The organism is Streptomyces sp. ADMS, from assembly GCF_033441795.1.
Lineage (GTDB): Bacteria > Actinomycetota > Actinomycetes > Streptomycetales > Streptomycetaceae > Streptomyces.
The window spans coordinates 10,757-125,492 of the sequence record NZ_JAVFVX010000005.1 but is presented as its reverse complement, the minus strand read 5'-3'; the positions used below and the strand labels follow the sequence as shown (position 1 = coordinate 125,492).

Below are 114,736 nucleotides of genomic sequence, written 5' to 3'. Positions count from 1 at the left end.
CCCGGCTCCGGCTCCTCGCCGACGATCTCGTACGGCTGCGGGGGGCGCTGCAGACGGAGGTCGCGGACGAGGCCGCGCTCAAGGAACGCAAGGACGCGGCGGAGGCAGAGCTGAAGAAGGCCCTCCAGCGCGAGGCACTGCTGGAGGACGAGGTACGGCAGCTCGCACCGCGCCTCCAGCGCGCGCAGCAGACCTGGTACGAGCTCTCCCAGCTCGCCGAACGCGTGCGCGGCACCGTCTCGCTGGCCGACGCGCGCGTGAAGAGCGCCACCTCCGCCCCCGACGAGGAGCGGCGCGGACGTGAGCCCGAGGACATGGAGCGCGAGGCCGCGCGCATCCGTGAGCAGGAGGCCGAGCTGGAAGCGGCCCTGGAGGCGGCCGAACACGCGCTGGAGGACACGGTCGCGCACCGCGCCGAACTGGAGCGCGACCTCGCCGTCGAGGAACGGCGTCTGAAGGACGTGGCTCGCGCGATCGCCGACCGCCGTGAGGGCCTGGCCCGGCTGAACGGCCAGGTCAACGCCGCCCGGTCGCGTGCGGCCGGCGCCCAGGCCGAGATCGACCGCCTCGCCGCCTCTCGCGACGAGGCGCACGAACGGGCGGTCGCGGCCCAGGAGGAGTACGAGACCCTGAAGGCCGAGGTCGACGGCCTCGACGCCGGCGACGCGGACCTGGCGGAACGCCACGACGCGGCGAAGGTGGCCCTGGCCGACGCGGAATCGGCCCTCACGGCGGCCCGCGAAGCGGCCACGTCAGCGGAACGCCGGCGCGCCGCCACCCAGGCCCGCCACGAGGCACTGGCCCTCGGCCTGCGGCGAAAGGACGGCACGGGCGTGCTGCTGGCCGCGCAGGACCGACTCACCGGCCTGCTCGGCCCGGCGTCCGAACTGCTGACGGTCACCCCTGGCCACGAGGTCGCCCTGGCCGCGGCCTTCGGCGCGGCGGCGGACGCGATCGCGGTGACGAACCCGGCGTCGGCGGCGGCCGCGATCCGGTTGCTGCGCAAGGAGGACGGCGGGCGCGCCTCGCTGCTGCTGGCGGGCGCGCCGGGAGAGCCGGGGGACGGGCTGCGGCGGCCGGGCGGTCCGGCGGGGGAGCCGGGTACGGATGCGAGTGGTGTGGCGGTGCCGGGCGCTGCGGATGTGGCTCTGAAATCCGGTGACGGGTCGGGTGCCGGCTCGGGATCCGTGGGTGGTTCGCCGGGGGCGGGGCGGCTGGGGGTGGGGGAGTCTGGGGCGGGTGCGTCTGGCTTGGGGGGTGTTGCGGGTATCGGTCCGTGTTCCGGCGATGGGCTGGGTGCCGGCTCGGGTTCTGCGGGCGGTCCGGCCGAGGGTGGCGGCCTCGTCGGCGTACGGGACACCGATGTCTCCGGAGCGCAGGCCGGGCCTCCCCGTGCCGCCGATCTCGTCCGTGGTCCCGCCGAACTCCTGCCCGCCGTGCGGAGGTTGCTGCGCGGGATCGTGGTCGTCGGGACGCTCGAAGACGCTGAGGAACTGGTGTACACGCGGCCGGAGTTGACCGCTGTGACCGCCGAAGGGGATCTGCTGGGCGCCCACTTCGCGCACGGCGGGTCCGCCGGGGCGCCGAGCCTGCTGGAAGTGCAGGCCTCCGTCGACGAAGCCGCCGCCCAGCTCGATGAACTGGCCGTGCGGTGCGAGGATTTGGCCGAGACGCAGCGGCTTGCCGGGGAACGGCGCAAGGAGTGTGCCGCGTTCGTCGAGGAGTTGGGGGAGCGGCGGCGGGCCGTCGACCGGGAGAAGTCGGCCGTCGCCCAGCAGCTCGGGCGGCTCGCCGGCCAGGCCAGGGGCGCCGCAGGAGAGGCCGAGAGGTCGACCGCGGCCGCGGCGCGGGCGCAGGAAGCGCTCGACAGGGCCGTACAGGATGCCGATGAGCTCGCGGAGCGGCTGGCGGTCGTTGAGGAGATGCCCGCCGAGGAGGAGCCCGACACGGGGGTGCGGGATCGGCTCGCCGCCGACGGCGCCAACGCGCGGCAGACCGAGATGGAGGCCCGGCTCCAGGTCCGTACACACGAGGAACGGGTCAGGGGACTGGCCGGACGGGCCGACTCGCTCGACCGGGCCGCACGTGCCGAACGTGAGGCACGCGCGCGTGCCGAGCAGCGGCGGGCGCGGCTCAGACACGAGGCGGCCGTCGCGGAAGCCGTCGCCTCCGGTGCGCGGCAGCTGCTCGCGCACGTCGAGGTGTCGCTCGGCCGGGCCGAGGCGGAACGGGTCGCCGCCGATGCGGCCAAGGCGCGGCGGGAACAGGAACTGGCGGCTGCTCGCGGTCACGGGCGCGATCTCAAGGCAGAACTCGACAAGTTGACGGATTCAGTTCACCGCGGTGAGGTACTCGGCGCCGAGAAGCGGCTGCGGATCGAGCAGCTGGAGACCAAGGCGCTGGAGGAACTCGGTGTGGAACCGGAGGGGCTGGTGTCCGAGTACGGCCCGCACCAGTTGGTGCCGCCCTCGCCCCCCGCCGAGGGCGAGGAGCTGCCCGAGGACCCGGAGCACCCGCGCAACCAGCCGAAGCATTTCCACCGGGCGGAGCAGGAGAAGCGGCTCAAGGCGGCCGAGCGGGCCTACCAGCAGCTCGGCAAGGTCAACCCGCTCGCCCTGGAGGAGTTCTCGGCGCTGGAGGAGCGTCACAAGTTCCTCAGTGAGCAGCTCGAGGACCTGAAGAAGACGCGTGCGGATCTGCTGCAGGTGGTGAAGGAGGTCGACGAGCGCGTCGAGCAGGTCTTCGCCGAGGCCTACCGGGACACGGCGGTGCAGTTCGAGGGCGTCTTCAGCCGGCTGTTCCCGGGTGGCGAGGGGCGGCTGATCCTGACCGATCCCGACAACATGCTCACCACGGGTGTGGACGTGGAGGCCCGGCCCCCGGGCAAGAAGGTCAAGCGGCTGTCCCTGTTGTCCGGCGGCGAGCGGTCGCTGACCGCGGTCGCGCTGCTCGTGTCGATCTTCAAGGCTCGTCCCAGCCCGTTCTATGTGATGGACGAGGTCGAGGCGGCCCTCGACGACACCAACCTCCAGCGGCTGATCCGGATCATGCAGGAGCTCCAGGAGGCCTCCCAGCTGATCGTGATCACGCACCAGAAACGCACTATGGAGGTCGCCGACGCGTTGTACGGCGTCTCCATGCAGGGCGACGGGGTGTCGAAGGTGATTTCACAGCGACTCCGCTAGCCCCACTTCTTTCCTTCAAGACTCGAACGCAATCCACCTTGCGCATGCCTATCTCTCACATCGTCCGCGCTTCTGACTTCGAAACTTGAAGGCGTGGTCCTCGCCGTCGCTCCGGCCACTGCCCAGGCCGGGGCGGCGGTCTTCGTACGTGCTCACGGGGACTGTGGACCACCGACGGCCGGGGACGGCCCACCGGATACAGGGGACCGTCAGCCGGCCAGCTCCGGCACCACCCGCTCCCCGAACAGCCGCAGGCTCCGCCACCCCTCCTCCACCGGCATCCCGCCCGACAGCGGATGCAGTACGTAGTTGTCCAGGCCCTGTGCCACGCACTCCTCGGGCGTCAGCATCCGGTAGACGCCCTCGGCGCGAAGTTCCTCGACCGTCGAGGCCGCCGACTTCACGGCGGACCGGATGTCGCCGGACTGCCAGGAGGCGTATGTCCGGGCCTCGTGCAGGAAGTGCCGGCCGTGCTCGGCCCACGCCCGGTCCGGGTCCTCGGTGATGTGCAGCAGCGGGGTTTCGGCGGCCGGCATCATCGTCCAGCCCTCGGTGCCGTACTCGACCAGCCGCTCCTTGTAGTAGGCCTCCAGTTCGGGCAGGTGGGCGCTCGGGAAGAGCGGGAGCCCCAGACGGGCGGCCCGCCTGGCCGCCGCCTTCGACGAGCCGCCCACCAGGAGCAGGGGGTGCGGGTCGGTGCACGGGCGCGGAGTGACCCGGACCGTACGGCCGTGGTACTCGAACTCCTCCCCGGTCCAGGCCTTCAGAAGGGTCTCCAGCAGCTCGTCCTGGAGCTTGCCGCGCCGCTTCCAGTCGGCGCCGAAGTGGGCGTACTCCTCGGGCCGGTATCCGATCCCGGCGACTGTGACCAGCCGTCCACCGCTCAGCAGATCGAGTACGGCGATGTCCTCGGCGAGCCTCAGGGGGTCGTGCAACGGGCCGATCACCGCCGACACGGTCACCGCGATCCGCCGCGTCGCCCCGAAAACGGCCCCCGCGAACGCGAACGGCGAGGGCAGCCAGTTGTTGGCGACGCCGTGGTGCTCCTCCGTCTGGACGGTGGTGATGCCGTGGGCGTCGGCGTACGCGGCCATCCCGATCGCGGCCTGGTAGCGGACGCGGAGGTCGGCGGGGGTGGCGTCGGGGGCGACCAGGTTGAAACGTACGACGGTGACGGGCATGGGACCGATCCCCTTCGTCGGCGGTGTGGAGGGGACGGTAACTGACGGATCGTCAGGTGGCCAGGGGGTGGCCGTGCGAGGTGCCAGCCACAGACAACGGGGAGGGTGTGTCACGGTCCACCGGATGGGCCGTGACACACCCTGGGGACGCTGCTCCGCGTACCCGACGCGTCCAGCCATACTGGACGGGCTGTGACTCCGCCCCTGAGGGCTTCCCGGCCGACGTGAAGTCGGACGGCGGGCCAGCCCGGCCCGGTGGGGCCTGCGGCCCCGCATGGACAACGAACGTCCGAGTGGGAGGTCACGCATACTGGTGCGGCTATGGAAACCATCATCCTTGCTGTAGTCATCGCCGTGGTCGTGCTCGGTGTGCTCGGTGGGCTCGTCGTCGGCAGCCGCAGGAAGAAGCCGCTGCCCCCGGCGCCCCCCACGACACCCGACCTCACCGCCCCTCCGGCCGAGCCGCACGTCGGCGAGGAGGCCGAGACGCCGCGCGACGAACCGCGCCGCACGATAGAGGAAGTGGATCTCCCGGAAGGTGCGGACGCCTCGTCCGTCGCCGTCGAGGAACCTCCCGCCGCTCCCGCGATCGAGGTGCCGGAGCCCACCGCCGGCCGACTGATCCGGCTGCGCGCCCGGCTTTCCCGGTCGCAGAACGCGCTCGGCAAGGGGCTGCTCACGCTCCTCGCGCGCGAGCATCTTGACGACGAGACCTGGGAGGAGATCGAGGACACCCTCCTCACCGCCGACGTCGGTGTCCAGCCCACTCAGGAGCTGGTCGAACGACTGCGCGAGCGCGTGAGGGTGCTCGGCACCCGTACGCCCGCCGAGCTGCGCGGACTGCTGCGCGAGGAACTGCTCCAGCTCCTCGTACCCGAGTTCGACCGGTCCGTGAACACCGACTCGAACCTCGACACCCCGGGTATCGTGATGGTCGTCGGCGTCAACGGCACCGGCAAGACCACTACCACCGGCAAGCTCGCGCGCGTGCTCGTCGCCGACGGGAAGAACGTCGTACTCGGTGCCGCCGACACCTTCCGGGCCGCCGCCGCCGACCAGCTCCAGACCTGGGGCGACCGCGTCGGGGCCCGTACCGTGCGCGGTCCCGAGGGTGGTGACCCCGCTTCGGTCGCCTTCGATGCCGTCAAGGAAGGTATCGAGGCCGGTGCCGATGTCGTGCTGATCGACACCGCCGGGCGGCTCCACACCAAGACCGGGCTCATGGACGAGCTCGGCAAGGTCAAGCGCGTCGTCGAGAAGCACGCCCCGCTCGACGAGGTGCTGCTCGTGCTCGACGCCACGACCGGGCAGAACGGACTGGTCCAGGCCCGCGTCTTCGCCGAGGTCGTCGAGATCACCGGCATCGTGCTCACCAAGCTCGACGGCACCGCCAAGGGCGGCATCGTCATCGCCGTACAGCGCGAGCTGGGTGTGCCCGTGAAGCTGGTCGGGCTCGGTGAGGGGGCTGACGATCTGGCTCCGTTCGAGCCGGAGGCGTTTGTCGACGCCCTTGTCGGGGAGTGACCGCCACCACCTCCGGATGTCCGTAGGCCGTACGAGAGGCGCCCGTCCCCAAGGTGCAGTTGGGAACGGGCGCCTTGCTGCGTCGCCCTGTGCGGAGAGCCTGTGTGCTACGCCCGCGACCGGTGCGCCACATAGGCCAGCGTCCCCAGCAGCAGCCTTGCCGCCGGCGGGTTCGTCGCCGTGTCCAGGGCGGGCGGGCGCAGCCAGGTGACCGGGCCGAGGCCGCCCCGGTCGGACGGGGGTGCCGTGAGATACGTACCCGCGCCCAGGCCGTGCAGGTCGAGGGTCGCGTCGTCCCAGCCCATGCGGTAGAGGAGCGCCGGCAGCTCCGTCGCGGCGCCGGGGGCGACGAAGAACTGGGCGCGGCCCTCAGGGGTGGCCGTGACCGGGCCGAGGGGCAGGCCCATGCGCTCCAGGCGGACCAGGGCGTGGCGGCCGGCCGGTTCGGCGACCTCGATGACGTCGAAGGCGCGGCCCACGGGGAGCATGACCGAGGCTCCGGGGAACTGGCCCCAGGTGTCCGTGACGTCGTCGAGTGTGGCGCCGGCCGTGACCCGGGGTGCGAAGCTCAGGGGGTGGGCGCCCGGCGTCGGGCAGTCGGTCAGACCGCAGGAGCAGGCGCCGCCGGCCGCGCGGGCGCCGGCCACCACGTCCCAGCCCCAGAGGCCGGTGTACTCGGCCACGGCGGTGCACTCCGAGGAGCGGCCGCGGCGGCGCGTACCGGTCCGGATCTCGCGGATACCCCGGCTGCTGCCGATCGTGAAGCCCATGCCCCCTCCAACGGGTCCGACGCACCGGTGGTTACGAGATGCAAGTGGAACGTAACCCTGTGTTTCCGACTGCCCGGCACCCCTGCCTGCCGTCACCTGTTCCAGTCGGCGCCCAGAAGTGCTTCGGGTGGTGCGCTCGGCGGCGTGCGCCCTCGCGTGCACCGCTCCGCCCACCCCCGGTCGTCCACTGTCAAGTGAATCCTGTGTAGGCGCCCGCGAGTTCATTCGAAGGGGTGGCGAATGGTGGCGTTTCCGGGATCGCCATGGCCGGAGCCGTGATCGTGGGATTACTTTGAGTGCACGAGGCCTGGGGGTGCATGCGTCTGTGGGTATGCCGGAGGCAAGTCGGTTTCCCGTTCGAAGGGTGTAAACCGCCGGACGCGAAGCCTATTTACCGGCATTCTGATAAGGCTTGGCGCACTCGGCGGCAAGTGGTCTCAGGGATGGGGGCGTTCCAGTGGGCGGCAACGGCGGAAGCGCGACGAGCGCTGACAAGCGCCCGAATGAGCTGCTCGGCTCGTGGTTCGTGCGCAGCGGCTGGTCCAAGGGCGAACTGGCGCGTCAAGTGAACCGCCGGGCACGCCAGTTGGGGGCCAGTCACATCTCGACGGACACCTCGCGCGTCCGGCGCTGGCTCGACGGGGAGAACCCGCGCGAGCCGATCCCGCGCATCCTGTCCGAGCTGTTCTCCGAGCGCTTCGGCTGTGTCGTCTCGGTGGAGGACCTGGGGCTGCGCACCGCCCGTCAGTCACCGTCCGCGTCCGGCGTCGACCTGCCCTGGACGGGGCCGCAGACGGTGGCCCTGCTCAGCGAGTTCTCGCGCAGCGACCTGATGCTGGCGCGCCGCGGCTTCCTCGGGACCGCACTGGCCCTCTCCGCCGGCCCCACCCTCATCGAGCCCATGCAGCGCTGGCTCGTCCCCGTGCCTCCCGCACCGCCCGAGGAGCCCGAGCACCCGTCCGCCGCGCGCCGGGCCGGCCGGCTCTCGAAGCCCGAGCTGGAACTGCTGGAGTCCACCACCGCGATGTTCCGGCAGTGGGACGCGCAGTGCGGCGGCGGGCTGCGCCGCAAAGCGGTGGTCGGCCAGCTGCACGAGGTGACGGACCTCCTCCAGGAACCCCAGCCCGACGCCACCTCCCGCAAGCTGTTCAAGGTCGCCGCCGAGCTGGCCGAACTCGCCGGCTGGATGTCGTACGACGTGGGACTCCAGCCGACCGCCCAGAAGTACTTCGTCCTCGCCCTGCACGCGGCCAAGGAGGCCGGGGACAAGCCCCTCGGGTCGTATGTCCTGTCGTCCATGAGCCGCCAGATGATCCACCTCGGGCGGCCGGACGACGCCCTCGAACTGATCCATCTCGCGCAGTACGGCAGCCGTGACTGCGCGAGCCCTCGCACCCAGGCCATGCTGTATGCGATGGAGGCGCGCGCATACGCCAATATGGGGCAGCCCGGAAAGTGCAAGCGGGCGGTGCGGATGGCCGAGGACACGTTCGCGGACGTACACGATTGGGACGAGCCCGACCCCGACTGGATCGGTTTCTTCTCCGAGGCGGAACTGTGCGGCGAGAACTCCCACTCGTTCCGCGACCTGGCCTATGTCGCAGGCCGCAGCCCCACCTACGCCTCTCTGGCCGAGCCCCTGATGCGCAATGCCGTCGATCTGTTCGCGAAGGACACAGATCACCAGCGGTCGTACGCACTGAACCTGATCGGCATGGCGACGGTCCACCTGCTTCAGCGGGAGCCCGAGCGCGCCACGGTGCTGGCCGCCGAGGCCATGGGAATCGCCAGGAAGGTGCGCTCCGAGCGGGTCAACACTCGTATCCGAAAGACCGTCGACACGGCCGTACGTGACTTCGGGGACCTCGCCGAGGTCGTGGACCTGACCGACCAGCTCGCGATCGATCTGCCCGAGACCGCGGAGGCGGTCTGAACCCCGAAACCCCGGCCGCGGCAGGCCCTCCCGAACAGCCCGACTCGGCTCCCCCGTGCCAGGTCATCGGAAGGCCCGCCGCGGCCGGCCCATTGTCTGCGGTGAAGGTTGCGCCACGATAACGATCGGCGTGTCCGACATCTGCCAGTTCATCGATCCGTAACACAAGAGGCACCTTCGTCACTGCGGCGAAACATCGAGGGGCGTCGACCGAAACGGCGCTGCGTCAATGTCTGGCGCATAACCGGCCCACCCCTCAATCCGCTCAGGCTTCGCCCGCACGGGGCCGTACCAATGACGAGGAGACGCCGATGGCATCAGCCGCCATCACGCTAGCCGCAGACGCTCCCACGCTGTCTGCCGCAAACACCGGGTTCATGCTTATCTGTTCGGCCCTGGTGTTGCTCATGACCCCCGGACTCGCCTTCTTCTACGGAGGCATGGTCCGCGTCAAGAGCACCCTGAACATGTTGATGATGAGCTTTATCAGCATCGGCATCGTCACCATCCTGTGGGTGCTGTACGGCTTCTCGGTCGCCTTCGGCACCGACAAGGGCGGCATCATCGGCTGGACCTCGGGCTGGGTCGGTCTCAGTGACATCGGCACCGCCGATCTGTGGGACGGCTACACCATCCCGATCCTGGCCTTCCTGGTCTTCCAGATGATGTTCGCGATCATCACGCCCGCCCTGATCAGCGGTGCCCTCGCGGACCGCGTGAAGTTCACCGCGTGGGCGCTGTTCGTCGCCCTGTGGGCCACCATCGTGTACTTCCCGGTCGCCCACTGGGTGTGGGGCGCGGGCGGCTGGGCCTTCGAGCTCGGCGTCATCGACTTCGCCGGTGGTACCGCGGTCCACATCAACGCGGGTGCCGCGGCACTCGGCGTGATCCTGGTCATCGGCAAGCGCGTCGGCTTCAAGAAGGACCCGATGCGTCCGCACAGCCTCCCGCTGGTCATGCTCGGCGCGGGCCTCCTGTGGTTCGGCTGGTTCGGCTTCAACGCCGGCTCGTGGCTGGGCAACGACGACGGCGTCGGCTCGCTGATGTTCGTCAACACGCAGGTCGCCACCGCCGCCGCCATGCTCGCCTGGCTCGTCTACGAGAAGATCCGCCACGGCGCGTTCACCACGCTGGGCGCCGCTTCCGGCGCGGTCGCGGGTCTGGTCGCCATCACCCCCTCGGGCGGGTCGGTCACCCCGGTCGGCGCGATCGTCGTCGGCGCCGTCGCCGGTCTGCTGTGCGCCATGGCCGTCGGCCTCAAGTACAAGCTCGGTTACGACGACTCGCTCGACGTCGTCGGTGTCCACCTCGTCGGTGGTGTCGTCGGCTCCCTGCTCGTCGGCTTCCTCGCCAGCGGCAAGGGCCAGTCCGAGGTCGAGGGCCTCTTCTACGGCGGCGGCCTCGACCAGTTCTGGAAGCAGTGCGCCGGTGTCTTCGCGGTACTCGGCTACTCCCTGGTCGTCTCCGCGATCCTCGCCTTCCTCCTCGACAAGACGATCGGTATGCGCGTCTCCGAGGACGACGAGGTCGCCGGCATCGACCAGGCCGAGCACGCTGAGACCGCATACGACTTCAGCGGCGCCGGCGGAGGCTCGGCCCGTACGTCCGTTCCCCCGGCGGCCGTCGGTGGCGAGAGCAAGAAGGTGGACGCATGAAGCTCATCACCGCCGTCGTGAAGCCCCACCGGCTCGACGAGATCAAGGAGGCCCTGCAGGCCTTCGGGGTCCACGGCCTGACGGTCACCGAAGCGAGCGGCTACGGTCGTCAGCGGGGCCACACCGAGGTCTACCGAGGCGCCGAGTACACGGTCGACCTGGTTCCCAAGATCCGTATCGAGGTCCTCGCCGAGGACGACGACGCCGAGGGCCTGATCGACGTCATCGTCAAGGCGGCCAGGACCGGCAAGATCGGTGACGGCAAGGTCTGGTCCCTCCCGGTCGAGACGGCCGTCCGGGTCCGGACCGGCGAGCGCGGCCCGGACGCGCTCTGAGGCAGCAAAGAAGAACAGGAGTCGCTGGGTGACGAGTACGGACGTGCGTAAGGATGCAGAGGACTCGGGACCCAGCGGCTATGCGGCGGCCCGGCTGCGCCTCCTCACTGAGGAGGCGCGGTCCGGGCCGCCGCGCCGTGCGGCCCTGGCCGAACTGACGGACGAGTGGCTGAGCGGCCTGTTCACGGCGGGGGCCGAGGGGCTGCGCGGAGTCTCCCTGGTCGCCGTCGGCGGCTACGGCAGAGGGGAACTCTCCCCGCGCAGCGACCTGGACCTGCTTCTCCTGCACGACGGCAGCGACTCCGCCGGGGTCGCGGCCCTCGCGGACCGTCTCTGGTACCCCGTCTGGGACCTGGGCCTCGCCCTCGACCACTCCGTCCGGACACAGTCCGAGGCCCGGAAGGTGTCGGGCGAGGACCTCAAGGTGCAGCTGGGTCTGCTGGACGCCCGCCACCTGGCCGGCGACCTCGGCCTCACGGCCGGCCTGCGCACCGCCGTCCTCGCCGACTGGCGCAACCAGGCCCCCAAACGCCTCCCCGAACTCCAGGAACTCTGCGGCGAACGGGCCGAACGCCAGGGCGAGCTGCAGTACCTCCTCGAACCCGACCTCAAGGAGGCCCGCGGTGGCCTGCGCGACGCGACCGCCCTGCGCGCGGTCGCGGCCTCCTGGCTGGCCGACGCCCCGCGCGAGGGCCTCGCCGACGCGCGCCGGCGCCTGCTGGACGTCCGCGACGCCCTCCACCTCACGACCGGCCGCGCCACCGACCGCCTCGCCCTCCAGGAGCAGGACCAGGTAGCCGCGGAACTCGGACTCCTCGACGCCGACACCCTCCTGCGGCAGGTGTACGAGGCGGCACGCGTCGTGTCGTACGCGAGTGACGTGACCTGGCGCGAGGTGGGGCGCGTGCTGCGATCGCGCGCTGTACGCCCGCGCCTGCGCGCCATGCTGGGCGGCGGCAAGCCGGCGCCGGAACGTTCCCCCTTGGCGGAGGGGGTCGTGGAGCAGGACGGCGAGGTGGTGCTCGCCCGCGCCGCGCGCCCCGACCGCGACCCCGTACTGCCGCTGCGCGCCGCCGCTGCGGCCGCCCAGGCGGGCCTTCCGCTGTCCCTGCACGCGGTCCGCCGTATGGCAGCGGCGGCACGACCGCTGCCGACCCCGTGGCCGGCCGAGGCCCGCGAGCAACTGGTGACCCTGCTGGGCTCCGGCAGCCCGACCATCGACGTCTGGGAGGCGCTGGAGGCCGAAGGCCTGATCACCCACTTCCTCCCCGACTGGGAGCGGGTCCGCTGCCGCCCGCAGCGCAACGCCGTCCACATCTGGACGGTCGACCGCCACCTGATCGAGACGGCCGTCCGGGCCTCCGAGTTCACCCGCCGGGTCAGCCGTCCCGACCTCCTCCTCGTCTCCGCGCTGCTGCACGACATCGGCAAGGGCTGGCCCGGCGACCACTCCGTCGCGGGCGAGATCATCGCGAAGGACGTGGCCGCCCGCATCGGCTTCGACCGCGCGGACGTGGCGGTGCTGGCGACTCTCGTACGTCATCATCTGCTGCTCGTCGACACCGCCACCCGGCGTGACCTGGAGGACCCGGCCACCGTGCGCTCGGTCGCCGAGGCGGTCGGCACCCAGAGCACGCTGGAACTGCTCCACGCGCTCACCGAGTCCGACGCGCTGGCGACGGGTCCGGCCGCCTGGTCGTCCTGGCGCGGTTCGCTCGTCGCCGACCTGGTGAAGCGGGTCGCCGCCGTGCTCGCCGGGGACGCCTCCGAGGAGCCCGTGGCCGCGGCGCCCACCGCCGAACAGGAACGGCTCGCCATCGAGGCGTTCCGCACGGGCGGTCCGGTGCTGTCGCTGCGCGCCCAGACGGAGCCCCCGGCGGAGGCGTCGGTGGAGGAGCCCGCGGCGGCATCCCCGGGCGAACCCGAACCCCTCGGCGTGGAACTCCTGATCGCCGTACCGGACCAGCCGGGCGTCCTGCCCGCGGTGGCCGGCGTCCTCGCGATGCACCGTCTGACCGTCCGCACGGCGGAACTGCGCGCACTGGACCTCCCCGACGGCGTGGAGGGCGCGGTCCTGCTCCTCGACTGGCGCGTCGCCGCCGAATACGGCTCCCTGCCCCAGGCGGCCCGCCTGCGCGCCGACCTCGTACGGGCACTGGACGGCTCCCTGGACATCGCGGGGCGGTTGGCCGAGCGGGACGCGGCGTATCCGCGGCGCCGGGGCGTGGTGGCGCCGCCGGCCCGGGTGACCGTACATCCGACCGCCTCCCGGCTGGCCACGGTGATCGAGGTGCGCGCACAGGACGCCCCGGGGCTGCTGCACCGGATAGGGCGGGCACTGGAGGACGCGGCCGTGCGGGTGCGGAGCATGCACGTCAGCACGTTGGGTTCCAATGCCGTGGACGCGTTCTACGTGACCAACAGCAAGGGCGTGCCCCTGCCGGTGGGCGAGGCGTCGACGGTGGCGCGGAAGCTGGAGGAGATGTTGCGGGGGTGACTGCGGCCCGCCCCTGCTCGTTGAGGCCGAGTGCTCCCGCCCACGCGGGATGGTCCCGACCTCCGCGGTGAGGGACGCCTCTGCGAAGCCTGCTCCCCGCGCGCGCTGGGAGTCCGTCCCCGCCCGCCGAATCGGCGGGCGGGGACGATTTGTTTGCGGGGCCGGATACCCTTGGGAGCAGCCCATCTTGTCCCCCGACTCCGAGGACCGACGCCACCGTGTTCGATACCCTCTCCGACCGCCTCAGCGCGACTTTCAAATCTCTCCGCGGGAAGGGCCGGCTCAGCGAGGCCGATATCGACGCCACGGCCCGCGAGATCCGCATCGCGCTCCTCGAAGCCGACGTGGCCCTGCCGGTCGTGCGGACGTTCATCAAGAACGTCAAGGAGCGTGCCCTCGGGTCCGACGTCTCCAAGGCGCTGAACCCGGCCCAGCAGGTCCTCAAGATCGTCAACGAAGAGCTGGTCACGATCCTGGGCGGCGAAACCCGCCGCCTCCGCTTCGCCAAGCAGCCCCCGACCGTCATCATGCTCGCCGGTCTCCAGGGTGCCGGTAAGACCACCCTCGCGGGCAAGCTCGGCAAGTGGCTCAAGGACCAGGGGCACTCGCCCCTTCTCGTCGCAGCCGACCTCCAGCGCCCCAACGCCGTCAACCAGCTCAGCGTCGTCGCCGAGCGGGCCGGGGTCGCGGTGTACGCGCCCGAGCCGGGCAACGGGGTCGGTGACCCGGTCAAGGTCGCCAGGGACTCCATGGAGTTCGCGAAGAGCAAGGTCCACGACATCGTGATCGTGGACACCGCCGGCCGCCTCGGTATCGACGCCGAGCTGATGCAGCAGGCCGCGGACATCCGGGACGCCGTCTCGCCCGACGAGATCCTCTTCGTCGTCGACGCCATGATCGGCCAGGACGCCGTCAACACGGCCGAGGCCTTCCGGGACGGCGTCGGCTTCGACGGTGTCGTTCTCTCGAAGCTCGACGGTGACGCCCGTGGCGGTGCCGCGCTCTCCATCGCCTCGGTGACCGGCAAGCCGATCATGTTCGCGTCGAACGGCGAGAAGCTCGACGACTTCGACGCGTTCCACCCTGACCGGATGGCCTCCCGCATCCTCGACATGGGTGACCTGCTCACCCTGATCGAACAGGCGGAGAAGACGTTCAGCCAGGAAGAGGCCGAGGCGATGGCCTCCAAGCTGGCCTCCAAGAAGGGCCAGGACTTCACCCTGGACGACTTCCTGGCCCAGATGGAGCAGGTCAGGAAGATGGGCAGCATCAGCAAGCTGCTCGGGATGCTGCCCGGCATGGGCCAGATCAAGGACCAGATCAACAACCTCGACGAGCGTGATGTGGACCGTACGGCGGCCATCATCAAGTCGATGACCCCGGCCGAGCGCCAGGAGCCGACGATCATCAACGGCTCGCGCCGCGCGCGTATCGCCAAGGGTTCCGGTGTCGAGGTCAGCGCGGTCAAAGGCCTGGTCGAGCGGTTCTTCGAGGCCCGCAAGATGATGTCCCGCATGGCCCAGGGCGGCGGTATGCCGGGAATGCCCGGTATGCCGGGCATGGGTGGCGGCCCGGGCCGGTCGAAGAAGCAGCCCAAGCAGGCCAAGGGCAAGCAGCGCTCCGGCAACCCGATGAAGCGCAAGCAGCAGGAGCAGGAGGAGGCCGCACGCAAGGCTGCCGGTGCCCAGGGTGGCGCCTTCGGTCTGCCGGGCCAGCAGGGCGGCCAGGACTTCGAACTGCCGGACGAGTTCAAGAAGTTCATGGGCTGAGAAGTCGATCAGCTGATTCGAGACGTCTGCCACGTCGTTCAGGGCGCCCCTCGCCACAGGGGCGCCCTCGTGCGTTCCGCGCGTGCCCGGGCCCCGGGTGGACGAGCCGCCTCCCGCCAGGACCGCCCCTGGGCACAGAGCCCCCAGGGGATTCTCACGCCGTCAGAGCGATGAGGTACCGGAAGACGTTCGGCATCCAGATCGTCCCGTCCCGCCGCTGGTGCGGATGCAGCGCCTCCGTCAGCTCCTTGTCGACCTGCTCCTGGCCGGTGGCCGTGATCGCCGCGTCGAACAGCCCCGTCGACAGCAGCCCTCGCACCGCGCTGCCCAGGTCCGCGTACCCGAACGGGCAGGCCACCCGCCCCGAGCCGTCCGGGCGCAGGCCCGCCCGTCTGGCGACCTCCTCCAGGTCGTCGCGGAGCGAGGGGCGCCAACCGCCCGTGACCCGCAGTGGATCCGCGAGCCGGGTCGCGACCCGCAGCACGGCCGAGGTGGCACAGCGCTCCGGTGGACCCCAGCCCACAAGTACCACCGGCGTGCCCCGCTCGGCCGGCGGCGCTGTCGCCGAGAGCGTCTCGCCGAGCTCCTCGGAGTCACCCGCGAGACAGCCGATCGGCTCGAAGGCGGTCACCAGGGTGTAGGCGGGACGGTCCGCGTCCCCAGGGAGACTCGCCATGAGCCGCGTGCCGGCACGCGCGCGCGTGCCCCCCGCTTCGGGCAGCAGACGCTCCCGCGCGAGGCTCAGCCGTTCCGGTGACGATGCCTCGACCCCGGTGACGGCGGCGCCTCTCGAAGCCGCCATCAACAGGGCCAGGCCCGAGCCGCAGCCGAGGCCGAGCAGTCGGGTGCCGCTACCCACTTCCAGCCGCTCGTAGACGGTCTCGTAGAGCGGTACGAACATCCGCTCCTGGATCTCCGACCAGTCACGCGCGCGTGCGCACACGTCCACGCGGGTCGCCGGACCCGCGTGAGGCAGGTGCTGCCGCACGAGCGTAGGTGTCATCGAAAGCGCCCCAATCAGCCGAGAGTTGCCGCTGTTTCCGATGTGGTGGCCCCCGTGCAGTGCGCTCGCACTTCCCCCGTATGCCAGGAAACTCCGCCCCCGACCCGCCGTCCAGAGGTTGTCGGGCCGAGGTTGTGCGCCAGCTGTGCTCACGAAAAGAATTCACATGCCGGCAACGTGCGCCCCTAGCATCGCGTCATGGCAAAAGCACCCGTACTCACGCCTCAGGCAATGGACTTCCCTCGCTGGTACCAGGATCTGGTCGCCAAGGCGGAGTTGGCCGACAACGGTCCGGTGCGGGGCACCATGGTCATCCGGCCGTACGGGTACGGGCTGTGGGAGCGGATGCAGGCCGAGATGGACGCGCGGATCAAGGAGACGGGCGCGCAGAACGCCTACTTCCCCCTGCTGATCCCGCGGTCGTACTTCGCCAAGGAGGCCGAGCACGTCGAGGGCTTCGCGCCGGAGCTGGCCGTGGTCACGCACGGCGGCGGCAAGGAACTCGAAGAGCCCGCGGTGGTGCGCCCCACCTCCGAGATGATCATCAACGACTACTTCTCGAAGTGGGTGCAGAGCTACCGCGACCTGCCCCTGCTGATCAACCAGTGGGCGAACGTGGTGCGCTGGGAGCTGCGCCCCCGGCTCTTCCTCCGTACGGCGGAGTTCCTGTGGCAGGAGGGCCACACCGCGCACGCCACCCACGAGGACGCCCGCGACTTCGCGGCGCACATCCACCGTGACGTCTACGAGGACTTCATGGTGAACGTCCTGGCGATGGACACCGTTCCCGGCCGCAAGACGGTCAAGGAGCGCTTCGCGGGCGCCATCAACACCCTCACGCTCGAAGGCATGATGGGCGACGGCAAGGCCCTCCAGATGGCCACCAGCCATGAGCTGGGCCAGAACTTCGCCAAGGCGTTCAACACCCGCTACCTGTCGCAGGAAGGCAGGCAGGAACTCGTCTGGCAGACGTCCTGGGGCTCGACGACCCGCATGATCGGCGCCCTGGTGATGGCACACGGCGACGACGACGGTCTGCGGGTCCCGCCGCGCCTCGCCGCGATCCAGGCCGTGCTCCTCGCCATCAGGGACGACGAAGCGGTTCTGGCCAAGGTCCGCGAACTCGGCGACCGTTTGAAGGCGGCGGGCGTACGCGTCCACGTGGACGACCGCACGGACGTGCCCTTCGGCCGCCGCGCCGTCGACTGGGAGCTCAAGGGCGTACCCGTACGCATCGAGGTCGGCCCCCGCGACCTGGAGAACGGCACGGCGGTACTCGCCCGCCGCATCCCGGGCGGCAAGGAGCCGGTGGCCCTCGACACGCTCGTACGACTGCTGCCCGCTGTCCTCGAAGAGGACCAGGCGCTGTTGCTGGCGCAGTCGCGCGAGCGCCGGGAATCCCGTACCTCGGACGTGTCGACGGTCGAGGAGGCCGTCGAGGCGGCGACCGCCGGCGGCTGGGCGCGCATTCCCTGGGCGGTGCTCGGCGAAAAGGGCGAGGCCAGGCTCGGCGAGCACGCGGTGACCGTACGGTGTCTGGTCGCCGCGGACGGGTCGGTTCCCGACGCCGACGACGCACCCGGTAACGTCGCCGTCGTCGCCCGCGCCTACTGAGGCGGTGACGAGAGCGACCGAAACGCCTCTTGCGCAACGGTCGACCGCAGGTGCCCCGGCGTGCGGACACCGCCTACGCGCCGGGTCGTACGTGGTGCTACGCACCTGCTTGTTACGAGCTGCGAGGCTTCTCCGCAGATCAGCGCACCCGCCCTCGTCAGGACGCATCAGCGGCAACTGACGGGTACGTGCAAATTATTTGGGATGGCCCGGAATCGGAACACAGCGGCACCCAGGCTCGTTGTCATTACGTGAGCACGACACAGACACCACCTGTTCTCGCCGCAGAACTGGCGCAGGCGTGGGCCGACGTTCAGCGGTACCACCCCGAGCTGCCCGATCTTGCCGCGCCCGAGTCCCTGATCGGAGAGTCGTCGTCCGCCTGCGGACACGCGCTCTCCTTCGAGCGACTGCTTCATGAGGCAGTCCATGGCATCGCCGCCGCCCGCGGAGTCCGCGACACCTCCCGGGCCGGCCGGTACCACAACCGCAGATTCCTCGCGATCGCCGAGGAGCTGGGCCTGGACCACCCCGAGGAACCGCACCCCAGCAGCGGCTTCTCGCTGGTCACGCTCAACCCCGAGGCCAAGCGGCGCTACCGCCCCACCATGGAGCGGCTGCAGCGCGCTCTCAAGGCGCACACAGTCGCCACGTCCTCCGACACGACCCGCGCCTTCCGTGGCCCGGCCGCCCGCCACGGCTCCTCCGGCGGCGGGGTGCGGGTGAAGGCCGTCTGCGACTGCGGTCGCAACGTGCGCGTCGTCCCGTCCGTGCTGGCGCAGGCGCCGATCGTGTGCGGCGGCTGCGGCAAGCCGTTCAGAATCCCCGAGATCCTGGGCGCGGGCGCCGCCTGAGGCTCCGCTCCGCTGCGTGATCCAGCCCGGCATCTCGTGGGTGCCGGACGACACGTGGGGATGCTCGTCGGGGTGCCGCGACGGTCCCGCCCGTCGGCAGCCACGCACGCGTAGCTGCGCCCACCCGTGCCGCTGGGGCGGCACGGGTGGGCGCAGCGGCACCGCTTGGGCGCCGGGCCGCGCGACTGCCTCCACTGCACCCTGACGGCGGGTGCCGGTCTGGCGTGGGCGCGCACCACACCCTCCGGTCAGCACAAGGCCCAGGGTGTGGCAGAATGGCCAGCTGTACTCGACAGCCGCACAGGAACCCTCTCGCCTCCGGCTGACGCGTCCATCGGGCACTCGGGTACCGCAACCCCACGCGGCAGTCTCGCCGTGCCCAACCACGTCAAATCCAGGAGAACCCACTCCCGTGGCAGTCAAGATCAAGCTGAAGCGTCTGGGCAAGATCCGTTCGCCTCACTACCGCATCGTCGTCGCCGACTCCCGTACCCGCCGTGACGGCCGGGCCATCGAGGAGATCGGCCTGTACCACCCGGTGCAGAACCCCTCGCGCATCGAGGTCGACACCGAGCGTGCGCAGTACTGGCTGGGTGTCGGCGCGCAGCCGACCGAGCCGGTTCTCGCCATCCTCAAGCTGACCGGCGACTGGCAGAAGTTCAAGGGCCTGCCGGCCCCGGCTCCGCTGCTCGTAGCCGCTCCGAAGGCCGCGCGTCCGTTGTTCGAGGCCCTTGGCGGCGACGACTCGGGCAAGGGTGAGGCCATCACCCAGAAGAAGAAGGCTGAGAAGAAGGACGAGGCTGCGGCCGAGTCCACGTCGACCGAGGCCTGAGCATGCTCGAGGAGGCTCTCGAGCACCTCGTGAAGGGCATCGTCGACAACCCCGACGAAGTGCAGGTCGCCTCGCGCACCCTGCGTCGCGGGCGCGTTCTGGAGGTCAGGGTTCACCCCGACGACCTCGGTAAGGTGATCGGCCGCAACGGCCGTACCGCCCGTGCCCTGCGAACCGTCGTGGGTGCCATCGGCGGCCGCGGTGTCCGTGTCGACCTGGTCGACGTGGACCAGGTTCGCTGATCACCACGCAGCACCGGCTCGGGCCGGGGAGGGCCACTTGGGCCGTCCCCGGCCCGTAGTCGTACGACAGGAGATTCCAGAAAGTGCAGCTCGTAGTCGCGCGCGTGGGCCGCGCCCATGGCATCAAGGGCGAGGTCACCGTCGAGGTACGTACCGACGAGCCGGAGCTGCGGCTCGCGCCCGGCGCAGTCCTGGCCACCGACCCGGCCACGGCGGGCCCGCTGACCATCGAGACCGGCCGCGTCCACAGCGGCCGTCTCCTGCTGCGCTTCGAAGGCGTACGCGACCGGACCGGCGCCGAGGCACTGCGCAACATCCTGCTGATCGCCGACGTCGACCCCGAGGAACTGCCCGAGGGCGAGGACGAGTACTACGACCACCAGCTGATGGACCTGGACGTGGTCCTGGTCGACGGCACCGAGGTCGGGCGCATCACCGAGATCTCACACCTGCCCTCCCAGGACCTGTTCGTCGTGGAGCGCCCCGACGGCAGTGAGGTGTACGTCCCGTTCGTCCAGGAGATCGTCGTGGAGATCGACCTGGAGGAGCAGCGGGCGGTCATCGACCCGCCGCCCGGCCTGATCGACGATCAGGCTGAAATCGCCTCGTCGCGGGAAGAGTCGTAAATGCGTCTCGACGTCGTCACGATCTTCCCCGAGTACCTCGAACCACTGAACGTCTCGCTCGTCGGCAAGGCGCGTGCGCGTGGACAGCTGAATGTGCACGTGCATCATCTTCGGGACTGGACGTACGACCGCCACAACACCGTGGACGACACGCCCTACGGCGGTGGCCCCGGCATGGTCATGAAGACCGACCCCTGGGGCGACGCGCTGGACGACGTACTGGCCGACGGATACGAGACCGGCTCCCGGATGCCCGCACTGGTCGTGCCCACGCCCAGTGGCCGTCCCTTCACCCAGGCGCTCGCCGTCGAGCTGTCGGAGCGGCCGTGGCTGGTCTTCACGCCCGCCCGCTACGAGGGCATCGACCGGCGGGTCATCGACGAGTACGCCACCCGGATGCCCGTGTACGAGGTGTCCATCGGCGACTACGTGCTGGCCGGCGGCGAGGCGGCCGTACTGGTGGTCACGGAGGCCGTCGCGCGGCTGCTGCCCGGGGTCCTCGGCAACGCCGAGTCGCACCGGGACGACTCCTTCGCGCCGGGCGCGATGGCCAACCTCCTGGAGGGGCCCGTCTACACCAAGCCGCCCCAGTGGCGCGGCCGGGAGATCCCGGACGTACTGCTCAGCGGCCACCACGGAAAGATCGCGCGCTGGCGCCGGGACGAGGCGCTGCGCCGTACGGCGGCCAACCGGCCCGACCTGATCGAGCGGTGCGAGGCGTCGGTCTTCGACAAGAAGGACCGCGAGATGCTCTCCATCATGGGATGGCGGCCTTCCTCCGACGGCCGATTTTGGCGCAGGCCAGAGGGCGTGGAAGAATAGGTCGCTGTTGTGCGTCGTCCGGCGTGCGCCCCTGCCACGGGGGGACACGACGCCCGCCCCGGCACGGACAGCCCCTTCCGAAATTCAAGCTCCCGTTGATGACCTGTGGCATCAGCGAAGAAAGCAGACGAAATGTCTCACCTTCTCGACTCCGTCGACTCCGCGTCGCTGCGCAGCGACATCCCGGCCTTCCGCCCGGGTGACACCGTCAACGTCCACGTCCGCGTCATCGAGGGCAACCGCTCCCGTGTGCAGCAGTTCAAGGGCGTAGTCATCCGTCGCCAGGGCGCCGGTGTCCGTGAGACCTTCACGGTCCGCAAGGTCTCGTTCTCCGTCGGCGTCGAGCGCACCTTCCCGGTGCACACCCCGATCGTCGAGAAGATCGAGCTGGTCACGCGCGGTGACGTGCGTCGCGCCAAGCTCTACTACCTCCGTGAGCTGCGCGGCAAGGCCGCGAAGATCAAGGAGAAGCGCGACAACTGAGCCAACGGCGAGCCCGGCACAAAGAGGGCTCACATCGTGGCCGGATAGCATCCTGCCCCGATGGACACCGAAGCACAGCCGACGGAGCGCGACCGCTCCTCCCGCCTTGTTCGATCCGAGGAGATCTCGGACACCGAGGGGCCGGAGGGCCGGTCGCGTTTCGCGTTGGTGTCCCGGGCGGCCGAGTGGCTTCCGGGCGGACGGATCACCCTGACCGCGTTGGTATTCCTGCTCTTTCTGCTCCTCTTCAGCAGGTTCGTCCTCCAGCCGTTCGAAATTCCCAGCCGCTCGATGGAGCGCGGATTGAGGATCGGGGACCGCGTTCTCGTAAATAAGTTGGCGTACCGTTTTGGTGCCGAGCCGCAGCGCGGTGACGTCGTGGTGTTCGACGGAACCGGCTACTTCGGGCACGCCGACTACATCAAGCGCGTTGTGGGTGTGGGGAGAGACCACGTGGTCTGCTGCGACAAGGAGGGGAGAATCGAGGTGAACGGCCGGTCGGTCGACGAGTCGACGTTCCTTTACCCCGGTGACAGCCCGTCCACGGTGTCCTTCGACCTCGTGGTGCCCGAGGGCAGACTCTTCGTCCTGGGGGACCACCGCGGCGGCTCCAGCGACTCCCGGGACCACCTGGGTTCGCCCGGCGGCGGCATGGTCCCCGTCGGCAGGGTGATCGGCCGGGCCGACTGGATCGCCTGGCCCAGTGAGCACTGGACCCGGCTGGACCGCCCCGGCGTGTACGCGCGAGTGCCCGCCGCGGACGGTGTCCATGGGTAACCGCGGTAAACCGCGCGGTGTGCCCAGCACCGTCGCCGACCAGCTGCTGCCCACCGGCTCCCGCCGGGCGGCCGGCGCCGCCGCCAGGCCGGGCCGGGCCGAGCGGCGCAAGCTCCAGCGGAAGGTCAAGCGGCGCAGACGGCGCTCGGCCGTCAAGGAGATACCCCTTCTGGTGGGCGTCGCGGTCCTCATAGCCCTGGTGCTGAAGACGTTCCTCGTGCAGGCGTTCGTCATCCCGTCGGGCTCGATGGAGAACACGATCCAGATCGGCGACCGTGTCCTCGTGGACAAGTTCACCCCCTGGTTCGGCTCGAAGCCCCAGCGTGGTGACGTCGTCGTCTTCAAGGACCCCGGTGGCTGGCTCGAGGACGAGCCGGCGGCCACGAAGAGCGAGGACCCCATCGTCGTCAAGCAGGTCAAGCAGGGGCTCACCTTCATCGGCCTGCTGCCCTCGGACAACGAGAAGGACCTCATCAAGCGGGTCGTCGCGGTCGGCGGCGACACCGTCAAGTGCTGCGACTCCCAGGGGCGCGTGACCGTCAACGGCATGCCGCTCGACGAGACGACCTACATCCGCCCCGGCAACAAACCGTCGTCGTTCACCTTCGAGGTCGAGGTCCCCGTGGGGCGCCTGTTCGTGATGGGCGACCACCGGGCCAACTCCGCCGATTCCCGCTACCACCGCACCGAGGCGTACAGCGGCACCGTCTCCGAGAACTCCGTCGTGGGCCGGGCCATGGTCATCGCCTGGCCTTTCGGCCACTGGACCCGTCTGGAGGAGCCGGACACGTTCTCGTCGGTGCCGGGTGGGTCGGCCACCGCCCTCGGCTCGTCGCATAGGGTGGCTTCCGCGGATCGGTATGGATCGATCCCGCTCCCGACCCCTGCGGAACTCCCGCTCGTTATGGGAGTGGTGGGCCTGCGTCGCATCAGACGCAGGCGGCGGTTCGGAGTGAGGAGTGGATGTGGGGGATTTGGCGGTCGGCGCACGGTCCGGACAGGACGGTCCCGAGGAACAGCGCCCCGCGGAGCCGGTTCCACCGGCCGCGGAGGACGCCGTCCCCGCCGAGAGTGACTCCGGGGCCCCAGGGCCCTTCGGGGGTGGCTCAGGGTCCTCCGGGACGGGCAGCGGGGACTCCGGGAACTCTGGGGACGACACGACACAGGACCTCGACGAACCCAGCCACAAGCCCAGGAAGCAGCGCTCCTTCTGGAAGGAGCTGCCGCTGCTGATCGGTATCGCGCTGGTGCTCGCGCTGCTGATCAAGACCTTCCTGGTCCAGGCGTTCTCCATCCCGTCGGACTCCATGCAGCACACCCTGGAGCAGGGCGACCGGGTTTTGGTCGACAAGCTGACCCCGTGGTTCGGCTCCGAGCCCGAGCGTGGTGAGGTCGTCGTCTTCCACGACCCCGCCGACTGGCTGGTCGGCGAGCCGACCGTCGAACCGAACCCCGTGCAGCGGGTCCTCGGCTGGATCGGCCTGATGCCGTCCACCAACGAGAAGGACCTCATCAAGCGCGTCATCGGCGTCGGCGGCGACACCGTCGAGTGCAACGGCACGGGCCTGCTGAAGGTCAACGGCAAGGCGCTCGACGAGCCGTACGTGTACGCGGGGAACACCCCGTGCAGCGTCGACGACCAGGGCGGCCAGTTCAAGGTGACGGTACCCACGGGCAAAATCTGGGTCATGGGTGACCACCGGCAGAACTCGCTGGACTCCCGGTACCACCAGGAGGACAAGAACCAGGGCTTCGTCCCCGTGGAAAACGTCGTCGGCCGCGCGATCGTGGTCGCCTGGCCGCCCACCCGCTGGAACACGCTGCCGGTTCCCGACACGTTCGACCAGAACCTGAGCGCCGCCGCTCCGGGCGCCCTGGGCCTCGCGGGCGCGGTTCCGCTGGTCTTCTGGCGCAGGCGCCTCGCGACCGGTCGTACGACTTCTCCCGTTACCGTCAGAAACTCCGGTGTTCCCGGGTCGGGTACCGCCGGGTAGGGTGCCGTTCCAGGCAGCCGATCTGGGGGACCACTGGTATGAGCAGCACGACGACTCGTACGGACGAGGGCCGCGGGCGGCTCGGCAGCAAGCTGTCGGGACTGGCCGTGGCCCTCGGCTGTGTGCTCTTCCTCGGTGGTTTCGTCTGGGGCGCGATCCTCTACCAGCCGTACACGGTGCCGACCGACTCCATGTCGCCCACCATCGTGGCCGGTGACCGGGTGCTGGCCCAGCGGATCGACGGCGCCGAGATCAAGCGCGGTGACGTCGTGGTCTTCAGGCAGGAGAGCTGGGGCGACATGCCCATGGTCAAGCGGGTCGTGGCCGTGGGCGGGGACACGGTCTCCTGTTGCACGGACAGCAGGCTGACCGTCAACGGCAAGCAGATCCAGGAGTCCTACCTGCGTGAGGGCCAGGCCGCCGAACTGGTCGGCATTCCGTCGCTCACCGTCCCCCAAGGGCGCCTGTTCCTGCTCGGCGACGAGCGCACCGGTTCCCTGGACTCCACGGCTCACCTCACCGAAGCCTTCAACGGCACGGTGGCGCGCACCGCGGTGGCCGCTCGCGTCGACGCCGTGGTGTGGCCCATGAACGGCATGCTCGCCCCTCCCACGGGCTTCGAGACCCTGGGGGACCTGTCCTCGCCGGGGCCGCTGCGGCTGCTCACGGTCGCGATCGTGGTGGGCGGGGTGCTCGTCCTGGGCGGAGGCGCGTACGGGCCCATCGCCCAGCTGATGGCGAAGCGGCGAAATGTCGCCGAGGCGGAGCCCGTCGGTGCCCCCTGAGGCGGTGGGCGGTACCGGCGAGTCGTACGCCGGCGGGATGCGCAGGGTGTCCCGGGTCGTGCTCCTCGATCCGCGGGACCGGATTCTGTTGCTTCACGGGCACGAGCCGGACGATCCGGCCGACGCCTGGTGGTTCACACCCGGCGGCGGCCTGGAAGGCGAGGAGACGCGCGAGGAGGCCGCGCTGCGGGAACTCGCGGAGGAGACCGCCATCACCGACGTCGACCTCGGTCCGGTGCTGTGGCGGCGCAGATGTTCCTTCCCGTTCGCGGGGCGCCGCTGGGACCAGGACGAGTGGTACTACCTGGCCCGTACGGACCGGACCGAGACCCGGGCCACGGGCCAGACCGAGCTGGAACGGCGCAGTGTCGCCGGAGCGCGCTGGTGGACGTGCCAGGAACTGACCCGGGCACATGAGACGGTGTATCCGACCAAACTCGCCGAGCTCCTGCGCAGGGTGCTCGACGAAGGTCCCCCGGCCACGCCCGAGGTCCTCGACACGGAAATCGTCTAGGGGTTCGCGGTACTGGCGCACAATGGGGGGACGCACGGCTGAAGGGGAACATGCCATGAGCGCCGAGGACCTCGAGAAGTACGAGACCGAGATGGAGCTGAAGCTCTACCGGGAGTACCGCGATGTCGTCGGTCTGTTCAAATACGTGATCGAGACCGAACGGCGCTTCTACCTCACCAACGACTACGAGATGCAGGTGCACTCGGTCCAGGGTGAGGTGTTCTTCGAGGTGTCCATGGCAGACGCCTGGGTGTGGGACATGTACCGGCCGGCCCGGTTCGTGAAGCAGGTACGGGTGCTCACGTTCAAGGACGTGAACATCGAGGAGCTGAACAAGAGCGACCTGGAGCTCCCGGGCGGCTGACCGTCACTCGTGTGGGTGGTGGAGTTGTCCACAACGCCGAGGTTGTCCACCAAGATCCAATAGCTCGCTGAACTGCCCGCATTGTTGGCGCCGGAGGTGGTGCCGACATGAACACACACAACGCGGCAGACAGCGCGCAAGGTGCTGCGCGAGGCAACGCCCAGCGCGGCGCACTGGGCAGGTACGGCGAGCAACTGGCCGCCCGGCGGCTGACCGAGGCCGGGATGACGGTCCTGGACCGCAACTGGCGCGCCGGCCGGACCGGTGAGATCGACATCGTGGCCCGGGACGGCGACGCGCTCGTCGTCTGCGAGGTCAAGACCCGCCGTGCGGCGGTACCGGCGGGAGCCTTCCAGCATCCGATGGCGGCCGTCACACCGGCCAAGGCGGAGCGGCTACGGGGTCTCGCCGAGCGCTGGGTCCAGGAACACGGGGGAGCTCCACCCGGCGGCGTCCGCATCGATCTGATCGGCGTTCTGCTGCCCGCGCGCGGTGCGCCCGTGGTGGAACACGCGCGGGGGGTGGCGTGATGGGATTCGCCCGTACGTGTTCGGTGGCGCTGGTGGGTGTCGAAGGTGTCGTCGTCGAGGTCCAGGCGGATCTCGAACCCGGCGTCGCCGCGTTCACCCTGGTGGGACTGCCCGACAAGAGCCTGACGGAGAGCCGGGACCGGGTCCGGGCGGCCGTCGTCAACTCCGGGGCCGCCTGGCCGCAGAAGAAGCTCACGGTGGGGCTCAGCCCGGCATCCGTGCCCAAGAGCGGCAGCGGATTCGATCTGTCAAGGGTGGCGCATGGACGCTTTTACGCCTTACCCTCAGCCCATGACCAACACCCCCCGCAACGGCCGCCGCATGGTCGTCTACTGCCGGATCAGCGACGACCGCGAAGGCCGACAGAACGGCACCGACCGGCAGGAACGCCAGTGCCGCGCCCTCGCCGACGCGAACGGCGACGAGGTCATCGCCGTCTTCACCGACGACGACCGGAGCGCCTACAGCGGCAAGCCGCGGCCGGGCTACCTCAAGATGCTCGCGTTCCTCCGCGCCGGCCACGCAGGCGGCGTGTACGCCCTCGCCCCGACCCGGCTCTATCGACGCCTCGACGACGGCCTTGAGTTCTTCAAGCTGATCGCCGAGAAGGGCCTTGAGGTCCAGACGGTGAAACAAGGCCGCTACGACCTTTCCACCGCCGACGGCCGCCGCGACGCCCTGCGCGCCGCCGTGGATGCCCAGCACGAGGCCGAGCAGATCAGCGAGCGGGTTCGAGACGCGAAGGCGGACAACCTCGCCAAGGGGGAGTACCGCGGCGGTCCCCGCCCGTTCGGGTACGAAGCCGACGGCGTCACGCTCCGCGAGGACGAAGCCCGGCATGTACGGGCCGCGACGGACGCCATCATCGCCGGAGACTCCTTGCGGTCCGTGTGCCGCGACCTGGCGGACAAGGACGTCCGCACGGTGCCGCGCCGGTACAAGCAGCCGGACGGCACCCGCGGCGACCCGCAGGGCAAGGAGTGGACACCGTCCGAGCTGCGCAAGATGCTGCTCCGGCCGAGGAATGCAGGACTCATCGACCACAAAGGGGAGATCGTCGGCGCCGCCTCGTGGCCGGCCATCGTTTCCGAGGACAAGTGGCGCGCCTGCAAGGTGGTGCTGGAACGCCCGGAACGTCGTACGACACCCGGGAACGCACGGGTGTGGCTCGGCTCCGGCCTGTACCGGTGCGGCTCCCCGGGATGCACGGAGACGATGCGCCTTTCCACGGCAGGGAAGGGCAGCGGCAACGCGCACGTGCCTGCCTACCGGTGCCGCACGGGCACGCACGTGACTCGCGTGGCGGAGCCGCTCGACGAGCACGTCACGAACCTGGTCCTCGTCCGTCTGTCCCGCCCGGATGCGCGGGCTGTCCTTCTCCCGCCGCCACGGCCGACCGAGAACCGCGAGGACCTGGCGGCCACTGCGAACACGCTGCGCGGCAAGCTGGATGCCCTGGCGGCCGACTATGCCGAGGACCTCATCACCCGTCAGCAGCTGCTCGACGGAACTGCCCTCACCCGCAAGCGGCTGGAGAAGGTGGAGGCGCAGATGGAGGCGCAGGCCGAGCACAACGTCTTGGCGGGTCTTCCGCTCGGCACGGGCCAGGTGGTGAAGGACTGGCCCGGGTGGCACCTCGACAAGAGGCGGGCGATCATCGACGCGCTGATGACGGTCACGATCTTGCCTGCGCGCCGGGGTCGACCGGCCGGGTTCCAGCCGGGAGTGAGCAAGACGTACTTCAATCCCGATGCGGTGGCCATCGACTGGAAGCATCCGGGATGACCTAGGAATCGGTGATCGGTGGCGACTGGCCCGGCGGGGTGGTGTGCCCGTCGGGCCGCTTCCGTCTGCGCTCACAGGCCGATGCCGCGCATGGGGTTGTCCCGCCATCCGTCCGCCGTCCGTACGTACTCGTGCACGACTGGCGACGCCTTCGACCAGCGGCCGTGCTCGGCGATGTGGGCGACCGGCACCCCGCGCCGCGCCGCTTCCGTCGGGCCGCCGGCCCGGAGTCCGTGGGCGGTGAACTTCTCGGCACCCTCGACCCCGCCCCGCTCGGCGAGCACCTTGACCCGCTCGTTGATCGCGGCGCCGGACATGCCGTCCTCGTGCAGTTGCCCATGCCGGTTGATCCGGCGGAACACTGGGCCGTCGTCGAACCCGTTCTCTGCGAGGACGCCGAGCCAGGCCCGGAGCGTGCGCACGGGGCAGGTGTCCGCGACGCTGCCGTACGGGATCTTCACCTCGGCACCTACGGCGTCCTGGTCGGTCTTGCTGGTGCGGATCAGAACGGTGATGCCGTCCTCGGTGAAGACGAGGTCCGGGATGCGGAGCGCCGCCAGCTCGCTGCGGCGGCCCATCATCGCGAAGCCGAGGACGATCAGGGCGCGGTCGCGCACCCCGGAGACGGTGTCGATGTCGAGTGCGTCGACCATGGCGCGCAGCACGGGCAGGACGACGGCCGGCGCCTTGCGCTTGCGCTGCCCGCGCTCGGCCCGGTCCCGCTTGTGGACGCGGAGGACGGCGCGGGCCTGGTCGGTCTCCGGGAGTCCTCGGTGTCCGGCGTACCGGTGGGCGGTGCGGACGGCCGCGATGTTCTGCTCGATGGTCGACGGAGCCTTGTCCTCGTCGACGAGGTGGCTCACGTACTCGGCGAGCGTCTCCGACGTTGCGGGTAGCGCGGTGCGGCCGTGAGCGGTGCACCAATCGGCGAACTGCGCCCACCCTCGTTCGTACGCGCGGCGGGTCTCGGTGGGGATGGAGCGCTGCATGCGGTCGACCGTGCGGGCGGACAGTTCGTGATCCGTCCGGTCGACGGCGGCCGGGGCGGCGGGTACGGGTTCGAGGGTCACAGTCCGACCCTACCCGTTCTGACCCTCGATAACATGCCTTACCAAGGGTTAGAAGGGTGGCCCTAGGGCCATGGTCTTTTCGGTGCGAAGCTTGCATGCGCGCGTATCGTCGACTGTATGCAGACGACAGTCAGGGAGCGCCGCACTCCTCCGGCCGGACTCGGCGAGGCACTGCGCCAGGCGCGTGAGACGGCCGGTCTTTCGCAGGGCGCGGTCGCGGCCACGGTCGGCGTACGACCGGACTACATCAGCAAGCTGGAGCGCGGCGAACGCTGCCCGTCGGCGAGCGTGGCGGCGGCGCTCGCCTCGGTGCTGGATCTCAGTGCGGCGGGGGCGGCGCTGCTCTCTGCCGCGGCGGTCGACGACGCCGGCCGCTCCCACCCATGGCGGCGCGCAGCCTGAGCCGCTAATCCTCTGGGCTCACCTGGACGTGCGAGATCGCATCGGGGTAGCGGTGCTCGAACTCGGCAAGGGGGACGGCCTCCGACCCGCCGAAACCCTCCTGCTTTGCCTGGTGCAGCCATGTGCGCACGGTCCCGGGTTGCACCCCACGCTTTTCCGCAACGGTAGTTGCCGGAGCCTTCTCCCCTCGGCCGACGGCGTGGTTGTACTCCAGTCGCACCTCTGCGAGCCGGATGAGCCGATTCCAGCGCCGGAGCGCAGCCGGCCCGTCCTTCGGGTTCACGTCCGGGTGGCGCTCCCGGACCATCTGCTCTGCATAGGAGGGGATCTCCTCGGTCATGACTGCCAGGTCTACCGGGCGCATTCCGCCTGAGAGTGGGGCGCCCTCAGGTGTACGGAGGGCCAGGCCGACAGCAAGCCGTGCGGCCCGTTCCAACTTGGTCAGCGGGAGGTCACGTACGAGCGCGGCCCCTACCGGCTTCCATCCTTCCGCCGTCACGTCAGGGGCCTGCTGCACGCGGACGCCGTACGGCCCTTCGATGCGGCGGCCGTCGCGGATGACGTACTCCAACCGCACCAGAACGTGCGGGTAGCTGGCGGGCACGAGGGATGCGATCACCTGGGCAAAGCCCTCCGGCGCACCCTCGATGGGCTCGGGATCGGTGACCCAGATTCGATGCTGGTCGGGCGTGGTCATGCCGCCATGGTGCCCGCCGAAGGGCTCGGGCTGCAACGCCGACGGGACATATCTGCGGAACTTTTTCCCGTCGGCGCTTCATAACGTAACCCCATCCGCGTAGACTAAATGGCATGAGCCCCGATGAACTCCGGGTGGTTACTGCGGTGCGCGCGCTTGCTGCCAGCGGCGAGCTGCGCGAGCAGCGTAGGAACCGCCGACTCAGACTCCGAGAAGTCGCTGACTCGGCCGAAGTCAGTACGTCAACAGCCCACAGGTGGGAGCAGGGGGCAGCTGCGCCGAGCGCCGCTGCCGCGCTCCGGCTCGCTGAGATCTTCGAGATCACGGCGGGGGCTGCCTGATGGATGCCGCACAGCTGGCCGCGGAAGCCGCGGCCCGAGGCGACAAGGCCGGAGAGGCCTACTGGCTCCACGTGCAGAAGGTCGTGGACCAGGCGCCGCCCTTGGCCCCCGCGCAGGTCTCCCGCTTGCGGGTCCTGATCCACGGCGACGTCGAGCCGCACGCCGAGGCGGCATAGAAGCGGCCCCTTGGTGAGGCGCCGGAGGTAACGACTCCGGCGACGCCAGCCAAGGGGCCTCAGCGGCAGACCCGAAAAGCGCGAAACCCCAGGCCGCCTACCAGAGCACCCGGGGAATCGCTGAGAGAAGTGGATCCATCACCGTGACCGATTCTACGGCCAGCCGTGCCGAACTCTGTGCTGTACGGCTCACGTCGAGGTCCGCGTGACCAGCCGCCAAGCCATCGGAACTCTGGTCGCCTCGGCGGCCGGGCAGTCCGATGCGCACGACCACGAGCAACTGATCGCCCAGTACCACCGCGAGCGCGCGCGGCGGGCCCTCGTGCTCGACAGCATCCGCGCCCACCTCGACGAGCAGCCCTCCCCGCGGGCCGTACGCACCTGCGCCCGGAGATGGGTCGCTGACCTGCTCGCCATCGCCGAGCAGGCCGCAAAGAACAAGACGGAGAACCCCGAGTGAACGACGAGCAGCAGCCGCTCACCGCAGACCCCCAGGTCGTGCGGGACTGGCTGACGCATCTGTACGGCGGATGCCCCGGGTTCATCAGCATCTGCTCGGACAAAGACGGTTGGGCTGGCCGGCGCTTCGCCACGGATGAGACTGGCATTGAGGCGGCGGTCCAGTACGCCTCAGAGCTGGACCGCCGTCGAGCAACGGGCGTCTACACACAGAGCACCACGCTGCGCGAGAAGCCGGACGAGGGGCGCGGCGGCGAAGACCTGGCTTACGGACTGACGCACCTGTGGGCAGACGGCGACTTCGGCACCGTGGGTCACAAGCCTGGCCTCGATGACCTGCCCGCTCCGCCGAACGCGGACGCCGTGGCGAAGGTCGTTGCCGAGTCGAGGCTTCCGGCTCCCTCGGGTTGGGCGCACACCGGAGGCGGCTACAACCCGATCTGGCAGCTCGCCGAGAACTACCTGATGCACGACGAGGACGACCGGGCGCGCGTAAAGGAAGTCACCACGGGCGTGCAGGCGATCCTCACAGCCGAGGCGTACCGGCACGGCTGGTCGTGGGACGTTGAGGTCGGCAACCTCGACCGCCTGATGAAGATCCCCGGCACCGTCAACCGGAAGGAAGGGCTGGAGCGGCCCGCGACGATCGGCTCCGGCACGGGCGAGGTGTTCGAGCTGGCCGACCTCGCCGACCTCGTGGCCCAACTCGCGCCCGGTGCAAGGGAGCTGCTAGAGCAGGCGGCCCGCGAGAAGCAGGAGCGTAAAGCGGTAAGGCTCGGGCGGAAGGTCCCGCCGCCGCGCGCGCCGAGGCAGCCTCGCGTGCACTCCGGGGATGGCCCCCTCGACGTCGTCGCCGACATGCTGGGGTTCCGGGACGTCCTGGAGCCCGCCGGGTTCACGTATGAGGGACTCCACTCCGACGGCCGCGAGAGGTGGAAGCGCCCGGCCGGGGCGGACGGGTCGGCGAGCAGTGCGTACAGCCTGCTCTGCAACGACCATGTGGCCATCAACTGGTCGGAGCGCTCAGACCTTCCGGTCGGTGCCCTGGCGGCCGGGCAGAAGCTCACCATCGGCACGCTGTACGCCCACCTCAACTACGCGGGCGACACCAGCGAAGCCGCCCGGGACATCATGCGCGCGGCGGGCGGGCGTACCGTGCACGGTCCGGCAGGGCGACTGCCTGCGCCAGTCCTCGCCGAGGTAAAGCGCCGGTGCCTGACGGACGACGAGGGCGTACGGGCGCCGCTCGCAGACGACCCTTGGGACGGCCCGCAGGACGAACCACCGGAGGACTCAGGCGAGGCGACCGCCGAGCCTGCGGACAGGCTTCCCGAAACCTTCTGGAACGCCACGACCGTGCTCAAGCAGATCCGGCAAATGGCCCGTGCCCGCCGCGCCTCACCTGATGGCGTCCTTCACGCCGTCCTCGCCCGCACTGCGGCGATGGCAGACCCCACGGTCCGCGTCGACAGCGGCATCCACCAACCGGCGACCCTCGGTTGGTACTGCGGACTGTTCGGTCCGTCCGGCAGCGGCAAGGGCAACGCCGAGAACACCGCCGAAGAACTCACCCCTTTCCCGAGAGTCGACCTCGCGTACATCGACATCTCCACCGGCCAGGGCCTGATCGCCGCATACCTCGACCTCGACATCGACCCCGATGACGACGACGGGAAGAAGAAGATCCTCGTACAGAAGAGGACCCGCGGCTACGCCCTCGCCACCGAAGGCAGCGTCCTCGACGCGATGGCGCAGATGTCCGCCGCCGCCACCCTCAACGGCGTTCTTTGTAAGGCATGGATGAGCGAGCGGCAGGGCACATCCAACGCCGAGGTCGAGCGGCGCCGCGCCCTCCCCAAGGGTTGCTACACGCTGTCCATGTCGCTCGGTGTACAGGAAGAGCCTGCGGCGAAGCTGCTGGAGATGGGCTCCATCGGTCTTCCGCAGCGTCTCGCATGGGCTCACGCCACCCTGGGTCCCGACACCCCGGAGAAGAGGCCGGCCGTCACCGGGCCGGTCAACGTTACGGTCCGGAACGGTGACGACGTCCCCGTCACGACATGGGTGTCCGGGCTTCGCGGCATCAGCATCTCGGTACCTGGGCACGTCACGGACGAGCTGGACCAATTGGCCTTGGCGATCTCCTTCGGCCGTGGCGCCACAGCCCCGCTGGATACGCACGAGCCGCTGTGGCGGCTGAAGTGTGCTGCGCTGCTCGCTCTCCTTCACGGCCGCACTGAGGTACGGACCGAGGACTGGGACAGGGCCGCCGTGATGTGGGAGACGTCCAGGAAAGTCCGCGACCGCGTCCAGGACGCGGCGAAGAGGCGCACGCAGGCCGAGTTGGACGCGCGGCGCGCGGAGGCTGTCCTGACGGCCGCCGAGTCTCAGGCGGCGGTGTACGAGGTCGTGAACGGCGTGCACCCGTCAGTCGTGAACGTCGCGAAGCGCGCTCACCGCCACCTCGCGCGCAAGGGCGAGGAGATCCCCGCGCGCGACGTCAATCGGGCGTGTGTGGCGAAGACGGACCGCGACAAGTACCGGGCGTCCGGGGCGTCGGACCCGCTGTGGTCGGCGGCGCTCCAGTACGGGTCCGAGCAGGGCTGGCTGGTGCTGCTGGATGACGGCGCCTTGTTGGCCGCTGGCTCGATCACCCCGGAGCAGTCGTGACTACGGGGAGTGCTGTCGGAATGTCGGAACCGTCGGAACGGAACTTCCGACAGCCACTCGCCATCAAAGCAGACATTAACGGACAAAACACTCAAGGGGAGAGTCACGTAACGCGCAAAGCCCCAGCTCGGGTAGCGGACCACCGTCGGAAGTTCCGTTTCCGACACCCAAAGTTCCGACACCACGCAGAGTCACAAATGGCGGAGTCCGAGATGACCACCAACGACATCACCGAGACCGAGGTGTTCGGCCCCGTCGGCTACCTCGCCACCTGCCTCGCCCACATTCGCGCCGGCCACCCCATCGAGGAACTCGACACCGGGCTCGTCCTCTACGTCACCCCGACACAGACCGAGGTCGACCAGGCGCGCCACATGGCCGAGATCCTCGCCGAGTTCCACCCCGCCGGAACGGAGACACCGTGACCGAGTCGTACGTCGAGCAGCAGGTACAGCAGCGCATCGCCGCGGCCCGCGTGAAGGTCCAGGCCGCGCAGCAGCGCCGCGACGACCTCGCCGCAGCCCGTAAGCGCGGCCTCGCACACCGGCACGCACGGAAGTTGCGGAACCTCGCCGAGGCCGAGCAGCGCGCCGCCGAGCAGCAGGACGACGAGCCCGGACCGGAGGCCGCCTGATGATCCGCACCCACGAGCGGGCCAAGGGCGGCGCCCCGCAGCTCGGCGCCCGACGGTCGTACGAACGCGGCCCGTTCGGCGTACGACCGCGCGAGGACGACGACCAGGGCGACGAACTTCCGGCCGCAACCGTGGCCGGCCAACCCACCGAAGGAGAGCCGACCCCATGACCGAGCGCACCCTCACCCATGGCGACCTCGCCGCAATCACCGACGACATCCGAGACCACGGATACGCCCTCTTCCAGACCCGCATCGAGCGCGTCCCGGCCCACTACCGCAGCACCCAGTGCGCCGAGCTGGACGGATGCCCCCGGCCCGCCACCCTCGTCACCTTCGCTGTCGACGAAGTAGTTGAGGGCGACGACCCCGGCTTCCACTTCGTGAGGAACCAGGCCGGGGCGATCGCCCACATCCCGGTCTGCGACGAGCACCGGTCCGAGGCCAGCCACGACCTGCACTTTGCGCTGACGGGCAGGCAGCGGCCGGACGGTATCCGCGCGTTCGACGTGCCCGGCCAGCACCTGAGCTGGAACTGACGACCACAGACTTCCGGCCGCCACCCGGCGGCCGGCCAACCCGAAGAGGGAGAACCATCGTGAAGATCGCCACCGACAGCATCATCAACATCGCCCCCACCACCCCCGACTGGGTCGTCGCCTTCGACCTGGGAGAGGAGACCGGGGAAGTCGTCTGCCCCGTCATCGGCTGGGCCACCGTCGTCCAGGCCCACATGCAGGACGGCACCGTCACGACCGAGGTGAAGCCCGCCTTCCTGTGGGGCGACATGGTGTGGATCGAGAACGAACTCCGTGACCACACGCCGGGCCTCGGACACGTCGAGATCCGCGCCCGCGAGATCACCCGCGCCTGACCCGCACAACAACGGCCGGCCCCGCGGTTATCGGGGCCGGCCACCCGACAGCATCCCACCGCATCGGGTTCGACCCCATGCATCGGCTCGGAATCGGAGGACCCCATGCAAGACCCCCGCACCCCACTGTCCATGGGCCAGCCGGAATCGGTGCGTTCCATGGGTCGGCCCGGCGCGAAGGTCATGGAGACCCCCTCGCGGCACGGAGGTCATGGAGACCCCGTCGGGCAGACCGTCATGGCCTTCACGCCAGAAGGGCACCGTCATGGCCTGCCCGGATCGATCACTGACGCGCGTGAGGCACCGCCGGCACCTACGACGGACACCGTCATGGCCAACCCTGTTTCACCTTCTTCGTCCGGATGGAGGCCGCGGCGGGGCGGCCCGTATCCGCATCTCCGGCTGGATCTTGGCATCAAGGTGGATGAGGGCTTGCGGGTTGTCGAGGCGGTGCTCGGTGAGGGCCGTACGTTCCGTCAGGCCGCGGCCATGCTCGGGATGAGTCCGACGACTGCCTGGCGCCGTTACCACTGGCTCTTGGACTGGACGCTGGCCGAGAGATGGGGCGTGCGGTCTCGTCGGCTTCCGCCCATGCGCGGTACTCGTGCTTGTCCTCGCGGGCGTCCTTGGATCGCGGAGCTTGATGACGTCGGCGGCCCGCTTTACCGAGAAGGGAATTGATTGATGACTTCAACAAATCGCAGGGCTCAGGCGGATGCGCTGCTGCCGCTGGCGGCCGGCCGGTCACAGGCTGCTGTGGCCCGTGAGGTGGGCGTGTCTCGGAGCACGGTCGCGGCGTGGCTGCGCAACCCGGTGTTCGCGCGGGAGGTGGCGCGTCTCAGGCCGCTGTGGGAGGCGAAGCCGTTGGACACGGCGGCTCTCCTGGCGGCGTCGATCGAGGCGGCGGACCGTGTCAATCCGCCGGCTGGTCCGGTGGTGGTGTCGATTCCGGCGGGTGCGTCGCCTCGTCGGCGGCGGCAGTTGTTGGCGAAGGGTATCGCGAAGGCGTTGGAGGGGGGCTCTTGATGGCCGGGGTGGATGACGCGGCGCGGGGGCCGCCGGGGGTCGGGACTGACGCGTACTCGAAGGGATGTGAAGCGGCCCGGGCGGCAGTGTGCCCACTGGGTTACCGGTAGACCGGCTCAGCAGGTAACGAAGGCAGGAAGGAACGGCGATGACTGGAATTGAGGCCAGGCACAGGGCGGTGTACGCGATGTCGTCGATGGGGCGGGCGCAGTCCGCTACGCGACTGATGTTGCAGGCCTGGACGGAGGTGGCGAATGCGTTGGATGACCCGCACGCGGACGACCTCCAGGCACTGGGAAAGCTGCGGGAGTCGGAGCGGCTGGCCGAGCTTCTCGCCGACGGTGCGTTCGACGGGCCGGGTGCGCGGCTGACCGCACAGCGCAGTCAGACGGCCGGCCGTCGCAAGCCGTTCGACATCCGCTGAAGACAAGATCCGAGAGAAGGGAACCAGAACATGATCACAACACTGGACATCGAGCAGGCCGAGCAGGCCGAGGCCAAGGTGCGGGAGCGTGCCGAGCGTCTGCGGCGTACGCACGGCATGGACGACAACGGGTCTGTCGAGCAGGCCCGCCGTCAGGCCGAGGAGCTGCGGGACCGCAAGGCTGCGCAGGACGCTGCCTTGGAGGTGCGGGCGGCTGCTGTGAAGGCGTCCGGCGGCGAGCTGAAGCGGCTCGCGGTCGGGTTGGACAAGAGCGCCTCCAGCGTCGCTGAGGCGGCCCGTGAGGCGTCGGAGGCCCTGCGGCGCCTGCTGGCCACGGTGGAGGCGCACACGGGCGTTGTGGGGGCCGCGCACGCCCGCCTGACGGAACTCGCCCTGCCGCTCGCCGACAGGGCGTGCAGCGGGTACGAGGAGGGCGCCGGGTCCAACGGTGTGGTGCGTGTCGGTGGCCGGATGTACGGGCCTGTTCCGGGCGATGCGGTGTTCTCGGAGACGGTGGGCCGGATGGCCAAGGAGCTGTTCGGCGATTACCACCAGGCCGCGCTGGTGGTTCGGACGATGCCGCACCACATCGTCTCGCAGTCCGCGGCGGGTCGGGAGCTGCTCGGCCGGCTGCCGTAGCCAGGGTCCCGCCGGGTTACCGGCAGAGCCGCCCAGGCGGTAACGAGAAGGCGAGGCCCGACCCCCGGGAGACTGGGGGCCGGGCCTCACCTTTGTGCCGTGACCGTGCGCCCCTTTGCTGCTGTCCGGGTCTGGTCGAACGTGTCGGATGCCGTCGGCTCCAGTCGCCTCCCTCTGGGAGGTGGTTGGTCTGCGTGGCCCGCAGCCCCATGCAGGTGTGGGGCTACGGCCCACAACTGGTTCCGTCCGCCTGACGGACGCAACCCGCCGGCCGCTGCAAAGGGGTACGGACCGGGCCGTACCCTTTCGGGATCCCGAAGGAACCCCAGGTCGGAAGGCTTCCCCGATCGGGGAACCGGGCTGGCCTGCATCTTCCTGCGATCGCAGGAAACCACTGGTCAGAAGGCTGGACTGCCACCATGGCAGTGCAGATCCCGGGGGTACCCGTCAGCGTGTACCCCGCGCGTGGGGCGCACTCAGTCTCAGATTGCCGACGCCGGGAAGATCACATGCCGTCCGCGCGCACGTGGGGCGGACAACCGCTGGTCAGTCTGACCACCGGTGGACTCCAGGTCAGAGGGATGGACCAGTAAGACGCTGGCCCGTCTCCCGGGGGTACTCATCAGGTGAGTACCCCTTTGCCCTGGCGGATCACGCCGCGCTCGGCGGCGTCGCGGATGCGGTCGACCTTGTCGAGAGTGCTGCCGGAGTAGCCGGTACCGACGGCTGCCACCTTGCGCGTGGCGCGGTCGGCTGGCGTACCTTCGTCCAACTTGGACGAAGGTTGGAGGTCGGTGCGCTCACCCTGTCGCTCCTTCGCGACGGGGGTAAGGGCACGGGCGCGGCGCTCCCGCGCCCGCGATGCCTCGTACGGAGTCAGCGGCTTCCGGCACGTGTTCTCGTCCGCCTCGCCGCGCAGCACGTCGGCCTGGATGCCTGATAGGCCGTCAACAGCACGACGGCCCCCACTGCTTGTGGGGGCCGATCGGCGTACCGTTCTGAGTGTCGAGGTCAGAACGGAGAGCACCAGTATGCCCGAACACACTGACACTGCCCCCGCTCACCCTGGTGAGCGGCTGAAAGAACTCCGCCTTACCCGGGGCCTGACTCAAGAGGGGCTCGCCGAACGGGCGGCCCTGAGCCTCGGGGTGGTGAAGAAGCTGGAACGCGGGGGAACTGCCCGGTTGGACACCTACCACGCACTCGCCCGCGCCCTCCGTGTGCGGACCTCGGTCCTGTTCGAGGCAACGGGGCCGCACGCGACGACCCGCGGCGATGACGACAACATCGATCTCATGCCGCTGCGCCAGGCGATCGCCCCGGCGGTCACCTTCTCCGGACGTATCGAGCCGCCCGATTTCGTGTCCACCGAGCCGGACCTCCCGCAGCTTCAGCGGACCGCGCGAGAAGTGGGCGCGGCCTATCACGGGGACCGCTACGGGGAGGTGGCCGAGCTGCTGCCCGCCCTGGTCCACGCAGCTCACGCCGCGGTCGACCACTACGACAACGGGGCCGAGCACACCGACGCCGTCCGGGTCCGCTCCGACGTCCTCCAGATGGCCGGCCGCTACCTCACCCAGGTCCGCGCCTACGACCTGGCGCACACCGCCCTGAGAGACGCGATCCAGGACGCCGTACGAGTGGACGACATGGGGTCAGTCGCGGCGGCCGTGTACCAACAGGGCTGGCTGCTGATGCGGCAAGGGCGCCTGGACGAGGCGGAGCAGGTGAGCATCGCGACAGCGGACGTGGTGGAACCGCGGATGTCGAAGGCGACGCGTACGGCGCTCGGGGCGTGGGGGAAGCTGCTCGTTCACGGCAGTGCGGCGGCGGCCCGCAACAACCGGCCGGCGGAGGCCCGGGAGATCCTGCGGCTGGGACGTACGGCGGGCGCGGCGCTCGGCGGCGGCCAGGCGGTCGCGGTGTCGAGCTGGGGCCGCTTCGACTGGCGGACGGTGGCGTTCCAGGGCATCGAGAACCAGCTGGTCGCGGAGAAGCCGGATCGGGTTCTGCGGCTGTCGGAGCGGATGCCTCAGCCGGTCGACAAGCAGGGGCGCCAGTTCATGCGCCGGCACTTGCTGGACGTCGCGCAGGCCCATGTGATGCTGCGGAATCCGGACGAGGCGACGGACATTCTCGGGTCGTTGCAGGACGAGACTCCGGAGTGGCTGCGTCATCAGCGGATGGCGGTGGAGACGTTTCAACAGGTACTCAGGGGCAGCAAGCGGCGTCGACTGACGGCCAAGCAGCGGCAGTTGGCGGCGTTCTTCGGCACGCACTAGGGGGCACGTTCCGTGCCTGTTCTCGCGGCGGCGTGCGGTGGACGGCCACGGAACGTGTCTGTTAGCCGGTCTGGCGCTCTCCGTAGCGTGGCAGTGACTCAAGCGATCACTGTTCCGGGGAGCGTCGCATGGCCAGCCGTAAGACGACGATGGATCCGCCCGTGCAACTTGGGCTTCCGCGCGCCGATCCCGAGCCGCCGCCGGACTGCGATGTGTGCGCGGCCCTGGGACGGCAGCGCTCCGAGGCCGCGAAGGCCGGGGACATGTCGCGGGTCTCGGACTGCAACGTCGAGATCCGCAGTCACCCGACGCACAGCACGTCATGACCGGCACCGAACGGCAGGACGCCGGCAGCGACTCCGGGCGCACGCCGCAGGCCAGCAGCTTCGGCTACTGCTCGTGGCACCAGGCCCACAGCCGGGGCGTCCGGCTGATCCGTGTGCACGAGGGGGGCTCCGGTCCGGGTGGTGGCGCGTTCGCCTGCCATTCCTGCCGCGTCGCCTACGATTTGGTCCCGTTCGCCGACCGCCCGCTGCCGTGAGCACCGACGCGAAGTCTCCGGAGTGTGGCCTCGACGAGCACCGCTTCTGTACCGGACCGAAGGTTGTACGGCGGGAGGGTGCGCCCGCGTCCGAGGTGCCGGTGATGGTCCTGAAGTGCGGATGCGCCTGTCACCGTAAGGTCTCCCGGTCCGGTCGCTGAGCACCCCCTCGGAGCGGCCGGACCGGGCCTGCCCGGGCGCGTACGCGTCTCCGTCCCGGGCAGCGCAACGGCCCCCGTCCTCGGCTGAGGCGGGGGCCGTTGTCGTACGCGCTGCGGTTTCGGTACGGCCGGTCTGCCGGAACCCCTCCGAGGACCCGTTCCGGGGCTGCGGCGCGAGGGCCCGAAACCCGAAACTTCCCAGCTCAGCCCCGATATCGGGGGCGAAACCGGTTTCGGGCAGAGGTGAAACCACCACCCCCACCCGAAACCACCCGACCGACCTCTACTCGCCGTCCTCGACGGCCGGAATGTCCGCCCAACGCAGCCCCTTGGCGCCGCCGCAGCACTCCCGGATGGTGAGCTGCTTCGTGGCCACCTTGAACGGCTTCAGCGCCACGCTCAGCGCCGTTGACGCGCCCGCCGCGTCCATGTCCAGCCACGGCCGGTACAGGTCCGCACGGTAGGCGGCGAGGGCCTCGACGAGCCGGTGTGAGTGGACGGCCTCCACTCCATCGGGCCAGACGGCGCGCAGGTGGTCAAGGATCGTCTCGACGTCCTGCTCCTCGACCTTGGCCCCGACGGCCTGGCCGGTGAGAGTGCCGGCGGCGGTGCGCAGGGCGAGGGCGCGTTTGCCGATGTCCTCGGCCTCGGTCTGCTTGATGAACGCGGCCCGGACGGTGCTGCCCTCCCGGCCGCGCGCCAGGATGCCGGTGCCTTGTTCATCGATCGAAATGTCCGTGGCGCGCAGACCACGCTCATAGGCGGACGTGCCCAAAACGTTGTTATTCGCCCTCCAGTCCATGACCGCCAGACACAGGCGGGTACCCACCGACGAGGAAACGGAAGTGGGCAGCGACGGGGCGTCCGGGTTCTGCGTGAGCAGGATGAGGATCAGCCCGTACGCCCTGCCCTTTTTGATCAGGCGGGTGCACAGGGCGGCGGCCTCGTCCTTGTAGTCGGGGTGGGTGAAGATCTCCTGCATCTCGTCGATGACGATGACGCGGGGCCCGAGCTGCTGCTCCGGGTACTTCTCGGCGAGGGCGCGGGTGACCTTGCGGCCCTCGGGCACCTCGGACGCGGGCAGGCTCTTGATGAACTTGGCGCGCCGCTGGTATTCGGCGATCCCAGAGCGCAGTCCGGCGAGCGCGGCCTCAAGGTCCTCATCCTCGTCACCGCTGACGTACCGGTGGCAGACCGGCTTGACCGAGTCGAGGTCGCCGGAACCCTTCAGCTCGTAGATCCACAACTCAGCCGTCGGATCCAGGGCGACACCGAGGACGATCGCCAGGGCGCAGCTGGTCTTGCCCGAGCCCGGGATGCCTCCGACCAGCAGGTTCGAGTACATGAGGGTGATTTCGACGAGGTTGCCGCGCGGGTCGAAGCCGTACGGCAGCGGCTCGTACACGTCGGCCTGGCCGTCCTTCATGAGCGGCCACAGCTTCCGGGCAGCCTTCGCCGGATCCCTCTGTGCCACCCACAACACCAGCCGTCCGGGGTGTGCGGTGCGGTCGCCCTCGGGCCACACCGTGGAGATGGGCCGGCGCATCGCCGCCGCCAGGGCGGAGCGCTTCTCCAGCACCGCGGTGGCCTCGATACCCGGGGGGAGGTCGACCTCGGCGCGCCAGCCCGGACCGTCGCGCATGACCTCGGCGGCGAACTCGACGCCCTTGCGGCCCTTCTTGCCCTCGATGCCGATCGCGGCCAGGGCGTCGAACACCTCGGTGGAGTCGAGGCGGCGCAGCACGTTGGTGGCCACGTACCGGGTGATCAGGGCCTTGTCGCCCTTCTTGCCGCACAGGCCTGCGAGGGCTGCGGCGCCGAGGTAGGCGGTGATGGTCCAGCCGGGCACGAGGAACGAGCTGACGAGGGTGGTGATGCCGGTGACCGTGGCGACGGCGAGGGAGGCGATACGGCGCGGCCGTACGCGGCGGGACTTCTCTCGGGACAGGGACAGCCACGCCTCGATGTCCGCCGAGGCGGCGGCCTTGGCTTCGACAGGGCGGGCCTCGGTGTCGGCGACCCACTTGCCCCAGCGGACGATGAGCCGGCCGGTGCCGCGCGGGGAGCGCAGCAGGAGGCGGGCGAGGTAGACGGGCGCGCGGAGTGAGTGGAAGCCACTCACGTGCGCGTAGTACGAGGCGGTCCAGCGGACGGTGTCCTTGAACACGTCCCAGCGGCGCAGGGCCGGAGGCACGACGGGCGGGGCTTCGGCGAGGTAGGCCTGACGCTCGGCGATCCACGTGCCCTCGGGGGCGCCCTGGTCGGGCGGGTCGACGGGGCGGGGTTCGGCGTCCGCGATGACGTCGATGATCGTCTCAGTGAGGGTGTCGGACGCGGTGTCAGTCCCGGCCGGTGCGGGCGTGTCCTGCGGGTCTTCCTTGTGGAGCCGGATGACGTTGCTCATGCTGGGCTCTTCCTGCCTCGTTGTTCTGGGGTACGGAGGGCCCGGGGACGGCCGTGGCCTGGACAGTTGGGCCGTCCCCGGGTTGGTTACTTCTTGTCGTTGGCCTCGCGCTTGGCGGCGCGGTCGCGGATGCGCTGGACCTTCCGCACGATGTCGGGCTGGTCGTCGCCGAGGGCGAAGGCGCGTTTGGCGCCGAGGGCTTCCAGGCGGGCGATGGCGAGCTTCTCGCCCCAGGTCAGTCGCGGCTCAGACATTGGTGGTCTCCGTCTCGGGCATGGCCTGGGCGAGGGTGGCGTAGGAGCGGGCGACGTCGGCCCACAGGGCGCCGGCCGCGGCGAAGGTGGGCGCCTTGGCCCGGTTGTCGAAGCTGTGGGCGGCGCTCTCGGCATACGTGGCGAGTTCCTTCGCCCTGCCGACGGCGTGGCGGGCCTCGGTGAGGGCCTGGTCTCGGGTCACGGGTTCCTCCTGGTTGTGGGCCGGACTGTCCGGTCCCACCGCGCCCCCGCCACCGGTGGTCGAGGTGACCAGCGGTCGACGGAGGACGGAAGGGCCGTCAGCTCTTGCGGCTGCTGCGCCAGACGTCGCGCAGGATCAAGAGGCAGATCACGAGGGCGACGACGACCACGGCGAGGACGGCGGCGAGGATCGCGAACCCGAACACGAGGAACGCGACCAGGACGACGACGACCGTGAGGGCGAGCAGGCCGAGGCATCCGCCCGCCAGATAGGCGCCCCAGGGGTGGACCTTGATGGGGGGCAGCGGCACCGTTGCCTGCTGAGCAACGGTTGCCGGGCCGTACTGGACGGGCGCCGCGTACATGGGGCTGCCCGCCAGGTCGTAGCCGATCTGCTGCCGCTGTACGGGCTCGCTCATGCCGTCCACCTCCCCGGCCGGCGTACGTACGGGCGGGCGGCGGCACCGGCGATGAACGCCACGGTGACCGGCTCGACGAGGACGGCACCGAGGAGCAGGTGCTTCATGACCGCTCGCCACCTTCCGGGGTGACCACCAGGCGCCGCAGCTCGGCGGCCTCCCGGCGGGTGAGCCCGAACTCGGCACGGAGCTGATCAATGGTCACCGTCCGGTTCGTCGAGGTGACCAGTTCGCGGTTCAGCTTGGAGGCCCTGCGCCGCAGCTCGGACGGGGTGAGCGTGATGACCTCGGTGACCACCTGGCGGGGGGTGTCGGCACCTACTGAAGTGGTCACCGCGCCGACCGGCTCGGCGACAGGAGAACGTGTCACGTTCTCCTCGGAGTCAGGGTCGGGTGACCGCTCGTCCGAGGACGTGGTGACCAGATCCGGCACCTCGAACAGGGTCTGTTCCTGGTCGTCGACCAGGCGCCCGCGGATGTGGTCCCACCGGTACGGGGACGGCTCCGGGGCGGGGGCGGGGCGTGCCACGATCGACAGCAGCCGCACCCCGGCGGGCACCACCCCGTGCGACTCGGGGAGGGCGCGCGGCTGGTCACCGTCGGCGCGCTCCACGGTCACCGGAGCGGTCACCTCGGGGACGGCAACCGTGGCGATATCGCTACGGTCGGACGACTCCTCGGGGCCGGCGCCGAGGGAGTGCACCCGCCACAGCACGAGCGGCGCGATCGCGGCGACCGCGACGACCAGCCAGACGTTCACCGGCAGCAGGCCGGTCGTGACGAGGTGGCTGGCGGCGTTGACGCCGATCATCGCGGCGACCGCGGCGAGCACCTCCTTGTGGGCGCGGAGGGCGCGGACGGTGTACAGGTCGAGGGCGGCGGGGACGGCGGCGGCCACGTACTGGTTGAAGCCGACCGCGCGCGCCAGCTCGTACTCGGCGGACGCGGTGGCGACCAGGGCGGCGACGAGGGCGCCCCACTTCAAGTAGTCGTGCTTCATGTCTCGCAGACCTCCGGGGCTGCGGCGCGTACGACGAGGTGCGCGGCGAGTTGGACGCCTTCGCGGTCGCGGCGCTCGTGTGCGACGAGGAGCGCGGCCATCAAGGCGGGGACGGGCGGAAGGGACCGGGGGGAGCGGCACGCCGCGCGGATGGCGGCGTGCTCGGTCGGCCGGCGGATCGGGCGGTAGCTCATCGGGGCCGCTCCTCGGACCGGCGGTTGGCCTCGGCGACCTTGCGGGAGAGTTCGGCGCGTTCGGCGTCGGTCATGGAGGTGGTCACCGTCATCACTCGCCGTCCTGGGGCTTGATGGGGTCTTCGTCCTTGCCCTGCTTGCACCAGTCGCACCAGGTGACGGCGTTCACTGGCCACCTCCGGCGAGGAGCGCGGTCAGCTGGTCGGCGAGGTCGCGCAGCCGGTCCGCGTAGGTGTCGAGGCTGGCGGCGAAGCCGTACAGATGGACCGGGTCGAGGGTGCGGCCGAGGAGGCTCACGGACACGCCGAGGGCGCCTCCGGGGAGTTCGGCGTACGGCGACTCGACGAGGCTGGCGTCCCCGATGTCGCGGCCCTGGAAGACGAGGGCGACGTCGGGGCCGGTGTGGAGGATGTCGGCGCGGCGGTCGTCGGGCCTGTGGTTGGGGTGGCCGATGCACCAGGCGGGCTCGTCGAGGGTGACCGGGCCGTGGTCGGCGGTGGGCAGTGTGATCATGCGGGGCTCGGTCATCACGCACGCCTCCCGGTCCACGTCACGGTGACGGGCCAGTCGGCGGTGTCGGCGCCGTGCCATTTGGCGAGCAGGCCGCGGACGATGTACTCCCGTTCCAGGCCGGCCAGGTCCGGGGCCGCTTCGATGTGGGAGATGCCGCCGGACGGGTTGCACGAGATCCCGGCCATGAACTCGCGGTCCGTAGGCCAGTCGGTGGGCGGCGGGGCGGTGAAGACTTTCACGCCGAGGGTGGCGAGCAGTTGCTCGTCCGGCTCGGTCAGGTACCACCAGCGGTCGCGGGTCAGGGCGTTCACTGGCCCTCACCCCAGGCGCGGTATCCGGTGGCGGGATTCTCGGCGAGACGGGCCCGCAGGTAGGTGGCGGCCCATTCGGTGTGGTCGCCGCAGTGGAGGACGCCCTGGAGGGCTACGACGGCGTCCATGGCCCGGTCGGCGAGGAGTGCGTGATGCGCTTCGGTGTCGCCGACGGTGGCCGGGCTGGGGATGTCGAGGGCTTCGAGGACGGCGGCAAGGAGGTCGCGGACGGGCTCGGGCAAGGTCTGCTCGCTCATCGGCCGGCCCTCGTTCCGCGGATGCTGCCGGTGACGCCGGCCTGGGTGACGCGCACGGTGAGGGTGCGGCCGTCCTGGCGGCGGATGACTCCGGCGGCGACCAGACGGCGGGCGGGTGCGGCCGTCTCGGGTAGCTTCTTCACGGGTCTGATCTCCTGTCTGTGCAGGGGTGTCGGGCCAAGGCCAGGGGCGGCGGTAGGGTCGCCGGCCCCTGGCCGTCTTGGGGTGTTACGCCGCGGCGGCGGTGTTCTCGGCGCGGATGGCCACGAGCCGCGTGTGCAGGGCCCGCAGCTCGTCCAGCTGTCCGGCGACGGCGCCGATGAAGGCGCCCAGTTCGTCCGGGCCCATCGGACGCGACCACACGTCGTCGACGATCTCCGCCTGTACGTGCGGGGCGCGGCACTGGGCCTCGTCGGAATCCGGGGCGACGGTGAGCTTCGCGCTGAGGATCCGCCGGTCCTCGTACGTGCCGGTTTCGTTGGCCTTCACCGTCACCTCACGGCCGTACGCCTCGTGGTGGATGTCCTCGGGGGCTGTGGTGAGGTACTGGTCCGTGCGGTGGTCGCTCTCGCACCACGATGGGCAGGTGACGGACACGATGGCGCGGTCACCCTGGCGGGTGTACGTCCAGGTGCGGTTCGGGTTGGCGGCGAACTGTGCCTTTGCCGCGAGTGCGTCGACGGTGTCGGCCAGGCGGCGCAGTTCGGCCGCCTTCACGCGGGCCTGGTCGGGGGTGAAGTCGGAGCCGCTGATGCCGATGATCGGGCTGCTGCCGGAGTTGAAGAGGAGGTGCGCGTCGATGACTTCCTCACCGCGGGTGTCGGTGATGGTGGCTTCGGCGCTGGCGTGGTCGTAGTGCGGGCCGGTCTCGGTGCACCAGTTGTAGGCGGTGCAGGCGGCGGGCTCGGTGTGCTCGCGGGCGCCGTCGGCGGAGAAGGTGACGCGGGCCTTGCGGTCCTGGCTCGTCAGCATGCAGGGCGTGGCCATCAAGCCGGTGGTGTTGGTGGTGGGGGCCTGGATCTGGTCGGTGTGGGACACGGCGGTGTCTTCCTTCCGGTGGTGATCTGTGGCTGGTTGTGACGCGGGTGTCTGGTGGCGTGGATTGCTCCGGTTGGGCGAGCGCACGCCGGTGGTGTTGCGAGGTGGTGCGCCGGTCCGGGGAGGCCTGAAGTCCTGCCCCGGACGGTGCGACTGCGGGGTGTCAGGCGGCGACGAGGACCGCGGTGTCTTCGGCGGCCGGGGCGGCCTCGATGCGCTCGACGCGCAGGCTCGGGGCGTTGTCGCGCATCGGGACGTCGCCGAGTCCGTGGGCCTTGAAGATGGCGCGGACCTTGTCGAGGTCGACGGTCTGTCGGTTGGAGGCGACACGGCGTACGAGCCACTGGCCGTACTGGCCGGCGGGCAGGCGGTCGAGGAGCTTCTTCGACTTGCGCTTGGCGCGGTCGGCGGCGCGGGCCTGGTCGGCGGCCTGGTCGTATGAGGCGGCGGCCGTCTCGATGTCGGCCAGCTGGGGGAGTTCGTCGGCGGTGAAGAGGCCGGCCGGGTCCGGGGCCTCGACGACCGCGGGCGCCTTGGTCTGCTCGACGAGCGTCGCGGGGGCGACGACGGAGCGGACGGCGTCGGAGACGGTTCCGATCAGGCCGCGCATGTTGCGTACGGCGCGGGGGCTCATGAGAAGCTGAAACACAGCTGGACTCCTGGTTAGGTCAGGTTGATCCGGTCAGGCCCTGTTCCGGTGTCTCACCACCGGGCGGGGCTGCTTGCGTTAAGAGCGTCTCACTCTGACTATTGCCCTCGCCGTCGCGGCGGCGGTACTGGGGGCCTCGGAGCGGATCGATCCCCGGGTCCTCGCCGACATCGTGATGATCGGTGAGCTGGGCCTCGACGGCAGGGTGCGGCCCGTCCGGGGCATCCTGCCGGCGGTGCTGGCCGCGGCCGACTCGGGCTACGAACAGGTGGTCGTGCCGGAGTGCGCCGCCGCCGAGGCCGCGCTGGTGCCCGGGGTGTCGGTGCTCGGTGTGCGCAGTCTGCGGCAGCTGATCGCCGTCCTCGCGGACGAGCCCGTGCCCGAGGAGGAACCGGACGAGCACGGCCGCCCGGACCCGCTCATGGCGGGCCTGCGGATGCCGGGCACCGGGGCGGCCACGGGCATGCACAGCATGGGCGCCGCGCAGTACGACAACGGTCACGACCTGGCCGACGTCGTGGGCCAGTACTCGGCGCGCACCGCGATGGAGGTGGCCGCGGCCGGCGGTCACCACGTGTTCCTGGAAGGCCCACCGGGGGCCGGCAAGACGATGCTCGCCGAGCGGCTGCCCGCCGTCCTTCCCCGGCTCACCCGGGAGGACTCGCTGGAGGTCACCGCCGTGCACTCGGTCGCGGGTCTGCTGCCACCGGGCAAGCCCCTGATCGACGCGGCGCCCTACTGTGCCCCGCACCACTCGGCCACCATGCAGGCGCTCGTCGGCGGCGGACAGGGCGTCGCGCGGCCCGGGGCCGTGTCGTTGGCTCACCGGGGAGTACTTTTTCTCGACGAGACCCCGGAGTTCGGCAGCCAGGCACTGGACGCGCTGCGCCAGCCCCTGGAGGCCGGGCACGTGGTGATCGCGCGGAGCGCGGGGGTCGTGCGGTTCCCCGCCAGGTTCCTGATGATTCTGGCGGCCAATCCCTGCCCGTGCGGGCGCTTCTCGCAGCGGGACACCCTCTGCGAGTGCCCGCCCTCAGTGATCCGGCGCTACCAGGCCCGGCTTTCCGGGCCCCTGCTCGACCGGGTCGACCTGCGGGTCGAGGTGGACCGGGTCACCCGCTCGCAACTCGTCGAGCGCGGGGCGCGGGGAGAGTCCACGGCGACGGTCGCCGAGCGGGTGCGGACGGCCCGGGAACGGTCGGCGAGGCGGCTCGTGGGGACCCCGTGGCGGACCAACAGCGAGGTGCCGGGACGTGAGCTGCGCAGCCGCTGGCATGCCATGCCCGGCGCGATGGAGGAGGCCGAACGGAACCTGGAGCGGGGCTCGCTCACCGCGCGCGGAATCGACCGCGTCCTGCGGGTCGCCTGGACCGTCGCCGACCTCGTCGGCCACGACCGGCCCGACGTGACGGACGTCGCCCTGGCGCTGCAACTGCGCACGGGGGTGCCGCGAGGGGTGCCGATGGCGATCGGGGCGCTGAGGTGACGGAGGACGCGGCCGGAGAGGGGACCGGCGCCGAGCCGAGTGCGGAGCGGGGCGGTCGGGTGGGTGCGGAAGGGCTCGCCAGGGTCTTCCTCACCCGGGTCGTCGAGCCCGGGGACGAGGTCGCCGGGCGGTGGGTCCGGGAGCGCGGGGCCGTGGAGGTGGTACGGCGGCTGCGGGACGGCGGGCCCATGCCGACCGGGGTCACCGGCACCCGGTGGGCGGGGCTGTGCGCGCGGGCGGCACAGGCCGAGCCCGAGCGGGATCTCGCCGTCGCGCGGGAGGCGGGGGTGCGGTTCGTGTGGCCCGGCAGGCCGGAGTGGCCGGCCCAGCTCGACGACCTCGGTGACGCGCGTCCCACGGGACTGTGGGTGCGGGGGCGGCCCAGCCTGAGGATGTGGGCGTTGCGGTCCGTCGCCGTGGTGGGAGCCCGGGCCTGCACCGAGTACGGCGCCCACATGGCGGCCACGCTCGCCGCCGGGCTCGCGGAGCGCGGGTGGGTGGTGGTGTCGGGCGGCGCCTATGGGGTCGACGGGGCCGCGCACCGGGGCGCGCTCGGGGCGGGCGGGGCCACCGTCGCCGTACTCGCCTGCGGGGTCGACCGGCCCTACCCGCGCGGGCACACCCAGTTGATCACCAGAATCGCCGAACAGGGTCTGGTGGTGGGCGAGTTGCCGCCCGGTGACCACCCGACACCGAGCCGGTTCGTGCAGCGGAACCGGGTGATCGCGGCTCTCACCCGGGGGACCGTGGTCGTCGAGGCGGCGTACCGGAGCGGCTCACTCGTCACGGCGCGGGCGGCGCAGCGGCTGGGGCGGTTCACGATGGGCGTGCCGGGGCCCGCAACCAGCGGGCTCTCGGCGGGTGTGCACGAACTGTTGCGCGGGGACGCGACGCTGGTCACGGACGCCGCGGAAGTCGCCGAGCTGGTCGGGGACATGGGCGAACTGGCACCGGACCGGCGCGGACCGGTCCTCCCGCGCGACCTGCTGGAACCGGCGGCGGAACGCGTCCTGGCCGCGCTGCCCGCGCGCGGGACGGCGACGGTGGACGACATCGCGCGGGGCGCTTCGACGGCGAGGGACGACGCGGTCGCCAGACTGTACGAGCTCCGATCACTTGGTTACGTCGAACGACACGACGACGGCTGGAAGTTGACACGCCAGGCGATGTTCTCCGTCCGTTCCGGCCGCGAACGGTGCTGACCGAACGTGTTCGGCCGTCCGGGGGATGCCCGACAGCCTTGGGAATTCCCGCAGTTGGACCGCTCCGATGGTCACACAGGGCAACGGGAGTGACCCCGGAGGGCGTCCAGCGGAACGTATCTGCGCACACTCCGTCCCTCCGGCCTCGCACACTGCGACACCCCAGTCACGCTACGCTCACGTGAATTCCGGCGCAGACCGGCTGTCGGAGAGGCAATTCGACCAGACGTGCAATTCGACAACAGACCGCATCAGACCGACGGCCCAGCCGGGCACTCATCCAGACACCACCGGTTCACGGCAGAACGGCACAAGGCGACGTATGCCCCAGCACACCTCCGGTTCCGACCGGGCGGCGGCCCCACCGGCAGCCCGCGACGGCGGTAACGTGCGCCCGCCCGCTCCCTCGACGGTCGACGAGCTGTGGCGCTCGTACAAGACGACGGGCGACGAGCGGCTGCGCGAGCAGCTGATCCTGCACTACTCGCCGCTCGTGAAGTACGTCGCCGGCCGGGTGAGTGTCGGGTTGCCGCCCAATGTCGAGCAGGCGGACTTCGTCTCCTCCGGGGTGTTCGGGCTGATCGACGCGATCGAGAAGTTCGACATCGAGCGGGAGATCAAGTTCGAGACGTACGCGATCACGCGCATCCGGGGCGCGATGATCGACGAACTGCGGGCGCTGGACTGGATTCCGCGGTCGGTGCGGCAGAAGGCGCGCAACGTGGAGCGGGCGTACGCGACGCTGGAGGCGCGGCTGCGGCGGACGCCGTCGGAAGGCGAGGTGGCCGCCGAGATGGGCATCGCCGTGGACGAACTCCACGCCGTGTTCAGCCAGTTGTCCTTGGCGAACGTGGTGGCGCTGGAGGAACTGCTGCATGCGGGGGGCGAGGGCGGGAACCGGCTGAGTCTCATGGACACGCTGGAGGACACCGCCGCCGACAACCCGGTCGAGGTGGCCGAGGGCCGGGAGCTGCGGCGGTTCCTGGCGCGGGCGATCAACACGCTGCCCGACCGGGAGAAGACCGTGGTGACGCTGTACTACTACGAGGGGCTCACCCTCGCCGAGATCGGCAATGTGCTGGGTGTGACCGAGAGCCGGGTCAGCCAGATCCACACCAAGTCGGTCCTGCAACTGCGCGCCAAGCTGGCGAGCTTCGGTCGCTGACCCGGTCTGTCCGGTCTGCCTGGGTGACCCGAGTGTCTCCCCTCCGGGGCGGTCCGTCCGTACAGTGGTTGACGTGCCAAGGATTCGAGCGGCCTCCGTGGCCGAGCACCGGTCGATGCAGCGAGCCGCCCTGTTGGACGCTGCGAGGTCCCTGCTGTCCGAGGGCGGGACGGAGGCGCTGACCTTCCCGGCCCTGGCCGAGCGGACGGGCCTGGCGCGGTCCTCCGTCTATGAGTACTTCCGCTCCCGGGCGGCTGTCGTCGAGGAACTGTGCGAGGTCGACTTCCCGCTCTGGGCGGCCGAGGTCGAGGCGGCGATGGCCGCGGCGGAGGAGCCCGCGGACAAGGTCGAGGCGTATGTGCGCCGACAGCTCGCCCTGGTGGGTGATAGGCGGCACCGGGCCGTGGTGGCGATCTCGGCGAGTGAGCTGGACGCGGGGGCCAGGGAGAAGATCCGGGCGGCGCACGGGGGCCTCGTCGCGATGGTGGTCGAGGCGTTGCGGGACATTGGGCATGCGCAGCCGCGGATGGCCGCGATGTTGTTGCAGGGGATCGTCGATGCGGCTGTGCGGCGGATCGAGTTCGGGGTTGCCGAGGATCCCGCGGTGATCACGGATGCGGCTGTGGTGATGGCGTTGCGAGGGGTGCGGGGCTGAATCGGCTCCGCGAGGTGGTGCGGGCGTCCAGGGGTTTCGCTTTCCCCGCCCTCGCGGGGTGCCGCCCTCCGCGGGACGGGCGCCGCCCCTGGCGGCACGCACGCCCACAGGCTGCCGGCAGCGGTACGCCCGCCACCGGCAGCAGGCGGGACGGGCCCCTGTGCAGGAGCCATGGGGGTAGGAGCGTCAGGGGGTCGAGGTACGTGTCGCCCCTCAGCAGGCCCCAGTGCACGCACGTCACCGCGCAGTGCCCGCGGCCGACCTCCACCGTGCCCACCACCTCGCCCGCTGCCACCTCCGTGCCCTGCTCCACCGCGGGTGTCACCGGTTCGTATGTTGTTCGCAGGGGTGGCGAGCCGGTGCCCGAGAGTTCAACAGAGACGACTCCCCGTCCCGCGACCCGGCCCGCGAAGTGCACCCGGCCCGGTGCCGCCGCCCGGACCGGGGCGCCGGCGGCTGCCGTCAGGTCCACCCCTCGGTGGCCCCTGGCGTAGGGCGTCGGGGGCGGTTCCCAGGCCCGCAGGACCAGGGGACGGGCTCCCACGGGCCACGTGCGGGCGACCGTGGGCGGGGGAGGGGCGTCCGGCGTGGGTGGATTCGTCGGCGGGGCTGTTCCGGCCCCCTGCGCCGTTGACGCCGTCAGTGTCAGTAGCAGCCCCAGGACCAAACTCACTCCTCGTTTCGCTCGCATGAGGCGAGACTGGCGTGTTTCGGAGGGGTCTGGGCGGGCCTGTGGAGTACTGACCGGTTGTGGATATCGGCGTCACCCGGGGCCTCGCGGGTCCCGTACACTTCCTATGGCGATCCGGGTCACCGGGTCGACTTCGCACGCCCCGACACCAGGCCCGTACAGGGTCGGTGTCAGCGCCTCTCGGTCCCTCGCGGCAAGGCGCAATCGGGCGTCAGGCGCGGGTGCCGGCCGGTACCCGCGGCACAACCGAGAAACACAAGGAGAACGGCCATGGCCGTCGTCACGATGCGGGAGCTGCTGGAAAGCGGCGTCCACTTCGGTCACCAGACCCGTCGTTGGAACCCGAAGATGAAGCGCTTCATCTTCACGGAGCGCAACGGCATCTACATCATCGACCTGCTCCAGTCGCTGTCGTACATCGACCGCGCCTACGAGTTCGTCAAGGAGACCGTCGCCCACGGCGGCACGGTCATGTTCGTCGGTACGAAGAAGCAGGCGCAGGAGGCGATCGCCGAGCAGGCGACCCGCGTCGGCATGCCCTACGTCAACCAGCGCTGGCTGGGCGGCATGCTCACCAACTTCTCGACCGTCTACAAGCGTCTGCAGCGCCTCAAGGAGCTTGAGCAGATCGACTTCGAGGACGTCGCCGCGTCCGGTCTGACCAAGAAGGAGCTTCTCGTGCTCTCGCGCGAGAAGGCCAAGCTGGAGAAGACCCTCGGTGGTATCCGCGAGATGTCCAAGGTGCCCAGCGCCGTCTGGATCGTGGACACCAAGAAGGAGCACATCGCCGTTGGTGAGGCCCGGAAGCTCAACATTCCGGTCGTCGCGATCCTCGACACCAACTGCGACCCCGACGAGGTCGACTACAAGATCCCGGGCAACGACGACGCGATCCGCTCCGTCACCCTGCTCACCCGCGTGATCGCCGACGCCGTCGCCGAAGGCCTCATGTCCCGTTCCGGCGTCAACACCGGTGACAAGGGCGAGAAGGCCGTCGCCGAGCCCCTCGCCGAGTGGGAGCGTGACCTGCTCGAGGGCGAGAAGAAGGCCGACGACGCCGAGGCGCCCGCCGCCGAGGCCGCTGCAGCCGAGGCCCCTGTCGAGGCCCCCGCCGAGGCTCCGGCCGAGGCCGAGGCCGCCGCTGAGGCCCCCGCCGCTGAGGCTCCGGCCGCCGAGGCCCCGGCTGAAGCTGCCGAGCAGGCCTGACCCTCACCCCTTCGGGTTGTCGACGGCGGGGGCACCTCCATCGGGCCCCCGCCGTTCGATCCGTAGATCTTTCAGACTTCGAGAGAGACTCCGAGAATCATGGCGAACTACACCGCCGCTGACGTCAAGAAGCTCCGTGAGCTCACCGGCGCCGGCATGATGGACTGTAAGAAGGCGCTGGACGAGGCCGAGGGCGATGTCGACAAGGCCGTAGAGGCCCTGCGCATCAAGGGCCAGAAGGGCGTCGCCAAGCGCGAGGGCCGTTCCGCCGAGAACGGCGCGGTCGTCTCGATCATCGCCGACGACAACACCTCCGGTGTCCTCGTCGAGCTGAAGTGCGAGACGGACTTCGTCGCCAAGGGCGAGAAGTTCCAGGCCGCCGCCAACGCGCTCGCCGAGCACGTCGCCAAGACCTCCCCGGCCGACCTGGAGGCCCTGCTGGCCTCCGAGATCGAGCCCGGCAAGACGGTCCAGGCGTTCGTCGACGAGGCCAACGCCAACCTGGGCGAGAAGATCGTCCTGGACCGCTTCGCGCAGTTCGCGGACGGTTTCGTGCTGGCGTACATGCACCGCACGATGCCCGACCTGCCCCCGCAGATCGGTGTCCTCGTCGAGCTGGACAAGCCCAACGCCGACGTCGCCAAGGGCATCGCCCAGCACATCGCCGCCTTCGCGCCGAAGTACCTCTCCAAGGAGGACGTGCCGGCCGAGGTCGTCGAGACCGAGCGCCGCGTCGCCGAGGAGACCACCCGCGCCGAGGGCAAGCCCGAGGCTGCCCTGCCGAAGATCGTCGAGGGTCGCGTCAACGGCTTCTTCAAGGACGCCACGCTGCTCGGCCAGCCGTACGCGCTGGACAACAAGAAGTCCGTCCAGAAGATCCTGGACGAGGCCGGTGTCACCCTGAAGCGCTTCACGCGCATCAAGGTCGGCATCTGAGTCCGTACCGCGATCGACGCGCGGCCCGCGCAGGCATACCTATAGGGTCGACGGCAGTCGCGCGCGTACGCCGTCACGCACGCGCGCGTGGCGGACGACAGCAGATCTGACGAGGAGGCCATTGCCGAGCACGGGATGCGATCGACACCCCACCGGCAATGGCCTTCTTCGTATGTGTGACACGTGAAGAGGCGAGATCTCCATGACCACCAAGGCCCAGAAGAGCGACGACGGCAAAGTGCGCGGCCGGTACATGCTGAAGCTGTCCGGAGAAGCCTTCTCCGGTGGCGGGGGCCTGGGCGTCGACCCCGACGTGGTGCACAAGATTGCCCGCGAGATCGCGGCCGTCGTACGCGACGGATCCCAGATCGCCGTCGTCATCGGCGGCGGCAACTTCTTTCGCGGCGCGGAGCTCCAGCAGCGCGGCATGGACCGGGCCCGCTCGGACTACATGGGCATGCTCGGCACCGTCATGAACTGCCTCGCTCTCCAGGACTTCCTGGAGAAGGAGGGCATCGACAGCCGGGTCCAGACCGCCATCACCATGGGCCAGGTCGCCGAGCCGTACATTCCGCTGCGTGCCGTACGGCACCTGGAGAAGGGCCGCGTGGTCATCTTCGGTGCCGGTATGGGCATGCCGTACTTCTCCACCGACACGACCGCCGCACAGCGCGCCCTGGAGATCGACGCCGAGGCGCTGCTGATGGGCAAGAACGGCGTGGACGGGGTCTACGACTCCGACCCGAAGGCCAACCCCGAGGCCGTCAAGTTCGACTCGCTCGGTTACGGCGAGGTCATCACCCGGGACCTCAAGGTCGCAGACATGACCGCGATCACGCTGTGCCGCGACAACAAGCTGCCGATCCTTGTCTTCGAGCTTCTGACCGAGGGCAATATCGCGCGGGCCGTCAAGGGTGAGAAGATCGGCACACTCGTCGGTGAACAGAGCAGCCGGGACTGACCGGGGATCAGCCCTGCCCGGGGACGGACCCTGAGCGGGGGATGGACAATGTCCTGCCGGTCGGGAACCGTGCAGGAAGAGACGCGACGCAGCCGGCCGCCGACCCTGACCGAGAACAGCAGCCGGGCCTACTCAAGACACGCAGGAGCAAGTGGTGATCGAAGAGACCCTCCTCGAGGCCGAGGAGAAGATGGAGAAGGCCGTCGTGGTCGCCAAGGAGGACTTCGCCGCGATCCGCACCGGCCGTGCGCACCCGGCGATGTTCAACAAGATCGTGGCCGACTACTACGGCGCACTGACGCCGATCAACCAGCTGGCCTCGTTCTCCGTGCCCGAACCGCGCATGGCCGTGGTGACCCCGTTCGACAAGAGCGCGCTGCGCAACATCGAGCAGGCGATCCGCGACTCCGACCTCGGCGTCAACCCGAGCAACGATGGAAACATCATTCGCGTGGTGTTCCCCGAGCTCACCCAGGAGCGCCGCAAGGACTACATCAAGGTGGCCCGTACCAAGGCCGAGGACTCCAAGATCTCGATCCGGGCCATCCGCCGCAAGGCCAAGGACGCCATCGACAAGTTCGTCAAGGACGGCGAGGTCGGCGAGGACGAGGGCCGCCGCGCGGAGAAGGAGCTCGACGACACCACCGCGAAGTACGTCACGCAGGTGGACGAGCTTCTCAAGCACAAGGAAGCGGAGCTTCTCGAAGTCTGATGAACGACTCTTCCTGGGGGGCGCCGCCCCACGCCGGGTACTGGGGGCCGTCCGACGGAGGGGCTGCCCCGGCGGGTCCCGCGTACGATGCGCACCACGCGCAGCAGACTCGCCCCATGCCCATCGTGCCCGACGTACCCGCACATGGCGGAAACCAGGATGACGACCAGGGGGCCGCTCGGCCGGGCGGCCCCCTGTTCCGCGACGAGACGCCGCAGGCACAGCCCTACGGGGCGGTACCGCAGAAGCCGGATTCCATGCCCACGCCCGACGACACCCCGCAGCCCGCCCCCGTCCCGCAGAAGAAGAACGCGGGCCGGGACCTGGGCGCGGCCATAGGGGTCGGCGTCGGGCTCGGTGCGGTCGTCATCGCGTCGCTGTTCGTCGTCAAGGCCGTCTTCGTCGGCGTGATAGCTGTCGCCGTCGTGGTGGGCCTGTGGGAGCTGACGTCCCGGCTCCAGGAGCGCAAGGGCATCAAGGCACCGCTGGTGCCGCTCGCGCTCGGCGGGGCCGCGATGGTCGTCTCCGGATACGTCCGGGGTGCCGAGGGCGCGTGGGTCGCGATGGCGCTCACCGCGCTCGCGGTCCTGGTCTGGCGTATGACGGAACCTCCGGAGGGCTACCTCAAGGACGTCACGGCAGCCGTCTTCGCAGCCTTCTACGTTCCCTTCCTGGCCACGTTCGTCGCGATGATGCTGACCGCCGACGACGGCGCGCGGCGCGTCATGACGTTCCTGCTCCTGACCGTTGTCAGCGACACCGGCGCGTACGCGATCGGCTGGCGTTTCGGCAAACACAAGCTCGCTCCGCGCATCAGCCCCGGCAAGACCCGCGAGGGCCTGTTCGGTGCGATCACGTTCGCGATGGTGGCGGGTGCGCTGCTGATGGAGTTCGTGATCGACGACGGCACCTGGTGGCAGGGCCTGCTGCTGGGCCTCGCGGTCGCGGCCAGCGCCACACTCGGCGACCTCGGCGAGTCCATGATCAAGCGCGACCTGGGCATCAAGGACATGGGCACCCTGCTGCCGGGCCATGGCGGAATCATGGACCGGCTGGATTCGCTCCTTCCCACGGCTCCTGTCGTGTGGTTGCTGTTCGTGGCCTTCGTGGGCTGAGGTCGGTCGGAATGTTCCAGTACGGTCCGGGTTTCCTGTGAAACGCCCACGTCGGGCCGAAACCACTCCTTTCGAACCTAAGATCGACTTCAGCGCGGTCGAGGTGTCCGGAAGAGGTGGCGTGCATGTGGGGGCGTAGTCGGACCAGACGCCAGCGGCAGGCCGAGGGGCTGGCAGCTGTCGAGGGGCCTGTCGAAGCGGCCGACACGGCCCATCAGGCCCTGCTGGAGCTGCGCCGGGCGGTGCGGGGCGAGCTGGCGCGGATCGAAGCGATGCTTGACCAGGGCGACGGCCTGCCCTCGCACACCATCCGCGAGCAGACGACCGGCGCGGTGAGCGTCTTCGCCGACCTGGACGGCGTGTCCCAGCACTACGACGAGGTCCGTACCGCCACGGTCGAGGCGGCCGAGCACGGCGTCGAGGTGGCCCTGCCCTGGCTGGAGGCGCTCGCGGAGCAGGTCAGGTCGATGACCGAGCTGGGGGAGACGTTCGCCGGAGTCGGAGAGTCCCTCGCCTATCTCCGCCAGCGCACCGAACGGCTGCGCGCGGATCTGGTCCCGCTGCGTCAGGGAGTCCACGCGGCCATGCGTGCCGCCCAGGACGAACTTGCCTGTGCCCAGGGCGCCGACGACTGGCACGGCTGGCAGGCGGGCCTCACCGCCCTGAACGACCGGCTGACCGAACTGGACGGGGGCCGCGTCACACCGACGGCCCGGCGCAAGGTCAGCGACCACTACCGCGAGCTGGAGCGGGAGGTGGCGCAGCTGCGGGGGGTGATGGCTGCGGCGCCGCGGTGAGTAGGTCGGAATCCCCTGATGACCTGGCCTTTTGTGGGTGCGCTGGACGTTGCCCACAGGGCGGCGAGGGGCTGTCCGGATGTCTGCGACACTGGTACAGCCATGCCTAAGCCCGGAGAACTCACATTCGTCGCCCCGCGCGGAGCCCAGAAGCCGCCGCGGCATCTTGCCGATCTCACGCCCGCCGAGCGTAAAGAGGCCGTTGCTGCGATCGGTGAGAAGCCGTTTCGTGCCAAGCAGCTCTCGCAGCACTACTTCGCGCGGTTCGCGCACGATCCGGCCGAGTGGACGGACATCCCGGCCGCTTCGCGCGGAAAGCTCCAGGAGGCGCTGCTTCCGGAGCTGATGACGGTCGTGCGTCATCTGTCGACCGACCAGGACACCACCCGCAAGACGCTGTGGCGGATGGTCGACGGGACGCTCGTCGAGTCGGTGCTCATGCGGTACCCGGACCGGGTGACCATGTGCATCAGTTCGCAGGCGGGGTGCGGGATGAACTGCCCGTTCTGTGCGACCGGGCAGGCCGGGCTCGACCGGAACCTGTCCACCGCCGAGATCGTGCACCAGATTGTCGACGGCATGCGCGCGCTGCGGGACGGGGAGATTCCCGGTGGGCCCGCGCGGCTCTCCAACATCGTGTTCATGGGTATGGGTGAGCCCCTCGCCAACTACAAGCGTGTCGTCGGTGCCATCCGTGCGCTGACCGACCCCGAGCCGGACGGCGTCGGGCTGTCGCAGCGTGGGATCACCGTCTCGACCGTCGGGCTGGTGCCGGCCATTCACCGGTTCTCCGACGAGGGCTTCAAGTGCCGGCTCGCCATCTCCCTGCACGCGCCCGACGACGAGCTGCGCGACACCCTCGTGCCCGTCAACACCCGGTGGAAGGTGCGCGAGGTCCTGGACGCAGGGTGGGAGTACGCGGCCAGGTCGGGGCGTCGGCTGTCCATCGAGTACGCGCTGATCCGGGACATCAACGACCAGGCCTGGCGCGGTGACCGGCTCGGGCGGCTACTCAGGGGCAAGCCCGTGCACGTCAACCTGATTCCGCTGAACCCGACTCCGGGGTCCAAGTGGACCGCTTCGCGGCCCGAGGACGAGAAGGCGTTCGTCGAGGCCATCGCCGCGCACGGGGTGCCCGTCACGGTCCGGGACACCCGCGGGCAGGAGATCGACGGGGCGTGCGGGCAGCTGGCTGCCACCGAGCGGTAGGCTTATGCCGTACATACACATCTTCATATTCCGACAGGGGAGCGCCACAGCGCTGAGAGTGCGGGACAGACCGCAGACCCTCTGAACCTCGCCCAGGTCATTCTGGGTAGGAAGTTCGGTCATCACTCAAGCTGTTGCGCCCTGCCCGGGAACCCTCCATGGGTCCCGGGCAGGGCCGCGTCTCTTCCTGGTCATCCCAGGAGGAAGAATCCATTGAGCATCAGTAAGCAGGTCGTGGCCCTGGCCGTCGGGCTCGGGCTTGTCACGCTGTCCGCGTGCGGGTCCGAGGACGGCGGCAGCGGTTCGGCGGCGGACTCCAAGACCGTCACCCTCATCAGTCACGACTCGTGGGCCGTCTCGAAGAGCGTCCTGGCCGCCTTCGAGAAGCAGTCCGGGTACACCGTCAGGGTCCTCAAGGACGGCGACGCCGGGCAGGCCGTCAACAAGGCGATCCTGACCAAGAGCAACCCGCAGGGCGATGTCTTCTTCGGTGTCGACAACACCCTGCTCTCCCGCGCGCTCGACAACGGGCTGTTCCAGCCGTACGAGGTGAAGGACGCCGGCGCGATCCTGCCCGCCTACCGGGCCGACGAGGCAAAGCACCGGGTCACCCCGATCGACACCGGCGACATCTGCGTCAACTACGACAAGGCCTGGTTCAGCGAGCACAAGCTGACGCCACCCGAGTCCTTCGATGATCTGGTCAAGCCCGCCTACAAGGACCTGCTCGTCACGGAGAACGCGTCCACCTCCTCTCCGGGACTCGGGTTCCTGCTCGGCAGCGCCGCGAAGTACGGCGACGACGGCTGGACGGGCTACTGGACGAAGCTCAAGGCCAACGGTGTGAAGGTCGTCGACGGTTGGGAGCAGGCGTACAACGAGGAGTTCTCCGGGTCGGCCGGCGGCAAGAAGGCCAAGGGGGACCGGCCGCTCGTCGTCTCCTACGCCTCCTCGCCGCCCGCCGAGGTGATCTTCGCCGAGCCGAAGCCGGCCACCGCTCCGACCGGGGTCGCCACTGGTACCTGCTTCCGGCAGGTCGAGTACGCCGGGCTGCTCAGCAACGCCAAGAACAGCGAGGGCGGCAAGGCACTGCTCGACTTCCTCGTCGGCAAGACCTTCCAGGAGGACATGCCGCTCAACATGTTCGTGTACCCCGTGCGGGAGGGCGCCCAGGTGCCCGCCGAGTTCACCGCGTTCGGGCCGCAGGCCAAGAACCCCGAGACCATGGCCCCCGCGAAGATCGCCGAACACCGTGACCAGTGGGTCAAGTCGTGGACCTCGCTCGTACTGAAGTAACGGAGCTAACGGAACCGACGGAAGTGAGCGAAGTGGCCTCTGTGGCTGCGCGCCGGAGGGGCGCCGCTCTGCGCGGTGCCCTGCTGGTTCTGCCCGTCGCCTTCTTCGCGCTCTTCTTCGCCTACCCCGTCGCCGCGATCGTCGCGCGCGGCCTTCACGTCGACGGGGTCTGGCGGCTGGGCCGGGTCGGGGACGTGCTGGGGGACTCCGGTATCCGGCACGTCCTCTGGTTCACCACCTGGCAGGCGCTCGCATCGACCGTGCTCACGCTGCTGGTCGCGCTCCCCGGCGCGTATGTCTTCGCGCGCTTCGATTTCAGGGGCAAGCAGATGCTGCGGGCCGTGGTGACCGTGCCGTTCGTGCTGCCGACCGTCGTCGTCGGTACGGCGTTCCTGGCGCTGGTCGGTCGGGGCGGGCTGCTCGACGAGTTGTGGGGCATACGGCTGGACACGACCGTGTGGGCCATCCTGCTCGCGCACGTCTTCTTCAACTACGCCGTCGTGGTGCGGACGGTCGGCGGGCTCTGGGCACAGCTCGACCCGCGTCAGGAGGAGGTCGCGCGGGTGCTCGGCGCGTCGAGGCTCGCGGCCTGGCGGCGGGTCACTCTCCCCGCCCTCGGGCCCGCTGTCGCCGCCGCCGCGCTCATGGTCTTCCTCTTCACCTTCACCTCCTTCGGGGTGGTGCAGATCCTCGGCGGACCGACCTTCTCCACTCTCGAAGTGGAGATCTACCGGCAGACGTCGGAGATCTTCGACCTCGGTACGGCCGCCGTGCTGACGGTTCTGCAGTTCGTGGCGGTGGGCGCGATCCTCGCCGTGCACGCCGGGACGGTACGGCGGCGGGAGAGCGCGCTGCGGCTCGTGGCGCCGGAGACGACCGCACGCCGGCCGCGCGGCCGGGGCCAGTGGGCACTGCTCGGCGGGGTGCTGACGAGCATCGCCGTACTGTTGGTGCTGCCGCTGGCCGTGCTCGTGCAGCGGTCGTTCGCGACGCCCGGCGGTGCGGGCCTCGGCTACTACAAGGCGCTCACCAGCGACGAGTCCGGCATCTTCCTGGTGGCGCCGATCGCCGCCATCGGGAACTCGCTCCAGTACGCCGTCGCCGCCACCGGCATCGCCGTTGTCGTGGGGTCGCTGGCCGCCGTGGCGCTCACCCGGCGCGATGCCGGGCGGATCGTACGGGGGTTCGACGCGCTGTTGATGGTGCCGCTGGGGGTGTCGGCGGTGACCGTCGGGTTCGGGTTCCTCATCGCACTCGACGAGCCGCCGCTCGATCTGCGCAGCAGCTGGATCCTCGTACCGCTCGCGCAGGCGCTGGTCGGGGTGCCGTTCGTGGTACGGACCATGCTGCCGGTGCTGCGGGCCGTGGACGGACGGCTGCGGGAGGCGGCGGCCGTGCTCGGGGCCTCGCCCTGGCGGGTCTGGCGCGAGGTCGATCTGCCGATCGTGCGGCGGGCGCTGCTGATCGCGGCCGGGTTCGCGTTCGCCGTGTCGTTGGGCGAGTTCGGGGCGACCGTGTTCATCGCCCGGCCCGACAACCCGACCCTGCCGGTCGCCGTGGCCCGTTTGCTGGGGCGCCCCGGTGACCTCAACTACGGCCAGGCGATGGCCCTTTCGACGATCTTGATGGTGGTGTGCGCGGTGGCCCTGCTCGTGCTGGAGCGGCTTCGGACCGACCGGACGGGGGAGTTCTGACCATGCTCGGTCTCGAAGGAGCGACCGTACGGTTCGGGGCGCGGACCGTGCTCGACGACGTCGGCCTCGATGTGGCCGAGCACGAGATCGTGTGCGTGCTCGGACCCAGCGGCAGCGGAAAATCGACGCTGCTGCGGGCAGTCGCCGGACTCCAGCCCCTCGACGCGGGGCGGGTGCTGCTCGACGGCCGGGACCTCGGCGGGGTGCCCGCACACAAGCGCGAGGTCGGCCTGATGTTCCAGGACCACCAGCTGTTCCCTCAGCGGGACGTCGGCGGCAACGTCGCCTTCGGGCTGCGTATGCACCAGGTACCCAAGGCGCAACAGGACATACGTGTAAGGGAGTTGCTGGAACTGGTCGGGCTGCCGGGGGCCACCGGACGTGCTGTCGCCGCGCTCTCCGGGGGGGAACAGCAGCGCGTCGCGCTCGCCCGCGCCCTCGCGCCCCGCCCCCGGCTGCTGATGCTCGACGAACCGCTCGGCCAGCTGGACCGCTCGCTGCGTGAGCGACTCGTCGTCGAACTCCGGGAACTCTTCGGCCGGTTGGGCACCACCGTGCTCGCCGTCACCCACGACCAGAGCGAGGCATTCGCCCTCGCCGACCGGGTGATCGTGATGCGAGACGGGCGAATCGCCCAGTCCGGTACGCCACTTGAGGTCTGGCAGCGGCCCGCCGACGAGTTCGTGGCACGCTTCCTCGGCTTCGACAACGTCGTCGAGGCGACGGTGAGCGGGCAGGTCGCGGACACCCCCTGGGGCAAGGCGCCGGTCCCCGAGGGCGCCCCCCAGGGGTCGCGCACGCTGCTCGTACGGCCCGCCGGTGTGCGCCTCGTGCCCGCCGCCGAGGGCCTGCGCTGCACCGTGGCCGCGCGCACCTTCCGGGGTACGCATGTCGCCGTACAGCTCCAGCCCGAGGGCGCGCCCCGACTGGAGGCCGCGTGCGCGCTGCGTGAGGCGCCGGAGCCGGGGGACGAGGTCGGGGTGGCCTTCGACGCGGCCGAAGTTGTCGTGCTCGGGTGATGGGCCCGACCATAGGGTGCGGGCATGACGACACTCGCCCATGACCGCTACTGCGATGAGATCGCCCATCAGGTAGGACAGTTGAGGGCTGTCGTGACCTCCGGCGCCGATCTGTCCGCGACCGTGCCGACCTGCCCGGACTGGACCCTGGAGCAGCTCGTGCGGCACGCCGGGGGTGCGCTGCGCTGGGCGGAGCTGCTGGTGCGGACGCGGGCCGAGGAGAACGTCGACGAAAACGAGGTACCGCTGAGCGGCGGCCCGGAGACGACGGGCGACCCGGCCGCGCTGGACGCCTGGCTCGCCGAGACCGGTGAGCTGCTGGTGGGCACCCTCCGTGAGGCAGGGCCCGACGCGAAGGTGTGGACATGGGGCTGGGAGCGGAGCTCCGGGTTCTGGGCGCGCCGGATGGCCCACGAGATCACCGTCCACCGCGCGGACGCGACGCTCACCGCCGGCATGCCGTACGAGGTCGCGGCCGACATCGCCGCCGACGCGATCGACGAGTGGCTGCAGATCGTCGAGTTCGCGCAGCGGACCGATCCGCACGACGCGGCGAAGGAGCTGCGCGGGCCGGGCCGCAGCATCCATCTGCACGCCACGGACACCGCCGCCGAGTGGCTCGTCCAGCTCACCGAGGACGGTGTCGTGTGGCGTCGCGGTCATGAGAAGGCGACGGTCGCCCTGCGTGGCCCGCTCACCGACGTGATGCTCGCCTTCTACCGCCGACTGCCGCTGGACAGCCCGCGGTTGGAGGTACTCGGGGACCGGGAGCTGCTGGAGTTCTGGCTGCAGAGGGCCACATTCGGCTGACCGCCGGGCGACAGCGCAGTGGCCCGCCCCCTGATGCGGGGACGGGCCGCAACGTACAGCCGGGTACTTACGGTCGCTGCGAGCGGAACGTCAGCTGTTGCCGGCCGATCCACGACGACGCAGACCGAAGAAGACAGCGCCGCCGCCGACGACGACCAGAGCAGCCGCGATACCGGCGATCACACCGGTGTTGGAGTCGGCGCCGGTCTCGGCGAGGTTGGAGCTGCCGCCCGCGGGCGTCGGAACGCTGTTCGCGGGGGCGCCCGGGGTGCTCTCGGAGGCCGACGGAGTCGGGGTGGCCGACTCCTCGGGCTCCGAGGCGGACGGGGTCGGCGTCGTGGGTGCCGAGGGTGTCGGGCTCTCCGACACCGGCGGGGTCGGGGTCGGCTCCGTCTTGCAGGCCTCGCCCGGCGTGGTCAGATCCGGCTTGATGTCCTCGTCGACCTGGTTGCCGGCCTTGACGTGGACGCGGTACGTCGCGTTCGGCGCCCAGTCCTCCGAGAAGTCGATGGTGACGCCCTCCCGGCTGCCCACGACGTCCTGGGTGCCGACGAGCTTGTCGCCCAGGAACACGGTGACTGTGGCGGGGGTGCCCGACGGGTCCTTGTCGGTGACGCTGATGACACCCTTTTCGCCGTCGCACTTGGCGACGGCGGAGAACTCACTGATGTTGCACGCGAACGCGTTGCCGGCGACGCCCAGCGCAAGCGCGGCCGAGGCGGAGGCAACACCGAGAATGCGCACGGAACGTGCGGTACGGCGAGATGTGGACACGATTGCCCTTCACGGAATGCGCAACTGAGGGGGGTGGAGGGAGTGAAGAGACCTCATCACCTCATCACCCCCAGGTGTCTCACAGGTCTATAAGCGCGGCATAAGGGCTGTCAATCTGTATGCAGGCTTCAGGGATCGGTTTTGCCTACCCGTTAACCGGCAAGACGTTTCAAGGCCTCCGGAGCCTCCTCGATCCGGTCGACCAGGGCAATGCGATCCTCCATCGCCCTCCCGCGCGCGAGCGCCTGGAGCAGCGGCCAGGTGGGCAGCCACTCGGTCCAGTGGGCGCGGTCCACGAGCACCATGGGTGTGGGTTCGCCGCGCGACTCGTAGTAGTTCGGGGTGGCGTTGTCGAAGATCTCCTGTACGGTCCCGGCGGCGCCCGGCAGGAAAACGACCCCGGCGGTCGAGCGGGCCAACAGCCCGTCCTCGCGGGTGGCGTTGGCGAAGTACTTGGCGATGTGCGAGGCGAAGGCGTTCGGTGGCTCGTGCCCGTAGAACCAGGTCGGGATGCCGACCGAACCGCCTCCCTTGGGCCAGCGCGAGCGGACCTCGAACGCGGCGCGCGCCCAGTCGGTGATCGAGGGCGTGAACGACGGTGCCCCGGCGAGGAGTTCGCACGCCTCGTCGAGCATGGTGTCGTCGAAGGGGGCCGAGTACGCGCCGAGGTTCGCCGCCTCCATCGCACCCGGGCCGCCGCCCGTGGCCACCGTGAACCCGGCGTGGGCCAGCTCGCGACCCAGGCGCGCGGCACCGGCGTACGCCTGCGTACCGCGTGCCATCGCGTGACCCCCCATCACCCCCACCACCGGTGTCCCGCGCAGGAGTTCGTCGAGGGCGTCGGACACGGCGTCGTCGTGGACGGAGCGCAGCAGCGAGGCGAAGATGTCGCCGTCGGCCTTGGTGCGCTGGAACCAGGCGTACCCGAGGGCGTCGACTGTCTGCTCGTAGCCCTCGTCGAGCCCGGTGAACAACTCGTCCGGCGAGTAGAGATGGCCGCGGTAAGGGCTGAAGGGCAGGTCCGGGACGGGCAGGAAGACCAGGGCGCCGTCCGTGCGGACCTTCGCCGCCGCGCCCTCACGCATCGGGCAGCCGAGGAAGACCGCGCCCGCGGTGTCGCTGGTCAGCAACTCCTTCGTACGGTCCGTCAGATCGACGGCCTGCACGCGGAATCCGGCGAGGGTACCGCGAGCGGAGACGACCGCGTCGAACTCCTGGAGCGTCTCGATCTCACGGTCGTTGTGGTGGGCCGCATGGGCGGGGCTCGTCTGCACCCGCCCATGTAAACACGGTCCGTGTCAGCTCTGGACGGCCGCCGGGTCCATCCACATGACCTCCCAGGTGTGGCCGTCGAGGTCGTCGAACGCGCGGCCGTACATCTGGCCGTAGTCCTGAGCCTCGCGCGGCTCGGTGCCGCCTGCCGCGAGCGCCCCGTCGACCAACTCGTCGACCTTCGCACGGCTTTCGGCGCTCAGACAGATGAGGACCTCGCTGGTCTTCGTCGAGTCCGCGATCTCCTTCTTCGTGAAGTCGGAGTAGCGCGGCTTGCTCAGCAGCATCGCGACGATGGTGTCGCTGATCACGACACAGGCACAGTCGTCGGTCGTGAACTGCGGGTTGATCGTGTATCCGAGCTCGGTGAAGAACTTCTTCGAGGCGACGACATCGTTCACGGCCAGATTCACGAAGATCATCTGCTGGTACTCGCTCATTGGGGTTTCTCCCGTCGGTTGTTGTGCGGCTCGATGGGGTAGACCCGGGGGCCGTGCGGAACTCATCGCTGGGTGCAGATCTCTTCGTACGAATTCTCTGTACCGGCTCTGTATGGCATCCGTACGGCGGTCAGGCTGCCAGTGGCAGCGCCGCCAGCTCCGCGACCAGGAAGGTCAGCGGGACGAACAGGGTGAGGAGCGCGGTCGTGCGCAGGGCGGCGGCGGTGCGCAGGGTCGTCGCCGGTGCGCCCAGGCGGAGCAGGGCCGCGGTGGTGTCCGCGCGGGACTGTCTCACCTCGGCGGCGGCAGTGAGGAGCGTGGCGACGGCGCAGCCCGCCACGACCAGGGCGCCCAGGGTGGTGAGGGGGCCGAGGGACGGGTCGCCGCCGGTGTCGTACAGCGCGGCCATGGCGTACGCGCCCGACGCCACCGCGCACACGACGCCCAGGGGGCGGCCGATGCGTGCCGCCTCCTCCATGAGGACGCGGCCGGCGAGGAGACGGAGGGCGCCGGGGCGGACGGCTTGCAGCAGGTGTCCGCAGAGGTGGGTGAGACCGGGACCGGCCAGGGCCAGGCCCACGGCGGTGAGGGACCAGCCGGCGAGTACGGCGGCGGGGCTGCCGGTGGCTCCGCCGGGCATGGCGAGTCCGGGGGCGTGCAGGTCGCGGGCGGCGTATGCCTCTACGGCGAGTCCGGCTGCGAGTACGGCGATGCCCCAGGGGAGGGCTCGGGGGGTTGGGTGAGGTGCGGGGAGCGGGTGCGGGTCGGTGGTGGCGTCGAGGACCTTGTCCGGGGTTTCAGGGATGCCCGCGACCGGTGCCGCCGGGGTGGTCGCGCAGCCCCGCGCTGTACGGGGTGCCGCAGCGGCGCTGCTGCCGGCAGCCTGGCGCAGGTGCGACCCGAACCTGCCGTACGAGCCGATGGTTTCGCGCGTTCCGTGACCGCGCTCCGCGCCGAAGCGGCCGTATGTCCTCAGCCGTGTGCCCTGAGCCGGTGTCGGGTGTGCGTCCCGTGGGCGTAGGGCCAGGGCGACCGAGACCGATGCCGCCAGCGGTACCAGGGTCAGCAGGGTCAGGGCGGCCGGGAGGGGGAGGGGGTGGTCCGCGGCGAGGAAGTCCGCCGCTTCGCCGTCGAACGGCATGCCCGTCAGGTCACCCCGCAGGTGGAGGAAGAACAGGAGGGCCAGCATCGAGCCGAGGGTGCAGGACAGGGCCGTTGTCGTGGCCGAGACGGCCATCAGACGGGCGGGGCCCAGGCCGATCGCCGACAGGCCCGGGCGAGGTCTCGTACCGGGGTCCGTGCGGGCCACGGTCACCGCGAAGTGGACCGTGGCTGCCAGTGGGGCTCCGCACCAGGCCAGGCGCAGTGCCGATCCGCCGGTAGTGCCCTGGTGGCCGAGGGCGTGCCCCAGGGTGCCCAGGAGGAGGAATCCCGTGGCCGCGGACGCCGTCGCGACCAGCAGACGGCGGACCTGGACGCCAGGGTGGGAGCCGCGGGCTAGACGGAGAGCGAGCACGCGGCCCGGCCTTCCGCGTCGGTCCCGGTGCCGCTCGCGGTCCCGGCGGCCGGGGGCAGGTGGACGGTGTTCACGCGCCGCCCGTCGAGCAGCGAGACCGTGCGGTCCGCCAGCGCCGCCGTGTCCGCGTCGTGCGTCGCCAGGACGACCGTGATGCCGTGCGAGCGGGCCGCTGTCGTCAACGTCCGCAGTACGTGGGCCCGGTCCGCCCGGTACAGGGGCGCCGTCGGTTCGTCCGCGAAGAGCACCGTGGGGGCAGGGGCCAGCGCGCGGGCGATCGAGACGCGCTGGCGTTCGGACTGGCGCAGCTCGTACGGGCGTTTGCGGGCCAGGCCGCCGATGTCCAGGCGCTCCAGCCACTCCAGGGCCGCCGTCTTGGCGCGCCGGCGGCTGGTGCCGCGCAGCATGAGGGGCAGGGCCGCGTTCTCCCAGACGTTCAGTTCCGGTACGAGGACCGGGGCCGGGTCGATCCAGCCGAACCGGTCGCGGCGCAGCCGTTCACGGGTGAGCGGACCCATCGTGTGCACGGGCACGCTGTTGAACCAGACCTCGCCCCGCAGCGGTCTTACCAGGCCCGAGAGGCAGCGCAGCAGGGTCGTCTTGCCGCTGCCGCGCGGGCCGCACACGGCGAGGATCTCGCCCTCCCGGACACCGAGCGAGACGCCGCTCAGCGCGGGCGAACCGTCGTTGTGCTGGAAGTGCAGGGCGCGTGCCCAGAGCACGTCGTTGTCCGGCGGGGCCACCATCGCGTACACCTCGGTTCAGATCAGAAATGCCGTGCGTATCGCGGGTGCATCCGCGAAACCCCCCGTGCGGGGGAACGAAGGCAGGGCCGATCGGTTACAGGCACGCTAGGTATTCGGCGGCGCGAGGCCGGACAGCACGCGGCCCGGGTGCACCCGTTCTCACTCGTACGGGTGTACCCGGGCCGTATGAACAGCTGAACCGCCGGAGGCAGGTCCCAGGGGTCTACAGCTTCGTCCACGCCTCGGTCAGCGTCGCGCGCAGGATCTGCTCGATCTCGTCGAACGTCTCCTGGTTCGAGATCAGCGGCGGGGCGAGCTGGACGACCGGGTCGCCGCGGTCGTCGGCACGGCAGTACAGGCCGTTCTCGAAGAGGGCCTTGGAGAGGAAGCCGTAGAGGATACGTTCCGTCTCGTCCGCGTCGAAGGACTCCTTGGTCGTTTTGTCCTTGACCAGCTCGATGCCGTAGAAGAAGCCGTTGCCGCGGACGTCACCGACGATCGGCAGGTCGTGCAGCTTCTCCAGGGTCGAGCGGAACGCGCCCTCGTTGTCCAGCACATGCTGGTTGAGGCCCTCGCGCTCGAACAGGTCGAGGTTGGCCAGGCCCACCGCCGCCGACACCGGGTGGCCGCCGAACGTGTAGCCGTGCAGGAAGGTGTTGTCGCCCTTGTAGAACGGCTCGGCCAGCCGGTCCGAGATGACGCACGCGCCGATCGGGGAGTAGCCCGAGGTCATGCCCTTGGCGCAGGTGATCATGTCCGGCACGTAGTCGAACTTGTCGCAGGCGAACATCGTGCCGAGGCGGCCGAAGGCGCAGATGACCTCGTCCGAGACGAGCAGGACGTCGTGGCGGTCGCAGATCTCGCGGACCCGCTGGAAGTAGCCCGGCGGGGGCGGGAAGCAGCCGCCCGCGTTCTGGACCGGCTCCAGGAAGACGGCGGCCACCGTGTCCGCGCCCTCGAAGAGGATCTCCTGCTCGATCTGGTCGGCGGCCCAGCGGCCGTAGGCCTCCGGGTCGTCGCCGTGGATCGGGGCGCGGTAGATGTTGGTGTTCGGGACCTTGTGGGCGCCGGGGACAAGGGGCTCGAAGGGAGCCTTCAGGGCCGGCAGGCCGGTGATGGACAGGGCGCCCTGCGGGGTGCCGTGGTAGGCGACCGCGCGCGAGATGACCTTGTACTTGGTGGGCTTGCCGACCAGCTTGAAGTACTGCTTGGCGAGCTTCCAGGCGGTCTCGACGGCCTCGCCGCCGCCCGTGGTGAAGAAGACCTTGTTGAGGTCGCCGGGGGCGTAGTCGGCCAGACGTTCCGCCAGCTCCACGGCCTTCGGGTGGGCGTACGACCACACGGGGAAGAACGCCAGCTCCTGTGCCTGCTTGAACGCGGTCTCGGCCAGCTCGGTGCGGCCGTGACCGGCCTGGACCACGAACAGCCCCGCCAGACCGTCGAGGTAGCGCCGGCCCTTGTCGTCGTAGATGTGGGTGCCTTCGCCCCGGACGATCGTCGGGACGGGGGCGTTCTCGTACGAGGACATGCGGGTGAAGTGCATCCACAGGTGGTCGTACGCGGTGCGGCTGAGGTCCTTGGGGCTGTCGGTGGTCGTCACGGTTATCGGGTTCCCCACATGTAGGTCTGCTTCTTGAGCTTGAGGTAGACGAAGCTTTCGGTGGAGCGCACGCCGGGCAGGGCCCTTATGCGTTTGTTGATGACGTCCAGCAGGTGGTCGTCGTCCTCGCAGACGATCTCGGCGAGGATGTCGAAGGAGCCCGCGGTCATCACCACGTACTCGACTTCAGGCATGGCGCTGAGCCCGTCGGCCACGGGGTCCAGGTCTCCGTCGACGTTGACGCCGACCATCGCCTGTCTGCGGAAGCCCACGGTGAGCGGGTCCGTGACGGCGACGATCTGCATCACGCCCTGGTCGAGCAGCTTCTGGACGCGCTGGCGCACGGCTGCCTCCGAGAGGCCCACCGCCTTGCCGATCGCCGCGTACGGCCGCCGGCCGTCCTCCTGGAGCTGTTCGATGATGGCGAGGGAGACGGAGTCCAGCTGGGGAGTGCCGTTCCTGGACTCGCGGGAGTCCCTCTGCTCTGCGCTTCGACTGGCCACGCGCTCACTGTGCACGAGGAGTCGACGGTTTCGCAAGGCTCGATCGATGAAATTCGTTGTTCATGGACGGTTGTCTTGCGGATTTCGCAGCTTGCGGGGGATCGGGGGTGTTGAAAACGTCGGATTGCGGAATAGGGTGGGTGTCTCAGTCAATGGACACCCGAGCCAATGGACACCCGAACCTGGAGGGCCGGCAGTGAGTACCGAGCTGCGTCGTCTGCGCAACTACATCGATGGTGAGTTCCGGGACGCCGCCGACGGGCGGACCACCGAGGTGGTCAACCCCGTGACGGGCGAGGCGTACGCGACCGCGCCGCTGTCCGGGCAGCCGGACGTCGACGCCGCCATGGCGGCTGCCGCCGCCGCTTTCCCCGCCTGGCGGGACCAGACCCCTGCGGAGCGGCAGAGGGCACTCCTGAAGATCGCGGACGCGTTCGAGGAGCGCGCCGAGGAGCTGATCGCGGCCGAGGTGGAGAACACCGGCAAGCCGATCGGGCTCACCCGGTCCGAGGAGATTCCGCCGATGGTGGACCAGATCCGCTTCTTCGCGGGTGCGGCCCGGATGCTGGAGGGGCGCAGCGCCGGCGAGTACATGGACGGGATGACGTCGATCGTCCGGCGCGAGCCGGTCGGTGTCTGCGCGCAGGTCGCGCCCTGGAACTACCCGATGATGATGGCCGTGTGGAAGTTCGCCCCGGCGATCGCGGCCGGCAACACGGTGGTGCTCAAGCCGTCGGACACGACGCCCGCGTCGACGGTTCTCCTTGCGGAGATCGTCGGTTCGATCCTGCCCAAGGGCGTTTTCAACGTCATCACCGGTGATCGTGACACGGGTCGGCTGATGGTCGAGCACCCGACCCCGGCGATGGCGTCGATCACCGGTTCGGTGCGGGCCGGTATGCAGGTCGCCGAGTCCGCGTCGAAGGACCTCAAGCGCGTCCACCTGGAGCTGGGCGGCAAGGCACCGGTCGTCGTATTCGAGGACACGGACATCGCCAAGGCCGTCGAGGACATCTCGGTCGCGGGCTTCTTCAACGCGGGCCAGGACTGTACGGCGGCCACGCGCGTGCTCGTCCAGGAGTCCATCCACGACGAGTTCGTCGCCGCGCTCGCCAAGGCCGCCGCCGAGACCAGGACCGGGCAGCCGGACGACGAGGACGTGCTGTACGGACCGCTCAACAACCCGAACCAGCTCAAGCAGGTCTCCGGCTTCGTCGAGCGGCTGCCCGCCCACGCCAAGGTCGAGGCGGGTGGCCACCGGGTCGGCGAGAAGGGCTACTTCTACGCCGCGACCGTCGTCTCCGGCCTGAAGCAGGACGACGAGATCATCCAGAACGAGGTCTTCGGCCCGGTCATCACCGTCCAGTCCTTCGTGGACGAGACACAGGCCGTGGAGTGGGCCAACGGTGTGGACTACGCCCTCGCGTCCTCGGTGTGGACGAAGGACCACGCGCGCGCGATGCGGATGTCGAAGGTGCTGGACTTCGGGTGCGTGTGGATCAACACCCACATCCCGCTGGTCGCGGAGATGCCCCACGGCGGCTTCAAGAAGTCGGGCTACGGCAAGGACCTCTCGGGGTACGGGTTCGACGACTACACGCGGATCAAGCATGTGATGACGTCGCTGGACGGCTGACGGTCGCCTTCGGCCACGTTGTTCCGGCTGTTCTGCTGTTCTGGTTGCCGGTAAACGCGCGGCCCACCCGGCGGGCCGAGGACGCCGGGCGGCAGGACGGCGACGGAGGCCAGCGGTGCTCGCCCAGTGGCGCGGCATCCTCGCCGACCGGCCGTTACCGCTCTTCTCCGTCGCCGTGATCGGTTCGTACGTCCTGTCCTTCCAGTTCTGTCCGGCGCTTCCCCCCTGGAAGTGCGCCGGCTCGGCGGCGACGGGATGTACGGCACGGCGGCGGTGGCGGGGCCTTTCGCTGTCCCCGGGTTGAGCACGATCCTGGGACAGGCGCGGGTGACGGCATGGTGCAGGGCGCGGTACGAACCCGGGCAGGCACGTGCGCGCGGGCAGACGGCCATGGGCCTGGCCTTCGTGCCCCTGCTGCTCGCCACCGCCGTGTCCGTACCCGAGTCCGAGTCCGGGATCGGGCTGTGGCTGCTCGCGGCGGTTCCACCGGCGCTTGGCGCACTGCTGCTGGCCATCGGCACGATGATCGCGTACCTGTTCGAGATGGACACCGTCGTCCGTCCCTCCGGTATCCGGCTCGTCGCCACCCACTACGGGCTGTACAACACGATCTGCGGCATCGGCACAACCGTCGGGAACCGCGGCACGCGCGCCGCACTCGACGCCGCACGGGCCGCCGGGATGTCCGTGCTGCCGTGGATCTCGCTGTCCGCACCCGTGCCGCTGTGCGCGGGCGCGCTCTACGGCCTCCACCGCACAGGCCGGCTGGCGGTCCCGTCCGCCTCCGCGCCGCATCCGGCCACCGTCTGAATTCCCTTCTGGTGGACGGTGATCGACATGTCCTTCGCTATGTTCGGGGCGATCCCGCTGTACGTCGTGCGGAAGCGGATCAGGATGCTGGAGGCATTGATGGCGGCGCCTCCTCCCGCGGTCCACGTCACCGCGTGAACGTCGCCTGCACTATGCGTGCGGCGACCGGATTCATGCCCTGGCCCTTCGCGTCGGTCGAGTTGACGGAGTAGACGAGAGTGCGGGACAGGTCGCGGGTGGCGGCGATGACCGAGTTGTAGCCCCACCGGCCGCCCGACTTCAGCCACAACTCCGTGCCGCCGTCGGTGACATACCGCTGGAGACCCGCGCTCATCGTGGCGCCCGGTACGTCGGCCGGGACGGTGAACATCTCCTTCAGCTGCGGCTGTGGCACGACCCGCCCGCGGAACAGGGCTGTCAGGAACCGCTCCAGATCCGCCGTCGTGGAGATCATGGCGCCCGCCGCCCAGCTGTCCGTGGTGCCCCAGACCGTGACATCGCGATACTCCGTCGTGCCGTCAGCGCGTGCCACGGCCTGGTAGCCGTGGTTGTGCGGCCCCCGGATCCCCGGGTCGGTGCCGGGAAAGTACGTGTTCCGCATTCCCAGCGGGGCGAAGACCCGGCGGGCCGTCTCCCGCTCGTAGGAGTGGCCGGTGATCCGCTCGATCAGCAGCCCGAGCACGGTGTAGTTGATGTTGAGGTAGTGCTGCTCGGTGCCGGGCGCGAACTCGCGCTTCTTGGCGGTGGCCGAGGCGACCATCTCGCGGGGCGAGTGGACGTCGAAGCGGTGCGCGTACCACTCCTCGAAGTTCGTACCGGCGACATCGGCGACCGGGATGCCGCTGGTGTGGTTCAGGAGCTGGCGTACGGTCACATGTCCGTACGCGGCGGGGATCAGGTCCGGCAGGTACTGCCGGGCCGGCCGCCCGAGGTCCACCTCGCCCTCCGCCGCGAGCTGGAGCACGACCGCCGCCGTGACCGCCTTTGTCGTCGAACCGGCCCGGAAGCGCGCGTGCGGTTCCGCCGACCGGCCGCTCGCCAGGTCGTGCACACCGGCGCTGCCGCGCCAGACACCGCCGGTGCCCCCGACCCGTACGAGAGCCGCCGTAGCGTTCGCGTCCGGTAACCCGGCGAGCGCGGCCCGCAGCGCCTCGGTGTCCGGCCCTGTGCCCTGCCCGGCCACCGCGGAGACGGAGGCCGTCGACGCGGGGGCGGCGAGGGCGCCGGCCGGCAGGGCGAGGGTGAGGGTGAGGACGGTCGCGAGGGCGGTGGTGCGGGCGGTGGTGCGCGTACGGAGGTGCATCGGCTGCTCCTGGGGGCGGCTGGTGTCGATGGTCACATCCTTGATCCGAACGGGGTGGAGCGGATCGTCGGTCAGGAGGACGTCGACCCTGGTGTGCGCGTGAGGGCAACTGGCGCGACGCGTCCGGATCTTGTCGGGGATCGCACCTAGGGCCCGTGTCCTGGCCGACCTGCGCGGGGGCAAAAACTGTTATCGGCGGCGCCCCCGCGCCGTCTCCTCCGGAGACATGGTGGGGAACTGGTGCGCAACAGGGCGACGTAAGGTGCACACACGTGCGAGAAAGGGCTTTTGTGGACGGGCGCCAGTGGGGTTCCACCATCGCTGCGGCGCAGGCCGGTGACCGGCGGGCGCTGGACGAGCTGGTCGCAGGCTGGCTGCCGCTGGTCTACAACATCGTCGGCCGTGCCCTGAACGGTCACGCGGACGTCGACGACGTCGTGCAGGAGACCATGCTGCGGGCCGTGGACAACCTCGGCTCCCTGCGCGACCCGGACAGCTTCCGGTCCTGGCTCGTCGCCATCGCGATGCGGCAGATCCGGGACCGCGCGCGCCGCCGTACAACCGACGCCCTGCGCGACGAGACGGCCGACAGGGCCGCCGACTTCGCCGAACTCACTGTTCTGAGGCTCCAGTTGGAGGGGCAGCGGCGCGAGGTCGCGGAGGCGGTGCGCTGGCTCGACGACGAGGACCGGCAGTTGCTGTCGCTGTGGTGGCTGGAGGTCGCGGGCGAACTCACCCGCCGTGAGCTGGCGGCTGCCGTCGGCATCAGCCGGCAGCACGCCGCCGTACGCGTCCAGCGTATGAAGGAGCGCCTTGAGGCCTCGCGCGGAATCGTACGGGCGCTCGACGGTGCCTGCCCCGACCTGCGGGAACTGACCGTCCGATGGGACGGCGACCCGGACTCCGTGTGGCGCAAGCGGCTGGCCCGGCACATCAGGGGGTGCGCGTACTGCGCGAGCCCCGGCGAGGCGGTCGTCGTACCGGCGGAACGCCTCCTCGTCGGCATCGCGCTCGTCCCGCTGCCCGTCGGTTTCACCCTGTCGCTGGCGTTCGGCGGCAAGACGGCCGCCGCCGCGACCGCCGCGGCCTCCGTCGGCTGGTCGGGCAAGGTGCTCGGCGCCCTGGCCAAGCCGGCCGTCGCCCTGAGCACCGGGGCGACGATCGTCGCGGGCGGCGCGTACGTGGTGACGCAGCCCGCCAAGGAGCCGCCGCCGGCCATAGCCGCCCCCACCGCCCGCCCCCAGTCGCAGGCGCCCACCACCCCGCCTCCGTCGGCATCCCCCTCGTTCTCGGCACCGCCCGCTCCCACCCCGTCGGCGACGCAGCCGAAGGCGGACCTGTACGGCACGGTCGTCGACGCCGTCGACACGGCACCCGATCCGAACGCGCGGCCCGCCGCCCTGCCGCAGCGGACCGAGTCCGGGATCACCAGCACCGGCGGCGCGCACGCCACGATGAACCACCGTGGGGACAGCGTGACGCTCACCGGCAAGGGCTATGTCCTCGTCCGCTGGCAGATCTCGCCGCAGTACCGGGCCGGCAGCCTGGTCATGCCGGCCTGGACCGGCCTGAAGGGCAGGCTCTTCCACGTGGCCTCCGGCGGCGGCCGCCGTATGGACGACCGCGTCAGCAGCACCGACACCTCCGCCACCGGCATGGGCAACTCGACCATCGGCTACGCCGTTCCGCCGGCCGGCACCCAGCAGATGTGGCAGAACGAGTACTACTACGTCGACGGCAGCGTCACCCTGACCGTGAACGAACGGGGCGCCGACTACGGCCTGAACGTCTTCCCGACCACCTGGGACAGGGTGGAGGAAGACGTGACCAGCGGACCCCCCGAGGGCGCGACGCGCTACGGCCTGGTCCGCGACACCGGCAAGGACGACACCCCCGTCCCGCAGTACGTCACCCGGGACACCCCGGCCGACCCGGCGACCGTTGCCCAGAAGTCCCGCGTGTAGAGCACGCAGCTGACGCACGGCTCTCTCAGCCGTTGAGCGGCGTCATCCCTTGCGCAGCGCGCACAGCGAGCCGATCCGGTTGGTGGTGATCGAGTCGACGCCGGCGTCCAGCAGCCGCCGCATGGAACGACGGGTGTCCGGAGTCCACACCGACAGCAGGTAACCGTCCCGGTGCACTCGTGCCGCGAGCCGCCGGTCGACCAGAGAGAAGCGGTAGTTGAGCCAGCGCGGGCGCACCGCGGCCAGCAGGGCCGGGCGCGGCGGTGCGAGGGTCTTCCAGGTCAGGGCGATCTCCGCGGACGGGTCGGCCGCGCGCACCGCGAGCATCGCCGGGGCGTCCGCGCAGTAGTAAGCACGTTCCTCCGCCGCGCACTCCCGGACCACGTCCATCACCCGCCGTACCGCCCGTACATCGGGCGATCCCGGCAGATCGATCATCACCCGGCTGCCCTCGGTCACGGCCAGCGCCTCCGCGAGTGTCGGCACTCCCTCCTCCGTCAGCCCGCGCACCTCGGCCGCCGACAGTGCGGTCAGCGGCCGTTCCCGCTCCCACAGTCGCTTCAGCGTCGCGTCGTGCAGCAGCACGGGCACGCCGTCCCGGGTGAGCCGTACGTCGATCTCGACCGCGTCCGCGCCCTGTTCGAGCGCGGAACGCAGCGAGGCGGTCGTGTTCTCACGGACGCGGTAGGGGTCGCCGCGATGGGCCACGGCGGTCACGTTCTGCATGGGCCCATTGTGCTGGGGCAGGGGACGGTGGTGTTTCTCAGGGGGCGAGCCACGCCGAGGCGTAGGCGTCGATCTCGGAGGCCAGCGTGGCCTTGGCCGCCGGGTCGAGGAAGGAGGCCTCGACGGCGTTCTTGGCGAGGGCGGCGAGACCCCACTCGTCGAGGTCGAGCAGCCGGGCGGCGACCACGTACTCGTTGTTGAGGTCGGTGCCGAACATCGGCGGGTCGTCGGAGTTGATCGTGACGAGGACGCCCGCGCGCACGAACTCCTTGACGGGGTGCTCGTCGAGCGTACGGACCGCGCGCGTGGCGATGTTGGAGGTCGGGCAGACCTCCAGGGCGATGCGCTGTTCGGCGAGGTGCGCGAGCAGTTCGGGGTCCTGCGCGGAACTCGTACCGTGCCCGATGCGCTCGGCGCGCAGATGGTTCAGCGCGTCCCAGACCGTCTCCGGGCCGGTGGTCTCACCGGCGTGCGGCACCGACCGCAGTCCGGCGGCGATCGCCCGGTCGAAGTACGGCTTGAACTGCGGCCTGGGTACGCCGATCTCGGGTCCGCCGAGCCCGAACGAGACCAGCCCCTCCGGGCGCAGCCGGTCGTCGGTGGCGAGCCGCACAGTCTCCTCGGCCGATGCGAGCCCGGCCTCGCCCGGGATGTCGAAGCACCAGCGCAGTACGGTCCCGAACTCGGCCTCGGCGGACTTCCGGGCGTCCTCGATCGCGTCCATGAAGGCGCGCTCGTCGATGCCGCGCCGGGTGGAGGAGAACGGCGTGATCGTCAGCTCGGCGTACCGGACCTGCTGCCGGGCCAGGTCCCGGGCCACCTCGTAGGTCAGCAGCCGTACGTCCTCAGGAGTGCGGATGAGGTCCACGACGGACAGGTACACCTGGACGAAGTGGGCGAAGTCGGTGAACGTGAAGTAGTCGGCCAGGGCTTCGAGATCGGTGGGGACCCTGGAGTCGGGGTGGCGCGCGGCCAGCTCCGAGACGATCCGGGGGGAGGCGGAGCCGACGTGGTGGACATGCAGTTCGGCCTTGGGCAGCCCGGCGATGAAGGCCTGCGGGTCATGGACGCCGGCTGCGGCAAGCTGGTGGTCGGTCAAGGGTTCCTCCCCGGGAACGGCGCCCCGAACCGTGCCACGGTCGGAGGGGCGCGGGTGATCGGCTGATCGATGACTCGGGGATCATCGTAGGCCGGGCGTACGGGGAGACGCCCGCGGATTCCGTCCAGGACGGGGCCGGACGGGGCGGGCCGGCGGGATGCGAAGGCGCCCCGGCGCCCCGTGATCCTGGGCCGTAGCATGACGGAACGCACGAACGAGGGGACCCGACGCATGTCCGACGCCGCGCAGCCGCCGCACTCACCGGAGAACATTCCCACGGAGGGGGCGAGTTCCGAGGGCGCGGCGACCGGCGAGACCGCCAGCGAAAGCCCCGCGAACGGCACACCCGCGGGGGTCCCGCTGGACAAGCCTCCGGTCCGGTCCGTCTCCGCGACGGGTTCCGACCCCGAGTTCAATCCCTGGGCACCGCCGGCATCCGAGGCCCCGGGCCCCGGTGCCGCCGACGGCCCCGGCAGCACGGTGTTCTGGAACAACGGCGGTACGACCCCGCCACCCTCCTCCCTCCACAGCGACTCCACGATCACCTCGACGCCGGCCTCCGGCACGCCCCCGCCGGCCGCCCACTCCGCACCCCAGCCCTGGGCCAACCCGTTCGCCCCGCCCGGCGCTCCCGTGGCCGGTGCCCCGCATGACAACCCCTTCGCGCCCCCCGCCCCGCACGCCTCCTACGCTCAGCCCGCCGCGCCCGGCGAACCGGTCCCGCCGCCGCCCATAGCGCCGAACGGCCCCGGACCGGCCCCGTACACCTACCCGTCCGGACCGGACTACGGGTACCCGAAACAGTCCGGATACGTCGGCTCCGGTCCCGCGTATCCCGCGCCCCCGATGTACGGCGGCGGCTACGGCTGGGCCCCCATGGCGCCCCAGCCGAGCAACGGGATGGGTACGGCCGCGCTCGTGGTCGGCATCGTCTCGGCCGTCATCTTCTGCCTCTGGCCACTGGCGATCATCCTGGGCATCCTCGCCGTGGTCTTCGGCGTGATCGCCCGGGGGAAGGCCCGCCGGGGTGAGGCGACCAACGCGGGCCAGGCGCTGGCCGGAATCATCTGCGGGGCCGTCGGTATCGTCCTCGCCGCGGCGATCGGCGTCATCCTCATCGTGGTCGACGACGACAGCGACGCGAGCACCTTCGACGACGGCTACTCGACCCTTCTGGCCCAGGCCGCGGGGCCGGAGCAGCAGCCCCACCAGCAGGCCTAGCGAGCAGGTCGAGCGGCAGGTCCGAGCGGCTTCGGGAAGGCGGGGTGAGGAATCCGCACCCCGCAAGGGGCGTGGGACCGGCTCCAGCAGCGGCCTTGCCGCATGGGCGACCGGCCTTCGCCTGTCCATCACCGGCCTGCGCCGGCTAACCGCTTGTCCGGCGGAGCGCTGAGCGGTCCCCGAACCGGATGCGTCGCCCGTCATTCCGTCGTGGCTGATCCCGCACACGCCGCGGATCCGCAGAGCGGCACAGCCCCGCGCCCCTTCCGGGGCGATGCCGGACCGCACCGGACTTGGCCGAGCCCTGTCAGCCCCGCAACCGCCCCCGCGCCACCATCAGCGCGAACCCCAGCAGGTTCGGCCCCCGCCACCGCTCGGGATCCATCGCCGCCTCGTCGTCCGCGGCGAGGCCGATGCCCCAGACGCGGTCCACCGGACTCGCCTCCACCAGCACACGCTCGCCCGTGCCCAGCAGAAACCCGCACAGCGCGGGATGCGCGGCGAACTTGTGGACGCTGCCCTCGGCCACGATCCCGAAACGCTCCCGCTCCCACACGGCCTCGTCGAAACCGCGCACGAGCCGGCCGGCCTTCTTCGCCAGCGCCGGATTCGGCGCCGTGACCGCCCGGTGCTCCGCCTCCGCGTCCTCGAACAGGCGGGCCTTGGCTGCCATCATCCAGTGCTCCGCCGTCGCGTACTCCACCCCGTCCACCGAGAACGCGGCCGGCCACCACTGGCTGAGACAGCTCGCTCCCACGCGGCCGTCCGGACGTGGCCGGTGCCCCCAGAAGTGCAGGTACTTGACCTTGGCCCCCGCACGGACTTCCCTGGTCAGGGCCTCCAATGAATCGATCTGCCCCGAGTTCCCCGACTGCTCCGGCTGTCTTGTGCTCTCCACGGCTTTCCCCATGACACGCGAGTCTGGCAGCCACCACTGACAACACGTCCCGCCTTTTCCCGTCCGACTGGACACCCGGTCGACAGATTCCGTCGCGTAACCAAAAGGCAACAACGGAATCACTTGTTGGAGTCCACTTACTCTGTCAGGATCGGCACTCAAATCGACCTGGAGCTACGTTGACCCCTGCAGTTCGGGGCGGGCGACGGAGGAGAGCGACATGCACAGTCCGGGCCATCGCTTCCCGGCGCGGGAGCGGCTCGCGGCCGGCGCGCAGTACATCGCGGGCCGCCTGACCCACGGCACCTCCGGCGGTACGCACACGGTCGTCGACCCCGCCACCGGCGAGGCGGTCTACACGTACGAGCCGGCCGGCCGCGACGACGTGGACGCCGCCGTCGCCGCCGCACGTGCGGCCTTCCCGGGCTGGGCCGGGGCCACCCCGGGCGAGCGTTCCGACGCGATGCACCGCTTCGCCGCCGTCCTCGCCGACCGCGCCGAGGAGTTCGCCCGCGCCGAGTCCCTCCAGTGCGGCAAGCCGCTCAAGCTGACCCGCGAGTTCGACGTGCCGGGGACCATCGACAACACCGCGTTCTTCGCCGGCGCAGCCCGGCACCTCCAGGGGCAGTCGGCCGGGGAGTACTCCGGCGACCACACCTCGTACGTCCGCCGGGAGCCCATCGGTGTCGTCGGCTCCATCGCGCCCTGGAACTACCCCCTCCAGATGGCAGCCTGGAAGATCCTCCCGGCGATCGCGGCCGGCAACACGATCGTGCTCAAGCCCGCCGAGCTGACCCCGCTGACCTCCCTCCTCTTCGCCGAGGCGGCCACCGCGGCCGGGATCCCGGACGGTGTGGTCAACATCGTCACCGGGACCGGCAAGGAAGCCGGTGAGCATCTCGTGGGGCACCCCGATGTCGCCATGACGTCCTTCACCGGGTCCACCGCCGTCGGCAGGCGCGTCGCCGAGGTCGCCACCGCCACCGTCAAGCGGCTCCATCTGGAGCTGGGCGGCAAGGCACCCTTCGTCGTCTTCGACGACGCCGATCTCGACGCGGCCGTCAACGGCGCCGTCGCGGGCGCGCTCATCAACACCGGGCAGGACTGCACGGCCGCCACGCGCGCGTACGTGCAACGGCCGCTGTACGAGGAGTTCGTCGAGAGAACGGCCGCCCTCATGGACACCGTCCGGCTCGGTGACCCGTTCGCCCCGGGTACCGACCTCGGGCCGCTCATCTCGCACGCGCAGCGCGACCGGGTCGCCGGATTCGTCGAGCGGGCGCGTGCCTACGCGCGCGTGGTGACCGGCGGCGAGACTCCGCAGGGGGAGCTGAAGAACGGCGCCTACTACCGGCCCACCCTGGTCGCCGACGCCGGCCAGGACAGCGAGATCGTCCAGTCCGAGATCTTCGGGCCCGTGCTCGTCGTCCTCCCCTTCGACGGCGACGACGAGGGCATCCGGCTCGCCAACGACACGCCCTACGGTCTCGCCGCCTCCGCCTGGAGCCGGGACGTCTACCGGGCGAACCGTGCCACCCGCGAGATCAAGGCGGGCTGCGTATGGGTGAACGACCACATTCCGATCATCAGCGAGATGCCTCACGGCGGGTACAGGGCGTCCGGCTTCGGCAAGGACATGTCCATGTACTCGTTCGAGGAGTACACGCAGATCAAGCACGTCATGTTCGACAACACGGCGGTTGCCCGCAAGGACTGGCACCGCACGATCTTCGGGGACCGCTGACAGGACACAGGCCGACCGACCAGCGGCCGCACACCCTCCCGAAAGGGCATCACGCGCATGGAGCAGTACGAGCCCGACCGCCTTTCCCCGGCCCAGGTGGCCGCCATGCGGCGCAGCTTCCGCAACGGCAGGGCCGCCCTGACCCGCAGGTCCCTGCTGCGCGCCTCCGCGGGCGGCGCCCTGGTGACCGGCGGCCTCGGTGCGCTGACCGGCTGCGGCATCCCCGCTGCCGGCAAGACCGCGGGAGGCGTCTCCGCGGACGACCACTCGGCCAAGGAGAAGACCGTCAACTTCTCCAACTGGACCGAGTACATGGACGTCGACGAGAGCGAGAAGCACCACCCCACGCTTGACGCGTTCACCGAGCGGACCGGCATCAAGGTCAAGTACACCGAGGACATCAACGACAACGTCGAGTTCTTCGGCAAGATCAAACCGCAGCTCGCGGCGGGCCAGGACACCGGCCGCGACATCATCGTCCTCACCGACTGGCTGGCCGGCCGGCTGATCCGTCTCGGCTGGGTCCAGAAACTGGACGCGTCGAACCTCCCGCACGCGTTCGCGAACCTGTCGGAGCAGTTCCGCAGCCCCGACTGGGACCCGGGCCGCGCCTACTCGTACCCCTGGCAGGGCATCTCGACCGTCATCGCCTACAACAAGAAGGCGCTCGACGGAGTCGAGGTGAAGTCGGTCTCCGACATGCTCGACAACCCCAGGCTGAAGGGGCGCGTCGGGTTCCTCTCCGAGATGCGCGACAGCATCGGCATGACCCTGCTCGACATGGGCAGGGACCCGGCGAAGTTCACCGACGACGACTACGACGCGGCCGTCGCCCGGCTCCAGAAGGCCGTCGACAACGGCCAGATCCGCCGCTTCTCCGGCAACGACTACACGGCCGACCTGACCTCGGGCGACTTCGCGGCCTGCATCGCCTGGGCCGGAGACGTGGTCCAGCTCAAGGCGGACAGCCCGGACATCGACTTCATCATCCCGGACAGCGGCTACATCACGTCGAGCGACAACATGCTGATCCCCAACAAGGCGCGCCACAAGACGAACGCCGAGCGGCTCATGGACTACTACTACGAGCCCGAACCGGCCGCCGAACTGGCCGCCTACATCAACTACGTGTGTCCCGTCGACGGAGTGAAGCCCTACCTCGCGAAGATCGACGAGTCGGCGGCGGACAACCCGCTGATCATTCCCGACGCGGCGATGGCCGCGAAGTCCCACGCCTTCCGGCTGCTGAGCCAGAAGGAAGAGACGGCCTACGAGGGCAAGTTCGCCAAGCTGACCGGGGCGTAACAGACAGTTCAGGCGTCCTCGGCCTTCGCGTGAAACCCCCTCCGACTCCCCAGGGACCACACCATGACCAGCACAGACCACGGCGGCGACGTCCGTCTCTCCGGGATCAGCAAGAGATACGGCTCCTTCACCGCCGTACACCCGCTCGACCTCACCGTCCCGCAGGGCTCCTTCTTCGCTCTGCTCGGTGCCTCCGGCTGCGGGAAGACCACGACCCTGCGGATGATCGCGGGCCTGGAGGAACCTTCCTCCGGGACCGTCTTCCTCGGTGAGCAGGAGGTCACGAACCTGCCGCCGTACAAGCGGCCGGTGAACACGGTCTTCCAGTCGTACGCCCTCTTCCCGCACCTCGACATCTTCGAGAACGTCGCCTTCGGCCTGCGCCGGCGCGGCATCAAGTCGGTGAAGAAGCAGGTCGAGGACATGCTGGAGCTCGTACAGCTGGGCGAACAGGCCCGCAAGAAGCCGCACCAGCTCTCCGGCGGCCAGCAACAGCGCGTCGCCGTGGCCCGCGCGCTGATCAACCACCCCAAGGTGCTGCTCCTCGACGAACCGCTCGGCGCCCTCGACCTCAAGCTGCGCCGCCAGATGCAGCTGGAGCTGAAGCGCATCCAGACCGAGGTCGGCATCACGTTCGTCCATGTGACGCACGACCAGGAGGAGGCCATGACGATGGCCGACACGGTCGCCGTGATGAACGCGGGCAGAGTCGAGCAGCTCGGCTCGCCCGCCGACCTCTACGAGAACCCGAACACCACCTTCGTCGCGAACTTCCTCGGCACCTCCAACCTCATCGAGGCCGAGGTGGACACCAAGAGCGGCGCCGAGATCGTCGTCAAGGCGGGCGGCGGCAAGCTCCTGCTCCCCGAGGCCCGCTGTTCCGCGCCGACCAGGGTCGGCGGCAGGGTGCTGGTCGGGGTCCGCCCCGAGAAGATCTCCCTCACGCACACGGACGAGGCCGGCGACATTCCGGCCGGCCGCAACCGCATCACCGGCAGGATCGCCGACACCAGTTTCATCGGCGTCTCCACGCAGTACGTCATCGACAGCCCCGCCTGCCCCGGGTTCGAGGTGTACGTCCAGAACATCGACCGTGACGCCCGGCTGGCCCCGGGTGCGGAGGTCGTCCTGCACTGGAACCCGGCCCACACCTTCGGCCTGGACGCCGACCAGTCCCTGCTTGCCGGGACGACGCGGGCCGCGGGTGTCGGGACGGTCGACGAAGAGGCGGCCGTCTGATGGCCACCGCGACCCCCGAAGCGCCGCCCCTGGCGCCCGGACCGGCCAGGAATCCCCCGCGCAAGAGGGGCCGCTGGACGCCGTACTGGCTGCTCCTGCCCGGCCTTCTCTGGCTGTTCGTGTTCTTCGCGCTGCCGATGGTCTACCAGGCCTCCACCTCCGTGCAGACGGGCTCCCTGGAGGAGGGCTACAAGGTCACCTGGCACTTCGCGACCTACTGGGACGCCCTGGCCGACTACTGGCCGCAGTTCCTGCGCTCGGTGCTGTACGCCGGTGCCGCGACGATCCTCTGCCTGGTGCTGGGATATCCGCTCGCGTACCTGATCGCGTTCCGGGCCGGACGCTGGCGCAACCTGATCATGATCCTGGTCATCGCGCCGTTCTTCACCAGCTTCCTGATCCGTACGCTCGCCTGGAAGACGATCCTCGCGGACGGCGGCCCGGTCGTCGGCGCCCTCAACTCGCTGCACGTCCTCGACGTCACCAGCTGGCTCGGCATCACGGCGGGCGACCGGGTGCTGGCCACGCCGCTCGCGGTGGTGTGCGGTCTGACGTACAACTTCCTGCCGTTCATGATCCTGCCGCTGTACACGTCCCTCGAACGCATCGACGGACGACTGCACGAAGCGGCCGGCGACCTGTACGCCAGGCCGTTCACGACCTTTCGCAAGGTCACCTTCCCGCTGTCGATGCCCGGTGTCGTCTCCGGCACGCTGCTCACCTTCATCCCGGCGAGCGGCGACTACGTCAACGCCGACCTGCTCGGCTCCACGGACACCCGCATGATCGGCAACGTCATCCAGACGCAGTTCCTGCGCATCCTCGACTATCCGACGGCTGCCGCTCTCTCCTTCATCCTGATGGCGGCGATCCTCGTCATGGTCACCCTCTACATCCGCAAGTCCGGGACGGAGGACCTGGTTTAAATGGCCTTCGTGAATTCGATCGGGCGCTGGCTCAAGAGCCATTTCGTCGTCATCGCGGGACTCGTTACGCTCGGCTACCTGATGCTGCCGAACGTCGTCGTCACGGTGTTCTCCTTCAACAAACCGAAGGGCCGCTTCAATTACGCGTGGCAGCAGTTCTCGACGGACGCCTGGCGTGACCCCTGCGGGGTCGCCGGTATGTGCGGCTCCCTCTCGCTCAGCCTGCGGATCGCCTTCTGGGCGACCGTCGGGGCGACCGTCCTCGGCACGATGATCGCCTTCGCGCTGGTGCGGTACCGCTTCCGCGCGAGGGGGGCCGTCAACTCCCTCATCTTCCTCCCCATGGCGATGCCCGAGGTCGTCATGGCGGCCTCGCTGCTCACCCTGTTCCTCAACCTCGGCGCCCAGCTGGGCTTCTGGACGATCCTGATCGCCCACATCATGTTCTGCCTGAGCTTCGTCGTCGTCGCGGTGAAGGCACGCGTGATGTCGATGGACCCGCGGCTGGAGGAGGCCGCCCGGGACCTGTACGCGGGCCCGGTGCAGACCTTCGTACGCGTCACCCTGCCCATCGCGGCCCCGGGAATCGCCGCGGGCGCGCTGCTCGCCTTCGCGCTCTCGTTCGACGATTTCATCATCACCAATTTCAACGCGGGCTCGACCGTCACCTTCCCCATGTTCGTCTGGGGGTCGGCGCAGCGTGGCACGCCCGTTCAGATCAACGTCATCGGTACTGCGATGTTCCTGATCGCCGTACTGTTCGTGCTGACCGGAATGGTCATCGGGAATCGCCGAAACAGGCAGAAGAAGTCGTAGTCGTTCACGGTGATCAGTGTTCACAGTCATTCGTAGGGAGTTGGAATCATGGCCCCAGGCGCCATGACCCATGGAAACGTAAATCGCTGGACAAAGTCTCTTTCCGACGCCCAGCCGGTCGCGTACTGGCTGGACGACCCCGGCCGGCCGCACCCCGAGCCCGCTCTCACCGGCGCCGAGAGCTGCGACCTGCTGGTGGTGGGCGGCGGCTACAGCGGGCTGTGGACCGCGCTGATCGCCAAGGAGCGCGACCCGCACCGGGACGTGGTGCTCGTCGAGGGCCGTGAGGTGGGCTGGGCCGCCTCGGGCCGCAACGGTGGCTTCTGCGCGGCCTCCCTCACCCACGGCCTGGCCAACGGCCTCGCCCGCTGGCCGGACGAGATCCACCGGCTCCAGGAACTCGGCGCGCACAACCTCGACGAGATCGAGAAGGCCGTGGCCCGTCACTCCCTCGACTGCGACTTCGAACGCACCGGCGAGATCGACGTCGCCACCGAACCGCACCAGGCGGCCGAACTCCGCGACTGGTACGAGGAGCTGGACCGCAAGGGCCTCGCGACCGGTACCGAGTTCCTGGACGCGGAAGCGGTACGCGAGCAGGTCGCGTCCCCCACTTTCCTGGCCGGCCTGCACGACCGTACCGGCGTCGCGATGCTCAACCCGGCGAAACTGGCCTGGGGTCTCAAGCGGGCCTGCCTGCGCCTGGGCGTCCGCGTCCACGAGCACACCCCGGCCCTGACCCTGCGGCCGTTCGGCGCAGGCATGGCCGTACGCACGCCGTACGGATCGGTCCGCGCCCGCCGGATCGCGCTCGGCACGAACATCTTCCCGAGCCTGGTGAAGCGCGTGCGCGCGTACACGGTCCCGGTCTACGACTACGCGCTGATGACCGAACCCCTGAGCGCGGAGCAGCTCTCCGCCGTCGGCTGGCACAACCGCCAGGGCCTCGGGGACAGCGCCAACCAGTTCCACTACTTCCGGCTGAGCGCCGACAACCGCATCCTGTGGGGCGGTTACGACGCGATCTACCCGTACGGCGGCCGGGTGCGCGCCGAGTACGACGACCGCCCGGAGACCTACGCCAAGCTGGCCGAACACTTCTTCACCTGCTTCCCGCAGCTGGAGGGCGTCCGCTTCACCCACGCGTGGGGCGGCGCCATCGACACCTGCTCGCGCTTCTCGGCGTTCTTCGGCACCGCACACGGGGGCAGAGTGGCGTACGCGGCGGGGTTCACCGGCCTCGGTGTCGGCGCCACCCGCTTCGGCGCGGACGTGATGCTGGACCTGCTGGCGGGGGAGCGCACGGAGCGTACGTCGCTGGAGATGGTCCGCAGGAAGCCGCTGCCGTTCCCGCCCGAGCCGTTCGCCTGGACGGGCATCGCGCTCACCAAGTGGTCGCTGGCACGGGCGGACGCGCACGGTGGCCGGCGCAACCTGTGGCTGAAGACCATGGACCGGCTGGGTCTGGGGTTCGACAGCTGAGGGCGTGTGCGGGCGGACCGTGATCCACGGCGTACGCCCAGCTCACTGACCGTGATCCGATTCACTCCCACGAGGTCGCGGAACCCGCGTAATGCTCCCGGGAAACCTCGCTCTCTCTCGTGACGCGACCAGCGTTCACACGAGAAAGGGAGGTCCCCTCATGACAGGGGCGAAAACGGCGGTCGAGTGGCTGGCGTCCGTTGCTCCGGATCCCACGGCCTGCCGCTGGGAATGGGAGCGCAATCCCCTGGGGATCGCGCTGCTGCCCGCCGGCAGGGCCTGGGACGTACTGATCCTGCCGGGCGAACTCGGCTACCCCACCCTCGACGTCCTCACCCGTGTCATCGACCAACCCGGCCCGGTACTCGTCGACTTCGGCGACTCCCGGACGGGGTTCTTCGTGCCACCGGGCACCGCCGCCCGGTGGCTGGGCACGGGGGTGCGTACGGCGGGACGCGGCACGTGGATCGTCGTCCCGTACCCGGGCCGCGCGACCGGAGGCATCCGCTGGCTGATCCCGCCGGACGGCTCGGGCACCCTCACCGACCCGGCACTCCTCGAACTGGCCATGCACGAGGCGGCGGCGGGTCTGGCGACCGACGAAAACAGGTGATGTCCGGGACCCTCGCGGTTCTCACGATTCCCGCGTGACCACGCTCTCGTCGGCCGTCCGTGCGGCCGACGCGAACGGTGGGCATGGGGGGGCGCAGGTGGGCCGCCAAGCCGACAGGTGCGTACAGCCCGGTGGTTGACGACGGCGGGAGCCGCCGTGGCGACGGTCGTCCTGTGGACGTCCGGCTGTGGACGTCCGGCCTGACTCCGGGGGGATCAGGGTGAGGGCCTGCGGACGAGGAGCCGCAGCAGGATCAGCAGCGCCGTGCACAGGAACCAGCTCGCCACGACGTCCAGTGGCCAGTGGAATCCACGGACGACCAGCCCGACGGCGACAGCGGCGTTGAGGGCGAGACAGCCGGTCAGGACGAGCCGACGGGCGTACGTGCGGCGCAGCCACGGCAGCAGGAGCAGCGTGGCCGAGCCGTAGGCCACGACGGCCGTCGCTGTGTGCCCGGAGGGGTAGAAGCCGGTGCCGGGGCCCATGACGGGTGGCCCGGACCGGGCGACGAGCTCCTTCAGCGGTACGACGATCGCCGGTACGGCCGCCATCAGCACGCCCGCGCCGGCCGGTTCCCGCCACCAGCGCTCCGTACCCGCGCGACGCGCGCGCAGACCGGCGTACACCAGGACGACGAGAAGGACGGGAACGGCGACCGTGATGTTGCCGAGGTCGGCGAGGAGTTCCCAGCCGCGTGCCGGGTGGACCAGTGAGTCGCTGAGGCGTTCGTCCGCGCGGGCGAGGGGGCCGTGGGCGGCGACCTGCCAGGTGATCAGCGCGAAGAGGATGACCGCGAGGGTCAGCAGGGTGAGGAGATGCCGAGAGGTCGTCCGCCCTGGAACAGGGGGGGTAGCTCCAGGGCGGACGATCAGATCGGGTCGTCGCACGCCCCGGGGGGTTTGGGGCGGGCGACTGTCCGATCGGTGAGGAGACCCGGAGCCGGAAGCTCCGGTTGTGTGCGCGAGGGCACGACCGGATCGAAGCTGGGGAGGCCCCGACCAGGCGCCGCCCGCAGTTTCCTGCGGGCGGGGTGTATCTCTCATCTGGATAGAACCTACGTCAGGGGATGGGTCTCGGACAGACAGAATGACATCCCGCCATCCACCTCGCACACCTTCTTCACACGCTCTGACGGTGCCCGCGCGGGCCCGGAAACAAGCGGAATCCGGGCCGGTCGGCCGGTAGGACGAGTGGTGCGGACGGGCGGCGGGAGCCGTCGGGACGTCAGACGCTGGTGAAGGCCTGCTCGATGATGTCGAGGCCCTCGTCGAGGAGGTCCCCGCCGATCACGAGCGGGGGCAGGAAGCGGAGGACGTTGCCGTAGGTGCCACAGGTAAGGACCACCAGACCCTCCTGGTGGCAGGCCCTGGCGAGCGCGGCGGCCGCCTCCGGGTGGGGTTCCTTGGTGGTGCGGTCCTTGACCAGCTCGATGGCGATCATCGCGCCCCGGCCGCGGATGTCACCGATGACGTCGTACTTCTCGGCCATGGCGGTCAGCCGTGCCTTCATGACGGCCTCGATGTGCTTCGCCCTGGCGTTGAGGTCGAGCTCCTTCATCGTCTCGATCGAGCCGAGCGCGCCCGCGCAGGCGACCGGGTTGCCGCCGTAGGTGCCGCCCAGGCCGCCCGCGTGCGCGGCGTCCATGATCTCCGCGCGCCCGGTGACGGCGGCGAGCGGCAGCCCGCCCGCGATCCCCTTGGCGGTGGTGATCAGATCGGGCACGATGCCCTCGTCCTCGCACGCGAACCACTGCCCGGTCCGGCAGAATCCCGACTGGATCTCATCGGCGACAAAGACGATGCCGTTGTCGGCGGCGAACTGGCGAACGGCCGGCAGGAACCCCTTGGCGGGCTCGATGAAACCGCCCTCGCCGAGCACCGGTTCGATGATGATCGCGGCGACGTTCTCCGCCCCGACCTGCTTGCTGATCTGGTCGATCGCCTGGGCGGCGGCTTCGGGGCCGGCGTTCTCGGGGCCGGTGGGCCAGCGGTAGCCGTAGGCGACCGGCACGCGGTACACCTCGGGCGCGAACGGCCCGAAGCCGTGCTTGTACGGCATGTTCTTGGCGGTGAGGGCCATGGTGAGGTTCGTCCGCCCGTGGTACCCGTGGTCGAACACGACGACGGCCTGTCGCTTGGTGTACGCCCGCGCGATCTTCACCGCGTTCTCGACGGCCTCGGCGCCACTGTTGAAGAGGGCGCTCTTCTTGGCGTGATCGCCCGGCGTCAGCTCGGCGAGCGCCTCGGCGACCTCGACGTACCCCTCGTACGGCGTGACCATGAAACAGGTGTGCGTGAAGTCGGCGAGCTGGGCGGAGGCACGGCGCACGACAGCCTCGGCGCTGGCGCCGACGGAGGTGACGGCGATGCCGGACCCGAAGTCGATCAGCCGGTTCCCGTCGACGTCCTCGATGATCCCGCCGCCCGCACGCGCCGCGAAGACGGGCAGCACCGAGCCGACCCCGGCCGCGACGGCGGCGAGACGTCGGGCCTGGAGCTCCTGCGACTTCGGGCCGGGGATTGCGGTGACTACGCGGCGCTCCTGGGGGAGGGAGGTCATGAGGGGCTCCTGGGGGCGTGACGGACGCGAGGGTGACGTGGTTCTGACGTGGGCTGACGCGGGACTTCGCCGCGGCTCTCTTCGCAGGCTAGGCCTGGGGGGTGGGGGCGGGCATGCACCGTTTGGGAGTGGTGGGGGTGTGTCGTTGTCCTTGGTGGACAGGGGAATGCCCTCGCGGCGGGCCTCAATGAGTGGGTGCGCAGGAGGGTTCGCTCTGCGCGGTCGGCCCTGTAAGCGGTGAACTCCCCTTGTGGGGGCGTTAGATTGACGTCTGTTGACTGATGGTGGACGGAACGGCTGGTCAGGCTGGTCAGGGGGCAAGGCGATGGACAGCGACGGGACGCCGGACGCGCGGGGTACGCATGCGAATCCTGTGCCACGTCCGGCGGGGCCGCCGGACGTGCCCTCCGTGCCGCCTCGGCCGGGGCGGGCTCCGAGGCCCGTCGAGCAGGGGGGGCCTGCCGTTGGGTCTGTCGCCGAGTGGCTCGATGAACCGCGGCCCGACGCCAGGCCCGGGATCTGGCGGTACGGGTACCGGGTGCCCAAGGGGGCGCAGGCCGCGGAACGTCTCTCTCCGGTCACCGTCGTCGGGCTGCTGGTGCCGCTCGTTGTGGGGCTGGTTCTGTGGTCGGTGTGGCTGCGGGGCGCGATGCCGTACCAGTGGGTGCTGCTGAAGGTGTTCACGCCGGAGGACTGGTGGTGGGGCGGCACCGTCGCGCCCAAGGGGTGGGAGGGCAGCGCGGCCGTCCTCGTCTTCAACGGTGTCTTCTTTCTTGCCCTTCTGTACGGCATGGGGCGGCTTGGTAGTTGGCCCGACATCGCCCGGCATTTCGTTGGGCGCCGGCCTCAGCCCGCGCGGGCGCTGCTCGCGGTACTCGGGGCTCTCGTCACGCTCGGTTTCGTGTTCCCTGACGCTTTTCCCGGCGTCGGCTGGGACGCCCTGCCGATCGTCGACGCGGTCGTCGCCCTCGTCGCGTTGATCTCCGGAGGGTTCGATGTGTTCGGGTCGACTGTCTTCACGGTCGGCCTCTACACCGTCATCACCCTGCTCGTCGTGTGGCCGTTCGCCCGGATCGGTGGCTGGCTGGCGTACGCGAAGGAGCGCCTCGCCGCCCGCAGGGCCGCCGCCGGTCCCACGGGGCCCGCTCCCGCCGACCGGCCTCGTGCGCACTGGCCCGACCTCCGGGAGGCCGGTCAGTACGAGGCCGCCGAACTGCTCACCGCGGAGGTGACCGGCGGTCGTATGAACGACGTCGACTGCGCCCGCGTCGAGCACGCGTGGGCGCTCGCCAGGCGGGACGGGCTGCTCGCGGCCTTCCGGGACACCGTCCTGCGGCAGGGCGCGGCGGCCTGGGCCCACCCCTCCGGAGCCCGGGACCTGTCCCGGCGCACGGCGCACCACGATCTGGCCGCGGGGCAGGTCCGCATCGGGCGGTGGGTGGCGGCCGAGCGGGCCCCGCTCGCCTATCACGGTGCCGGTGCGGCGCTCGGGCCCGAAGTGCTGGGCACTTCGCTGCTCGCGGTCGGACCGTCCGGGGCGGGCAAGACCCGGCATCTCATCGAACCGGTGACCGAGTCGCTGGCCCTGCGGGCGCTCACCGGGCAGTGCGCCTTCGCCGCGGTCTCCGCGCCGGGGACGCCGGTCGCCGCCGACTCGGCGTTCGACGTGGTCGTGCGGATCGGAGACCGTGACTCCGTCCACGACCTCGACCCGTACGCCGACTCCGACGACCCCGACGAGGCGGCCGCCTTCCTCGCCGAGGCACTGGTGGGCGACCTCGACACCGTCGGCACCGAGAGTGCCGCCACCGCGCTCGCCCAGGTGCTCGGCCCCTACCGGGCGGCGTACGGCCGCTTCCCCGCCCTGCCGGTGCTGCGTGAGCTGCTGGAGAGCGACCCGGCCGCGCTGTCCGCCCTGCGGGACGCCCTGGCGGGGGACGAGTCCACCGTCATGCGGCGCGAACTCGACGTACGCATCCGGCAGGCGGCGAGCCCGGCGGACGTCGGCCGGGTCGTCGCCGACCGGCTCTCGTTGCTCAACCGGCCGGTCTTCGACGGGTTCTTCGGCGGGGGCGGTGCTGCCCGTCCCTTCTCGTTGCGTTCTCTCACCCAGCATCCGCTGCGGGTCCGCGTCGACCTGCCCGAGCACGGTCACGAGGAAGCCGCCCGGCTGATCACGCGGCTCGTCCTCGCCCAGTTCAGCGCCGTCGTACGCGACGGACGGCGCCCTCACTTCGCGTGCCTGGTCCTCGACGACGCCACCGGGACGGTCACCGCCGGGTCGGTACGCCGTATCCAGCGGATGCGCTCCCAGAACGCGGGCGTCGTCCTCGCCCTGCGGACGATCGGCGACGTCCCGGAGGCGCTGCACGGGCCGCTGTACGGCGCCGTCGGCTGCCGCATGGCGTTCTCCGGCGTGACGACCTGGGACGGCAGCCGGTTCGCCCAGGCCTGGGGCACGGCCTGGGTGGAGACACGGGACGTGGCCAAGCACACCGTCTTCGCCGACCAGCCGATGACCCGCGCCATCCACGCCCTGCGCAAACTGGTCACCGGCAAGGCCGTCACGACCGATGCCGTGACCGTACGTACGGTCGAACGGGAGCGCTGGTCGGCGTCCGAACTGGCGCACGAGGTGCCGCCGGGGCACGCGGTCCTTTCCCTGACCACGGTGGAGGGTGAGCACGCGCCTCCACTGTTGGTGAATCTGCGGGGCTGAGCAGCGTTGGTTGTTCGTACGAAGCACGCGGTACGTACGGTGAGGCAGAATCGGCACAGGTCGTTCATACGCGGCGGCCAAAAGTTCACGGAGATCACACAGACCTGAAGGCCTCATGCCCCCGACGCTCGCCTCGCTCGTCCACCACTCCGCGCTCAAGCTGACCGTGCGGGCGGGAGGGGACCGCCTGGACGTACCCGTGCGCTGGGCGCACGCCAGCGAACTGGCCGACCCCGTTCCGTACATGGAGGGCGGGGAGCTGCTTCTGATCACCGCGCTCACGCTGGACGCCGAGGACCCCGAGGCCATGAGGCGCTATGTGAAGCGGCTGGCCGGGGCGGGCGTGGCCGGACTCGGCTTCGCCGTCGGGGTCAACTACGCGGACATCCCCGAGGCACTCGTCGAGGCGGCGGAGCACGAGGGGCTACCGCTCCTCGAAGTCCCGCGCCGCACGCCCTTCCTCGCCATCAGCAAAGCGGTGTCGGCAGCCATCGCGGCCGATCAGTACCGGGCGGTGACTGCCGGATTCGCGGCGCAGCGTGAACTGACCCGGCAGGCGCTGAGCGATGGCCCGGAGGGCCTGCTCGCCGCGCTCGCCTCGCAGGTCGACGGCTGGGCCGCGCTGTACGACGCCTCCGGCGCCGTCGTCGCCACCGCGCCCGAGTGGGCCGGTCGGCGGGCGGCGCGGCTCACGGCGGACGTGGAACTGCTGCGGGAGCGGCCGGCGCCGGCGAGCGCCGTGGTGGGTGCGGGCGGCGGAGACGACGACGTGGAGCGGGACCGGGTCGAGCTGCACTCCCTCGGCACGGGGCGGCGGCCGCGCGCCGCGCTGGCGGTGGGGACGGCTGCCGCGTTGGGTACGGCGGAGCGGTACGCCCTTCACTCGGCCATCGCCCTGCTGACCCTCACCACTGAGCGGTCCCGTTCCCTCCAGGCCGCCGAGCAGCGCATCGGCGCCGCCGTACTGCGCATGCTGCTGGCCGGCGAACCCGACCATGCGCGTGCCGTTGCCGGGGGCCTGTACGGCGAACTGCTCGACGCGCCCTTCCGGATCGTCGTCGCCGAGTCGGCGTCCGCTCCGGTGGGGGCTGTGCGGGAGGTCGGGGGCGGGGCTGTGAGATGGCCTACGGCCGGTGCTCTGGTCGCCGCCGACACGACCGGCGATCCGCTGGGTGGGCTCGCCGAGTGCCTGGAGGCTGCCGCCGCGCGGGCGGGGGAAGCGGTGCTGGTGGTGCCGGAGCGGGAGCGGTTGGTCGTGCTCGCGGTGGACGGAGGTGCGGCGGTGGGGGCCTGCGAGGAGTTCGCGGCGGCGCTGGAGCAGGCGCGGGCCGAGGTGCGGGGGCGGGGGGCTGATGCTCCGGCCACTTCTGCCGCCGCTTCGCCTGCCTCCCTTGGTTCTTCTGCTTCCGCCTCTGCCTCTGGTGACGAGGACGGGCTCGTGGTCGGGATGTCGGGGCCGGCCGGTCCCATCGCCGCGGCGGCCGCGTACAAGCAGGCCGAGCAGGCGTTGTCGGTGGCCCGGCGGCGGGGGCGGGTGCTGGTCGGGCACGAGCAGCTGGCCGCGGGGTCCGTGGTGCCGTTGCTCGCGGACGACGCGGTGCGGGCGTTCGCGGACGGGTTGCTGCGTCCGCTGTACGAACATGACGCGACGGGGCGGGGTGACCTGGTGGCGTCGCTGCGGGCGTGGCTGTCCCGGCACGGGCAGTGGGACGCGGCTGCGGCGGATCTTGGTGTGCACCGGCACACGCTGCGGTACCGGATGCGGCGGGTCGAGGAGATTCTGGGGCGGTCGCTGGATGATCCGGATGTGCGGATGGAGCTGTGGCTGGCGTTGAAGACCACGGCGGCGGTGGGGGAGTAGGGCGGGGGTTCGGCGGCGGTGGGGGAGTGAGGCGGGGGTTCGGTGGAGGTGGTGCGGGTCTTCTTCGTCCCCGCCGCCCCTGCCCGTCCCGTCCCATCCCGTTCCTGGAGGCTGCGCCCCCAGACGCCCGGCGCGCTGAAGGCGCTTGTCCTCAATCGCCGGACGGGCTGAGAGTGACCCCCTACCACGCCAAACCGTCCCACCCTCGCCGCCCACCACTCCACCCCGGACAAACAACCCCCCACCTTCCCCGCCCTACCGTGTATCCATGACCTCCACGCCCGTCACCCACGCCTTCTGGCTCGCCGGCCGCCAGACCACCGGCGAGACCACCTTCGACGTCACCTCCCCCTGGGACGGACGCCTCGTCGGCAAGGTCGGTGTGCCGACCGAGGCCCAGGTCGAGGAAGCCGTCGCCGCCGCCCACGCCGTCCGCGACGAGTTCGCCGCCGCCCCGGCCCACCTCCGCGCCGCCGCCCTCGACCACGTCAGCCGGCGTCTCGTCGAGCGCACGGAAGAGATCGCGCAGCTCATCTCCGCGGAGAACGGCAAGCCGATCAAGTGGGCCCGCGGCGAGGTCGGCCGAGCCGTCTCCGTGTTCCGGTTCGCCGCCGAGGAGGCCCGGCGATTCAACGGCGGCGAGGCGCAGCGCCTCGACACCGACCTCGGCGGTCAGGGCCGGCTCGCCCTCACCCGGCGCTTCCCCAAGGGCGTCGTCCTCGGCATCGCGCCCTTCAACTTCCCCCTCAACCTCTGCGCCCACAAGATCGCCCCGGCGATCGCAGCGGGCGCCCCCATCATCCTGAAGCCGGCCCCGGCCACGCCCCTCTCCGGCCTGGTCATCGGCGAACTCCTCGCCGAGACCGACCTGCCCGCCGGTTCCTGGAGCATCCTCCCGGTCGCCAACGACCGCATGCCCGCCCTCGTGCAGGACCCTCGCCTGCCCGTGATCTCGTTCACCGGGTCGGAGAAGGTCGGCTACGCGATCATGGATTCCGTGCCCCGCAAGCACTGCACCCTCGAACTCGGCGGCAACGGCGCGGCGGTCGTCCTCGGCGACTACGCGTCCGACGCCGACCTCGACTGGGCGGCGACCCGCATCGCCACGTTCTCCAACTACCAGGGCGGTCAGTCCTGCATCTCCGTGCAGCGGGTCATCGCGGACGCCTCCGTGTACGACCGGCTGCTGCCCCGTATCGTCGCCGCCGTCGAGGCCCAGGTGACCGGTGACCCGGCCGACAGTGCCACCGACGTCGGGCCGCTGGTCAGCGAGGATGCCGCCAAGCGGGTCGAGGCGTGGGTGGACGAGGCTGTCCGGGCGGGGGCTGCTCTGCTCGCCGGCGGCAAGCGTGACGGTGCCTCCTACGCGCCGACCGTCCTCACCGACGTGCCCGCCGATGTCACGATCTCCTGCGAGGAGGTGTTCGGGCCGGTCCTCACCGTGCAGAAGGTGGACGGCGAGGCCGCGGCCTTCGCGGCTGCCAACGACTCCAAGTACGGCCTCCAGGCAGGCGTGTTCACCCATGACCTCCAGGCCGCCTTCCGGGCGCACCGCGCCCTGGAGGTCGGCGGTGTCGTCATCGGCGACGTGCCGTCCTACCGCGCCGACCAGATGCCGTACGGCGGCGCCAAGCAGTCCGGCGTCGGCCGCGAGGGCGTCCGGTTCGCGATGGACGACTACACGTACGAGCGCGTCCTCGTCCTGACGGGTCTCACCCTCTAGCTAATGGGAACCGTTTTCACGTACACTCGCCGATGACGCGAACGCGCCGTCACGAAAGGGTCCGGCACCGATGCCTTCCGGTGCCGGACCCCTTCCATGTGCCGACCGCTCCGGACCCCAGGGCCTGCCCGGCCGATCATGCCGGAGGTGCGGGGCGTGGTGCGCACATCTGCGGCGTTGTCGTCCCTCGCCGACGCTCCGCGTCGACTCCCTCCTCCGCCTTGCAGCCGCACGCACCACGCCCCGCTCACGTGCGCTCATGAGGCGCCGCTGCTTTCCTCCAGCCTGATCCGCCGGACAGGCCCTAGCCGGAGAAGCCGACGTGCGCCAGCCGCAACGGGCCGCGCAGCCTGAGACGTACGTCGCGCACACCGTCGACGGCGAGTGTGGCCCGGACTGTCGTGTAGTCGTACGGGCCCGGGGTCGGCGTCGGCGTCAGTACGGCCGCCCTGTCTGCGCCGTCCAGTACGACCTCCACCACCCCCTCGCCCGCCACCGTGACCGTGACCTCCGTGACCCCTGCCCCGAAGTCGCAGTCCCGGTAGAGGAGTTCGGCCTCGCCGCCGGCCGCCGGTGTCACCGCGTCGCCCGACATCTTCGTACGGTCGACGATCTCGCCACCGCTCTGCTCGTCGAAGTCGGCTGCGCCCAGGCCGAGTTGGCGTACCGGGCGCGGTGTCGACGGGGTGCCGGTCACCGTGACCGTCGTACGTGCGCGGATGTCCTCGCTCGACGCGCCCGCCAAAAGCTCGTACCCGCCCGGCGCGAGGCGTCGGCCGCCGGTCGCCACGTCCCAGAACTCCAGGCAGCTGAGCGGGAGTTCGAAGGAGACCGTGGTCGATTCCCCCGGGGACAGGGTGATGCGGCGGTGGGCCACCAGTTCTCTGCGCGGGCGGGTGACCGGCGAGTCCGGCGCCCTCGTGTACAGCTGTGCCACCTCGTCCGCCGTGACGTCCCCGGTGTTGGTCACTGTGAACGACACCCGCAGCGTCTCGTCGTCCTCCGTCTCGGCCGTCAGGTCGCCGTACGCGAACGACGCGTACGACAGGCCGTGGCCGAAGGGGAACAGAGGCGTGCCCTCGAAGTAGAGGTACGTCTGCCGGGAGCCGATGATGTCGTAGTCCAGCAGGCCGGGGAGGTCTGCGTCGTCGGCGTACCAGGTCTGCGGGAGGCGTCCCGCCGGTGAGACGTCGCCCGCCAGGACGCGGGCCAGCGCCGTGCCCGCCGCCTGGCCGCCGTGCGCGGTCCACAGGGCCGCCGGGAGGTCCGCGACGTCGACCGCGTACGGGTACGCCGATACCAGGGCCAGGACGGTTCGGGGATTCGCCGCGTGGGCCGCCGTCAGCAGGCGCTGCTGGTGGGCGGGGAGGCGCAGCGTCGTGCGGTCCTCGGTCTCGCGGCCGTTGATGTGCGGGTCGTTGCCCGCGACCACCACGACCACGTCAGCCCGGGCGGCCACTCTCTTCACCGATTCCTCACCGCGTTCGGCGACGATCAGTTCGAAGATCTCCGGAGGAGTCTCCTTCTCGTCGGCAACCTTTACGCCGTCGGCGGCGACGGAGACGTGGCGACCCGTACCGACGTGCCTGAGGAGGTGATGGTTTTCATGGGACCCCTGCGCCCTGTGGGGCTCCAGGCGGAACGTCTCCTGGACGACCCAGCCTCCGGGCTGGTCCGCGGACGCCCGTACGTAACCGTCCTCCGCGACCGACAGATAGCGGCCGTCGGGCGCCCGCAGCGTCAGGACCCCCTCGCCCCAGTCGATCAGCGCGAAGTCGGTGCCGTCGGCGTCGGCCGTGAGTGCGGGCAGGTCGGTGCGGCCCGCGAGGAGGGCCGGGTCCAGCGCGCCCTCGGCGCCCCGGGCGACGTCGGGCGCGTCCTCGGCGGGCGGCACGTGCAGGAACGTACCCGCCGACGTCCGCAGGCGTACGCGGTCCACGCCCTCGGCGAACTCGACGTGCTCGGCGCCGAAGCGCTCGTACAGGGCCTCCAGCGGCGTCGAGCGGTGGATGAGGGTGCCGCTGTACCAGTCGGCCTTGCACTCGTCGGCGAGCAGACCGACGACCGCCACCCTGGTGCCGGGGGGCAGGGGAAGGGTGTGGCTGTCGTTCTTCAGCAGGACGACCGCCTGTTCCGCCGCCTCCTGGGCGAGGGCGCGGTGGGCCGGCGTGTCGAAGTCCTTGGTGTTGGCGTAAGGGTCGTACTGCGGGTCGAACTCGCCGAGGCGGAAACGGACCGAGAGCTGACGGCGGACCGCCCTGTCGATGTCCTCCTCCGTCAACAGGCCCTGGGACAGGGCGCCTTGAACGCGCGCGATGATCTTCGAACTGTCCGTGCCGTGGTCGGTGAAGCTGTCCACGCCGGCGATCAGCGCGGCGGCCGTCGCCTCCTCGTGGGTGTCGAAGTAGTGCTCCGAGTCGACCAGGTTGGAGGGCGCGGCGGCGTCCGAGCAGACGAGCAGGTCCTCGTCCGTCCAGGCGCGCAGATGCTCGCGCAGATGCGGCGAGACGTGGTTGGGGCGGCCGTTGACCAGGTTGTACGCGGGCATCACCCCGGCCACCGCGCCCGCCTCGACAGTCTCGCGGAAGGCGCGCAGATCGTACTCGTGCAGGACGCGCGGGCGGACCGAGGAGGACGTGATGTCCCTTCCGGTCTCGTTGTTGTGGGCCAGCCAGTGCTTGAGGACGGGGGCCGTGCGCCAGTACGCGGGGTGGTCGCCGCGCAGGCCACGGGTGTAGGCGGTGGCGATCGCCGAGGTCAGCTTCGGATCCTCCGAGTAGCCCTCCTCGTTGCGGCCCCACAGGGGGTGGCGCAGCAGATTGACCGTGGGCGCCCAGACGTTGAGGCCGACGCGGTCGTCGCGGGCCCGCATCGCGCGGACCTCCTTGGACACCGCGTCGCCGACGCGGTGCACGAGCTCCTCGTTCCAGGTCGCGCCGAGACCGACCGCCTGTGGGAAGACGGTCGCCGGACCCATCCACGCCACCCCGTGCAGCGCCTCCTGGCCGGTACGGAAGGCGGCGACGCCGAGGCGCTCGACGGCGGGTGCGAACTGGTGCAGGAACGCGACCCGTTCGTCGAGGGTGAGGCGCGACAGCAGATCGTCGATGCGCTTCGCGATCGGCAGCTGCGGATCGCGGAATGGCGGCGAAGGCGGCGTTTGTGCGGTCACGTGGGGTTCCCTTTGCGATGGAGCGGCGAGGCACATTCGAAGCGCTTCGATGCTCATTCGACGTGGGGGTGGGTGTCAAGAGACCCAGGCGCAACAACTCTGTTTCCTGCCCGTGATGTCAAGCGGTGTACGGGGGCGGTTCGGGCCGTTGTGCAGGGCTCCGTACCTCGGAGGAATCTTGGGACCGACCCTTGTGCACCCTCAGGTGTTCACTTAACCTCGCAGCAACATCGAAGCGCTTCGACTATGGATTGCCGTTGCACGAGTCGGAGGACCGCTTCAGCTCAGCGAGTTCCACTCAAGACACCGCAGCCGACGGCTCCACCGCCGGGTGTCCTGGTGCGCCATGAAGGGTTGACGCAATGACGCCGAACGCCGCTTCCGCTTCCTCCGGACCAAGCCGGAGAAGCTTCCTCGCCTCGACGGCGGTCGCCACCGCCGCCGTGGCGGGCGGGATGCCGCTGCTCTCCGCCTGCGGCGGTTCGGACAGCGGATCGCGCGACGGGACCACCTCGGGCAAGGCCGCGGACAAGCTGCTCCCGACGTTCGTCGCGAGCACGGTCGCCAGGCCGGACCTTCCGTCGAAGAACGGTTCGTCCGCCGGTTACACCGGCAGGGTCGACCTCGCCGCCCTCACCACCTCGGTCCCGGACAAGCTCGGCACCAGTGCCCCCTTCAAGATCATGTCCCCGTTCTGGGGCTCCCCGCCGAAGGCCGACTGCGCCTACTACAAGGCACTCGACGCCGCAGCGGGCACCAAGGTCACCTGGCAGAACCAGGACGGCAACACCTACGGCCAGAAGCTGGGCGCAGTCCTCGCCTCCAGCTCCATCCCCGACATGGTGGTCGTGCCCGGCTGGGAGCTGGTCGGCAAGATCGCGAACGCCGTCACCGCGAAGTTCATGGACCTCGGCCCCTACCTGGCGGGCGACAAGGTCAAGAAGTACCCGAACCTCGCCGCGATCCCCTCCGACGCCTGGCGCATGGGCATCTTCGGCGGCGCGCTGCGCGGTATCCCGATGCCGGCCGCCTCTGCGTCCTTCATCGTGCCCTACTACCGCAAGGACATCTTCGACGAGAAGGGCTACTCCGTTCCCACGTCGCCCGACGAGTTCCTCAGCTGGGCCAAGGAGGTCACCAGCGCCAAGGCCAAGGTGTGGGCCTGCGGCGACATGAACTGGACCGCGTGGAACATCTTCGGTGTCCGCCCCTCCGGGACGCTCGGCTGGAGCGTCGGTTCCGACGGCAAGCTGACGTACCGCGTCGAGCAGCCCGAATACCTCGAGGCCCTGGAGTGGACCCGCAAGCTGTTCGACGCGGGCGTAGTGCATCCCGACGACAAGGCACGCTCGGGCGACGCGGGCCAGCGGTTCACCGCCGGACAGACCCTGGTCTACAACCAGGACATGTCCACCTGGTACGGGAAGACCGCCGAACAGGCCCAGTCCAACCCGGATTTCGTCATCGAGGGCATGGACATCTTCGGCGCGGACGGCGGCAACCCGACGCTGTGGGCGGCCCAGCCGGCCGGCATCTGGTCGCTGATCCGCAAGGGCGCCTCGAAGGCGACGATCGAGAACGCGCTGGCCGCCGCCGACTTCGCGGCCGCGCCCTACGGCACCAAGGAACGGATGCTCGTCGACTACGGCGTCGAGGGCACCCACTACACGGTCAAGGACGGTGTCCCGGTCAAGAACGACCAGGGCAACTCCGAGGTGATCAACGCCTGGGTGATGCTGGCCGCGCCGGCTCCCTACTACGCCCACCCCGACTTCCCGGACGTCGCTCGCAAGCAGGTCGAGTGGCAGCAGCGGATGGGCGCCTTCATGAAGAAGACGTCCACCTACGGCATGAACATCGTCGAGCCGACCCGCTACGCGAACCTCAACAGCCAGTTCGAGCAGCTGGAGATCGACTACGTACGGGGCAACCGCAAGCTGTCGGACGTACAGGCCGCAGTCTCCACCTGGAAGTCCTCCGGCGGCGACCAGCTGCGCGACTGGTACCAGCAGCTCATCGACAAGAACGGCAGCGGCAACTGATGTCTCTCACGGCCGGGAGCAGGGCCGACGGGACTCGTCCCCCCACGGCCGTCGAGGAACCGGTGGCCGCGGTCGCCACGGTTGTGGTGAGAGAGCGGGTACCGCGCAAGGCGGACGGGGCGGGCAAGGTCCCCTGGCGGATCCGACTCCGCCGCGACCGCGCGCTCATCCTGATGACACTGCCCGTCATCGTGCTGCTGCTGATCTTCAACTACGTCCCGTTGCTCGGCAACGTCGTCGCCTTCCAGGACTACGACCCGTACGTCTCCAGCAACGGCGTCACGGCGATCTTCCACAGTCCCTGGGTCGGTGTGGAGCAGTTCTCGCGGATGGTCGACGACCCGCTCTTCTGGAGCGCCGCGAAGAACACCATCCTCCTGTTCGCGCTCCAACTGGTGCTGTTCTTCCCGATCCCGATCGCTCTCGCGCTGCTCATCAACAGCGTGATCAGGCCACGGGTCCGGGCCGTGGCGCAGGCAATCATGTATCTGCCGCACTTCTTCTCGTGGGTCCTCGTGGTCACCGTCTTCCAGCAGATCTTCGGAGGCGCGGGCATCATCGCCCAGACACTCGAGGACCACGGGTGGAGCGGCTTCGACCTGATGACCAACGCGGACCTCTTCAAGTACCTGGTCACCGCACAGGCCGTCTGGAAGGACGCCGGCTGGGGGATCATCGTCTTCCTCGCCGCGCTGGCCGCCGTCAGCACCGATCTGTACGAGGCCGCCGCCATGGACGGCGCGGGGCGCTGGCGCCGTATGTGGCACGTGACGCTGCCCGCGCTGCGCCCGGTGATCGCGCTGCTGCTGGTCCTGCGGGTGGGCGACGCGCTGAGTGTGGGATTCGAGCAGTTCCTGCTTCAGCGGGACGCGGTCGGCGTGGGGGCCAGCGAGGTCCTCGACACGTACGTGTGGAACATGGGTATCCAGAACGGCGACTTCAGCTACGCGGCCGCGGTCGGCCTCGTCAAGGGAGCCATCGGAGTGTGTCTCGTCCTGGGCGCGAACAAGTTCGCGCACCTGCTCGGCGAGCAGGGGGTGTACAAGAAGTGAGCCTCAACACGCAGCTCGTCCGCAGCCTCAAAGCCCCCGCCCGCCCTGCGTGGGAGGAGCAGCCCAGCAAGGCCGGGCTCACCGCCAAGAGCAGCTTCCTCGCACTCTGTTGTCTGGGGGTGCTCGGCCCGCTGTGGATCGTGATCGTCACCAGCCTCTCCCCGAAGCCGGTGATCGACCGGGTCGGCGGTCTCGTCGTGATCCCCCAGGGCATCACCTTCGTCAACTACACGGAGTTGCTCAGCGGCGGGCAGGTCAGCCGGGCGATCACGATCTCGGTCGGTGTCACGCTCCTCGGCACGCTGTTCTCGATGACGGTGTCGGTGCTCGCGGCCTACGGGCTGTCCCGGCCGGGCAGTCTGGGGCACCGGTTCTTCCTGCTCACCATGATGGCGACCATGTTCTTCGGGGCCGGCCTCATCCCGACGTACCTCCTGGTGCAGTCGCTGGGGCTCACCGACACCTATCTGTCGCTGGTCCTGCCCAGTGCGGTCAGCGTCTTCAACATTCTCGTCCTGCGGGCGTTCTTCATGGGGATCTCGCCCGAGCTCACCGAGTCCGCGCGGATCGACGGGGCGGGGGATCTACGGATCCTGCTGACCATCATCATGCCGCTGTCCCGGGCGGTGCTGGCCGTGATCTCCCTGTTCTACGCGGTCGGGTACTGGAGTGCCTGGTTCAACGCGTCCATCTATCTCAGTGACCAGGAGATGATGCCGCTGCAGAACGTGCTCATCCAGCTGGTACAGAAGAACACCGCGGCGCCCACGGGGCTTCAGCAGGCGGTCCGTACGGGGCAGTTGTCGGCGCTGGGGTTGCAGATGGCCGTGATGGTCCTTGCGTTGATCCCTGTCGCGGTGGCATCGCCGTTCGTCCAGAGGCACTTCAAGAAGGGCATGTTGACCGGCGCGGTCAAGGGCTGACGTCCAGGTTCGCGAAATGAGGTGCCTCTTGCGGTCCGTTGGCGACCGCGGGGCCGTTGTGGTTGATCGCGCAGTTCCCCGCGCCCCTTCAGGGCGCCATTCCTCCCCCCCCTTTCTTCCAGATCGAGGTAAGTCATGTCTTCGTCCCGTCCGAGTAGACGTGCCGTTCTTGCTGCGAGCGCCGCCGTTGCCGCAGTTTCCGCCGTGTCCCTGCCCGGTACGGCGGCCCAGGCGGCCCCCGCCGCGGCCGCGGCCGCGCCGCCCGCCTATCGCTGGCGCACCGCCGTCATCGGCGGCACCGGGTTCGTCACCGGGGTGCTGTTCCACCCTTCCGTTCGAGGTCTCGCCTACGCCCGTACCGACATCGGCGGCGCCTACCGGTGGGACGAGCGCGCCGCGCGCTGGACCGCGCTCACCGATCACCTCGGGTGGGACGACTGGAACCTCCTCGGGGTGGAGGCGATCGCCGTCGACCCCGCGCACCCCAACCGCGTGTACCTCTCCCTCGGCACCTACGCCCAGTCGTGGGCCGGGAACGGTGCCGTCCTGCGGTCCGAGGACCGGGGCGCGACCTGGACCCGCACCGACCTGACCGTGAAGCTCGGGGCCAACGAGGACGGGCGGGGCGCCGGCGAGCGGCTGCTCGTCGACCCGCGCGACAGCGACACCCTGTGGCTGGGAACCCGGCACGACGGGCTCCTCAGGTCCACCGACCGGGGCGCCACCTGGGCAGTCGCGAGCACCTTCCCGGCCACCCCGAGCGCGACCGGCCAGGGCGTCACCTTCCTGGTCGCGGCCGGCCGAACCGTCTACGCCGGGTGGGGCGACGGCGACGGCAACGGAACCGCCGGTACGGCCAACCTGTACCGCACCTCCGACGGCACGACCTGGGAAGCCGTACCGGGCCAGCCCGTCGGCGCCACCTCCGCCAAGGTCCCGATCCGCGCCGCCTACGACAGGCACACCCGCGACCTGTACGTGACGTACGGCAACGCGCCAGGACCCAACGGCCAGTCGGACGGCAGCGTGCACAAGCTGCGCACCACGAACGGCGGTTGGACGGACGTGACCCCGGTCGAGCCGGGCGGGACCACCGCCGACGGCTCCGCCGACAACTTCGCCTACGGCGGAGTCGCCGTCGACGCCTGCCGGGCCGGCACCCTCGTCGTCTCCACCAACAACCGCTGGGCCGAGATCGACACGGTGTTCCGCTCCACCAACGGCGGCCGTACGTGGACGTCCCTCAAGGACAGCGCCGTGTTCGACGTGTCCGAGACCCCCTTCCTCAAGTGGGGCAACGACAAGCCGAAGTTCGGCTGGTGGATCCAGGCACTCGCCCTCGACCCGTACGACTCCCGGCACATCGTGTACGGGACCGGCGCGACCCTCTACGGCACCCGCGACCTCAAGAACTGGGCCCCGCAGATCCGCGGCCTGGAGGAGACGTCCGTGCGCCAGCTGATCTCGCCCCCGGTCGGGGAGGCGCACCTGCTCAGCGGACTCGGGGACATCGGCGTGATGTACCACGAGCGGCTCACGGCGTCCCCATCGCGCGGCATGGCGACCAACCCCGTGTTCGGATCGGCGACGGGACTCGCCCAGGCCGCGGCCAAGCCGTCGTACGTCGTCCGGTCAGGGTGGGGTGACAACGGCAACGGGGCCTTCTCGAACGACGGCGGGCGGAGCTGGGCACCCTTCGCCGCCCAGCCCGACATCGCCAAGGACGCACCGGGGCCGATCGCCACCAACGCCGACGGCAGCGTGCTGCTGTGGACCTTCGTGCACTGGGACGGCACGAAGTACCCGGCCCACCGCTCCACGGACAACGGCACGACCTGGTCCGAGATCTCCTCCGTTCCGAAGGGCGCCACGCCGGTCGCCGACCCGGCCGACCCGACGCGCTTCTACGCGTACGACACCGATGCGGGAACGCTGTACGCCAGTAGCGACAGTGGCCTCACGTTCACCGCCCGGGCGAGCGGGCTGCCCTCCGGAGACAGTCAGTTCGAGCTGGCCGCGGCACCCGGACGCTCCGGTGACCTGTGGCTGAGCGTCAAGTGGAACGGGCTCTACCGGTCCACCGACGGGGGTGCCACCTTCGCCAAGGTCGCCAGCTGCTGGGCGTCGTACACGCTCGGATTCGGCCGGGCAGCCGAGGGCGCCGCCTACCCGGCGGTCTACCTGGTCGGTTCCACCGAGACCATCACCGCCGTCTACCGCTCCGACGACGAGGCGAAGACCTGGACACGGATCAACGACGACGCCCACCAGTGGGGGTGGATCGGCGCGGCGATCACCGGCGACCCGCGGATCCACGGCCGCGTCTACCTCGCCACCAACGGGCGGGGCATCCAGTACGGGGACCCCGTCTGATGCCGGGGCTCAGGGATGCCACCCAGGGGCGCATCCTCTTCGGCGGTGACTACAACCCCGAGCAGTGGCCCGAGGAGACCTGGCACGAGGACGTCCGGCTGATGAAGGACGCCGGCGTCAACTCCGTCACGCTCGGCGTCTTCTCCTGGGCGAAGCTCGAACCCCGGCCCGGGACAAGGGAGTTCGGCTGGCTGGACCGGCTGATGGACCTGATGCACGACAACGGCATCGGCGTCGTCCTCGCCACGCCCACCTCCTCGCCGCCGCCCTGGATGGGCCGGCTGCACCCGGAGACCCTGCCCGTCGCCGAGGACGGGCGGATCGAGTGGTGGGGCGGGCGCCAGCACTTCGCGCACTCCAGCGCGGTCTACCGCCGCTACGCCGCCGCCATCACCGAGGACCTGGCCGCCCGTTACGGCGGCCACCCCGCCCTCACCATGTGGCACATCAACAACGAGTACTGCACCTACGACTGGGGCGACGAGTCCGCCGCCGCCTTCCGCCGCTGGCTCCAGGACAGGTACGCCACCCTGGACGCCCTCAACGAAGCCTGGGGTACGGCCTTCTGGAGCCAGGGGTACGGCGACTGGTACGAGATCCTGCCGCCGCGTCTCCCGCACTACATGCGGAACCCGACCCAGGTGCTCGACTTCAAACGCTTCACGTCCGACGCGCTCCTGGAGTGCTACCTCGCGGAGCGCGACATCGTCCGCCGCCACACCCCGCACCTCCCGGTCACCACCAACTTCATGCCGATGTGGGTGGGACAGGACGCCTGGCGCTGGGTCCAGGAGGAGGACGTCGTCTCCGTCGACCTCTACCCCGATCCACGTGACCCGTTCGGCGCCCAACAGGGCGCGCTCGTCCAGGACATGACGCGTTCGCAGGCGCGCGGTCCGTGGATGCTGATGGAGCAGGCGGCCGGTCCGGTCAACTGGCGGGGCGTCAACCACCCCAAGCCGCGTGGCCTCAACCGCCTCTGGTCGCTCCAGGCGGTGGCGCGCGGCGCCGACGCCGTCTGCTACTTCCAGTGGCGCCAGTCCCGGCAGGGCGCCGAGAAGTTCCACTCCGGCATGGTCAGCCACGCCGGCGAACACGGCCGCACCTTCCAGGAGGTCAGGCAACTCGGGGCCGAACTCGCGACCATCAGTGCCGAGGTGACGGACAGTCATACCGCCAACGACATCGCCGTCCTGCACGACTGGCATGCCTGGTGGGGCGGCGCCCAGGAGGGGCGGCTCTCCTCGGAGGCGGACTACCCGCAGGTCGTACGGGCCTGGCACCGGGCCCTGTGGGAAGCGCACCTCGCGACGGACTTCGCCCACCCAGAGCACGACCTGTCGGCCTACCGGCTCGTCGTCGTACCGCAGTTGTACCTGCTCACGGACGCGGCGATCGACAACCTCCTGGCGTACGTACGCGGCGGCGGCACCCTCGTCTGCGGATTCCTGACCGGAGTCGCCGACGAGGACGACCGGGTACGGCCCGGCGGCATGGATGCCCGACTGCGCGAACTCCTCGGAGTGCGCACCCTGCACGAGTGGTGGCCGCTGGACGCGGGCGACACCGTCGAAGTGGACGGCTTCCGGGGGCACTTGTGGTCCGAGGAGCTGGAGGCCGACGACGCCGACGAGGTCACTGCGTACAAGGGCGGCGAACTCGACGGGCTGCCGGCGGTGCTGCGCAAGGGGCGCGCCTGGTACGTCTCCACGCTCCCCGAGCCCGACGCTCTGCGGGACCTCCTGGCCCGGATCGGCGCCGACGCGGGCGTACGACCGGTGCTGGACGGACTGCCCGCCGGGGTCGAGGCGGTCCGGCGCGGTGAGCTGCTCTTTGTGCTCAACCACGGGTCCGACCCGGTGACCGTCCAAGTACCCGGTGTCCACCGGGACCTGCTCACCGGGGACATCGTCATCGACGCGGTCTCGCTGGGCCGGTACGGAGTGGCGGTGCTCAAGCCATGACCACCGGCGGACCCGTCCACGGAACCTGGGAACCATGCCCCGCCGCCCGTTGGGAGGACGGCTACCTCAGCGGCAACGGGAGCCATGGCGCCCTGGTGTTCGGCGACCCGGAGAGCGACCGCGTCGTCGTCACACACCACACCCTCGTACGCCCGAACGGCAGCGAGCACGCACGGCCACCGCAACTGGCGGGCCAACTGGGCGCGCTCCAGGACCGGTTGCTCGCCGGGGAGGCCACGGCCGCCGAGAGCTTCACCGACGGGCGGGAGCTGCAGTGGGTGCAGCCCTTCCATCCGGCGTTCCAGGTGCGGCTGCGTGGCGGAGCGTCCGCGGGGGAGCGGCCCGACTACCGGCGGTCCGTCGACTTCACCAGCGGGGTGGCCGAGGCCGCGTGCGCGGGGTGGCGCAGCCGGGTCTTCGTGTCCCGCGCGGACGACGTCATCGTCCAGTACGTCACCGGCGTCACCGGCGTCACCGGCGTCACTGGCGTCACTGGCGTCACTGGCGTCACCGGCGGCCCTGGCGTCACGGGCGGGACCGGCAGCCCAGGCGGCCCTGGCGGCACGGGCAGCCCAGGCGGTTCTGGCGGGTCGGGTGTCACCGGCGGTACCGGCGGGCCTGGCGGCACTGGCGATACCGGTGGCAAGGGTGGCAAGGGTGGCATGGGCAGCCCAGGCGGTTCTGGCGGCTCGGGTGTCACCGGCGGGCCTGGCGGCACTGGCGATACTGGTGGCATCGGTGGCATCGGTGGCATCGGTGGCATCGGTGGCATCGGTGGCATCGGTGGTACGGGCGGGACCGGCAGCCCAGGCGGCCCTGGCGGCATGGGCGGCACGGGCGGGACCGGCAGCCCAGGCGGTCCTGGCGGCCGCGGTCTCACCCTCGACATCGATCTCGACCACCGACTCCCGGGCTACCCTGGGGAGTTGGGCGTCGGCCAGAGCGTGGTGCGCACTCCCGAGGGCGCCCTGCTCACCATCCGCGCCCGCTACCCCGACAGCGACCGCGCGTACACCGGGGTGACCCTCGTCGTGCCCATGGGCGGCGGGACAACCCTCACCCCGCCCGGCGTGCGTGTCGAGGGCGCGGAGTCCGTGCTGCTGCTGACCCGCGTCGTCCGGCACGTCGGCGAACTGGATACGGCGGATCACGCCCGCGCCCTGCGTGAACTGCTGCCGGGCGGGGACGGGGACGGTGAGCCGTGGCCGGGGGACCGGATGTACGACCGTCTCCTCGCCCGCCACGCCTCCCTCCACCGCACCGCCTACGAGCGCGTCACCCTCGACCTCGCCGCCGACGAAGCCGAACGCACCCTTCCCGGAACGGAGTTGCTGGCCCGACCGAAGAGCCCCGCCCTCCTGGAGCGTCTCTTCGCCGCCGGCCGCTACCACCTGCTCTCCGCCAGTGGAATGCTTCCGCCCCGCCTGGTCGGCCTGTGGACCGGCGACTGGAACACAGCCTGGTCCGGAGCGTTCACCGCCGACGCCAACCTCAACCTCCAGACGGCATCGGCGGCGGCCGGCGCACTCCCCGAAGTCACCGAGGCCCAAGCCTCCCTGATCCACCGCCAGACGGACGACTGGCGGGAGAACGCCCGCGCGGTCTTCGGTACCCGGGGTGTGGTCGCCCCCGCACACACCGACGGCGAGTCCGGACTGACGTACCACTTCTCCCGTGAGTACCCGCTCCAGCTCTGGACGGCGGGCGCCGACTGGCTGCTCAAGCCGCTCGTCGACCACGACGAAACCGAGGGCGTACGCGACCCGCGCACAGCCGCCCTGCTCGCCGAAGTCGCCCTGTTCTACGAGGACTTCCTCACCCGTACCGACGCCGACGGCCACCTCGTCGTCGTCCCCTCCTACTCGCCCGAGAACCGTCCCGCCAACGCGAGCTGGGGCACCCTCAACGCCGCCATGGACCTCTCCGCGGCCCGGCACGCCCTGCTCACCGCCGCCGACTACCACCCCGAGGACCCCGAACGCGCCGACCGTTGGCGGGCTCTGGCAGACCGGCTCCCGCCGCACCGCGTCAACGCCGACGGCGCGCTCGCCGAATGGGCCCGGCCCGGCCTCGACGACTCCTACGACCACCGTCACCTCAGTCATCTCTACGGTGTCTGGCCCCTCGACGAGATCAACCCGTACGACACCCCGGACCTGGCCGGCGCCGCGTACCGTGCCCTCCAGCTCCGGGGCGCCGAGAACGACTCGGCCCACGGCCACCTGCACCACGCGCTGATCGCGGCCCGCCTCCGCGACGCCGAACGGGTCACCCACGCCCTCGGCCAGGTGCTCGACGGAGACTTCTTCCACGCCTCCCTGATGAGCGCGCACTACCCGCGGCGGGACGTCTACAACGCGGACGCCGCCCACGCCCTGCCCGCCGTCCTGATCGAGGCACTCATCCAGTCGACCCCCGGCCGACTGGTCCTCCTGCCCGCGCTCCCGGCGGCCTGCCCCACCGGCCGACTCCGGGGCGTACGAACGCGGTTCGGCGCGGAGGTCGACCTCGACTGGGGGCCGGGGCGGGGCCGGGCCGTCGTACGCCCCACCCGCAGTGGCCGTATCGATCTCAGGACTTCCTCCGGCGCACGCACGATCGACCTCGTCGCCGGAGAAGACCGCGTCCTCGACCTGGGGCCGCGGTAACCGCACCAAGGAACAGCGCAGCAGAGAACAGCAGACAACCCCCCACTCTCATCCCCTCGCATCCCCCCCACCCATGGAAGGAACCCCCATGGCAACACGCACCCGCACGCTGAGCCGGATCACCAAGGTCCTGCTGGCCCCAGCTCTCGCGCTCGGCGCCACCATCGGTCTCGCGTCCGCCCCCGCCTCGGCCGCTGTCTGGAACACCTGCGACCAGTGGGGCAACACCTCGCTGAACGGCTACACCCTCTACAACAACATCTGGGGCTCCGGCGCCGGCAGCCAGTGCACCTGGGCCAACTCCGGTACCAACTGGGGGGTCTGGGCCAACCACCCGAACACCGGCGGCATCAAGTCGTACCCCAACTCCAAAAAGGTGATCAACAAGACGATCACCTCGCTCGGCTCGCTCTCCAGCAGCTACAACGTCACCGTCCCGTCGTCCGGCGCGTACAACACGTCGTACGACATCTGGGACACGGACTACGACTACGAGATCATGCTCTGGGTCAACAAGACCGGAGCCGTCGGCCCGCTCGGCACCTCACAGGGCAACGTGACGCTGGGCGGCCACACCTGGACCGTCTACAAGGGCGACAACGGAGCGAACGAGGTCTTCTCGTTCATCCGCACGTCGAACTCGTCGTCCGGCACCGTCAACATCCTCCCGATCCTCAAGTGGATCAAGGACACCAAGGGCTGGTTCGGCAACGAGACCATCGGTGACGTGCAGTTCGGGTACGAGGTCACCTCGTCCTCCGGCGGCCTGGACTTCACCACCAACAACCTGACCGTCAGCAGCAGCTGAGACAGCGGGACAGGCTGAAGGGCCGGGGCCGGTCGTGCCGTTCAGGCGCGGTCGACCTCGGCCCGCAGTGCGTTGTAGTCGGCGAAGGCCGAGTCGACGTCGGCGCGGGTCAGACCGTACCGGGCCAGGTCGTAACTGTGGGGGCGGGTGCCCTTGGGGCGGGCCGCGACTGCGGGGAGCCGGGCGGCGTCGGCATCGGTCCAGCGGGCGCCGACGGCGTCGTAGAGCTTCGGGGCGCCCGGCGCGGGATCGGTCCCGAGCCAGGAGTACGGGACGTCCACCAGGGACTCGCGAGGGACGGCGGCACGGGCGACGAGGCCGCGGTTCACGGAGCGGCTGAGGAGTCCGAGCCAGGTGGCGCCGAGGCCGGGCAGGTCCAGGGGGCGCAGGGTGATCGCCATGCCGGCCTCGATGAGGCTGCAGAACGAGGCCACCACGGCGGCCGGATCGCGGTGCGTCCACACGATCGTGGCGTCCGGGAAGACGCGGAGCAGCGCGTCCAGGTTCTCGGTGTGCAGAGGGGACTTGAGGACCCAGCGGCGGCGGGGGCGGCCGTACTGGAGCACCTGGTAGATCTGTTTGAGGTACGCGTAGTCGGGGACGAAGTCCCGTTTCTGGAGCGCCACCCGGTACTCGGGAATACGAGCCTGGGACAGCGGCATGATCGTGTGCGGGAGGGCGAAGGTGCACTCCTCGGGGCCCTCGGCGGCCATGGGGTGGATGTCGCGGTAGCGCGGGGAGAACAGGTTGATGCCGCCGACCATCATGCGCGCTGCCCTGATGGCCTTCCGCCGCTGCTCGGGCGTGCCGTCCAGGTCGGGTGTCAGCAGTTCCCACAACCTGGGACATCGGTGCTCGTCCGAGAGGGACAGCACACCGTGGGTGAGTGTGGTGGCGGTGCGCGGCAGACCCACCACGAACACCGGTTTCTCGATGGGCTCCTGGGCGATCTCGGGCCGCTCGGCGATCAGCCGCAGAACCCGGGCCCGGTTGGTGAGATGCCTGCGGACATGGCCCTGTGCGGACATCCAGCCGACCGGCGTGAGGTTCCCGTCCCGGGCCCAGTCGCAGAGCAGGGAACGGAAGCCGTCGACGAAGTCCTCGTCCCCGGGCGCCTGTCCGGCATCGGCGACCAGCCGGTCGAAGACGTGGTCGGGCGTGCGACGGGAACGGTGGGCGGGCCGGAGCAGGAGGTCGGCCAACCGCAGAGCGAACGGAGTCGTGGACACGGGCGGAACACCCTTCGACGTGCGTGGCAGCGGACGGTTGGGTCTCTACCCAGTCAACTGCCCTTTGCTGCACGGGAGTTCGCAGGAAACCCAGCATTAACAGACGGCCGGCCCCTCCCTCGTGGGCCGATCGCACCCGCCCGGGTCCGCGAGCAGACGCGCCCCGGGCTGTGACATGTGCGGCTCCGCCGCATGGGCGAGACAAGCCACGACACAGCCGCACCCGCCCCCCGAACCGGCCCTGAGCGGGGCCCCTGGACCGGCCCTGAGCCGGCCCCCCGAGCCGTCCCTGAGCCGGCCCTTGAGCCGGCCTTGAGCTGGCCAGCGAGCCGGCCCTGGACCGGCCCTGAGTCGGGAGCCCCCGAGC

At 70.4% G+C, this 114,736-nt stretch carries 105 protein-coding genes, 4 pseudogenes and 1 riboswitch (1 of these 110 only partly in view); of the genes and pseudogenes, 75 read left to right on the top strand and 34 right to left on the bottom strand.

Annotated elements, in window-relative coordinates; translation table 11 throughout:
• A protein-coding gene (locus RB628_RS03845; protein WP_318318822.1) for an AAA family ATPase crosses the window boundary here: on the top strand, positions 1-3,185 show its 3' portion. It extends 673 nt beyond the left edge of the window; the window shows 3,185 of its 3,858 coding nt (coding positions 674-3,858); its start codon lies beyond the left edge, outside the window; it ends in the stop codon at positions 3,183-3,185.
• Between the two features lie 209 nt (positions 3,186-3,394).
• Here RB628_RS03845 and RB628_RS03840 read toward each other — a convergent pair whose 3' ends face one another.
• Positions 3,395-4,366, bottom strand: coding sequence for an LLM class flavin-dependent oxidoreductase (locus tag RB628_RS03840; RefSeq protein WP_318318821.1), 972 nt, complete (start codon positions 4,364-4,366; stop codon positions 3,395-3,397).
• A gap of 321 nt (positions 4,367-4,687) precedes the next feature.
• Here RB628_RS03840 and ftsY point away from each other — a divergent pair, with 321 nt between their 5' ends.
• On the top strand, positions 4,688-5,890 hold the full coding sequence (gene ftsY, locus RB628_RS03835; protein WP_318318820.1) for a signal recognition particle-docking protein FtsY: 1,203 nt from the start codon (positions 4,688-4,690) through the stop codon (positions 5,888-5,890).
• A gap of 107 nt (positions 5,891-5,997) precedes the next feature.
• Here ftsY and RB628_RS03830 read toward each other — a convergent pair whose 3' ends face one another.
• The gene (locus RB628_RS03830) at positions 5,998-6,660 is read right to left on the bottom strand and encodes a bifunctional DNA primase/polymerase (RefSeq protein WP_318318819.1); all 663 of its coding nucleotides are present in this window, start codon (positions 6,658-6,660) and stop codon (positions 5,998-6,000) included.
• 457 nt (positions 6,661-7,117) lie between these two features.
• Here RB628_RS03830 and RB628_RS03825 point away from each other — a divergent pair, with 457 nt between their 5' ends.
• The 5 genes from RB628_RS03825 (at position 7,118) to ffh (ending at position 14,849) form a co-directional block, all read left to right on the top strand.
• A complete protein-coding gene (locus RB628_RS03825; protein WP_318318818.1) occupies positions 7,118-8,593 on the top strand; it encodes a hypothetical protein in 1,476 nt (491 codons plus the stop codon).
• Between the two features lie 311 nt (positions 8,594-8,904).
• Entirely contained in the window at positions 8,905-10,248 is a 1,344-nt protein-coding gene (locus RB628_RS03820) for an ammonium transporter (RefSeq protein WP_318318817.1), read from the top strand.
• Entirely contained in the window at positions 10,245-10,583 is a 339-nt protein-coding gene (locus RB628_RS03815; RefSeq protein ID WP_006379495.1) for a P-II family nitrogen regulator, read from the top strand. Before RB628_RS03820 ends, RB628_RS03815 begins: the two co-directional genes overlap by 4 nt.
• A gap of 28 nt (positions 10,584-10,611) precedes the next feature.
• Complete coding sequence (locus RB628_RS03810; protein WP_318318816.1) at positions 10,612-13,080, top strand: [protein-PII] uridylyltransferase; 2,469 nt, start codon at positions 10,612-10,614, stop codon at positions 13,078-13,080.
• A 218-nt stretch (positions 13,081-13,298) separates the two neighbouring features.
• Complete coding sequence (gene ffh, locus RB628_RS03805; RefSeq protein WP_318318815.1) at positions 13,299-14,849, top strand: signal recognition particle protein; 1,551 nt, start codon at positions 13,299-13,301, stop codon at positions 14,847-14,849.
• A gap of 154 nt (positions 14,850-15,003) precedes the next feature.
• Here the strand turns inward: ffh and RB628_RS03800 are convergent, their stop codons facing one another.
• A complete protein-coding gene (locus RB628_RS03800; RefSeq protein ID WP_318318814.1) occupies positions 15,004-15,852 on the bottom strand; it encodes an SAM-dependent methyltransferase in 849 nt (282 codons plus the stop codon).
• Between the two features lie 198 nt (positions 15,853-16,050).
• Here RB628_RS03800 and proS point away from each other — a divergent pair, with 198 nt between their 5' ends.
• The 16 genes and pseudogenes from proS to RB628_RS03720 all read left to right on the top strand — a co-directional run bounded on the left by proS (position 16,051) and on the right by RB628_RS03720 (position 28,074).
• On the top strand, positions 16,051-17,466 hold the full coding sequence (proS, locus tag RB628_RS03795; RefSeq protein ID WP_318318813.1) for a proline--tRNA ligase: 1,416 nt from the start codon (positions 16,051-16,053) through the stop codon (positions 17,464-17,466).
• 251 nt (positions 17,467-17,717) lie between these two features.
• The gene (locus RB628_RS03790; protein ID WP_318318812.1) at positions 17,718-18,320 is read left to right on the top strand and encodes a hypothetical protein; all 603 of its coding nucleotides are present in this window, start codon (positions 17,718-17,720) and stop codon (positions 18,318-18,320) included.
• Between the two features lie 412 nt (positions 18,321-18,732).
• A complete protein-coding gene (gene rpsP, locus RB628_RS03785) occupies positions 18,733-19,152 on the top strand; it encodes a 30S ribosomal protein S16 (protein WP_318318811.1) in 420 nt (139 codons plus the stop codon).
• Positions 19,153-19,154: 2 nt separating this feature from the next.
• Positions 19,155-19,394 carry an RNA-binding protein gene (locus RB628_RS03780; RefSeq protein WP_105973760.1) on the top strand — a complete coding sequence of 80 codons (240 nt, stop codon included), beginning with the start codon at positions 19,155-19,157 and terminating at the stop codon, positions 19,392-19,394.
• A gap of 83 nt (positions 19,395-19,477) precedes the next feature.
• The gene (rimM, locus tag RB628_RS03775) at positions 19,478-20,020 is read left to right on the top strand and encodes a ribosome maturation factor RimM (RefSeq protein ID WP_318318810.1); all 543 of its coding nucleotides are present in this window, start codon (positions 19,478-19,480) and stop codon (positions 20,018-20,020) included.
• On the top strand, positions 20,021-20,842 hold the full coding sequence (trmD, locus tag RB628_RS03770; protein WP_318318809.1) for a tRNA (guanosine(37)-N1)-methyltransferase TrmD: 822 nt from the start codon (positions 20,021-20,023) through the stop codon (positions 20,840-20,842).
• A 132-nt stretch (positions 20,843-20,974) separates the two neighbouring features.
• A complete protein-coding gene (gene rplS, locus RB628_RS03765) occupies positions 20,975-21,325 on the top strand; it encodes a 50S ribosomal protein L19 (protein WP_013000407.1) in 351 nt (116 codons plus the stop codon).
• A 60-nt stretch (positions 21,326-21,385) separates the two neighbouring features.
• Positions 21,386-22,102: a signal peptidase I gene (lepB, locus tag RB628_RS03760; RefSeq protein ID WP_318318808.1), complete on the top strand. Its 717-nt coding sequence runs from the start codon at positions 21,386-21,388 to the stop codon at positions 22,100-22,102.
• Positions 22,095-23,177 (top strand): signal peptidase I, encoded by a 1,083-nt coding sequence (lepB, locus tag RB628_RS03755; RefSeq protein ID WP_318318807.1) that lies wholly within the window; start codon positions 22,095-22,097, stop codon positions 23,175-23,177. The genes lepB (RB628_RS03760) and lepB (RB628_RS03755) overlap by 8 nt, the downstream gene beginning before the upstream one ends.
• Positions 23,068-24,096: a signal peptidase I gene (gene lepB, locus RB628_RS03750; RefSeq protein WP_318318806.1), complete on the top strand. Its 1,029-nt coding sequence runs from the start codon at positions 23,068-23,070 to the stop codon at positions 24,094-24,096. Before lepB (RB628_RS03755) ends, lepB (RB628_RS03750) begins: the two co-directional genes overlap by 110 nt.
• A 38-nt stretch (positions 24,097-24,134) precedes the next feature.
• Positions 24,135-24,881, top strand: coding sequence for a signal peptidase I (gene lepB, locus RB628_RS03745; RefSeq protein ID WP_318318805.1), 747 nt, complete (start codon positions 24,135-24,137; stop codon positions 24,879-24,881).
• 37 nt (positions 24,882-24,918) lie between these two features.
• Complete coding sequence (locus tag RB628_RS03740) at positions 24,919-25,395, top strand: NUDIX hydrolase (RefSeq protein ID WP_412180590.1); 477 nt, start codon at positions 24,919-24,921, stop codon at positions 25,393-25,395.
• A gap of 55 nt (positions 25,396-25,450) precedes the next feature.
• The gene (locus RB628_RS03735; protein ID WP_003965949.1) at positions 25,451-25,759 is read left to right on the top strand and encodes a DUF2469 domain-containing protein; all 309 of its coding nucleotides are present in this window, start codon (positions 25,451-25,453) and stop codon (positions 25,757-25,759) included.
• A gap of 107 nt (positions 25,760-25,866) precedes the next feature.
• Complete coding sequence (locus RB628_RS03730; RefSeq protein ID WP_318318803.1) at positions 25,867-26,289, top strand: YraN family protein; 423 nt, start codon at positions 25,867-25,869, stop codon at positions 26,287-26,289.
• Positions 26,289-26,540: pseudogene (locus RB628_RS03725) on the top strand (magnesium chelatase domain-containing protein); the annotation flags it as partial. The gene RB628_RS03730 and the pseudogene RB628_RS03725, both read left to right, overlap by 1 nt.
• 40 nt (positions 26,541-26,580) lie before the next feature.
• On the top strand, positions 26,581-28,074 hold the full coding sequence (locus tag RB628_RS03720) for a recombinase family protein (protein ID WP_318318802.1): 1,494 nt from the start codon (positions 26,581-26,583) through the stop codon (positions 28,072-28,074).
• Positions 28,075-28,145: 71 nt separating this feature from the next.
• Here RB628_RS03720 and RB628_RS03715 read toward each other — a convergent pair whose 3' ends face one another.
• Positions 28,146-29,144 (bottom strand): tyrosine-type recombinase/integrase, encoded by a 999-nt coding sequence (locus tag RB628_RS03715; RefSeq protein WP_318318801.1) that lies wholly within the window; start codon positions 29,142-29,144, stop codon positions 28,146-28,148.
• A gap of 117 nt (positions 29,145-29,261) precedes the next feature.
• Between RB628_RS03715 and RB628_RS03710 the strand changes: the two genes are divergently transcribed.
• Positions 29,262-29,546: a helix-turn-helix transcriptional regulator gene (locus RB628_RS03710; protein WP_318318800.1), complete on the top strand. Its 285-nt coding sequence runs from the start codon at positions 29,262-29,264 to the stop codon at positions 29,544-29,546.
• 4 nt (positions 29,547-29,550) lie between these two features.
• On the opposite strand, the gene RB628_RS03705 is transcribed toward RB628_RS03710, so the two are convergent.
• Positions 29,551-30,243, bottom strand: coding sequence for a hypothetical protein (locus RB628_RS03705; RefSeq protein WP_318318799.1), 693 nt, complete (start codon positions 30,241-30,243; stop codon positions 29,551-29,553).
• A 113-nt stretch (positions 30,244-30,356) separates the two neighbouring features.
• On the opposite strand from RB628_RS03705, the gene RB628_RS03700 reads away from it, so the two are divergent.
• The 12 genes from RB628_RS03700 to RB628_RS03645 all read left to right on the top strand — a co-directional run bounded on the left by RB628_RS03700 (position 30,357) and on the right by RB628_RS03645 (position 37,485).
• Positions 30,357-30,584 (top strand): helix-turn-helix domain-containing protein, encoded by a 228-nt coding sequence (locus tag RB628_RS03700; protein WP_318318798.1) that lies wholly within the window; start codon positions 30,357-30,359, stop codon positions 30,582-30,584.
• Positions 30,584-30,760 (top strand): hypothetical protein, encoded by a 177-nt coding sequence (locus tag RB628_RS03695; RefSeq protein WP_318318797.1) that lies wholly within the window; start codon positions 30,584-30,586, stop codon positions 30,758-30,760. Before RB628_RS03700 ends, RB628_RS03695 begins: the two co-directional genes overlap by 1 nt.
• A 205-nt stretch (positions 30,761-30,965) precedes the next feature.
• A complete protein-coding gene (locus RB628_RS03690) occupies positions 30,966-31,220 on the top strand; it encodes a hypothetical protein (protein WP_318318796.1) in 255 nt (84 codons plus the stop codon).
• Positions 31,217-33,889, top strand: coding sequence for a hypothetical protein (locus RB628_RS03685; protein WP_318318795.1), 2,673 nt, complete (start codon positions 31,217-31,219; stop codon positions 33,887-33,889). Before RB628_RS03690 ends, RB628_RS03685 begins: the two co-directional genes overlap by 4 nt.
• A gap of 212 nt (positions 33,890-34,101) precedes the next feature.
• Complete coding sequence (locus RB628_RS03680; protein ID WP_318318794.1) at positions 34,102-34,314, top strand: hypothetical protein; 213 nt, start codon at positions 34,102-34,104, stop codon at positions 34,312-34,314.
• Positions 34,311-34,523 carry a hypothetical protein gene (locus tag RB628_RS03675; protein ID WP_318318793.1) on the top strand — a complete coding sequence of 71 codons (213 nt, stop codon included), beginning with the start codon at positions 34,311-34,313 and terminating at the stop codon, positions 34,521-34,523. Before RB628_RS03680 ends, RB628_RS03675 begins: the two co-directional genes overlap by 4 nt.
• Complete coding sequence (locus RB628_RS03670; RefSeq protein WP_318318792.1) at positions 34,523-34,693, top strand: hypothetical protein; 171 nt, start codon at positions 34,523-34,525, stop codon at positions 34,691-34,693. Before RB628_RS03675 ends, RB628_RS03670 begins: the two co-directional genes overlap by 1 nt.
• Positions 34,690-35,061, top strand: a complete 372-nt coding sequence (locus RB628_RS03665) for a hypothetical protein (RefSeq protein WP_318318791.1) — start codon at positions 34,690-34,692, stop codon at positions 35,059-35,061. Before RB628_RS03670 ends, RB628_RS03665 begins: the two co-directional genes overlap by 4 nt.
• Positions 35,062-35,120: 59 nt before the next feature.
• Positions 35,121-35,396, top strand: coding sequence for a hypothetical protein (locus RB628_RS03660; protein WP_318318790.1), 276 nt, complete (start codon positions 35,121-35,123; stop codon positions 35,394-35,396).
• A gap of 684 nt (positions 35,397-36,080) precedes the next feature.
• The gene (locus tag RB628_RS03655) at positions 36,081-36,422 is read left to right on the top strand and encodes a helix-turn-helix domain-containing protein (RefSeq protein WP_318318789.1); all 342 of its coding nucleotides are present in this window, start codon (positions 36,081-36,083) and stop codon (positions 36,420-36,422) included.
• Between the two features lie 148 nt (positions 36,423-36,570).
• Positions 36,571-36,846 carry a hypothetical protein gene (locus RB628_RS03650; protein ID WP_318318788.1) on the top strand — a complete coding sequence of 92 codons (276 nt, stop codon included), beginning with the start codon at positions 36,571-36,573 and terminating at the stop codon, positions 36,844-36,846.
• Positions 36,847-36,876: 30 nt separating this feature from the next.
• On the top strand, positions 36,877-37,485 hold the full coding sequence (locus RB628_RS03645) for a hypothetical protein (RefSeq protein ID WP_318318787.1): 609 nt from the start codon (positions 36,877-36,879) through the stop codon (positions 37,483-37,485).
• Positions 37,486-38,107: 622 nt separating this feature from the next.
• Here RB628_RS03645 and RB628_RS03640 read toward each other — a convergent pair.
• On the bottom strand, positions 38,108-38,407 hold the full coding sequence (locus RB628_RS03640) for a hypothetical protein (protein WP_318318786.1): 300 nt from the start codon (positions 38,405-38,407) through the stop codon (positions 38,108-38,110).
• A 109-nt stretch (positions 38,408-38,516) separates the two neighbouring features.
• On the opposite strand from RB628_RS03640, the gene RB628_RS03635 reads away from it, so the two are divergent.
• The 3 genes from RB628_RS03635 to RB628_RS03625 all read left to right on the top strand — a co-directional run bounded on the left by RB628_RS03635 (position 38,517) and on the right by RB628_RS03625 (position 40,308).
• On the top strand, positions 38,517-39,767 hold the full coding sequence (locus tag RB628_RS03635; RefSeq protein ID WP_318318785.1) for a helix-turn-helix transcriptional regulator: 1,251 nt from the start codon (positions 38,517-38,519) through the stop codon (positions 39,765-39,767).
• 128 nt (positions 39,768-39,895) lie between these two features.
• Positions 39,896-40,093, top strand: coding sequence for a hypothetical protein (locus tag RB628_RS03630; protein ID WP_318318784.1), 198 nt, complete (start codon positions 39,896-39,898; stop codon positions 40,091-40,093).
• Complete coding sequence (locus tag RB628_RS03625) at positions 40,090-40,308, top strand: hypothetical protein (protein WP_318318783.1); 219 nt, start codon at positions 40,090-40,092, stop codon at positions 40,306-40,308. The genes RB628_RS03630 and RB628_RS03625 overlap by 4 nt, the downstream gene beginning before the upstream one ends.
• Before the next feature lie 444 nt (positions 40,309-40,752).
• On the opposite strand, the gene RB628_RS03620 is transcribed toward RB628_RS03625, so the two are convergent.
• From RB628_RS03620 to RB628_RS03565, 12 genes are all read right to left on the bottom strand, one after another.
• Complete coding sequence (locus RB628_RS03620) at positions 40,753-42,873, bottom strand: FtsK/SpoIIIE domain-containing protein (RefSeq protein ID WP_318318782.1); 2,121 nt, start codon at positions 42,871-42,873, stop codon at positions 40,753-40,755.
• An 86-nt stretch (positions 42,874-42,959) separates the two neighbouring features.
• Entirely contained in the window at positions 42,960-43,127 is a 168-nt protein-coding gene (locus RB628_RS03615) for a DUF6257 family protein (RefSeq protein WP_318318781.1), read from the bottom strand.
• Positions 43,120-43,329: a hypothetical protein gene (locus RB628_RS03610; protein WP_318318779.1), complete on the bottom strand. Its 210-nt coding sequence runs from the start codon at positions 43,327-43,329 to the stop codon at positions 43,120-43,122. The genes RB628_RS03615 and RB628_RS03610 overlap by 8 nt, the downstream gene beginning before the upstream one ends.
• A 97-nt stretch (positions 43,330-43,426) precedes the next feature.
• Positions 43,427-43,747 carry a hypothetical protein gene (locus RB628_RS03605; protein WP_318318778.1) on the bottom strand — a complete coding sequence of 107 codons (321 nt, stop codon included), beginning with the start codon at positions 43,745-43,747 and terminating at the stop codon, positions 43,427-43,429.
• A gap of 103 nt (positions 43,748-43,850) precedes the next feature.
• Complete coding sequence (locus RB628_RS03600) at positions 43,851-44,747, bottom strand: hypothetical protein (protein ID WP_318318777.1); 897 nt, start codon at positions 44,745-44,747, stop codon at positions 43,851-43,853.
• Complete coding sequence (locus RB628_RS03595) at positions 44,744-44,941, bottom strand: hypothetical protein (RefSeq protein WP_318318776.1); 198 nt, start codon at positions 44,939-44,941, stop codon at positions 44,744-44,746. Before RB628_RS03595 ends, RB628_RS03600 begins: the two co-directional genes overlap by 4 nt.
• A gap of 165 nt (positions 44,942-45,106) precedes the next feature.
• Positions 45,107-45,469: a DUF6907 domain-containing protein gene (locus tag RB628_RS03590; protein ID WP_318318775.1), complete on the bottom strand. Its 363-nt coding sequence runs from the start codon at positions 45,467-45,469 to the stop codon at positions 45,107-45,109.
• Positions 45,469-45,765 carry a hypothetical protein gene (locus RB628_RS03585; protein WP_318318774.1) on the bottom strand — a complete coding sequence of 99 codons (297 nt, stop codon included), beginning with the start codon at positions 45,763-45,765 and terminating at the stop codon, positions 45,469-45,471. The genes RB628_RS03590 and RB628_RS03585 overlap by 1 nt, the downstream gene beginning before the upstream one ends.
• The gene (locus RB628_RS03580) at positions 45,762-46,022 is read right to left on the bottom strand and encodes a hypothetical protein (protein WP_318318773.1); all 261 of its coding nucleotides are present in this window, start codon (positions 46,020-46,022) and stop codon (positions 45,762-45,764) included. The genes RB628_RS03585 and RB628_RS03580 overlap by 4 nt, the downstream gene beginning before the upstream one ends.
• Positions 46,019-46,165 (bottom strand): hypothetical protein, encoded by a 147-nt coding sequence (locus tag RB628_RS03575; protein WP_318318772.1) that lies wholly within the window; start codon positions 46,163-46,165, stop codon positions 46,019-46,021. Before RB628_RS03575 ends, RB628_RS03580 begins: the two co-directional genes overlap by 4 nt.
• 85 nt (positions 46,166-46,250) lie before the next feature.
• Complete coding sequence (locus tag RB628_RS03570; RefSeq protein ID WP_318318771.1) at positions 46,251-47,060, bottom strand: DUF6907 domain-containing protein; 810 nt, start codon at positions 47,058-47,060, stop codon at positions 46,251-46,253.
• Positions 47,061-47,223: 163 nt separating this feature from the next.
• A complete protein-coding gene (locus RB628_RS03565) occupies positions 47,224-47,709 on the bottom strand; it encodes a hypothetical protein (protein ID WP_318318770.1) in 486 nt (161 codons plus the stop codon).
• 106 nt (positions 47,710-47,815) lie between these two features.
• Here RB628_RS03565 and RB628_RS03560 point away from each other — a divergent pair.
• The 4 genes and pseudogenes from RB628_RS03560 to RB628_RS03545 all read left to right on the top strand — a co-directional run.
• Positions 47,816-49,195 (top strand): annotated as a pseudogene (locus tag RB628_RS03560) (YifB family Mg chelatase-like AAA ATPase); the annotation flags it as partial.
• 59 nt (positions 49,196-49,254) lie between these two features.
• Complete coding sequence (gene dprA, locus RB628_RS03555) at positions 49,255-50,397, top strand: DNA-processing protein DprA (protein ID WP_318318860.1); 1,143 nt, start codon at positions 49,255-49,257, stop codon at positions 50,395-50,397.
• Positions 50,398-50,719: 322 nt separating this feature from the next.
• Positions 50,720-51,562, top strand: coding sequence for an RNA polymerase sigma factor WhiG (whiG, locus tag RB628_RS03550; protein WP_318318769.1), 843 nt, complete (start codon positions 50,720-50,722; stop codon positions 51,560-51,562).
• Positions 51,563-51,659: 97 nt separating this feature from the next.
• Positions 51,660-52,217 (top strand): helix-turn-helix domain-containing protein, encoded by a 558-nt coding sequence (locus tag RB628_RS03545; protein WP_318318859.1) that lies wholly within the window; start codon positions 51,660-51,662, stop codon positions 52,215-52,217.
• Between the two features lie 115 nt (positions 52,218-52,332).
• Here RB628_RS03545 and RB628_RS03540 read toward each other — a convergent pair.
• Positions 52,333-52,908: pseudogene (locus RB628_RS03540) on the bottom strand (peptidoglycan DD-metalloendopeptidase family protein); the annotation flags it as partial.
• 270 nt (positions 52,909-53,178) lie between these two features.
• Between RB628_RS03540 and rpsB the strand changes: the two are divergent.
• The 11 genes from rpsB to RB628_RS03485 all read left to right on the top strand — a co-directional run bounded on the left by rpsB (position 53,179) and on the right by RB628_RS03485 (position 64,663).
• Positions 53,179-54,114: a 30S ribosomal protein S2 gene (rpsB, locus tag RB628_RS03535; RefSeq protein ID WP_318318768.1), complete on the top strand. Its 936-nt coding sequence runs from the start codon at positions 53,179-53,181 to the stop codon at positions 54,112-54,114.
• Between the two features lie 99 nt (positions 54,115-54,213).
• Positions 54,214-55,050: a translation elongation factor Ts gene (gene tsf / locus RB628_RS03530; RefSeq protein WP_318318767.1), complete on the top strand. Its 837-nt coding sequence runs from the start codon at positions 54,214-54,216 to the stop codon at positions 55,048-55,050.
• Between the two features lie 202 nt (positions 55,051-55,252).
• Complete coding sequence (gene pyrH / locus RB628_RS03525; protein ID WP_318318766.1) at positions 55,253-56,011, top strand: UMP kinase; 759 nt, start codon at positions 55,253-55,255, stop codon at positions 56,009-56,011.
• Between the two features lie 154 nt (positions 56,012-56,165).
• Positions 56,166-56,723 carry a ribosome recycling factor gene (gene frr, locus RB628_RS03520; protein ID WP_318318765.1) on the top strand — a complete coding sequence of 186 codons (558 nt, stop codon included), beginning with the start codon at positions 56,166-56,168 and terminating at the stop codon, positions 56,721-56,723.
• Positions 56,723-57,838, top strand: coding sequence for a phosphatidate cytidylyltransferase (locus tag RB628_RS03515; protein ID WP_318318764.1), 1,116 nt, complete (start codon positions 56,723-56,725; stop codon positions 57,836-57,838). Before frr ends, RB628_RS03515 begins: the two co-directional genes overlap by 1 nt.
• Before the next feature lie 125 nt (positions 57,839-57,963).
• On the top strand, positions 57,964-58,635 hold the full coding sequence (locus RB628_RS03510; protein ID WP_318318763.1) for a hypothetical protein: 672 nt from the start codon (positions 57,964-57,966) through the stop codon (positions 58,633-58,635).
• A gap of 102 nt (positions 58,636-58,737) precedes the next feature.
• Positions 58,738-59,844: a 23S rRNA (adenine(2503)-C(2))-methyltransferase RlmN gene (gene rlmN, locus RB628_RS03505; protein WP_318318762.1), complete on the top strand. Its 1,107-nt coding sequence runs from the start codon at positions 58,738-58,740 to the stop codon at positions 59,842-59,844.
• Between the two features lie 25 nt (positions 59,845-59,869).
• Positions 59,870-59,975, top strand: a riboswitch (TPP riboswitch).
• A gap of 82 nt (positions 59,976-60,057) precedes the next feature.
• Positions 60,058-61,140, top strand: a complete 1,083-nt coding sequence (locus RB628_RS03500) for a thiamine ABC transporter substrate-binding protein (protein ID WP_318318761.1) — start codon at positions 60,058-60,060, stop codon at positions 61,138-61,140.
• Between the two features lie 23 nt (positions 61,141-61,163).
• Positions 61,164-62,834 (top strand): ABC transporter permease, encoded by a 1,671-nt coding sequence (locus RB628_RS03495; protein WP_412180587.1) that lies wholly within the window; start codon positions 61,164-61,166, stop codon positions 62,832-62,834.
• Between the two features lie 2 nt (positions 62,835-62,836).
• A complete protein-coding gene (locus RB628_RS03490) occupies positions 62,837-63,853 on the top strand; it encodes an ABC transporter ATP-binding protein (RefSeq protein ID WP_318318759.1) in 1,017 nt (338 codons plus the stop codon).
• Between the two features lie 24 nt (positions 63,854-63,877).
• Positions 63,878-64,663 (top strand): maleylpyruvate isomerase N-terminal domain-containing protein, encoded by a 786-nt coding sequence (locus RB628_RS03485; RefSeq protein WP_318318758.1) that lies wholly within the window; start codon positions 63,878-63,880, stop codon positions 64,661-64,663.
• Positions 64,664-64,753: 90 nt separating this feature from the next.
• Here RB628_RS03485 and RB628_RS03480 read toward each other — a convergent pair whose 3' ends face one another.
• From RB628_RS03480 to RB628_RS03450, 7 genes are all read right to left on the bottom strand, one after another.
• Positions 64,754-65,437 carry an LAETG motif-containing sortase-dependent surface protein gene (locus RB628_RS03480; protein WP_318318757.1) on the bottom strand — a complete coding sequence of 228 codons (684 nt, stop codon included), beginning with the start codon at positions 65,435-65,437 and terminating at the stop codon, positions 64,754-64,756.
• A 152-nt stretch (positions 65,438-65,589) separates the two neighbouring features.
• On the bottom strand, positions 65,590-66,711 hold the full coding sequence (locus RB628_RS03475) for a Rossmann fold nucleotide-binding protein (RefSeq protein ID WP_318318756.1): 1,122 nt from the start codon (positions 66,709-66,711) through the stop codon (positions 65,590-65,592).
• A 24-nt stretch (positions 66,712-66,735) separates the two neighbouring features.
• Positions 66,736-67,149: a VOC family protein gene (locus RB628_RS03470; RefSeq protein ID WP_318318755.1), complete on the bottom strand. Its 414-nt coding sequence runs from the start codon at positions 67,147-67,149 to the stop codon at positions 66,736-66,738.
• A gap of 130 nt (positions 67,150-67,279) precedes the next feature.
• Positions 67,280-68,665 carry a hypothetical protein gene (locus RB628_RS03465; RefSeq protein WP_318318754.1) on the bottom strand — a complete coding sequence of 462 codons (1,386 nt, stop codon included), beginning with the start codon at positions 68,663-68,665 and terminating at the stop codon, positions 67,280-67,282.
• Entirely contained in the window at positions 68,647-69,411 is a 765-nt protein-coding gene (locus RB628_RS03460) for an ABC transporter ATP-binding protein (RefSeq protein ID WP_318318753.1), read from the bottom strand. The genes RB628_RS03465 and RB628_RS03460 overlap by 19 nt, the downstream gene beginning before the upstream one ends.
• 223 nt (positions 69,412-69,634) lie before the next feature.
• Positions 69,635-71,029, bottom strand: coding sequence for an aspartate aminotransferase family protein (locus tag RB628_RS03455; protein WP_318318752.1), 1,395 nt, complete (start codon positions 71,027-71,029; stop codon positions 69,635-69,637).
• Positions 71,014-71,529, bottom strand: a complete 516-nt coding sequence (locus RB628_RS03450) for an Lrp/AsnC family transcriptional regulator (protein WP_318318858.1) — start codon at positions 71,527-71,529, stop codon at positions 71,014-71,016. Before RB628_RS03450 ends, RB628_RS03455 begins: the two co-directional genes overlap by 16 nt.
• 181 nt (positions 71,530-71,710) lie before the next feature.
• On the opposite strand from RB628_RS03450, the gene RB628_RS03445 reads away from it, so the two are divergent.
• The gene (locus tag RB628_RS03445) at positions 71,711-73,150 is read left to right on the top strand and encodes a gamma-aminobutyraldehyde dehydrogenase (RefSeq protein ID WP_318318751.1); all 1,440 of its coding nucleotides are present in this window, start codon (positions 71,711-71,713) and stop codon (positions 73,148-73,150) included.
• Positions 73,151-73,381: 231 nt separating this feature from the next.
• Positions 73,382-73,960 (top strand): hypothetical protein, encoded by a 579-nt coding sequence (locus RB628_RS03440; RefSeq protein ID WP_318318750.1) that lies wholly within the window; start codon positions 73,382-73,384, stop codon positions 73,958-73,960.
• Between the two features lie 127 nt (positions 73,961-74,087).
• On the opposite strand, the gene RB628_RS03435 is transcribed toward RB628_RS03440, so the two are convergent.
• On the bottom strand, positions 74,088-75,263 hold the full coding sequence (locus tag RB628_RS03435) for a serine hydrolase domain-containing protein (RefSeq protein WP_318318857.1): 1,176 nt from the start codon (positions 75,261-75,263) through the stop codon (positions 74,088-74,090).
• A gap of 272 nt (positions 75,264-75,535) precedes the next feature.
• Between RB628_RS03435 and RB628_RS03430 the strand changes: the two genes are divergently transcribed.
• Positions 75,536-77,227, top strand: coding sequence for an RNA polymerase sigma factor (locus RB628_RS03430; RefSeq protein ID WP_412180586.1), 1,692 nt, complete (start codon positions 75,536-75,538; stop codon positions 77,225-77,227).
• A 42-nt stretch (positions 77,228-77,269) separates the two neighbouring features.
• On the opposite strand, the gene RB628_RS03425 is transcribed toward RB628_RS03430, so the two are convergent.
• Together RB628_RS03425 and RB628_RS03420 are read right to left on the bottom strand one after the other, a co-directional pair.
• Positions 77,270-77,953 carry a glycerophosphodiester phosphodiesterase gene (locus RB628_RS03425; RefSeq protein WP_318318749.1) on the bottom strand — a complete coding sequence of 228 codons (684 nt, stop codon included), beginning with the start codon at positions 77,951-77,953 and terminating at the stop codon, positions 77,270-77,272.
• 37 nt (positions 77,954-77,990) lie between these two features.
• Positions 77,991-79,171, bottom strand: a pseudogene (locus RB628_RS03420) (adenosine deaminase).
• A gap of 79 nt (positions 79,172-79,250) precedes the next feature.
• Here RB628_RS03420 and RB628_RS03415 point away from each other — a divergent pair.
• The gene (locus RB628_RS03415; protein WP_318318748.1) at positions 79,251-80,273 is read left to right on the top strand and encodes a DUF4190 domain-containing protein; all 1,023 of its coding nucleotides are present in this window, start codon (positions 79,251-79,253) and stop codon (positions 80,271-80,273) included.
• Between the two features lie 307 nt (positions 80,274-80,580).
• On the opposite strand, the gene RB628_RS03410 is transcribed toward RB628_RS03415, so the two are convergent.
• Positions 80,581-81,171, bottom strand: a complete 591-nt coding sequence (locus tag RB628_RS03410; protein WP_318318747.1) for an NADAR family protein — start codon at positions 81,169-81,171, stop codon at positions 80,581-80,583.
• A 220-nt stretch (positions 81,172-81,391) separates the two neighbouring features.
• Between RB628_RS03410 and RB628_RS03405 the strand changes: the two genes are divergently transcribed.
• The 7 genes from RB628_RS03405 to RB628_RS03375 all read left to right on the top strand — a co-directional run bounded on the left by RB628_RS03405 (position 81,392) and on the right by RB628_RS03375 (position 89,296).
• Complete coding sequence (locus RB628_RS03405) at positions 81,392-82,915, top strand: gamma-aminobutyraldehyde dehydrogenase (protein WP_318318746.1); 1,524 nt, start codon at positions 81,392-81,394, stop codon at positions 82,913-82,915.
• Between the two features lie 57 nt (positions 82,916-82,972).
• Entirely contained in the window at positions 82,973-84,220 is a 1,248-nt protein-coding gene (locus tag RB628_RS03400) for a spermidine/putrescine ABC transporter substrate-binding protein (RefSeq protein WP_318318745.1), read from the top strand.
• A gap of 63 nt (positions 84,221-84,283) precedes the next feature.
• Positions 84,284-85,459 (top strand): ABC transporter ATP-binding protein, encoded by a 1,176-nt coding sequence (locus RB628_RS03395; protein ID WP_318318744.1) that lies wholly within the window; start codon positions 84,284-84,286, stop codon positions 85,457-85,459.
• The gene (locus RB628_RS03390; RefSeq protein ID WP_318318743.1) at positions 85,459-86,385 is read left to right on the top strand and encodes an ABC transporter permease; all 927 of its coding nucleotides are present in this window, start codon (positions 85,459-85,461) and stop codon (positions 86,383-86,385) included. The genes RB628_RS03395 and RB628_RS03390 overlap by 1 nt, the downstream gene beginning before the upstream one ends.
• Positions 86,386-87,201 (top strand): ABC transporter permease, encoded by an 816-nt coding sequence (locus tag RB628_RS03385; RefSeq protein WP_318318742.1) that lies wholly within the window; start codon positions 86,386-86,388, stop codon positions 87,199-87,201. It begins immediately after the preceding gene.
• A gap of 48 nt (positions 87,202-87,249) precedes the next feature.
• Positions 87,250-88,683: an FAD-dependent oxidoreductase gene (locus RB628_RS03380; protein WP_318318741.1), complete on the top strand. Its 1,434-nt coding sequence runs from the start codon at positions 87,250-87,252 to the stop codon at positions 88,681-88,683.
• A 160-nt stretch (positions 88,684-88,843) separates the two neighbouring features.
• Positions 88,844-89,296 carry a hypothetical protein gene (locus tag RB628_RS03375; RefSeq protein ID WP_318318740.1) on the top strand — a complete coding sequence of 151 codons (453 nt, stop codon included), beginning with the start codon at positions 88,844-88,846 and terminating at the stop codon, positions 89,294-89,296.
• Between the two features lie 215 nt (positions 89,297-89,511).
• Here RB628_RS03375 and RB628_RS03370 read toward each other — a convergent pair whose 3' ends face one another.
• A complete protein-coding gene (locus tag RB628_RS03370) occupies positions 89,512-90,183 on the bottom strand; it encodes a phosphatase PAP2 family protein (protein ID WP_318318739.1) in 672 nt (223 codons plus the stop codon).
• Between the two features lie 337 nt (positions 90,184-90,520).
• Complete coding sequence (gabT, locus tag RB628_RS03365; protein WP_318318738.1) at positions 90,521-91,855, bottom strand: 4-aminobutyrate--2-oxoglutarate transaminase; 1,335 nt, start codon at positions 91,853-91,855, stop codon at positions 90,521-90,523.
• 325 nt (positions 91,856-92,180) lie between these two features.
• Here gabT and RB628_RS03360 point away from each other — a divergent pair, with 325 nt between their 5' ends.
• From RB628_RS03360 to RB628_RS03350, 3 genes are all read left to right on the top strand, one after another.
• Entirely contained in the window at positions 92,181-94,574 is a 2,394-nt protein-coding gene (locus RB628_RS03360; RefSeq protein ID WP_318318737.1) for an ATP/GTP-binding protein, read from the top strand.
• Positions 94,575-94,689: 115 nt separating this feature from the next.
• On the top strand, positions 94,690-96,435 hold the full coding sequence (locus tag RB628_RS03355; RefSeq protein WP_318318736.1) for a PucR family transcriptional regulator: 1,746 nt from the start codon (positions 94,690-94,692) through the stop codon (positions 96,433-96,435).
• A 268-nt stretch (positions 96,436-96,703) separates the two neighbouring features.
• Positions 96,704-98,158 carry an aldehyde dehydrogenase family protein gene (locus RB628_RS03350; protein ID WP_318318735.1) on the top strand — a complete coding sequence of 485 codons (1,455 nt, stop codon included), beginning with the start codon at positions 96,704-96,706 and terminating at the stop codon, positions 98,156-98,158.
• Between the two features lie 304 nt (positions 98,159-98,462).
• On the opposite strand, the gene RB628_RS03345 is transcribed toward RB628_RS03350, so the two are convergent.
• Positions 98,463-101,330 carry a glycoside hydrolase family 3 C-terminal domain-containing protein gene (locus tag RB628_RS03345; RefSeq protein WP_318318734.1) on the bottom strand — a complete coding sequence of 956 codons (2,868 nt, stop codon included), beginning with the start codon at positions 101,328-101,330 and terminating at the stop codon, positions 98,463-98,465.
• A gap of 362 nt (positions 101,331-101,692) precedes the next feature.
• On the opposite strand from RB628_RS03345, the gene RB628_RS03340 reads away from it, so the two are divergent.
• The 7 genes from RB628_RS03340 to RB628_RS03310 all read left to right on the top strand — a co-directional run bounded on the left by RB628_RS03340 (position 101,693) and on the right by RB628_RS03310 (position 113,140).
• The gene (locus RB628_RS03340; RefSeq protein ID WP_318318733.1) at positions 101,693-103,372 is read left to right on the top strand and encodes an extracellular solute-binding protein; all 1,680 of its coding nucleotides are present in this window, start codon (positions 101,693-101,695) and stop codon (positions 103,370-103,372) included.
• Positions 103,372-104,424, top strand: a complete 1,053-nt coding sequence (locus tag RB628_RS03335) for an ABC transporter permease (protein WP_318318732.1) — start codon at positions 103,372-103,374, stop codon at positions 104,422-104,424. The genes RB628_RS03340 and RB628_RS03335 overlap by 1 nt, the downstream gene beginning before the upstream one ends.
• Positions 104,421-105,347 carry a carbohydrate ABC transporter permease gene (locus RB628_RS03330; RefSeq protein ID WP_318318731.1) on the top strand — a complete coding sequence of 309 codons (927 nt, stop codon included), beginning with the start codon at positions 104,421-104,423 and terminating at the stop codon, positions 105,345-105,347. The genes RB628_RS03335 and RB628_RS03330 overlap by 4 nt, the downstream gene beginning before the upstream one ends.
• 135 nt (positions 105,348-105,482) lie before the next feature.
• Positions 105,483-107,720 carry a 1,4-beta-glucanase gene (locus tag RB628_RS03325; protein ID WP_318318730.1) on the top strand — a complete coding sequence of 746 codons (2,238 nt, stop codon included), beginning with the start codon at positions 105,483-105,485 and terminating at the stop codon, positions 107,718-107,720.
• Positions 107,720-109,684 (top strand): beta-galactosidase, encoded by a 1,965-nt coding sequence (locus RB628_RS03320; protein WP_318318729.1) that lies wholly within the window; start codon positions 107,720-107,722, stop codon positions 109,682-109,684. Before RB628_RS03325 ends, RB628_RS03320 begins: the two co-directional genes overlap by 1 nt.
• Positions 109,681-112,332: a glycosyl hydrolase family 95 catalytic domain-containing protein gene (locus tag RB628_RS03315; RefSeq protein ID WP_318318728.1), complete on the top strand. Its 2,652-nt coding sequence runs from the start codon at positions 109,681-109,683 to the stop codon at positions 112,330-112,332. Before RB628_RS03320 ends, RB628_RS03315 begins: the two co-directional genes overlap by 4 nt.
• A gap of 88 nt (positions 112,333-112,420) precedes the next feature.
• Entirely contained in the window at positions 112,421-113,140 is a 720-nt protein-coding gene (locus tag RB628_RS03310) for a GH12 family glycosyl hydrolase domain-containing protein (protein ID WP_318318727.1), read from the top strand.
• Positions 113,141-113,181: 41 nt separating this feature from the next.
• Here the strand turns inward: RB628_RS03310 and RB628_RS03305 are convergent, their stop codons facing one another.
• A complete protein-coding gene (locus tag RB628_RS03305; protein WP_318318726.1) occupies positions 113,182-114,369 on the bottom strand; it encodes a sulfotransferase in 1,188 nt (395 codons plus the stop codon).
• Positions 114,370-114,736: the final 367 nt, after the last annotated feature.

What these genes read in the sequence shown, in the direction of transcription:
- RB628_RS03840 (WP_318318821.1), bottom strand. Translation starts at nt 4,366, where the DNA reads ATGCCCGTCACCGTCGTACGTTTCAACCTGGTCGCCCCCGACGCCACC.
- ftsY (WP_318318820.1), top strand. Translation starts at nt 4,688, where the DNA reads ATGGAAACCATCATCCTTGCTGTAGTCATCGCCGTGGTCGTGCTCGGT.
- RB628_RS03830 (WP_318318819.1), bottom strand. Translation starts at nt 6,660, where the DNA reads ATGGGCTTCACGATCGGCAGCAGCCGGGGTATCCGCGAGATCCGGACC.
- RB628_RS03820 (WP_318318817.1), top strand. Translation starts at nt 8,905, where the DNA reads ATGGCATCAGCCGCCATCACGCTAGCCGCAGACGCTCCCACGCTGTCT.
- RB628_RS03815 (WP_006379495.1), top strand. Translation starts at nt 10,245, where the DNA reads ATGAAGCTCATCACCGCCGTCGTGAAGCCCCACCGGCTCGACGAGATC.
- RB628_RS03800 (WP_318318814.1), bottom strand. Translation starts at nt 15,852, where the DNA reads ATGACACCTACGCTCGTGCGGCAGCACCTGCCTCACGCGGGTCCGGCG.
- proS (WP_318318813.1), top strand. Translation starts at nt 16,051, where the DNA reads ATGGCAAAAGCACCCGTACTCACGCCTCAGGCAATGGACTTCCCTCGC.
- RB628_RS03780 (WP_105973760.1), top strand. Translation starts at nt 19,155, where the DNA reads ATGCTCGAGGAGGCTCTCGAGCACCTCGTGAAGGGCATCGTCGACAAC.
- trmD (WP_318318809.1), top strand. Translation starts at nt 20,021, where the DNA reads ATGCGTCTCGACGTCGTCACGATCTTCCCCGAGTACCTCGAACCACTG.
- rplS (WP_013000407.1), top strand. Translation starts at nt 20,975, where the DNA reads ATGTCTCACCTTCTCGACTCCGTCGACTCCGCGTCGCTGCGCAGCGAC.
- lepB (WP_318318808.1), top strand. Translation starts at nt 21,386, where the DNA reads ATGGACACCGAAGCACAGCCGACGGAGCGCGACCGCTCCTCCCGCCTT.
- lepB (WP_318318807.1), top strand. Translation starts at nt 22,095, where the DNA reads ATGGGTAACCGCGGTAAACCGCGCGGTGTGCCCAGCACCGTCGCCGAC.
- lepB (WP_318318805.1), top strand. Translation starts at nt 24,135, where the DNA reads ATGAGCAGCACGACGACTCGTACGGACGAGGGCCGCGGGCGGCTCGGC.
- RB628_RS03740 (WP_412180590.1), top strand. Translation starts at nt 24,919, where the DNA reads ATGCGCAGGGTGTCCCGGGTCGTGCTCCTCGATCCGCGGGACCGGATT.
- RB628_RS03735 (WP_003965949.1), top strand. Translation starts at nt 25,451, where the DNA reads ATGAGCGCCGAGGACCTCGAGAAGTACGAGACCGAGATGGAGCTGAAG.
- RB628_RS03730 (WP_318318803.1), top strand. Translation starts at nt 25,867, where the DNA reads ATGAACACACACAACGCGGCAGACAGCGCGCAAGGTGCTGCGCGAGGC.
- RB628_RS03720 (WP_318318802.1), top strand. Translation starts at nt 26,581, where the DNA reads ATGACCAACACCCCCCGCAACGGCCGCCGCATGGTCGTCTACTGCCGG.
- RB628_RS03710 (WP_318318800.1), top strand. Translation starts at nt 29,262, where the DNA reads ATGCAGACGACAGTCAGGGAGCGCCGCACTCCTCCGGCCGGACTCGGC.
- RB628_RS03705 (WP_318318799.1), bottom strand. Translation starts at nt 30,243, where the DNA reads ATGACCACGCCCGACCAGCATCGAATCTGGGTCACCGATCCCGAGCCC.
- RB628_RS03700 (WP_318318798.1), top strand. Translation starts at nt 30,357, where the DNA reads ATGAGCCCCGATGAACTCCGGGTGGTTACTGCGGTGCGCGCGCTTGCT.
- RB628_RS03695 (WP_318318797.1), top strand. Translation starts at nt 30,584, where the DNA reads ATGGATGCCGCACAGCTGGCCGCGGAAGCCGCGGCCCGAGGCGACAAG.
- RB628_RS03680 (WP_318318794.1), top strand. Translation starts at nt 34,102, where the DNA reads ATGACCACCAACGACATCACCGAGACCGAGGTGTTCGGCCCCGTCGGC.
- RB628_RS03670 (WP_318318792.1), top strand. Translation starts at nt 34,523, where the DNA reads ATGATCCGCACCCACGAGCGGGCCAAGGGCGGCGCCCCGCAGCTCGGC.
- RB628_RS03665 (WP_318318791.1), top strand. Translation starts at nt 34,690, where the DNA reads ATGACCGAGCGCACCCTCACCCATGGCGACCTCGCCGCAATCACCGAC.
- RB628_RS03655 (WP_318318789.1), top strand. Translation starts at nt 36,081, where the DNA reads ATGACTTCAACAAATCGCAGGGCTCAGGCGGATGCGCTGCTGCCGCTG.
- RB628_RS03650 (WP_318318788.1), top strand. Translation starts at nt 36,571, where the DNA reads ATGACTGGAATTGAGGCCAGGCACAGGGCGGTGTACGCGATGTCGTCG.
- RB628_RS03645 (WP_318318787.1), top strand. Translation starts at nt 36,877, where the DNA reads ATGATCACAACACTGGACATCGAGCAGGCCGAGCAGGCCGAGGCCAAG.
- RB628_RS03635 (WP_318318785.1), top strand. Translation starts at nt 38,517, where the DNA reads ATGCCCGAACACACTGACACTGCCCCCGCTCACCCTGGTGAGCGGCTG.
- RB628_RS03630 (WP_318318784.1), top strand. Translation starts at nt 39,896, where the DNA reads ATGGCCAGCCGTAAGACGACGATGGATCCGCCCGTGCAACTTGGGCTT.
- RB628_RS03625 (WP_318318783.1), top strand. Translation starts at nt 40,090, where the DNA reads ATGACCGGCACCGAACGGCAGGACGCCGGCAGCGACTCCGGGCGCACG.
- RB628_RS03620 (WP_318318782.1), bottom strand. Translation starts at nt 42,873, where the DNA reads ATGAGCAACGTCATCCGGCTCCACAAGGAAGACCCGCAGGACACGCCC.
- RB628_RS03615 (WP_318318781.1), bottom strand. Translation starts at nt 43,127, where the DNA reads ATGTCTGAGCCGCGACTGACCTGGGGCGAGAAGCTCGCCATCGCCCGC.
- RB628_RS03605 (WP_318318778.1), bottom strand. Translation starts at nt 43,747, where the DNA reads ATGAGCGAGCCCGTACAGCGGCAGCAGATCGGCTACGACCTGGCGGGC.
- RB628_RS03600 (WP_318318777.1), bottom strand. Translation starts at nt 44,747, where the DNA reads ATGAAGCACGACTACTTGAAGTGGGGCGCCCTCGTCGCCGCCCTGGTC.
- RB628_RS03595 (WP_318318776.1), bottom strand. Translation starts at nt 44,941, where the DNA reads ATGAGCTACCGCCCGATCCGCCGGCCGACCGAGCACGCCGCCATCCGC.
- RB628_RS03590 (WP_318318775.1), bottom strand. Translation starts at nt 45,469, where the DNA reads ATGACCGAGCCCCGCATGATCACACTGCCCACCGCCGACCACGGCCCG.
- RB628_RS03580 (WP_318318773.1), bottom strand. Translation starts at nt 46,022, where the DNA reads ATGAGCGAGCAGACCTTGCCCGAGCCCGTCCGCGACCTCCTTGCCGCC.
- whiG (WP_318318769.1), top strand. Translation starts at nt 50,720, where the DNA reads ATGCCCCAGCACACCTCCGGTTCCGACCGGGCGGCGGCCCCACCGGCA.
- rpsB (WP_318318768.1), top strand. Translation starts at nt 53,179, where the DNA reads ATGGCCGTCGTCACGATGCGGGAGCTGCTGGAAAGCGGCGTCCACTTC.
- tsf (WP_318318767.1), top strand. Translation starts at nt 54,214, where the DNA reads ATGGCGAACTACACCGCCGCTGACGTCAAGAAGCTCCGTGAGCTCACC.
- pyrH (WP_318318766.1), top strand. Translation starts at nt 55,253, where the DNA reads ATGACCACCAAGGCCCAGAAGAGCGACGACGGCAAAGTGCGCGGCCGG.
- RB628_RS03515 (WP_318318764.1), top strand. Translation starts at nt 56,723, where the DNA reads ATGAACGACTCTTCCTGGGGGGCGCCGCCCCACGCCGGGTACTGGGGG.
- RB628_RS03510 (WP_318318763.1), top strand. Translation starts at nt 57,964, where the DNA reads ATGTGGGGGCGTAGTCGGACCAGACGCCAGCGGCAGGCCGAGGGGCTG.
- rlmN (WP_318318762.1), top strand. Translation starts at nt 58,738, where the DNA reads ATGCCTAAGCCCGGAGAACTCACATTCGTCGCCCCGCGCGGAGCCCAG.
- RB628_RS03490 (WP_318318759.1), top strand. Translation starts at nt 62,837, where the DNA reads ATGCTCGGTCTCGAAGGAGCGACCGTACGGTTCGGGGCGCGGACCGTG.
- RB628_RS03485 (WP_318318758.1), top strand. Translation starts at nt 63,878, where the DNA reads ATGACGACACTCGCCCATGACCGCTACTGCGATGAGATCGCCCATCAG.
- RB628_RS03470 (WP_318318755.1), bottom strand. Translation starts at nt 67,149, where the DNA reads ATGAGCGAGTACCAGCAGATGATCTTCGTGAATCTGGCCGTGAACGAT.
- RB628_RS03460 (WP_318318753.1), bottom strand. Translation starts at nt 69,411, where the DNA reads ATGGTGGCCCCGCCGGACAACGACGTGCTCTGGGCACGCGCCCTGCAC.
- RB628_RS03435 (WP_318318857.1), bottom strand. Translation starts at nt 75,263, where the DNA reads ATGCACCTCCGTACGCGCACCACCGCCCGCACCACCGCCCTCGCGACC.
- RB628_RS03425 (WP_318318749.1), bottom strand. Translation starts at nt 77,953, where the DNA reads ATGCAGAACGTGACCGCCGTGGCCCATCGCGGCGACCCCTACCGCGTC.
- RB628_RS03415 (WP_318318748.1), top strand. Translation starts at nt 79,251, where the DNA reads ATGACGGAACGCACGAACGAGGGGACCCGACGCATGTCCGACGCCGCG.
- RB628_RS03405 (WP_318318746.1), top strand. Translation starts at nt 81,392, where the DNA reads ATGCACAGTCCGGGCCATCGCTTCCCGGCGCGGGAGCGGCTCGCGGCC.
- RB628_RS03400 (WP_318318745.1), top strand. Translation starts at nt 82,973, where the DNA reads ATGGAGCAGTACGAGCCCGACCGCCTTTCCCCGGCCCAGGTGGCCGCC.
- RB628_RS03395 (WP_318318744.1), top strand. Translation starts at nt 84,284, where the DNA reads ATGACCAGCACAGACCACGGCGGCGACGTCCGTCTCTCCGGGATCAGC.
- RB628_RS03390 (WP_318318743.1), top strand. Translation starts at nt 85,459, where the DNA reads ATGGCCACCGCGACCCCCGAAGCGCCGCCCCTGGCGCCCGGACCGGCC.
- RB628_RS03385 (WP_318318742.1), top strand. Translation starts at nt 86,386, where the DNA reads ATGGCCTTCGTGAATTCGATCGGGCGCTGGCTCAAGAGCCATTTCGTC.
- RB628_RS03380 (WP_318318741.1), top strand. Translation starts at nt 87,250, where the DNA reads ATGGCCCCAGGCGCCATGACCCATGGAAACGTAAATCGCTGGACAAAG.
- RB628_RS03375 (WP_318318740.1), top strand. Translation starts at nt 88,844, where the DNA reads ATGACAGGGGCGAAAACGGCGGTCGAGTGGCTGGCGTCCGTTGCTCCG.
- gabT (WP_318318738.1), bottom strand. Translation starts at nt 91,855, where the DNA reads ATGACCTCCCTCCCCCAGGAGCGCCGCGTAGTCACCGCAATCCCCGGC.
- RB628_RS03360 (WP_318318737.1), top strand. Translation starts at nt 92,181, where the DNA reads ATGGACAGCGACGGGACGCCGGACGCGCGGGGTACGCATGCGAATCCT.
- RB628_RS03355 (WP_318318736.1), top strand. Translation starts at nt 94,690, where the DNA reads ATGCCCCCGACGCTCGCCTCGCTCGTCCACCACTCCGCGCTCAAGCTG.
- RB628_RS03350 (WP_318318735.1), top strand. Translation starts at nt 96,704, where the DNA reads ATGACCTCCACGCCCGTCACCCACGCCTTCTGGCTCGCCGGCCGCCAG.
- RB628_RS03340 (WP_318318733.1), top strand. Translation starts at nt 101,693, where the DNA reads ATGACGCCGAACGCCGCTTCCGCTTCCTCCGGACCAAGCCGGAGAAGC.
- RB628_RS03335 (WP_318318732.1), top strand. Translation starts at nt 103,372, where the DNA reads ATGTCTCTCACGGCCGGGAGCAGGGCCGACGGGACTCGTCCCCCCACG.
- RB628_RS03325 (WP_318318730.1), top strand. Translation starts at nt 105,483, where the DNA reads ATGTCTTCGTCCCGTCCGAGTAGACGTGCCGTTCTTGCTGCGAGCGCC.
- RB628_RS03320 (WP_318318729.1), top strand. Translation starts at nt 107,720, where the DNA reads ATGCCGGGGCTCAGGGATGCCACCCAGGGGCGCATCCTCTTCGGCGGT.
- RB628_RS03315 (WP_318318728.1), top strand. Translation starts at nt 109,681, where the DNA reads ATGACCACCGGCGGACCCGTCCACGGAACCTGGGAACCATGCCCCGCC.
- RB628_RS03310 (WP_318318727.1), top strand. Translation starts at nt 112,421, where the DNA reads ATGGCAACACGCACCCGCACGCTGAGCCGGATCACCAAGGTCCTGCTG.